This is a genomic window from Burkholderia anthina (assembly GCF_902498995.1).
Classification (GTDB): Bacteria; Pseudomonadota; Gammaproteobacteria; order Burkholderiales; family Burkholderiaceae; genus Burkholderia; species Burkholderia anthina.
This window is the reverse complement of the sequence record NZ_CABVLY010000028.1, coordinates 1-94,225: the sequence shown is the minus strand read 5'-3', so window position 1 is coordinate 94,225 and position 94,225 is coordinate 1. Positions and strand designations below refer to the sequence as shown.

The window sequence follows — 94,225 nt, the reverse complement described above, 5'->3', positions numbered from 1 at the left end:
TTTTCCGACGCGATCAGCTCGATGTGCTCTTCCTGGCGGCGGTTTTCCTGCTCGATCGCTGCAAAGAGTTCGGGATCCACATTTTCGACGGTGCTGGTGGAGCGGTTGAACATGTCGTATTCCAATGGCAAATGGCAGATTGAGAAATGCCATGCCGGACGGCGTCCGTCATGGCGGGGGAATCTTGTCTTGCAAGGGATTCAGCGGGGCCGGATGCGACATCGCGGCGGCCCGGCGGACGACGGCGGTGATCTGTCTCCCGGCGTCATATTTGAAAAGAGCGGCCGGGTTTGCGCAAGAACGATTGCGACAAATCGGTAGAACGCCGTCGGCACCGGCGGGTACGGAATCGGCGGGCGGGATGCGGCGGCCGCGGGTGCGGCATTTGGGCGACAGATCGGATCGGCAACGAAGACGGCGGGCGGGCGCCGCCGGCTTGACCGGGTCATGCGGTCAAGGAACCGATTCCGGCGCGGCGACGCGCGCTGCTGACGTAGCCGGATTCGTCAGACGCAAGCGGGCGGTTGCCGGGGCGCCGCCGGCGGGGCGCACGGAACGGCGGAGTCGGCGCGGTCATCGAGCGGTTCGTGAAGCGAGAGCATCTGCATCGGCGCGTTCGTGCTCGCGGGCGGCTGGCTGGACGGCAAGCGCGCGACCACGCACAGGAACCGCGCTGACGAATCGCGTGGCGTTCTGGTGTCACCGGACCTTCGATCTTCCGGTCGAGAACGGCTTCGATGAACTGCCGTCGCGTTGACCGCCGATGCCTGGGCGCGCTACGGCGACGCGACGTCCGACTGGATCGCACTGCAACTGGAGTATCTGGAGTAGCCGGCGCGGGATTGGCGCGTTAACCGATGCGAACCGTGCGCTTCCCGGCCCGGAATGCGGACGGCGCGTGACGAGCGGGGCGCTGCTTTGGCGGGTCGTGTTGCGTGCCCCGCGAAACGCGTTCAGGCCGTCGCCGTGCGGCGGGCCATCAGCCGGTTCCACAGCATTCCCGCCCGGCTTCCGCTTCGGCAATACGCGAGCACCGGCTTCGGCAGCGCATCGACCAGCGCGCCGAACGCGTCGATTTCCGCATCGCCGATGCGATCGCGTTCGACCGGCAGATAGTATGCGTCGAGCCCGACCTCGCGGGCAGCGGCTGCGATTTCCTCGAACGCCGGTTGATCGGCGTCTTCGCCGTCGGGGCGGTTGCAGACCACCGCGCGGAATCCGGCATTGCGGATCGCCTTCAGGTCTGCCGGGCAGATCTGGCGCGACGCGGTGAATCCGGTCGATGCCGCGACCCGGCATTGCTCGATCGCGCGCTGGAAGCACGCGATCGCGAAATCGACGTCCTGTTCCGTCGTGAAGCGTCCGAAGCTCACGCGCACGGTGCGGCTCGCGGCGTTCGCGTCGAGACCGATCGCGGTCAGCACGTGGGACGGGGCGCCGCTCATTGAATTGCAGGCGGACGTCGACGACACGGCCAGCGAATCGCCGAGCATGAACGGAAAGAAGCCCGGCGCGTTCACCGTCAGGCTCAACGTGTGCGGAATGCGTCGCGCCGCCGCGGCGTTGTGCGTGACGTCGCCGAGTGCGAACAGCGCGTCCGTCAGCCGCGTGCCGAGTGCCGCGATCCGCGCGGCTTCGCGCTCGAGCTTCTCGGCGGCGACTTCGCACGCGACGCCCATGCCGACGATCTGATGGGTTGCCAGCGTGCCCGAGCGCAGGCCGCGTTCGTGTCCGCCGCCGTGGATCTGCGGCGCGATCCGGGCGGCGATGTCGCGCCGCACGAACAGCGCGCCGATGCCCTTGGGACCATAAACCTTGTGTGCGGACATCGACATCAGGTCGATGCCGAGCGCGCGCACGTCGATCGGCGTCTTGCCGAGCGCCTGCGCGGCGTCGACGTGCAGCAGCGCGCCGGCGGCGTGCACGATGCGCGAGATCGCGCCGATGTCGGTCAGCGTGCCGAGCTCGTTGTTCACGAGCATCAGCGACACGAGGCCCGTATCGGGGCCGATCGCGGCGGCGACCGCGTCGACGGTGATCTCGCCGTCGGCGGTGGGCGACAGGTAAGTCGCCGTCATCCCGCGCTTCGACAGGTTCGCCATCGTGTCGAGGATCGCCTTGTGTTCGATGCGGCTCGTGATCATGTGGCGCTTGTCGGCCGCGTTCTCCGCATAGCCCTTCAGCGCGAGGTTGTTCGACTCGGTCGCACCCGACGTCCAGACGATTTCGTCGGCATCCGCACCGATCAGCGCGGCGACCTGCTCGCGTGCGCGCTCGACTTTCTCCTTCGCCAGCCGGCCGGCCGCGTGCGAACTCGACGCAGGATTGCCGAAGACGCCGTCGGCGCCGAGGCAGGCCGTCATCGCTTCGATCACGCGGGGATCCGCAGGGGTGGTGGCGGCATAGTCGAGGTAGTGCAGCGGGGTCGTATCGCTCATGTCCTTCTCTTGATCTTTCTCTTTCGAATGGGAGAAATGATACGAGGGCGCGTGGGGAAAAAGGATCCAAAGTTGGCTGGCGATTCAGCTTGATGTGGAATGATGTTTTGTTTTTTATTGGATATATGGAATTTATTTTTGTTTGGCCCGGTTGGTCAGGGTGGCGGATCGGTCATGCGGGTGGCCGCATGACCGCCGCACATGCGTCGGTGCGGCGCTCCATGCTGCGCGGATCGGGCAGATTTGACGATCGCCGTGCGTTCCGCACCCAGGCGTGCAGCGCGTGCTCGTACTTCGCCGGGATCGTGATCGTGAGCGTGATGACGCGCGTGTCGGCGCCCGATCGATCGAGATGCCGTTGCCAGGCCTTGCGCACGAGCTGCGACATCGCGGAGCGCGTCATGCCCAGTTCGGCGGCCAGCGCCCGTTGTGACCGGCCTTTCACGAAAATCTCGTGCAAGGCCCACTGGTTCAAGGGTTTGATCCGGGTATCGTGCATCCGCAACCGCCGGAACTGTTCGGCAGTCATGCGTCGGGGCTCGAGCATTCAGATGCGCCCCGAATTCGGAAGTGACGAAATCAGCGCCGCGCCGCATGACGTCTCGTGACCGTTGAACGCGGCGGCCCGGCCTTCGACGTTGAATTCCGGATCGCCTTCGACGATGGTGCACGGGCCGTGGATCGGACACGAACACGTGTCGCCGATGCGCGCGACTGCGTGACCCATCACCTTGCTTGTTGCCGCGCCGGTTTCGACCTGGCCGCCGTGGGTATGTATGTCGCCTACCCGGATGATTCCTCGCATATATGCTCCTCTGAATGATTCATGTGGCGGTTGCTTGCGTGGGCAGCGCGATCGCCGCGCCGGTTCGCATCACCATGAATAACCCTGCATTCCGTAATCGGTATCGTGTCGACGGCCCCACCATGGCAGGTACGCGTTGTTCCCGCCGCGTGCGCGGAACCAGTCTTTGGTCGGATCGATCGGCGTGAGTTTCGACGGCGGCCTGACGATAACCGCGACGGGATGTTCGAGATCGGTTGTGCCGGCAACCAGTGCGTTGCCGCCGTAGTGATTGATTCGCCCGATCGCGAGTGCCACGTTCGTCAATGCGCTGCCGGTTCCCATGTCGCCAAGCAGTCCGGCCGTGTTGAAGGTCTGCTTCATGTAGTCGTATTCCGGAAGGGTTTCGGTCAACGTTCGTGTGAGCGAAACAAGGCGTGACGACGATGTGTCGCTGGCTTTGCCGGCGTCATGGAAGATGTATTCGATGTCCGGAACCGCTACACCGGCATTGCGTGCTGCTTCATCGATGGTTGCCTTCCATGCCTGTACGGCGCGCGTCGTGCCGACCTTCCGCTCAAACGCCTGTGTATTGCCGGTTGCGGGCTTGCTGATCCACGCGAGCGGTTCGCGCTCGGTGTTGAAATTCGGGCCAGCGAGGAACAGCACGACGAGGTTTTCGTTGATCTGGGCGTCCGTGGGCGGGAAGCTCGGTGCGTCCCAGTTGATCACCCATACGGTCTTGTCCGGATTCGCCTGCAGGTAGTCTAATGCCCGGTTCAGCGATGTAAAGCCGGCGTTCGCGCCGCCTTGCGTGATGTGCACATCGGGGGGCGCGTCGCGGCTCCACATCGTCGGGAAGTATGGATTTCCGATCAAGAAGGTTGACTTGATCTCCCTGGTCAAGAATTCTCTCGATTCTGCGATTTCGAGCCGTTCGGGAATCGCCAATTCAACGTGAATTCCTGACAGTTCACGCCAATCCTTAGGATCGCTAGGTTTAACCGTGTAAAAATAGGAAGAGTTCATCGCGTAGCGGTTACGCAGCAAATCCAGGAATTCCTCCATATATTTATGGTAGAACCCCTTAAACGTTTCCTCGCCTTCGTTGCCGTAAACCAACGCCCCAATGGACAGAAGCGTCGAATATTTTTGGGGTTTCGTGCGCACCATGTCGTCATTCTTGTTTGGTGCGGCAAGCCCTTGCGTCCACAACAATTGCCATTCAGTCGGATAGTCCCTTCGTTGCAAGGGATTCAACCAAATCAGGCCGACAACCTGTGCAACGATTGGCCTCGCCGATTCTTCTGCTGCTAGCGCGGCGTTGCCCGTGGCCTCCTGCGCAGGCACGGCTTGCACCGGGCGCATTGCCGTGGTGAACAGAAACACCATAAGTGCAGTCAGACTGGGTAGGATAACGAATCGTTTCATCCAATCACCTATTTCCAAATATGCCGGATCGGGTTGTTCTACGTGTGCCATCAGCGTGGCCATCAGCACGGTGGTGATCAGCCATGTCAAAACGGCGATGGCAACACGGCGTGGCCATGTAGCGATTAGCGCCTTCAAATCACACCCCCGACCCTTAGATAAAACTCACCCTCACGCTCATCCGCGATCGCGTCGGGTATCGCCCCCTCGCTTTTCTCTGCATGTACCCATTTGTGCATAGGGAGGTCATCGACAGTTCCCGATTTGAAATACTTCGCGTATTTCTTGACCTGACCGTCATCCGGGGCGCCAGCCACCATGCGCCAGTCGGCCTGAATACGCAACTCTTTGAGCTGCTTCTCCGTTAAATAGCACCGCCCCACGGCAACGTCATACGCAAGCGCCTTCTCGGCATGCTCGGGATTGGTCATCGTCGTTGAATGGTTGGTCGGGCTATTGGTCGCACCGCGATCGAGCCAATCGACGATCTGCTTGTCGCGCCATTCCTTGTAGCCCTCGGGCATTTCGCTTTTGCCGTCTTCGCCGATCACATGGCCGTCACCGTCGAGCCATTCGGTGTTCAGCGTGCGACGCGCCTCCATCCGCATCAACGCGCGATCCTCGTAGCGCTGCCCGGCTTCGGTTGCTGCCGTGCCTTGTGCAACGCTGTCCTCGTTCTTTGCCTTGTATTGGTCGTATGGATCGTCAGCCCGCTTGTCTGCATCGGTCTTGTTCGCATCGCGCCATGCGGCCGGCGGATCGTTACCTTCGTTGAAGTCGCTTACTGCGTCGCCGTCCTTCGTTTCGACGGGCTTGCCGAACCGCAATGCCCTCGGTGGGAATGGATCATCCAGCGCCGGAGCGTCCGCTACCACCGTCCAGCCCTTTGGCGGATCGGCGTTCACACGGAGCATGTTCAATGCCGAACTGATGCCGGTCACAACGAACATGAGCGGCGCGGTTGCCAGCGTCGTCGCTATCCCCCAAACACTCTCATTGCCTTTAACTGCACCGATCAAATTGAATTTGGCCGGTGGCGAGGGCGGATACCAGAAGCCCGACTTCGTTCCTGGCTTGCCATGCCGCCAATCGTCTTCCCAATAGCGGTAGGGTTTCTGTACGCCGACCGGGAAGCCGGATGCGAACACGCGCTGCGTCAGGATGCCCGCTGCGCCGATGTCATCGAGTTCGTGCTTGCTGATCCCGCGCCAGCCGATGCCCTGAACCGTCACGGCCGAAATCACCTGATCGTGCGGGCAGCAATACGCGGTGACGCGGCCATACGTCGATCCATTCAAGCCGTTCCGATCGCGATCCTCTTGCGCGGCATACGACCGGTTGCTCGTCGGCGAGACCCGCTTGTTTTTCATGTCTTCATCAACCTTGTCCACCGGTTGTTCGAAGGCCTTGCGGTTGCCGATGATCGACAGGAACTTGCCGAAGGTTTTGGTGCGTGCGGTGTAGGTCTGACGACCGCGATGACCGCTCGCGTCTTTCGTCGCGCGTTGCGACCACGTGTCCATGAACGTGTCGGATTTGTACGGACCGTCTGCATTCGCAAGGCTGTACGGTGCATTCGCAAGCACGTACGCGTCTGCCACGCAGTGCCCCGTGCGACCCCACGGATCTTCGACATCGGGGAATGCGTCGCCGAAGAACGCCGCCGTGAGGCCGACGATGTTGCCCTGGCTGTGGCATACGACGGTAATGGGTACGTCGGCCTGCATCTGCCGGATCGACTCGATCAATTTGGCCAATCTCAAGGCCGCGAGCACGCCATATGCACGGGGCGGTGCACGATACAGCGGCCGGTTGGTCGGATTGATGCCTTGCACCGTCATCCATCCCATCGTTCGATCGTCCAGACCGCCGTGCCAAAGGTCGGGCAGGCTCGCACAGCCGTTCGTGAACGGACCACCGCCCCAGTAGTCCTGTTCGTTCAAGAAAATCTTGTCGCCGTACTCCTTCAATTCCGCTCCGGTCGCCCGATAGCCCCACCGGAAGTGAATGACAGGCGAAAACGACGGATCCGGTTTGATGTAGTTGTCTGCCAGTAAATCCGGATTCAAGAACCCATCCGGCGTCACGCTCTCCGTGTACTTCGCCGGCGTCAATTGCCCGGCTTCGATGCCGTGATACATCAATTGATCGTCGAGCCGCCCGAGCCGGCGATTGAGACCCTTGCACAGTCCTTCCTCCGTCGCATCGAACCATTCGCCCTCGGAGTTCACGCCATGCACGAAGATCACGACACCGGGCAAGGGCATTTGCAAGATGCAGATAAGCGGTGTGCCTTTCGCGAACATCGTTACCCCTTCGACACGGCCGACGATGATCGGCGGCGGTTCGGGGCGGGGCGCAGGTGCGTCAGGCGTATCGACCTGAGTAACAGGTTCGTCAGTGGGCGCGTCCGCTACCGGTCGCAGATCGGGAAGTGAATCGGTCATCCGGGCTCCTGCATGTGCTTAGAGATACTTATTGGGTCTCATCGTATTGTTCCGAATCAGGATTTGTTCGAAATGGAATTGTTGTTTGGCTAAAAGGTGGGGCTGGAAGATTTGCGCCGAAGAATATCAAACTTGTTTGTCGAGATAAACGATTTGTATTTCGGGATGGCGTGAATTTAAGGAGATTTAATTTTTTTGAAAATTCTTATGTGTGCGAGAAATTTGCCGAGACAATTTTCATTGTCTGAATTTCAGGATTGTCATGATTATTATTTGTTTGATTAAATTCGAAGGCAATATCTAAAAACAAGACCCGTCCCATATCGAAACGACCGATAACCGGTTGCCGCATCGGAAAGATCCCGCGCTCGAACCCGCTCCGGAGCCCCCGGATTTGCCCCCGATTACCCGGCCGGCCAGCCGGCCGAGCACCGAACGAGCCGCACCCTATACCCGGATCGAGCAACCCGCACGACCATGCACACGCGCCCGCGATGTCTATGAGGGATTCCCCCGTAATCCGCGATTGAGCGCCGGCTCGACGCCGCATCCAGTCGCACGGCGCTTCTCCGCCCACATTCCCCGCGCGCCCGTCCCGATTATTTGCATTTCGCGAATGGCGCGTTCGCCGGTTGTTCCATACCCGATCTGCATCCATGCACCTATCGTTCGGGCGTCGGCTGATTGAATTCGACGCCTGCAACCGGAAAGGCGGCCGTCACTTCCGCGTGGCTCACGCCGCATCGAACACAAAAGACATCGGAACTGGCTCATGCACGGACGCTCCGGCGCGCGCAGGGGGGCCAATCCACGGAGACAGACATGAAATCAAACGAGTGGGATACCGCCTACGAGTGGAAAGCGGTGACGCTGCTGGCGCTCGGCTTCGGCCTGGTCGGCCTCGACCGCTGGCTCATCGCGCCGCTGTTCCCTTCGATCATGAAGGACCTGAACCTGACCGCGCAGGACGTCGGCAACTGCATCGGCGTGCTCGGCCTGTCGTGGGGAATTTTCGCGGCGCTGATGGGCGGCATCTCCGACAAGATCGGCCGCCGCAAGGTGCTGATTCCGGCGATCGTCGCGTTCTCGCTGCTGTCGGGCTTCTCGGGGCTCGCGGGCGGCCTGCTCGGCCTGATCGCGATTCGCGGGCTGATGGGCGTCGCGGAGGGCTCGTTCTGCCCGACGAGCTTCGCGGCGACGGCCGACGCGTCGCATCCGCGGCGGCGCGGGCTGAACCTCGGGCTGCAGCAAAGCGGTTTCGCACTGTTCGGGCTCGCGCTGTCGCCGATCATCGCGACGCAACTGCTCAACTTCGTGTCGTGGCGCTGGGTGTTCGCGCTCGTGGCCATTCCCGGCCTGATCCTCGGCGCGATCATGTTCTTCGTCATCCGCGAGCCGAAGCGCACGAAGGAGGTCGTGTCGGAACACGCGCCGGCCTCGCTCGGCCACGTGCTCAAGAGCCGCAACATCCTCGTCGCGATGGCGGCGCTGTGCTGCGCGATGACGGGCGTGTTCGTGCTGGGCGCGCTGCTGCCGCTGTACCTGACCGACTACCTCGCGCTCGGCACGCAGAAGATGGGCCTCGTGGTATCGGCGATCGGCTTCGGCGGCTTTCTCGGGCAGTTCGGGCTGCCGGGCCTGTCCGACCTGGTCGGGCGCCGCATCGCGAGCATCGTCGGCTTCGCCGGCACGGCGGTGATGCTCTACATTTTCCGCGGCCTCGGCCCGCAACCGGTCGTGCTGTTCGCTGTCCTGTTCGTCGCGTCGTTCTTCACGCTCGGCCTGGTCTCGCTGCTGTCGGGCCCGGTGGCGACCGAAGCCGCGCCCGTCGGCCTCGTGTCGACGTCGATCGGCGCGGTGGTCGGTGTCGGCGAAATCTTCGGCGGCGGCATCGCGCCGGCGATGGGCGGCTACGTCGCCGCGCACTTCGGGATCCAGAACATCCTGTGGCTGCCGATGTGCGCGGTGATGCTCGGCATCGTGGTCAGCATGCTGCTGCGCGAAACCGCACCCGCGGTGCTGCAGCGCCGCGTGGCCGTGCAACCGGAGCTGACGGCGGGCAAGCAGCCGTAATGCGCTGGGCTGAGCGGCCGTACCCGCGCCCTGCGCCCTGCGAGATTGACACCCGTCAGGTGACACAGTGACGCTTTTCGCATGACCCAACCGGCTGGCCGGTGCGGTTAGACTGCCAGTTTCGCTTTCGGGATGGGCGCGGTATGGACCGGTTTCTGAGCATCGAGGCGTTCGTCAGGGTCGCGGAGGCGAGCAGTTTTGCGGAAGCCGCGCGACAGCTCGGCGTGACCAGTTCGGTGGTGACGAACCGCATCCAGCAACTGGAGAAGTTCGTCAACGCGCCGCTGTTCCATCGCAGTACGCGCCACGTGCGGCTGTCCGACGTGGGCGAGACTTTCTACCGCGAGTGCGCCGAGGTGGTGGGGCGCGTCAACGAGCTGACGGACCAGATGCGCGAGCTGCGCGCGACGCCCACCGGGCGGCTGCGCATCCAGATGCTGCCCGGCTTCGCGCTCGATCACTTCGGCGTGCCGCTCGCCGAATTCCATCGCCGCTACCCGGGCATCCAGCTCGACATCATCGTCAATGACCGTGTGGTGGACCCTGTCGAAGAAGGGTTCGACATCGCGTTCCAGATCTTTCCGCCGATCTCCGAGTCGCTGATCGAGCGGCGCCTGTTCGTCGTGCGCCGCCTCTTCTGCGCGGCACCGGCCTACCTCGAAGCACATGGTGCGCCACAGCATCCGCGCGAATTGCTGCAGCACACCACGGCGCTCTATTCGGGTTATCCGTCGCGTAACCGCTGGACGATGACGCGCGGCGACGAGGTCGTCGAAATGGAGTTGCCGGGCATGATCCGCTCGAACTCCGTGCACCTGCTGCGCGAGTACGCGCTGACGGGCGGCGGCGTCGTGTGCCTGCCCACGCTGGTCGCGAGCGACGCGCTCGTCGCGGGCGGGCTCGTGCCCATCCTCACCGACTTCGAGATCGCGCCGCTGAGCTTTGCCGCCGTTTATCCCGCAACGCAGCGACAGGCGCTGAAAGTGAAGGCGCTGGTCGAATTCCTCGTCGAATACATCGGCGACGAGTCGCCGTGGGATCGTCCGCTGCTGGAGCGCGGCTGGGTTCGCTGACCCGGCGATTATTCGCGAAACGCAAATGCCGTAGTCGCGGTCCGTTACCTTGTTGAGGGGCGCCCCCGCCCCTAAAGTTGAATCCAACAAGCGGTTCAACTCAGGAGACAAGCAATGACCGACACGGCATTCCACACCGTCTTTGGCTCGCTCGACGGCTACACGAAGGGCGAGATCGAAATCACCAGCGGCAGCGCACAGCACTACGCGTTCTCGAACGTCTTCGAGGTGGCGTCGAAGTCGGCCCCCTACGAAAAAGTCGTTGCCGGCAAAAACCTCGAATACGTGATCGAAGTGCTGCGCACCGACGGCCGGTCGCCGTGGTTTGCCTGCGCGCACGACGAGTTTGCGATCCAGATGGATGGCGAAGTCCGCATCGACTTCATCAAGCTCGACAACCCGCCGACCACCGGCCGCGGCACCGTGAGCGCCGGCACGCAGCCGGTCGGCCGCGAGATGGGCTACGTCGTGCTGCGCAAGGGGCATCAGGCGCTGCTGCCGGCCGGCTGCGCGTATCGCTTTGCCGCCGGCAAGCCGGGCGTCGCGCTCGTGCAGACGGTGCTCGGCGAGCTGTCCGTCGAGAAGTGGGCCGAGATCTGCCTGCACTGATCGTTGCGATCGCACTCATTCGAACATTCCAGGAGACACGTTATGGCCACTCTCGACACCCTCGATCATCCCGCGAGCTTTGCAGCCGATCTCGTCCAGGTTACGCAGCCCGACGCCGTGACCGGTTACTGCCGCTTCCAGCTCGGCGCGTTCGAATTCCAGCGCGACGAGTATTTCGTGAAGATCAGCTGGCCGGCGAAAGGCCAGACCCGCACGCATGCGATACCCGCCGATGCCTTCCTGCGCGCGATGATGCGCGACGTGGCATGGGGCTTCTTCTACGGCTGGGTGAATTTCGATCACGTGTTCGGCACGCGCAATCACTACGGCAAGGTGGACATGTATGCCGGCACGTTCAACGGCATCCTGAAGGAAGCCGGTGTCGACTACACCGAGACGTTCGAAACGCCCACCATCATGGCGACCTTCAAGGCCATGCTGCACGACTGGACCAACGAAGGCTTCGATCCGTTCGCGGCGCCCGAGGAAACGGGCTCGGCATTCGGGCGCAAGCATGGCGAGAACGGCTCGGCGATCGAGCGCACGCGCATCGCGACGCGCCGCATGCCGGGCCTCGAAGGCGACTCGCCGCTGCGCGACGACCTGCCGGTCAACCGCGCCTTCCTCGATGTCGCGCAGGACGAGCCGGAAGTGCATGCCGCGCCGGGTTTCGAAGGCGAGCTGCATGCGTTCAACCTGTTCAAGTACCTGTCGCGTTCGGACGTGACGTGGAATCCGTCGGTCACCTCCGTATGCGGACGCAGCCTGTTCTGCCCGACCACCGAGGAATTCATCCTGCCGGTGTTCCATGGCAACGACCGTGTCGAGTGGTTCCTGCAATTGTCCGACGAAATCGTGTGGGACATCGGCGACAAGAACACCGGCGCGCCGCGTGCGCGCATCACGATGCGGGCCGGCGACATCTGCGCGATGCCCGCCGACATCCGGCATCAGGGCTATTCGACGAAGCGCTCGATGCTGCTGGTCTGGGAAAACGCGACGCCGGACCTTCCGCAACGATACGAGAGCGGCCAGCTCGCGCCGTATCCGATCGCGTTCTAAGCCGCGCTTCGGCAACACATCGAGGATGATTCATGCAAACCCAACTCTTCATCGACGGGCGCTTCGTTGACGCCGTCGACCGCGGCACGATCGACGTGCTCAATCCGCACGACGGCTCGCTGATCACGAAAATCGCCGCCGCCACCGCGGCGGACGTGGATCTGGCCGTCGAAGCCGCCACCCGCGCATTCCCGACATGGTCGGCCATGCCGGCGGCCGAGCGCGGCCGGCTGCTGCTGCGCCTCGCCGACGCGATCGAAGCCAATACCGAGGAACTCGCGCAGCTCGAATCGCTGGACACCGGCCATCCGATCCGCGATTCGCGTTCGCTCGACGTGCCGCGCACGGCCGGCTGCTTCCGCTACTTCGGCGGGATGGCCGACAAGCTGCAGGGCTCGGTGATTCCCGTCGAAACCGGCTTCCTGAACTATGTGCAGCGCGCGCCGATCGGCGTGGTCGGCCAGATCGTGCCGTGGAATTTCCCGCTGATGTTCACGAGCTGGAAGATGGGCCCGGCGCTGGCCGCGGGCAACACCGTGGTGCTCAAGCCGTCGGAAATCACGCCGCTGTCGACGTTGCGCATCGTCGAGCTGATGGCCGAGGTCGGCTTCCCGGCCGGCGTCGTCAACATCGTCCCCGGTTACGGGCATACGGCCGGCCAACGCCTTGCCGAACACCCCGGCGTCGGCAAGATCGCATTCACGGGCTCGACCGCGACGGGCCGCCGCATCGTCGAAGCGTCTCAGGGCAACCTGAAGCGCGTGCAGCTCGAGCTCGGCGGCAAGGGCGCCAACATCGTGTTCGACGATGCGCACCTCGACGCGGCCATCAACGGTGCCGCATGGGCGATCTTCCACAATCAGGGGCAGGCATGCATCGCGGGTTCGCGTCTCGTGCTGCACGAACGTATCGCGGATGAATTCCTCGAGCGCTTCGTATCGCTGGCTGCGTCGATCCGCGTCGGCAACCCGCTGGACCCGGACACCGAGATGGGCCCGCTGACGTCGAAGCAGCACCTCGACCGCGTGCTGTCGTTCGTCGACGTCGCGCGCGAGCAGGGCGGCCGTGTGCTCGCCGGCGGCAGCGCGCCGCAGGACGCGGCGCTCGCCGGCGGCTACTACGTGCGCCCGACCGTGATCGAAGCGAAGAGCGCCGCCGACCGTGTCGCGCAGGAGGAAGTGTTCGGCCCGTTCGTCACCGTGCTGCGCTTCGGCAGCGACGAGGAAGCGCTGTCGATCGCCAATGCGACCGAATACGGGCTCGGCAGCGGCTTGTGGACCAACGATCTTTCCCGCGCGCACCGGATGGCGTCGCGGATCGACGCGGGCATGTGCTGGATCAACTGCTACAAGCGCGTGAATCCGGGCAGCCCGTTCGGCGGCATCGGGAAGTCGGGCTACGGCCGCGAGATGGGCTTCGAGGCGATGCACGACTACACGGAAGCGCGTTCGGTGTGGGTCAACGTCGACGGCAAGGTGCCGCCGCACTTCAAGCGCTGAGGCCGAGATGGAGCGCTTCGTCTATCAGGGAACGCCTTCGCGCGTCGTATTCGAGTGGGGCGCACTCGAACGCTTGCCGGACGAGCTGTCCACGCTCGGCGCGCGGCGGGCGCTGATCCTGTCGACGCCCGAGCAGCAGGCGCTCGCCGAACGCGTCAGGGACGTGCTCGGCGAGCGGGCCGCCGGCGTGTGCGCGCAGGCCGTGATGCACGTGCCGGTCGAGGTCGCGCGCGCCGCGCGCGAAATGGCCGCCGAACTCGGCGCGGACTGCTGCATCGCGATCGGCGGCGGTTCGACGATCGGGCTCGGCAAGGCGATCGCGCTCGAGTCGTCGTTGCCGATCCTCGCCGTGCCGACGACGTATGCGGGCTCGGAGATGACACCGATCTTCGGGATCACGGAGGGGCGGCTCAAGCGCACCGGGCGCGATGCGCGCGTGCTGCCGCGCACCGTGCTTTACGACCCGTCGCTGACGGTGTCGCTGCCGCCGGCGATTTCGGCTGCTTCCGGCGTCAATGCGATGGCGCACGCGGTCGAAGCGCTCTATGCGGAAGATGCGAACCCGGTGATCAGTCTGATGGCCGAGGAATCGATTCGCGCGCTCGGCGAAGCGCTGCCCGGCGTGGTTCGCGAGCCGGCGGACCAGGAAATGCGCAGCCGTGCGCTGTACGGCGCGTGGCTCGCGGGCACCTGCCTCGGCGCGGTCGGCATGGCGCTGCACCACAAGCTCTGCCATACGCTCGGCGGCACCTTCAACCTGCCGCATGCGCAGACGCATGCCGCGATGTTGCCGCATACCGCGCACTACAACCATGCCGCGGCGCCCGACGCGCTGCGACGCGTCGCGCGGGCGCTGGGCGGTGCCGACGCGGCCGACGCGGCCGACGCCGGCCCGCTGCTGTTCGGGCTGAATCGGCGGCTCGGCATTGCGCCGGCGCTCGCCGACATCGGGATGCCGGAAGCGGGCCTCGACGAAGCCGCCGATCTCGCATGCCGGAACCCGTACGCGAATCCGCGGCCGATCGAGCGTGCAGCGATTCGCGAATTGCTTCAGCATGCGTGGGAAGGGCGCGAGCCGCATTGAGCGGCCGGCTGGATCCAGGGAGACGAACGTGACGAATGATCATCAAGACGGCGACGCGCGGCTGACCGAACAGGTCGTCGCCAGCTTCGACGGTACGCCGAACCCGCGCCTGCGCGTGCTGATGCAGAACCTCGTGCGGCATCTTCATGCGTTCGTCCGCGAGACCGAGCTGACGGAAGCCGAATGGATGGAAGCGATTCGCTTCCTGACCGAAACCGGGCAGATGTGCGACGACGTCGTGCGACAGGAATTCATTCTGTTGTCCGACACGCTCGGCGTGTCGATGCTGGTCGATGCGATCAACCATCGCTTCGCCACCGGCGCGACGGAAACCACCGTATTCGGCCCGTTCTACATCAAGGGCATGCCCGATCGCGCGTATGGCGAGAACATGGCGTTCACGCCCGGCACGCCGGTCGTCGTGCACGGCCGCGTGCTCGCCACCGACGGCGCGCCCGTGGCCGACGCCGTGCTCGACGTGTGGCAGACCGCGGACAACGGCATGTATTCGGGGCAGGACACCGAACAGCCTCACGGCAATCTGCGCGGGCGCTACCGGACCGATGCCGAAGGCCGGTATGCGATCACGACGATCCTGCCGGTCAGCTATCCGATTCCGACCGACGGCCCGGTTGGCAAGATGCTAGACGCCACCGGCCGCCATCCGTGGCGGCCCGCGCATCTGCATTTCATGATCGACGCGCCCGGCTATCGCACGCTCGTCACGCATCTTTTCGATGAAGACGACGCGTATCTGAAATCGGATGCCGTCTTCGGCGTGAAGCCGTCGCTGATGGTCGCGTATCGCCCGCGCGCCGCGGATGACGGGATCGCCCGTCACGTCGGCCTGAACGGCCCGTATCGCGAAGCGACGTACGACTTCGTGCTCGACCGGAGTTGATCGACATGGCGCGCTTTTTTGCGGTGTTCGCCACCGACCAGCCCGGCATGCGCGAGGTGCGCGACCGCGTGCGGCCCACGCACCGGACCTACCTGCGTTCCGCCGCGCAGCACGGCGTGTATGTGCGGCTCGGCGGCCCGACGCTCGATCCGCAGGGCGATGCGATGAACGGCACGTTGCTCGTCATCGAGGCGGACGACATCGATGCCGTGATGCAGTTCGTCGGCAACGATCCGTACGTGAAGGAAGGGCTGTTCTCGCGTGTCGAGGTGCGTCCGTGGGACTGGAGCCTCGGCAACCCCGAGCGGAGAGTGTGAGTCATGGGCGCCACGCCACTCTGCCGCTTCTCCGACGTGCCCGACGGTGGGGCACGGGTCGTCGACGAAGCGTGCATCGGCCGCCCCGTCATCGTCGTGCGGCGCGGCGAGCAGGTGTGGGCATATGTGAACCGTTGCCCGCATTTTTCGGTGCCGCTCGATTTCATTCCGGGCAACGTGTCCTGTTATCGGTCGCAGGTGCTGATGTGCGCGCATCACAGCGCGTTGTTCCGGTTCGACGATGGCGTATGTATCGACGGGCCGTGTTCGGGTGCCGGGCTGGAAGCCGTGGCCGTCGAGGTGGATTCGGCTGCGTGGGTGGTGTGTCGGCGCGCTTGAGCCGGTGGATGGGGCGATCGCCCCGGGTTGGGTGAAATCGGCAATCAGCGGAATATAAGCCGTTTCATTGATTCAGTATCACTAAATAAATATCGGTATGCCGGCCCGGGTGAAAGCCTGATCCGGGCAGGGGAAGGCGTTGTTTTTCGAAGCACCGGGCGAGCGCCCGCGACGTGGCGGGCACCCGCTCGAATTTCCAAAAAAGACGGAGACAAAATGAAACTGAGGTTTGGCGTATTCGCGATGCTTGCCATCGCGCCGGGTGCGTACGCGCAGAGCAGCGTGACCATGTTCGGCTTGATCGACAGCGGCATTTCGTATGTCAGCAACGAAGGTGGAGGGAAGAACGTCAAGTTCGACGACGGCATCTTCACGCCGAACCTGTTCGGCTTGCGCGGCACGGAAGATCTCGGCGGCGGATATCGCGCGACGTTCGCGCTCGTGAACCAGTTCTCGATGGCGAACGGCAGCATCGTCGGCACCGGCCTCTTCGGGCGTAACGCGTACGTGGGTATCGAGAGCGACCGGTTCGGCAGCATCCGGCTCGGCAACCAGTACGACTTCATGGTGGATTCCCTCTTTGCGAAGGACAATGAAATCGCGATGGATCTCACGGGGCTGTACGGCTTCCGCAACGGCCCGTTCCAGCGCCTCGCGCTGCCGGACAATCCGACCGGCGCGTTCGACTGGGACCGCACGGCAGGCAGCAAGCCGGTCGCGAATTCGGTCAAATACAGCTCGCCGACGATTGCGGGGTTTTCAGGCGGCGTGATGTATGCGTTCGGCGGCGTGGCCGGTTCCGTCGGCGCGGACAATACCGTGAGCGCCGGGTTGAACTACGAGCTTGGCGCGTTCGGCATCGGCGCGGCCTATACGAACGAGAAGTACGGGCCCGCGCCGGGCACGCCGTCGACCAGCGTGCGCAACTGGGGCGTCGGGATGCACTATGACTTCGGGGCCGTGACCGCGAAGGCGCTGCTGACCACCGTGCACAATTCGTTCAACGGTGCCGGGGTGTGGATGGCCGAAGCCGGTGGCCTCTGGCGCATCAGGCCGGACGTCTTTTTCGGCGCGAAGTACATGTACATGAAGGGCAACGAAGCCGTGAACGACAACCACGCGCATCAGGTCAGCGTCGCGCTTCAATACCTGTTCACCAAGCGGACGATGGTTTATGTGTCGGCGGACTATCAACGCGCGAACAGCGGCGCGAACGCGCAGATCAACGGCGTGCTCGATCCGAACGGCGCGTCGAGTTCGGCGAGCCAGGCGGTCGCGCGGATCGGGTTGCATACGATGTTCTGATGCGGCGCCGCTTGAACGGTGCCCGCACGGCGGCAGGTGGAACTCGCGTTCGGCCTGCCGTCGTTCGAACTACGACTTCGCCGTTGCGGCGGCCTCCCTGGCCTTGTCCTGCTCTGCCGCCAGCGCTGCATCGGCCGCTTGCGCGCGCTGGATGGCCGGGCGTGCCAGGACACGATCGATATAGGTGCGAATGAGCGGCGTCTCGGGTATCAGCTTGAACATCGTGGTCCAGTTCAGCGCCGAAGCCCACAGCACGTCCGCCGCCGTAAAGCGCTCGCCCAGCAGATAGGGGCCGTTGGCCAGTTGCGTGGCGATCGCGTTGACGACCGCATCGAAGTCGCCATAGGGCGACGTCGAGTATGCGGCCGGCGCGCGGTTCATCGAGCGATCGACGAGCGCCGGCTCGAAGCATGAACCGTAGAACGTCATCCAGCGTAGATAGGGGCCGCGCAGCGCATCGCCCGGCGCGGGCGACAGGCCGGCTTCCGGATACAGTTCGGCCGCGTACAGGTAGACGGCCGCCTGCTCGGTGACGATTACGTCGCCATGACGCAATGCGGGAACCTTGCCCAGCGGATTGACCGCGAGGTAGTCGGGCTCGTGATGTTTCCCGGTCGAGAGGTCGAACGCATGCACCGCGTAGTCGGCGCCCAGTTCCTCGAGCAGCATGCGGGCGCCGGCCGATCGGCTGCGCGGCGAGTGGTACAGGGTCAGGTGACGGTCTTGCGGCATGTGCGGGCTCCGGTGTGCGGTCGTTGGCGGGAATTCAAATGTAGGACGCTCGCGTATCCCCGTCTTGGAAAAATCCGCTGCCGCGGTGCATCATCACGCCATCCTCTTCCCGGTTCGTCGCCATGGCCGACTTGCGTCACGTGACCGATACGCCCAAGGGCGTCGTCGGCCCGAAAGCCTTCAATCGGCGGTTTCGCTTGAATCGCTATCACCCGTGTGCCGAGCTGGCCGGTGTGCTGGATCACCACTGGATCGTCGAATGGGATCTGCGCGACCAGCCGCCGTATGTGCAGCGCACGCTGCCGTATCCGTGCGTGAATCTGGTGTTCGATCGGCGGCGGACGGGCGTTTTCGGGGTGGTGTCGGGCGCGTTCGAGACGACGCTGGCCGGGGCGGGGAGGGTGATGGGTTTGCGCTTTCGGCCGGGGGCGTTTCGAGCGTTCTTCGGCAAGCCGGTGCATGTGCTGACCGACAAGGTGCTGCCGGTGTCGACGCTGCTCGACTGTGGCGATGCGCAAGCCGAGGACGCCGTGCTCGGTGCCGGGGATGACGCGGGAATGGTCGCGACGGCGGAGGCGTTGCTGTTGCGGGTGCTGCCGCCGGCCGATCCGCAGGTCGAGCGCATTCATGGCATTTTGCAGATGCTGCAGCACGATATCGGGTTGACGCAGGTGCGGGATCTGGCCGAGCGTGCGGGGTTGAGCGAGCGCACGCTGCAGCAGCTCTTTTCCAGCTACGTGGGCGTGACGCCGAAGTGGGTGATCTGCCGATACCGGCTGCACGAGGCCGCGGATAAGCTCGCGGGCGGCGAGCCGGTCGATCTCGCGGAGCTGGCGCATGCGCTGGGGTACTTCGATCAGGCGCATCTCACGCGCGATTTCCGCAAGCTGGTGGGGAAGGCGCCGGCGGAGTACAGGCGGGCGGATGGGCAGGCGTGAGATCGCGGCGGCGGCTTCCGGCGGGCAGCCGAATGGCATGGCCTGCCGCAAGTCGCGTGGCTGCCCGCCTGTCGTGGATTGTTGTAGTCTGGGCGCTACGATAATGTGCGCGCCGGCCTGCCGCCAGGCTGACATCGAGCCTGCGATGCGTCGCGCAGGCGATCGGTCAATTCGGGCGGCCGGCGCGTTGACGATCATTTCATCGGACCGATCCCGTAGTCGACCGAGCCGCCAGAAAATCAGGAGTGTGTCGTGTTTCACCGGAAATCCATGTCGGGTCGTCTGAATGCCATGTGCGTCGCTGCCTTGGCGATCATGCTGTCGCAAGGTGCGGCGTGTGCAGCGGCCGGCAATGTCGGCGACACGGCGTCCGCCGCGTCCGCCCCCCTCGCCGTGACGCCCGGCACGCCGCTCAAGCGGCCGATTGTCGGCGACGATCCGGTTGCGATTCGCGCCGCGCTGGAGAAGCAGCCCATCAAAAGCGCCACTCCGTCCCTGGGCGATCGCGTCCGCAGCCTGATCCCCGGCGGGGCCGGCAAGCATGGCGGGAATGCCGACCTGGCTGCGGTCGGCCTGGATCGCGAGGTGACTTTCCTGGTGCCGGTATCGTACGGGCTGCGGTATCACGCCCGGAGGCATCTGTTGACGCTGGACTTCGACCTGGTCGACGGCGACGGCGAAGGCCGCACCGGGATCCTGCTCAGAAAGGTCATCACCGGGCCACGCGGGCGAGGGCTCGTGATCGCAGCCGAAGCGAAGGCAAAAGGCTATATCCAGCAGATCGACATCATCGAACTCGATCCCGGAAAGGGCAACAAGACCACCGTTCGTGGCCGCACGAGGCTTTCATCCGCTGCGTACGCGCAAACGCACGGCGACTTCGCGGTCGCGCTTTCCGGGCGCCTGGTCCAGCCGTATCTGAGCGAACACGTCGAGCATGCCGAGCCGAGCAACGACGAGCCGACCGACATCACGACGAAGACTTCCAGGTTGTATCTGGATCTCCAGTCCATCTCGCTGGTGAGCCCGGCGAATGGCACCGTGCTGGTGAAGAAGCTGAGTTTCTCGAAGTAGGTCGTTTCTCGCGCAGGCGGGAACATCTCGAACGCGCCAGCCGACCCCGCGTCGTTTTTCGCCGAATTCCGGGCGCATGCGTTAACGCGTGGCGTCGCGGCGGTTCCTACACTTCATCGATGCGGACGATACGTGCAACGCGTGTCGTGTGTGCATTGAAAGATCCCGTGGCGCGCACACGCCGATCGTCCGACGCCGACAACCTCGACTGGGGAAGCGAAAGTGTCATTCGATCTGGATCATCCGGATGTCGCGCACAAGGCAGACCATGTGCGCAGGCTGGTGGCGGCGCGCCGGACCGGCTTCAGTCTCGACGCGCCGTTCTATCTGAGCGATGTCGTGTTCGACGTGGACATGCACGCGATCTTCGGACGGCACTGGATCTTTGTCGGTGTCGAGGCATCGATTCCGGAGCCCGGACAATATTTTCTCGCGGACTTCGGACCGTATTCGATCATCGTCAGCCGGGGCGACGGGTTCGAGCTCAATGCATTTCACAACGTCTGCCGGCATCGTGGCGCACGGCTCCTGCACGAACAGCATGGTGAGGTCGCGAACCTTGTCTGCCCTTATCACCAGTGGACCTATGCGCCGACGGGCGCGCTTCTGCACGCGGAATTGCCTGCCGGTGCCGACAACGCGTGCTATAGCCTGAAACGCGCGCACGTCCGCAGCCTCGGCGGCCTGATTTTCGTCTGCGCGGCCGATGAGCCGCCGGGCGACTTCGACGCGCTCGTCGACGCGGTCGGTGCGTATGTCGACCCGCACCGGCTGCGCGACTGCAAGGTGGCGCAGCAGATCGACATCGTCGAGGACGGCAACTGGAAGCTCGCGATGGAGAACAATCGCGAGTGCTATCACTGCATGGGTCATCCGGAACTGCTGCAATCGACCTTCGGCGTGTTCGGCTATACGGAGGACGATGTCAATCCGGCCCGCCGCGAGGCGGTGCGCGAGCACAACGCGGCGCTGGCGGCATCGCGCGATATCTGGGCACGCAACGGCTTGCCCTGCGAGCCGGTCGAGCATCTCGACGATCGCGCGACCGCGTTCCGGATTCAGCGTGTGCCGCTCACCGGCCCCGGCGAGTCGATGACGCTCGACGGCAAGGCCGCATGCAGCCGGCTGATGGGGGATTTCACCGAAGCCCGGCTCGGCCGCCTTCAGTTTCACCTGCAGCCGAATTCGTGGCATCACCTGCAGGCAGATCATTCCATCCACTTTGCGGTATTGCCGATCAGTGCGGGCAAGACGCTGCTGCGAACGACGTGGCTCGTGCACCGGGATGCCGTCGAGGGACGCGATTACTCGCTCGATAACCTGACGCACGTGTGGAAGACCACCAACGAGCAGGACAAGTTCTACGTCGGCCTGACGCAGCAGGGCGCGCGCAACCCGGCCTACGAGCCGGGGCCTTACGCGCCTTCGGAATGGCAGGTCGAAAAGTTCTGCAACTGGTACATCGGACGCCTGCGCACCGCGCTCGGCGAGCACTGAGCATCGGAGCATCCGAGCGGAGATTGCAGCAGCCGGGCGGCACGTGCCGGGGCGACGTATCGGCTGATCCGCGATCTTCATGTGGATACGCCACGGAGCCATGCGGTGGCGCGATGCGTTATCCGGCAATCCGCCGTCGCTTTGTGTCATGTCGATGCCGACACGGCACGTGAAAATAAACGACACGTGGACGGCATGCCGGGTGGCGTGCCGGTGCGCGTGCCGGTTTCCCGCCGATCGAATTCTCTGGAGCGAGTATGAATCTGCCGCAATCCGGAAGTGTGTCGTACGACCCGTTGTCCGCCACCATTCCCGGGATCGATTTCGCGAATCGCACGGAGACCGCACTCGTCGTCATCGACGTTCAGTACAACGACGCGGCGGCGGATCGCGGCTGGGTGAAGGCGTGCGAGGCGGTGTCGCCAGGTTCGATGCGCTACTACGTCGAACGGCTCGAACATACGACGCTCCCGGCGATCCGGGCGTTGCTCGATGCGTTCAGGCAGACCCGTCGTCCGGTGGTGCACCTCGCGATCGGATCGGCTTACCGCGACATGCGGGATTGTCCGGCGCGCTTTCGCGCATGGACGCGCACGCTGGAAACCGCGGCCGGCATCGAGGACATGTGGTGGACCGGCAATCCCGACTATGCATTCCGCGATGAGGTTGCGCCGCTGGAAGGCGAGACGGTGATACGCAAGACGACTCAGGGTGCGTTCAACGGCAGCGAGATTCAGAACGTTCTCGATCGCATGGGCGTGCGCAACCTGGTGTTGACCGGTGTTGTCACGAGCTGCTGCGTCGAGACGACGGCTCGGGATGCTGCCGATCGCGGTTTTGGCTGCGTCATGGTCTCGGATGCTTGTGCTGACACCGATGAAGCGATGCACGACGCGGCGCTGGCGAACTTCGCGCTTTATTTCGGCAAGGTGGTTGCGCGGGCCGACGATGTCGTACGGTCGGTGATCGACGGTTGCTGATTTCGGGGCGAGCCGGGTGCCCAGGCGACGGCGTTTCGACGGTGGCGGTGCGCCCGTGCACGCCGGATGACACATCGGATAGATCGGAGCACGGTTGCTCGCGGAGGGTGGACCCATATCCGTATGAATTTCAACCGCCTTGAACACGGAAATTCTGAAACCCCCTTCCGAGAGGTGCTGCGCACTAGTCCTATTAGTTGCCCTTAAGCCCCGTCCCGCTTGGGTTTTCGGGCGGTCAGAAAGGCTTAAGGATAACTATTAGAAGTTGCCACCTCGTGGCCGCCGCCCCCGCTCACTCCACCGTCACCGACTTCGCCAGATTCCTTGGCTTATCAATATCCGTCCCCCGAGCCAACGCCGCGTGATAAGCCAGCAATTGCATCGGCACCGTATGCAGAATCGGCGACAGCGGCCCGTAGTATTCATTGAGCCGAATCACCTCGATCCCATCACCCGGCACCAACCCGCAGCCCACATCCGCGAACACAAAAAGCTTCCCATTTCGCGCACTGACCTCATGCATGTTCGACCGAAGCTTTTCCAGAAGCGCATCGTTCGGCGCCACCGCGATAACGGGCATCTCGTGACTGACCAACGCCAGCGGCCCATGCTTCAACTCCCCCGCGGGATAAGCCTCCGCGTGGATATACGAAATCTCCTTCATCTTCAGCGCGCCTTCCAGCGCGATCGGATAATGCATCCCGCGTCCGAGAAACAGCATGTTGTCGCGCCGCGCGAGCAGTTCCGACCAGCCCATGATCTGCGGCTCCAGCGCGAGCACCTTCGACATCGCATCGGGCAGATGCCGCAGCGCGCGCAGATGCGCCTTCTCCTCGTCGTCGCTCAACCGTCCGCGCACCTGCGCCAGCGACAAGGTCAGCAAGAACAACGCGACGAGCTGCGTCGTAAAAGCCTTCGTCGATGCCACCCCGATCTCGATCCCCGCGCGCGTGACGAACTGCAGCGCGCATTCGCGCATCAGCGCACTCGTCGCGACGTTGCAGATCGCGAGCGTATGCATCATCCCGCTGCGTTTCGCGACATGCACCGCGCCGAGCACGTCGGCCGTCTCGCCGCTTTGCGACACCGCGACGACGAGCGTGCGCGGATTCGGCACGCTGTCGCGATACCGAAACTCGCTCGCAATCTCCACGCTCGCGGGCAGCTTCGCGATGCTCTCGATCCAGTACTTGGCCGTCAGCGCCGCGTGATAGCTGCCGCCGCACGCGAGCAGCAACACCGAATCGACGTCGTTGAACACGCGCCACGCACCGTCGCCGAACAGCTCCGGCATGATCGACCCGACATCGAGCAACGTATCGGCCACCGCCTGCGGCTGCTCGAAGATTTCCTTCTGCATGTAATAGCGATACGACCCGAGGTCGGCCGCGCCGCTATGCGCGGCCACGCGCTGCACCGCACGTTCGACACGCTGGCCCGCTGCATCGACGATCCAGTAACGATGGAGCTGAATATCGGCGACATCGCCGTTCTCGAGATAAGCGATGCGATCGGTGATGCCCGACAACGCGATGGCATCCGACGCCAGGAAATTCTCGCCGTCGCCGACACCGACGACGAGCGGCATCCCGTCGCGCGCGCCGACGATCCGGTGCGGCTCGTCGCGGCACATCACCGCGATCGCGTAGCTGCCGCGCAGTCGCGCGACCGCGCGGCGCACCGCGTCGAACAGGTCGCCGTCGTACAGATGGTCGATGAGGTGCGCGATGGCTTCGCTGTCGGTCTGGCTTGCGAACACGTAGCCGTGCGCCTGCAGCTCCGCGCGCAGTTGATCGCAGTTCTCGATGATCCCGTTGTGCGACAGCGCGATGCGGGCGTTGTCGTCGCTCGGCGAGAAGTGCGGATGCGCGTTGAGCGTGACGGGCGCGCCGTGCGTCGCCCAGCGCGTGTGCGCGATGCCGGTGTAGCCCGACAGCGCGTTTGCGGCGATCTCGCGCTGCAGGTTGGCGACGCGGTCGACGCTGCGTGCGCGGGCCAACGCGCGGTCACGGTAGACCACGACGCCGCACGAGTCGTAGCCGCGGTATTCGAGCCGCTTCAGCCCGTCGACGAGGTTCGGCAGGATGTCCCGCTGGGCAACCGCCCCGACAATTCCACACATATCGCGCTCCGTAAATGTCCTGTCTGGACCCGTGACAGCGATGGTAGAGGCGGGCGAGTGGAATTAAATTTCAAAATACATAAATAAATGGAACATATAGATGATCGGTTATCATGTTGAAATTAAATTTCACACCCTGACCGGAAGGAGCCGCCGATGGCCGGCATCACGCTCGACGATCTCGACCTGCGCATTCTCGCGATCCTGCAGGACGACGCGTCGATCTCGAACCTTGAGCTGGCCGAGCGCGCGTTGTCGTCGCCGCCGACCTGCATGCGCCGCGTGCGCCGGCTGACGGACGCGGGCGTGATCCGCCGGCAGGTCGCGGTGCTCGATCCGGTCGCGATCGGCACGGCCGTCACGGCGCTGATCGAGATCAGCCTCGACCGGCAGACGGCGGAGGACTACGACGCGTTCGAAGCCTACGTGTGCGCGGAGCCGGCGGTCACGCAGTGCTACCGCGTGTCGCCGGGGCCGGACTTCGTGGTGGTGGCCGATCTGGCCGACGTCGCCGAATACGACGAATTCGCGCGGCGGCTGTTCACCGGCGCATCGAACGTGCGCAACGTGCGGACGTTCTTCTCGACGCATCGCGCGAAGTTCGAGGCGAACGCGCGCGTCGCGCATGCGCTGCGCAAGCGCGCGTGATCGCCTCGCCGGCCCGACTTCAAGTTACGGTCGAGTCCGCCAGTTGCAGCGGCTTGCCATAGCCGAAGCAATGCGCGGGCTCGGGAAACGCGCGTTGCCGCACGTCGTGCGCGTACTGGCGGATCGCGTCGCGCATCACGGCGTTCACGTCGGCGTAGCGCTTCACGAAGCGCGGCGTGTACGCATCGAACGCGCCGATCATGTCCTCGGTCACGAGCACCTGCCCGTCGCAGGCGGGCGACGCGCCGATGCCGATGGTCGGAATCGACAGCGTCTCCGTCACGTGCCGCGCGAGCGCTTCGGCGGTGCCCTCGATGACGACGCAGAACGCGCCGGCGCGCTCGGCGGCGCACGCGGCATCGAACACCTGCGCGGCCGAGCGCGGGTCCATCCCCTGCGCGCGGAAGCCGCCGATCGCGTTTGCCTGCTGCGGCATGAGGCCGACATGGGCCATCACCGGAATGCCGCGATCGGTGAGGAAGCGGATCGTGTCGGCCATCTCGCTGCCGCCTTCGAGCTTCACGCCTTGCGCACCGGTTTCGGCGAGCAGGCGCGCGGCGGAGCGATAGGCCTGCGCGGGCGATTCCTGATAAGTGGAGAACGGCAGATCGACGACGACGCACGCCTGTGCGGCGCCGCGGACGACGGCCGCGCCGTGTGCAATCATCATGTCGAGCGTGACGCGCAGCGTATCTGGCATGCCGTACAACACCATGCCGACGGAGTCGCCGACGATGATCACGTCGGCCACCTCGTCGACCCGCTTCGCCATCGGCGCGGAGTAGGCGGTGAGCGACACGAGGCTGCCGATGCCTTTGGTCGAACGGATCGCGGTGACGGTCTTGCGGGTGGTGCGGGTATGGGCGCTCATGAACGGAAGCCGTGTGAAAGAAGAGCCGTCACGGTAGCATCGCGCTCGTTCGCGCAATGACCTTCGGAGGACGTCTTATGTTGCTGACGGGACAACCGGCCGACCCTTACGCGGTGCCGCCGATGGCGCGCCTGCCGCGGCCGCTGTTCGTGCGCGCGTTCGAGATTCCCGGCAACGTGCATGTCGATGCGCACAGTCATCCGTGGGCGCAGCTGATGTATGCGACGCGCGGCGTGCTCGAGGTGTCGACGCCGTTCGGCCAGCATCTGCTGCCGCCGCACTATGCGATGTGGATTCCGCCGAACGTCCCGCATGCGGTGACGACGCGCGATTGCGTGGCGTTCCACAGCCTGTATCTCGACGCGGCGATCGCGCGCGACGATCCCCGCGACGATTGCACGATTCTCTGCATGACACCGCTGCTGCGCGAGCTGGTGATCGCCACGGGCGAGTTGCCGGTGAACTACGACGAGACGGGGCCGGACGGCGCGCTGGTGTGCCTGATCGCGGACCGTATCGCACGCATGCGGCCGGCGCCGCTGACGGTGCCGCTGCCGCGCGATGCACGGCTGATGAAGATCGCCCGTGCGCTGCACGCATCGCCGGGCGATACGCGCAGTCTCGACGAATGGGGATATCAGGTCGGCGCGACGCGGCGCACGCTGTCGCGCCTGTTCCGGCAGGACACCGGGCTGTCGTTTACCGAATGGCGGCAGGCCGTGCGGCTGCTGGCCTCGTTGCCGCTGCTCGACGCGGGCGAGCCGATCGGTACGGTGGCCGCGCAGCTCGGCTACGACTCGACGTCGTCGTTCATCGCGCTGTTCCAGGCAAAGTTCCGCATGACGCCGGGCGCGTATGCGAAGCGGGAGGCACGGCGGCCGGTGCTGGACGGCTGAAGCGCCGCACCCGCGCCGCGCCGGCGCTCAATCGGAACGTCAGAACGAGAACGTCAGAACGCGAGCGACTGCTGCATCGTATGACGCTCGCCGCGTTGAAACCCGGCGCCTTCGAGCGACAGCAACGCGCGCTTGCGTTCGATCCCGCCCGCATACCCGGTCAGGCTGCCCGACGCGCCGATCACGCGATGGCACGGCACCATGATCGATACGGGATTGCGGCCGACCGCGCCGCCGACGGCGCGCGCGGCGCTCATCGGCAGCCCGACGCGTTCGGTGATGTCGCCGTACGACACGAGCGCCCCGAACGGAATCGCAAGCAATTGCTTCCACACGCTGCGCTGAAACGCGGTGCCGCGCAGGTGAATCGGCACCGAGAAGGTCTCGCGCGCGCCGGTGAAATACTCGGCGACTTCTTCCGCGACCTTGCGTGCGAGCGGCGATGCGTTGCGTGCGTCCGCATTCGCATCCGACGCGATCGCGAGCGACGGATAGTATTTCTGGCCGACGAAAAAAAGGCCCGTCAGCGCATCGTCCTCGATGCGGATGGCGATGTCGCCCAGCGGGCTCGGAATCAGATGGGCGGGAGTCATCGCGAAGCTTCTCCATGAAGGCGCCACACATGCAGTGCGGCATACGCGCGCCACGGTGCCCAGCGCGCGGCGTGCGGTGCGGTCGACGGAATGCGCGAACGATCGGCCCGCGCGGCGGGAAGCCACGCGTCGTCGGCGGGGAACGCGTTCGGCCAGCCCATCGCGCGCATCGCGACGTACTGCACCGCGCGTTCGTTGAAACCGGGCATCGCGCGCAACGCGGCGAGCGTCGCGTCGAGCGGCGCCATCGGTTCGAGCACGAGCGTGCCGTCGGCAACCGCGCGTGCCAGCGACACGATCGCGCGCGCCGCATCGCGGGCGATGCCGAGCGCTTCGAAGGCTGTCGGCGGTGCGCAAGCGAGCGTTGCAGCCGAGGGCAGCGCATGCGCAAGACCGGGCGGCGCGTGGTCCACCGGCGTGCCGAAGCGTTCGGCAACGCGCGCGAGTCGCGCGGCGGCGTGCGTTGCCGCCAGCTGCTCGCCCGCGATCGCGCGGATCGCAATCTCGAGCCCGTCGAATGCACCGGGCACGCGCAGGCCGGGCGAACCGTGCGCGAGTTCGCCGAGATGCGCGTCGATCACGTCGGGCCGGCTGTCGAGATCGAACAGCCGCCGCACGCGCGCGAGCACGGCCGGCACGACGGGCGTCAGCGCGGGCGATACGGTGACCGCGAGCGCGAACCGCTGCGGCACGTGCGTCACGGACAACCAGCCGGTGATCTCACCGCCGCCCTGTCCGTTCGGCAAAGCGACGACGCGCGCATAACCGTTCGCGTCGATCCGCTCGACGCCGTCGATCTGCCGCTGCGCGAGAAACCGCATCAGCTCGGCCCACGCGAACGGCGGCCGGTACGGCAGCGGGAACGTCATGTCGCCGCCGGCGGCCGCACCGGCGCCTTTGCGCAGGCGCAGCGGATTGAGGCCGTAGCGTTGCCGGAACAAGTCGTTGAAGCGCCGCACGCTGCCGAATCCGGCGGTCGACGCGACGATGGCCACCGGCAGCGCGGTGTCGGTCAGGAGGCGCTTGGCCATCAGCAGCCGGTGCGTCTGCGCGAATTCGACCGGCGACACGCCGAACTGCGCGGCGAAGATCCGGCGCAGATGGCGCTCGGTCACGCCGACCCGCCGCGCGAGTGCGTCGACCCCGTGTTCGTTCAGGAAACCGTCCTCGATCAGCGTGGCGGCCGCATCGGCGAGATTGCCGGACAGGTCGAGCAGCCCGTGACCGGGCGCGAGCTCGGGCCGGCAGCGCATGCACGGCCGGAAGCCGGCCTTCTCGGCCGCGGCGGCGGTCGGGTAGTAGCGGCAGTTCTGCGCTTTCGGCGGCTTCACCGGACAAACGGGGCGGCAATACACGCCCGTCGTCGACACGCCGACGAAGAACCAGCCGTCGAAGCGGCGGTTCCGCGAGAGCAGGGCGTCGTAGCAGGTGTCGGGATCGAGGCGCATGCGACGACTGTAAACCATCCGCACCGCCGATTCTGGCTGGAATCGGACATGTGTATCGGCTGGCGCTGCCGCGTCATGGCCTCGTTCTCGCCCCGTTTCCGTGCAAGACAATCGCGGAAAAACGTTTAATGCCAATCTGCGAAACAGTCGTCTCTTTTTGCGCGGCCCGATTTGAGACGACTCATCGAAATCCCCGACTGACAGGTCACCGGTGCTCGCCCTATTCTCTGAAAAACGTTTTCCAGACATCGACAGGCGACCGGCCGTGCCACCAGCGTGGCGCGCCGCCGCCCGCCCGGCGCCCGCCGCCGGTCACGGACACGCATCATCCAGCGGCGCGACGGGCGCAGCCGCGCATCGGAGACACTCATGCAATCTGCCGTCGTCGGCGCCGTGCGCGCCGCGGCCAGCCGCTACCGCTGGACCGTCTGCGCACTGCTGTTCTTCGCGACCGTCATCAACTACATGGATCGGCAGATCCTCGGCCTGCTCGCGCCGATGCTCCAGCACGACATCGGCTGGAGCCAGGTGCAGTACGGCCGCATCGTGATGGCGTTTTCCGCGTTCTACGCGATCGGGCTGCTCGGCTTCGGCCGCATCGTCGACTGGCTCGGCACGCGCATCTCGTATGCGGTCGCGATGCTGGTGTGGAGTATTGCCGCGGTGCTGCACGCGGCGGTCGGCTCGGTGATGGGCTTCGCCGCGGTGCGCGCGCTGCTCGGGATCGGCGAGGGCGGCAACTTCCCGGCCGCGATCAAGACGACGGCCGAATGGTTTCCGCGCCGCGAACGCGCGCTGGCGACCGGCATCTTCAACTCGGGCGCGAACATCGGCGCGGTGTTCGCGCCGGCGATCATCCCGGCGATCGCGGTGGCCTACGGCTGGCGCGCGGCGTTCGTGATCATCGGCGCGATCGGCATCGTGTGGCTCGCGGTGTGGCTGGTGATGTACCGCACGGCCGACACGCGCGCGCTCGCCGCCGAATACGACGAGCCGCGCGACGAAGCCGAAGCGCTCGACGCGGCGAACGCGGACGCCGGCGCGCCGCGCTGGAGCGAGCTGATCCGCAAGCGCGAGACGTGGGCGTTCCTGATGGGCAAGTTCCTGACCGATCCGGTGTGGTGGTTCTACCTGTTCTGGCTGCCGAAATGGCTCAACGAGTCGCGCGGGATGGACATGCAGCATATCGGCCTGCCGCTCGTGTGCATCTATGCGCTGACGACGGTGGGCAGCATCGGCGGCGGCTGGCTGTCGTCGGTGCTGCTGCGCGCGGGCTGGAGCGTGAACGGCGCGCGCAAGACGGCGATGCTGATCTGCGCGTGCTGCGTGCTGCCGATCGCGTTCGTGTCGCAGGTGCAGAGCCTGTGGATCGCGGTGCTGATCGTCGGCCTCGCCGCGGCGGCGCACCAGGGCTGGTCGGCGAACCTGTTCACGACCGCGTCCGACCTGTTCCCGCGCCGCGCGGTCGCGTCGGTGGTCGGCATCGGCGGGATGGCCGGTTCGATCGGCGGCGTGCTGTTCTCGGAAGTGATCGGCCAGGTGCTGCAACGCACGGGCCATTACTGGGTGCTGTTCGCGATCGGCGCGCTGGCCTATCTGCTCGCGCTGGCCGTCATGCACGTGCTCACGCCGAAGATGAAGCCCGCGAAGCTCGACGCGTAATCGCGGCCCGAACATGAACGCGCCGCCTCGAAGGCGGCGCATTTGCTTTGGCACGCAAGGGCGCGGTACGACGCGAGCGTGGCGCGCTTCGACCGGCCTCAATCGATCTCGATCGACCTCAACCGGCCTCGGCCGTCGATGCGCGCACGATGAGCCGCGGCTCGAACGTCGAATAGCTCGCGTCGGTGCGGCCGGCGAGCGCGTCGATCAGCTTCTGCATCGCGAGCTCGCCCATGTTCTCGCTCTGGATGTCGATGGTGGTCAGCGCGGGCGCGGCATACTGGCCGTACGGCACGTTGTCGATGCCGGCCACCGACACGTCCTGCGGCAGCCGGAACCCGAGCGATGCGGCTTCCTTCATGAAGCCGAGCGCGATCAGGTCGTTGTAGCAGATCACGGCCTGCGGGCGCTGCGGCCCGAGCATCACGCGCGAGCACGCGCGCTCGCCGGCTTCGGCGGTCGGCGCATGCGCGTCGTGCACGTCGAGCGTGAGCCCCGCTTCGGCGAGACAGTCGCGCGCGCCCTGGATCCGTTCGTCGTTCACGCGCGCGGTGCCGAAGCCGAGGTACGCGATGCGCGTGTGGCCGAGATTGAGCAGGTGGCGCGCGAGCATGTAGGTGGCGAGCCGGTTGTCGATGCCGACGCTCGGAATCGGCAGGCCGGGGCTGCGCCGCAGCAGCACGAGCGGCTTGTGGAGATCGAGCATCCAGCCGGCTTCCTCGTCGGGCATCCGCGTGCTGACGATCAGCCCGTCGACGCGCTGCGCGAGCGCCTCGATCAGCGAGCGTTCGCGCGCCTGGCTCTCTTCGGTGTCGACCAGCAGCAGCGTGTAGTCGTGCTGGAGCGCGACGCGGTTCGCGCCTTTGACGACGTTCGTGAAGTGCGGGTTGCTGATGTCGAGGATCACGACGCCGATGGTGCGCGTGCGCCCGGTGATCATCGAGCGCGCGAGCGGGTTCGAACGGTAGCCGAGCCGCTCGATCGCCTCCTTGAGCCGCGCTTCGACGGTCGGCGAAAAGCGCTGCGTGCCGTTCACGTACTTGGATACCGTCGCGACCGACACGCCGGCTTCCGCGGCCACGTCGCGGATCGTCGGGGAAACTTTTTTCATCGGGAGGGTAACGTTTTCGTTAGCTTGCCCCGGATTGTGGCAGAAAAAGCCGGCGTCCGGCCGTCGGCCCATATCGGGAAAGTGCGGATGGCAGGGAGCAGGTTCGACCATTGACGTTCGGCTTTTTTCCCGCGTATAGTTGGAAAACGTTTTCCGCCTTTCGGTACATCCCAGGACAGATTCAAGGAGACACACTCGATGAACGCCTCATCCACCGGTGCGCGCAAGCCGTTCGGGCGCCTGCTGCTGACCGGCGCGGCCGGCAACCTCGGCCGCCAGGTGCGCGGCGCGCTGGCGAACTGGGCCGACGTCGTGCGCGTGAGCGACATCGCGGCGCTGGACGACGCGGCCCCGCACGAAGAAACCCGGGTCGTCGACCTGGCCGACCGCCCGGCGGTGATGGATCTGGTCGACGGCGTCGACGCGATCGTCCACCTCGGCGGCATTTCGATCGACGCGCCGTTCGACGATCTCGTCGATGCGAACATCACCGGCACGTACAACCTGTACGAAGCCGCGCGCAAGCACGGCGTGAAGCGGATCGTGTTCGCGAGCTCGAATCACGCAATCGGTTTCCATCCGGTCACGGAAGTGCTCGACGCCGATGCGCCGCTGCGTCCGGACAGCCTGTACGGCGTGACGAAATGCTTCGGCGAGTCGCTGTCGCGGTACTACTTCGACCGCTTCGGCATCGAGACGGTCTGCCTGCGGATCGGCTCGTCGTTCGAGGTGCCGAAGAATCCGCGCATGCTCGTGACGTTCCTGAGCTACCGCGACTTCATCGAACTCGTGCGCTGCTCGCTGCTGACGAACCGCGTCGGCCACGCGATCGTCTACGGCGTGTCGAACAACCCGGTGAAGTGGTGGGACAACACCAAGGCCGGCTTCCTCGGCTTCCGGCCGCAGGACAGCTCCGAGCAGTTCGCCGAGCTGTTCCCGGTGACCGCCCCGACCGCCGAGTACGACGACGCCACGCAGCGGTATCAGGGCGGCGGGTTCGTCGTCGGCGAGCCGATGGCGCGCAAGGCGACGTAATCGCGCGGCACCCGATGCGGCGTGGATCAGCGCAGGATGTCCGTTGCCTTGTGCCGCGCGTCCACGCCGTCGATCAGGATCAACGGGCCGCTCGCGTGTCGCGCGCGCAGCGGCTGAATCTTCCGGTACGCATCCGATTCGTACCATGCGCGCGCCGTGTCGAGATCGGGGAACGCGATCGCGATCAGGTCGCCGCGCCATTCCCCTTCGCGCACCTCCGGCCGCGCGCCGTGAATGACGAAATGGCCGTCGAACGGCGCGAGCGTGCCGTCGATGCGTTCGAGGTATTCGACGATGTCGTCGCACATCCGGACGTCGTGCAGGTGGGCGATGGCGTAGGCGGTCATGGCGGGCTCCGTGGTGTCGATACGGCTCGTTGATCGGTCGAGCCATGATCGGCGCGCGTGCTGCGCGCGTCGATTACCTGCGACGTAAGCGAATTTCCTCCAGGCCTCGCGCCATCGCCCGGGTTTTTTTACCGTGCACGCCGGCAATGTCTCTTGCCGATGCGGTGCGCGTGGGCACGCTACGCACCACCCGATCATGCGTCGACAGCACGGCGGACCAATCACGATCGCCCGTGCCGACGCACTTACGCGCGCTTTCGTACCGGCCGTGGCGGCGATGCCGGCACGGGCGCGGGCTCCGGCTCCGCCGCCTCCTTGCACAGCTTGTCGAGCATGCGCTGTGCGGCGGCCGAACAATCCTCGCCCGCCGGCTTGTTCGCGATCTCGTCGATCAGCGCCTGCAGATTGCGCCGGTTCTGCGCGAGACGCTGCTCGAGCAGCGCGATTTCATCGACCTTGTGCCGCAGCGCGTGCAGCAGCTCGTCGTGCGGCCATGCGCCGAGATCGGGCGGCAGCAGCGCGCGGATCTCGTCGAGCGCGAAACCCGCGCGTTGCGCGCGGTCGATGATCGCGAGCCGCGTCAACGCATCCGGCCCGTATTCCCGATAACCATTCGCCTGTCGGCGGGCCGGTTCGAGCAGGCCGCTCGCTTCGTAGAAGCGGATGCGCGACGCCGCGAGGCCGCTGGCCCGTGCCAGTTCGCCGATTTTCATGTTGGACTCCAAAGGGGCTTGACCTTGAAGCTGACTTTAAAGTTATGGTTGGGCATCGTCAATCGAGGAGATCCACCTTGAACCTGTTTGCGCCCCTGACACTGCCCAATGGCGCGGTGATTCCGAACCGGCTCGCCAAGGCCGCGATGGAAGAGAACATGGCCGATGCGGATCACGCGCCGTCCGACGCGTTGCTGCGCCTGTACCAGGCGTGGGCCGACGGCCGGGCCGGCCTGATCCTGACCGGCAACGTGATGGTGGACGGTCGCGCGATGACCGGCCCGAACGGCGTCGTGCTCGACAGCGCGGCCCACCTCGACCGCTTCCGGCGGTGGGCGCAGGTGTCGCGCTCCGGCGGCGCGCAGGTGTGGATGCAGATCAACCATCCGGGGCGCCAGATGCAGGCGGCGCTCGGCCAGACGACGCTCGCGCCGTCGGCCGTGCCGCTCGCGCTCGGCGCGCTGTCGAAGCAGTTCCCGGTGCCGAAGGAAATGACGGAGGCCGATATCGCCGACGTGCAGCGGCGCTTCGTGCGCGCCGCGCAGCTTGCCGAGCAAAGCGGCTTCACCGGCGTGCAGATCCACGCGGCGCACGGCTACCTGCTGAGCCAGTTCCTGTCGCCGCTCGCCAACCGCCGGCAGGACGCGTGGGGCGGCAGCATCGAGCATCGCGCGCGGTTGCTGCTCGACATCGTGCGGGAGGTGCGCGCGACGGTGTCGCCCGCGTTCGCCGTGGCGGTGAAGCTGAATTCGGCCGATTTCCAGCGCGGCGGCTTCAGTGCGGACGATGCGAAGCGCGTGGTCGAACTGCTGAATCCGCTCGGCGTCGATCTCGTCGAACTGTCGGGCGGGAGCTACGAAGTGCCGGCGATGCAGGGCGAGGCGCGCGACGGCCGCACGCTGGCCCGCGAAGCGTATTTCCTCGAATTCGCGCGGGACATTACGGCCGTCGCGCGCATGCCGCTGATGGTCACGGGCGGCATTCGCCGCCGCGCGGTAGCCGAAAAGGTGGTCGACAGCGGCGTGGCGATGGTCGGCATCGCGACCGCGCTGTCGATCGAGCCGAACCTGCCGCGCGACTGGCAGGCCGGCAAGGACAGCGCGCCGGTGCTGCAGCCGATCCGCTGGAAGAACAAGGCATTGGGCGCGCTGGCGAACATGGCGGTGGTCAAGTTCCAGCTCGCGCGGTTGAGCGTCGGGCGGCGCACGCATCCGGACGTGTCGCCGCTGCGCGCGCTGGTGTCGCAGCAGCTCGCCGCGCAGTGCCAGACGCGGCGCTACCGGAAGTGGATGGCACGCCGCGCGGCCGCCCCGCGCGCGTGACGTGCATGCGTGTCCGGCGCGCCAGGATCCGTCCGCGGGCGAGACCGTGGCCGCGTCGTCGAAACCGTCGCGCTGAATCCGCTGCCGCTGGGCACCCACGCAAGGGCATGACGCGTTCACGGTGACGCGACGTTCGATGGCCCGCCGCCGCGCGTGCGTCGACGGGCCGCCGTGCCAGGGCGCCACCGCGCCGCGCGGCGTCAGAACCGGTAGTTCGCGAGCACTTCGAACCGGCGGTCGTTGCCGAGCAGATACTGCGTCTCGTTGTAGTACGCGGACTGCACGTAGCGCCGGTTGAACACGTTGTAGGCGCGCGCGGTGATCGTCGTGTCCTTGCGCGGCTTCCACGCAAGCCCGAGGTCGACGTTCGTGTACGACGGCATCACGAGCGTGTTGGCCGTGTCGGCAAAGCGCTTGCCGACGTACTTGATACCGGCGATGCCGGTCCAGTCCGGCGCGAAGCGCCAGCTCACCCACAGGTTCGCGAGCCGCTGCGGCACCGACACCGGCACGTTGCCCGCACGCGAGACGGTCGTGCCGCCGGACGCCTGCTGGAAGTCGTCGTATTTCGCGCGCAGGATCGACACGTTCGCGTCGACGCGCCAGTCTCTCGCGATCTCCGCGCCGACCGTCGCTTCCAGCCCGCGCGACGATTGCCGGCCGACCTGGATCGACTGGTTCGGGTTCAGCGGATCGGCCGTCACGAGATTGTCCTTCACGATCCGGTAGGCGGCCAGCGTCCATTCGGCCTTGCCGCCGAGGAGCGACTGCTTCACACCGATCTCGATCTGACGGCCGGTCGCGAGCGTGAAATTCGCCTTCGACGCATTCAGCGACAGCAGCGAGGTGATCGGATCGGCCGCGACCGAATACTGCCCGTACACGGCGAGACCGGGGCGCACGTCGTACACGGCGCCAAGGCGCCAGCCCGTGTTCGCGAACACTTTCGTGAACGCGCCGCCGTTCACGAGATCGTCGCGGTTCACGCTCGCATGGTCGTAGCGCAATCCGCCGATCACCGACCAGCGCGGCGTGATTTCGAGCCGGTTCTCCGCGAACAGCGCGTACTGGTTCGCCTGGCTGCGGTACTTCGGATACGTGCCGGCCACGTTGATGAAGCTGCCCGGATCGAAGCCGAACGGATCGACCGTCGACGTGCCCGAATACGGCGAATTGTTGTCGTGCCGGAACGTCGTGTGATTGAACTCCGTGCCCGCCGAGAACGTGTTGCGCATCCCGAGCAGCAGGCCGGTCGCGGTGGCCGTCGTCACGTTGCCGTACTGCTGCTGGTCGTGGAAGATTTCGGTGTAGCTGCTGCGCCGGACCTGCGCGCTCGACGGCAGGTACGCGTAGTACTCGGCATCCTTCCAGTGGCGATTGCTCTGCATCCGGTACAGCGTGCTCGTCACGTTCAGGCCGTCGCTCGGCTGCCAGTTCGCCGACACCGTCGCCCAGCTGTCGCGGAACGCGATGTCGCTGTCGCCGACGTTGTAGTTCTTCCCGTCGAGCGCGCGATCGCGCGCGCCGTTCACGAGCGGCACGCCGAAATACTGCATCGGATGCTGGAAGCCCTGCGCGTACGACGCCGTCACGTACAGGTCCGGCGTCACGTCGTAGCGCAGCGCGCCCGAGATCGACAGGTTGCGCGAATCGCCGCGATCGATCCAGTTCGCCGAGCGGTTGCCGCTGATGTCGAAGCGGTACGACAGCGCGTCGTCGATCGCGCCGCCGCTGCCGAACGCGACGCGCGCCGTGCGTTCGGTGCCGCCGCCGACCTGCAGCTCGTTGCGGATCGGCGTGCGGGTCGGCTTCTTCGGGACGATGTTCACGACGCCGCCGATCGCGCCTTCGCCGTAGATCACCGAAGCGGGGCCGCGCAGCACGTCGATATGGTCGACCGACCACGTGTCGAACGGAAAGGTGACGCCGATGGCGCCGTACGGGCGTACGCCGTCGTAGAGCTGCGTAACCGACGACGCGCCGACGAAGCCGCGCGCGCCCAGCTCCGAGTCGCCGTTGCCGGGATGCGGCGAGGCGCTGATGCCGGCGGCGCGGCTCACCGCATCGACGATCGAACTGTCGCCGCGCGTGTCGAGCGTCGCGCGGTCGAGCCGTTCGACGCTTGCGGGCGTTTCGAGCGGCGTCAGGTCGAGGCGGCTGCCGGTATCGAGCGGCCGCTGCAGCGGCGCGACCTTGCGCGCATCGACGCGGATCGGCTCGAGCATCGTGCCGGCGCCGTCGACGCCGCTTTCCTGTGCCTGCCCGAGCGGTGCAAAGGCCGCGAGCGCGGCGGCGGGCAGCATCAATCTGAACTTCATGTTTCGGATTCCTTGAAAGGGGGCGTCGTTCGACGATCAGGCTGCCGCGCGCGTCGCGCGGCCGAACAGCAGGCGGTCGATCGACCACACCGCGACGATCGTCAACCCCGTCAGCGGAAACACGATGCCGAGCAGCACGAGCCCCGCGATCCAGCCGCGCATCGGCGGCGCGCCGCGTTCGCGCGACGGCGCGCCCAGCTTTCCCGCCGGGCGGCGCTTCCACCACATCACCGTGCCCGTGACGGCCATCGCGGCCAGCCCGAGCGACAGCGCCGCGCAGACGATCTGGTTCGCGAGCCCGAAGTAGCGGCCCATGTGCAGCGACGTGCCGTACGACACGGCCTGCGATACCGCGCCGTAGTCCGCGTAGCGGATGTCCTGCAGCACCGCGCCGCTGTACTGGTCGATGGCGATCGTGCGCTCCGCCTTCGGGTCGGCCGGGAAGTACGACGCGGTGAATACGCCGTCGGGGCCCGACGGCAGCGCGAGCGTGTAGCCGCTCGTCACGCCGAGCCCGGCGACGATCGCGATCGCGCGCGCGAGCGGCAGCGGCGCGGACGATGCCGGCGCCGACGGCGAATCCGGAACGGGCACGTTGCCGACCGCCCACGGCGTTTGCGGCAACGGCAGGTCGTCCATCACCATGCCCGGCATCGATTCGCCGGATGCGTGATGGTGATGGCCGGCCGGCGCCGCGGGCCGTGCCGGTGCGGGCGCGGCAGCCGACGCCGCCGCGCCCGGGCGCGTCGAACGCGTCGATCCGCCGCCCCATGCGCCCGGCGGCGCGCCGAGGTTCACGGTAGCGGCCAGCGCCTTGAAGTTCTTGCCCCACGAACCCGACCACGGCAACCCGGTCAGGATGAATGCGACCGTGCCGGCCGCGAGCCAGATGCCGGCTGTCGCGTGGATGCTTTTCCACAGCGGCCTGCCGCGCAGCGACAGGTCGGGCCGCAGTGCGCGGCCCGCGCGCGCGGCGCCGCGCGGCCACCACAGCGCGATGCCGGTGCCGATCATCACGAAGGTCCAGCATGCGGCGAGTTCCATCAGCAACTCGCCGGTCTTGCCGAGCAGCAGCTTGCGATGCAGCATCCGGTCGACCTGCATGAAGCGTTGCTCGACGCTCAGCGTGCCGAGCACGCTGCCGTCGTACGGGTTCACGTACACGCTCTCGCGGCTGCCGTCGCGCAGCCGGAACACGTATTCGGCGCTGCGCTCGGGCGCGGTGGAAACCTGCGCCGAAACCGGCGTCGCGCCGGCCGGCAGCGCGGTGCGCGCCTTCGCGAGCAGCGTGTCCGGATCGAGTCGCGGCGTCGCGCGCGGTTCGACGATCAGCCGGTGCGGATACAGCAGCGGCTCGATTTGCGGCTGGAAGCAGTAGAGCGTGCCCGTGATCGCGAGGATCACGAGAAACGGCATCACGAACAGGCCGGCATAGAAATGCCAGCGCCAGAGCGTCCGGTAACCGGCGCTGGCGGAACGGGCGGGCGACAGGGCCCGCTCGACGGTGGTCGACATGGTGTCAGCTCCTCGGGTTCGTCGCTCGGTCGGGCCGGCACGGGCCGGCCGCCGTCGACGCGCGGCGCACCCGCGTGCGCACGGCGGCGGAACGGACGACGGCACGTCATGCGCGGTCGGTCATGGCGCGCATGGCGACGTCGCCCGGGCGGCGGGCGCAGTCGGGTGATCGCTTGAATCGGATGGGATGAAACGATCGGCGTGACGAGCCGCGCACGTCGACGTGCGCGGGCCGTCAGGCGAAACGGTCAGCAGAACAGGGGCGGCGCGCGGGAGGGCGGGCGGTCGTCGAATATCGACCGCACGACGCGAGGGATGTCGAAGCGAATCCGGAACCGCCGCGGCGCCGCGGCGGGAAACAGCAGCACCAGCACCGCGAACGATGCCAGCGCCGTGAACAGCGCCGCGCCGAATGCGCAGAGGCTGTCGTCGCCGCCGGCGGACGATGCTGCGTTGCCGACGTGTGCGCCATGCTTCAGCGCGTCGGCGAGCGCGAACGCATCGTTGGCCGGCGTGATCGGCGCACCCGCGTCGAAACGGGCGGCGAGTGCCGCCACGTCGACGATCAGCGGGCCGCGCCCCGAACACAGCACCACCGAGCCCGCATCCGGACCGTCCGGATCGAGCATCACGGCGCCCGACATCAGCGCGCGGGACAGCAGCGTGACGAGGAGGACACCCCACAGAAGCTGTCGCGCGACGCCTTGCCGGAGCAGGAAGCGGCGAAGTGCGTTCATGGCGCGCGATTGTACATCCGATTGGCTGGCGGCCCGGTTGCGGCGCCGGGAAGCGGGGGGCCGTGGAGGGCGTTCAGCGGCGGCGTCGTTGCCGTCTTCGTCCTGGTTCTCGCCTTCATCGGCCAGCAGGCCGGAGAGCTCGGCGGCCGACAGGCGCCGCATCGCCCGTTCGACGTCGCGATCGGAGCGGCGATCGTTCGGGTCGAGAGTCTTCCGGGCCTTGCGTCCGTACTGCTGCACGAAGACGCCGGGTTCGCCGGCCAGCCGGGATGTCCGGTTCCGGACGCTCATCCGGCGCGGTCATCGGGCATGCGCGCGTCTCCGTGGCCGTTCGTCGTCGAGATCGACGCTGCGCGCCGGTTCAGACCGGATACGCATCGTCGACCTTCAGGTTCGCGAGCCGGAACAGCGTGCGCAGCGTCTGCGGATGGATGTCGCGGCGCGCGGCGAGCGACGTCAGCATGAAGTCGAGCACCTTCGCGTAGCGCAGCAGCACGAGGCAGCGCGTGAGATCGGCGGTGCCGCCGCGCATGTCTTCGGCGAGCCGGACCATCTGGCCGGACAGCGTGCGGGCCATGTCCAGTTCCATCTGCTGCTTTTCGGTCCAGTCGGGCAGCGGTTGTTCGAGCAGCTTTGCGAGAAAGAGCTGGAACGACGTATCGGACGAGTTGGGCAGCGCATCCATGGAAAGCCTCGTTGCTTCGCGGTGTTCGTGGCCGCGCCGATCGGCGGCGCGGCTTGCATGACAAACGGGATGCAGGTTCCGTACCAGCGCCGCGATCCGATTGTTGAGCAATGTTGACGCGCGTCGCGGCGTCGGTCGTCGCGTCCCGCCGAGACTGGCTCGCACGGAAAATCGAGGCGGCCGTCCATACGCGTCGCGACGCGGCGCGCGCGGGTGCGGCGGCGGTCGAACGAATGAAATGCTTCAACGATGTAACGTAACGCAGGCGCAAAACGGGCTTCGTGTTTCTGTCGGCAACGGGCAGGAAGGCCGCGATCGGGCGGTTCGCGCGGCATCCGCCCGGCGCCGGGCGCGGCGGCCCGCGACGCCCGGCGCGTGACGGCGGCATGCCGCCACACGCACGCGCCGGATGTTTCATAACCGAGACAGTCCGGACGCGCCGGCCGCCGTGGCGGATGCAACGTCATGCGCAGGCATGCGCTTCGCCCAACTGGCCCAGCGAATTGCCGGCCAATTGTCCATGGGCAACTGCCGCGCATGTGCGAACAATCGACCGCTCATCCCCCGCGAGGTTCGACATGAGCGTCCACGCCTTTTTCTCCGCCAACCTGCTGCTGGCTTACACGGCCTATTTCGTCGGCACGGCCAGCCCGGGCCCGAGCAATCTCGCGATCATGTCGGTCGCCGCGAACCACGGCCGCAAGGCGGCGCTCGTATTCGCGCTCGGCGTGATGTCGGGATCGATGTGCTGGGCGATGGTGGCCGCGCTCGGCGTGTCGGCGGCGCTGCTCGCGTGGTCGAAGCTGCTGGTCGCGATCAAGCTGTTCGGCGGCGTGTACCTGCTGTGGCTCGCGTTCAAGTCGGGCCGCACCGCATGGTCGCCCAATGCGGCGGCGACGCTGAAGACGACGCCCGGGCAGCGGCTGTCGCGCTTCTACGCGCGCGGCGCGATGCTGCACCTGACGAATCCGAAAGCCATCCTGGTGTGGGTGTCGATCGTCGCGCTGTCGTCGAACGGTTCGGGCGCGTCGCACGGCGCGGTCGTGCCGGGCTGCATCGCGATCGGCTGCATGGTGTTCGGCGGGTATGCGCTGGTGTTCTCGACCGATGGTGCGCGCCGGTTGTACGTGCGCGGCCGGCGGGCGATGGAAGCGTGCCTGGCGGTGGTGTTCGGTCTGGCGGGGATCCGGCTGCTCGCATCGAACGTCTGAACGGACGACGCGCGCTCGTCCGGACGATCCGCCGCACGAACGCACGGCGGATCGTTCGCGCCTCGCGCCGCGCGTCAGAAAATGAAGCCCGTGTTGATGAACTTCGAGTAGTGGTCCGACACGATCGAGTCGAGCAGCTGCTTGCTGCCGTCGGTCTGCTTTGCCGCAACCATCGAGCGGATCGAGAACGCGCGCAGCGCGTCGGTCACCGACAGCGTGCCTTCGGCCGAATCCTTGCGCCCCGCGAACGGGAACACGTCGGGTCCGCGCTGGCACTGGCAGTTGATGTTCACGCGGCATACCTGGTTCACGAGCGGATCGACGAGCGCGCCGATCTGCGCCGGATCGGAACCGAAGATGCTGACCTGCTGGCCGTGCTCCGACGTGGTCACGTAGTCGAGCGCGGTTTCGACGTCGTCGAACGGCGCGACCGGGATGATCGGCCCGAACTGTTCTTCGCGATACAGCTTCATCCCTTCGACGACCGGATACACGACGGCCGGATAGAACAGCGTCTTGCTGAACTCGCCGCCCTGGTGATTGACGACCTGCGCGCCCCTGGCCTTCGCGTCGTCGATCGCGTCGGTCATGTACGCGGTGCGATGCATGCCCGGCAGCGGCGTGATGCTGACGCCTTTCTCCCACGGCATGCCGATCTTCAGTTGCTCGAGCGCGGCGGTGAAGCGCTCCAGGAATGCGTCGACGATCGAGCGATGCACGAGCAGCATCTTCAGCGCGGTACAGCGCTGACCGTTGAACGACAGCGCGCCGAGCAGGCACTCCTTCACGGTGAGGTCGAGATCGGCATCGGGCAGCACGATCGCCGCGTTCTTCGCGTCGAGGCCGAGGATCGCGCGCAGCCGGTGCGACTTCGGATGCTGCTTCTTCAGGTGATCGGCGACCTTGCTCGAACCGATCAGCGCGAGCACGTTGATCTTGCCCGACGCGAGCATGTGCGGCACGACCACGGCGCCCGGCGCGTAGATCGTGTTGATCACGCCTTTCGGGAACGCGTCGCGGAACGCATCGAGCAGCGGTTCGAACAGCAGCGTGCCGTATTGCGGCGGCTTGAACACCACGGTGTTGCCCATCAGCAGCGCGGGGATCAGCGTCGCGAACGTCTCGTTCAGCGGATAGTTGTACGGCCCCATGCACAGCACGACGCCGAGCGGCGTGCGGCGGATCTGGCCGATCGTGCCTTCGGCGATCACGAAGCGCGAGTTCGCGTTGTCGAGCTCCTTCAGCGCGTCGATCGTCTGCGTCATGTACGTGACGGTGCGGTCGAACTCCTTCTGCGAATCGGCGAGGCTCTTGCCGATCTCCCACATGATCAGGTTCACCACGAGCTCGCGCTGCGCGACCATCCGCTTGATGAAGTCCTGCATGCACGCGATGCGCTGCTCGACCTTCATCGTCGGCCACTCGCCGCGGCCCGAATCGTACGCGCGCACCGCGGCGTCGAGCGCCGCGTCGCTTTCCGTCTCGCCCATCACCGGGTAGCTGCCGATCTCCATCTGCGCGACGCTGCCGTCCGGCTGCCGCACGCACACCGGCGACAGCACGGTCTTGGTCGTGCCGTCCCACGGGCGCAATGCGCCGTCGACCAGCGACACGCGCTGGTGGATCGGCGAAGCGAGCCGGTATTCGGCGGGGATGTCCTGATAGGCGGGAAACAGCTGCTGCAGAGAGGCGGAATCGGGCATGACGGTCTCGTTTGACGGGGGGCCGGAAAGGACGGGCGACACGGAATCCTGAGCTGAATGATCCTCGATCCTGAATCGGCATCATGACGCGCGCACGACGTCGCGTCACGCGGCGGCATGGCCGAAACACACGATGGAACCAGTTCCATTAAAAAGCAACGCCGTGCCGATTGCAAGAATTGCCGACCGCCGTCGTTCAATCCGAAAGGAATTTGACGGATTGTGTCCGGTTATGAGGGGTATGCCGCCCAGCGCATGCGCAAACGTTTTACTTCGGGCGGTTTGAGTGGATAATGGCCGGCGCGGCACAGCAAAAAATGCAGGGAACCTGAGAGAACCTATGCAGTGAAGAAGAAAGAAAGTCCGCCGCGCCGCCGATACGAGGTCGGCTGCCCGGAGCGTCGGGCCGGGGTTGCCCCGGCCCGACGCGCACCGGACACACGGGCCGTCGTTCGTTCGGTCCTTCCTTCCGGCGATTTCGTCGCCGCGATTGCCCCGCTTCTGGATTCCCCGCCGAGACGCAGGCACTGAACGCCTGGCGCACGTGACGCTATTCGACGTCCTCGTCGTCTTCGTCATCCTCCACGTCGCGTTCCTCCTGCCCCGGCGCCGCATACGCGCTCGCCTGTTCCAGCAGCCATGTGCGGAACGATTCGAGCGGCTTGCTGTGACTGAACTCCGTCGGATACACGAGGTAGTACGCCGAATCGCCGACCGTCGCCGCGTCGCACGGCACGACGAGACCGAGCTGCTGCAACTGTTCCTCGACGAAGAACTTCGGCACCAGCGCGATTCCGAGCCCGGCCGCGGCCGCGCTGATCAGCATCGTATGCAGCTCGTAGCGCACGCCCTGCATCGTGCGGATGTCCTCGATGCCGTGCGTCTCGAACCATTGCGCCCACGCGCCGGGACGCGTGGTGGAGTGCAGCAGCGGATACGCGAGCAGATCCTCCACGCGTTCGACGGGCCCGTGGAGCAGCGCCGGCGAGCAGATCGGCACGACTTCCTCGCCGAACAGGTAGTCCGACGACGTGCCGGGCCAGGTCGGCTTGCCGTAGTGGATCGCGGCTTCGAAGTGGGTGTCTTCGAACGAGAACAGGTCGGTGCGGCTGCCCATGTTCACGCGCACGTCCGGCGTGCGGTCGTAGAAGCTCTTGATGCGCGGGATCAGCCAGTGCGACGCGAAGGTCGGCAGCACCGCGAGCTCCAGATAGCCGCCGCCGCTGCCGTGCGCGATGATCGACAGCGTGTCGCGGTCGAGCGCCTCCAGCGCGCGCCGCACCTGCGTGCCGTACAGCTTGCCGGCGCGCGTCAGCACGACGCGCTGCTTCACGCGCGCGAACAGCCGCACGCCGAGGCTCGCTTCGAGCGTCGCGATTTGCCGCGACACCGCGCTCTCGGTCAGGAACAGCTCCTTCGCCGCGTGCGTGAAGCTCTCGTGGCGCGCCGCGGCTTCGAAAGCCACGAGCGCGCCCATGTTGGGGATCTTGAATTTGCGCATGATGCTCTTTTTGTCTGACGAACGGACCCGCCCGAGGCAGGCCGGCGGACGCGTGCTGAGACCGTGAATAATTCCAAAAACTCATCACATGTCAATTTAATCTCGCTTTACGCCCCGCTGCAACCCTTTGAATAATGCTTCCCGTGCAAGGTCAGGCGCCCGCCGGGCGGCCGGCCACCGAGTTGCCGGCACGTTTGCCGGCGGTCCCCCCGACACGAGAATCCTGATGCGCAATCCGAATATCGAGAGCTTGCTGGCGAAGCTGCTGGGACAGGCGAAGACCGACGCCCTGTTCGCGACCCTGAACATGCCGGCCGTCCTCCAAGAGTGGGAAGCCGACGTCGTCACGCGCGCGGAAATCGCGCAGGCGATGAACATGGCGCTGTTCGAAGGGCTGCTCGAACGTTCGGCGAACGGTCGCGCCTATACGGCCGACGCGATCGAAAGCGGCGGTTCGGTGTACTTCGATCACGGCGCGCTGCGCACGGTGCGCTGGCCGCATACCGGCGCGCTGCCGCCGGGCGAAGCCGCGTTCACGCGCATCCTGCGTCCGCTCGGCTTCCGCCTGAACGGCCGTTATCCGCTCGACAAGCTCGGCATGACCGGCCGCGCCTATGCGCATGAAGACGCACCGGACGAGATCGCGCAGTTCTTCGTCAGCGAACTGCATCCGGAACGCTTCTCGAAGGAATTCCAGCAGGCCGTGACGAACGTCGTGCGCTCGTCGCGCGACCCGCTGTCGCCGGCGGCCGTCGCGCTCCTGTGGGAGATCGAGCGCGAAGGCTGGCTGTCGCTCGACGCCGCGCACGCGCTGCTGCCCGAAATCGTCGGCGCATTCGCCCGCCAGCACGACCTGCCGAACGAACTCGACTACGAGACGCTGCTGCTCGAATCGGCCGAGATGGCCTGGATCGCGACCGAAGGCAACGCGTTCAACCACGCGACCGATCGCGTGACCGACGTGTTCAAGCTGTCCGACGACGAGAAGGCGAAGGGCCGGCCGATGAAGCCGGAAGTCGAACGCTCGCGTTCGGGCCGCGTGTTCCAGACGGCCTATCGCGCGGACATCGTCGAGCGCGAATTCCGCACCCGCGACGGCGGCACGGTCAAGCGCAACGTGCCGGGTTCGTTTTACGAATTCATCACGCGCCGTCGCACGTTCGACCAGGCGGCGCGCCGCTGGGTGACGGACCTGCGCTTCGATGCGGGCAACGCGCAAGGCATCTTCAAGATGACGGCGAACGCGAAGTAAGCGCGGCACGTCGCCATCGCGCACCGGGCGTAAAAACAGGCGGGCCGGCGGCTGATTTCAGCCGCCGGCCCGTTTTCGTTACATGGGCGCCGCGTTCGTCAGAAGAGGTGCGTGACCAGAAAGAACAGCACCAGCAGCCCGATCGGTACGCCGAGCAGCCATGCGAGCAGATACTTGCCCATGTCGGTGTTCTCCTCGTTGCCGCGACGCGCGGTGCGCCGCGGCGGGTGAGACGGCTCGCGCGTTACAGCTCCCGATCGAAATCGCGCAACTGCTTCTCGGCTTCGTCGCGCGCGATCCCGTAACGCTCCTGGATCTTGCCGGCCAGATAGTCGCGGTTGCCTTCGGCGACCGTCAGGTCGTCGTCGGTCAGCTTGCCCCACTTGGCCTTCAGCTTGCCGGTGAGCTGCTTCCACTGGCCCTTGATCTTGTCCTCGTTCATCGTGTGCTCCTCGTTGAGTAGGGGGAGAAAAGCGCGGCGCTCGGCCGCTGGATAGCTCAGGCCTTCGCCTTCAGCCCGGATGCGTCGACGTGCGTCACGCCCTTGATCGCGCGCGTCACGGCGACGGCCTTCTTCACGGCGATCTTCGTCGGCAGCACGCCGGTGAGCGTGACGACGCCGTCCACCGTCTTCACGCTGATGTCGGTGCTCTTCACGCCATCGGTGGTCGCGAGTTCGCTCTTCACCTTGGTCGTGATCCACGTGTCGGTGACGGGCTGGTTCGATTCGGCCGTCATGCCGGCGTCGGCCGACGAAGCCTGGGCCTGTGCGTTCGCGAGCGGCGCGGCGGAAAGCAGGAAGGCCGCGCTGACGGCGAGCAGCGTCGAAAGGTGCGAGGTGTTGTTCATCGATGTTCTCCTTCGATTGGCTTGGTGAATGAGCGAGCCGGCTCATGCGGATCGCGTGGCGCGCGCCGCTTGCCGCGCGATCGGCGTGTCGTAGCCGGGCTCGCGCGGCGGCAGGTCCGGGCGCGGCACGTCGGGCGGCAGCGGCACCGGCGGATCGGTGCCGGGCGGCGGTTCGGGCGGAGTATCCGGGGCCGGTTCGGGCCGCGTCGGATCGGGTGTCTGATGCAGTTTCATCAGGGAAACCTCCTCTGCGGTGTGGAAGGGCAGCGTGTGAGCGCCGATGCAATATCAGCGTACCGGCGCGAACGCACGCGGACATCGCGCAAATTCACCGGGTTCGCTAGTGCGTTTGCATGGGGGACGGAACAGTGCGCGGGAACGGGGAATGCGCCCGAATGCGCCCGTTGCACGCGCCACGCGCGACGACGGGTGGAGGGCCGCGCTGCGCCGCTCGGCGGGGTATCGCACGATGCCGACGCGGCGTGCGAATGTACTATCGGGCATAGTGCATCCGCGTCTGTCGCCTGTACCGGCGGCACGCGATCATCGCGACAGGCGCCCGCCGGCGCGCGCCGGTCACGATGCGACCGGACCGGCAACCATGCTGACGACGTGGACCCCCATCCAATGGACGAACGAGTAAACGAACAGGTGCTGAAGTCGCATACCGACCGGCGCCAGCTGCACCAGATCATCGCGGGGCTCACCGAGGGCGTGATCCTGATCGAGCCCGACCAGCGCATCGTGTGGGCGAACGAGGCCGCGCTCGCGATGCACGGCGTCACCGCGCTCGCGGCGCTCGGCGCGAACGTCACCGAGTATCGCGAGCGTTTCCGCCTGCGCTACCGGAACAACCATCCGGTGCGCGACGGCCACTATCCGATGGATCGCGTGATCGCGGGCGAGGAGTTCAGCGACGTGACGGTCGAAGTCGAATCGGCTGCCGACGAGAACGTGAGCTGGGTCCATCGGATCCGCAGCCTCGTGCTGACGAACGCGGCCGGCGAGCCGGACTGTCTCGCGCTCGTGCTGCACGACGCGACCGAGTGGGCGAGCGCGGAGGAGCGCTTCGAGCGCACGTTCAGCGCGAATCCGGCGCCGGCCGTGATCTGCCGGCTCGACGACTTGCGCTACGTGAAGGTCAATCAGGGCTTCCTCGACATGACGGGCTACGTGCGCGACGACGTGCTCGGCCGCTCCGTCTACGAGATCGACGTGCTGGAGCAGGCCGAGCGGCGCGAACTCGCGATCGAGCGGCTCGGCGAGGGGGCGACGATTCCGCAGATGGAGGCCGTGCTCAAGTGCGCGGACGGCAGCATCAAGGCGGTCGTCGTCGCCGGGCAGCCGATCGACATGAGCGACGAGGCGTGCATGCTGTTCACGTTCATGGATCTCGAGCCGCGCAAGCAGGCCGAGCTCGCGCTGCGGCAGAGCGAGGAGCGGTTCGCGAAGGCGTTCCGGATGGCGCCGGTCGCGACCGCGATCGTCACGGCCGACGGTTTCGAGCTGCTCGACGTCAACGATGCCTTCGTCGGGATGACCGGCCACGCGCGCGACGACCTGCTCGGCAAGTCCGCCGACGAGATCGGGTTGTGGGCGGAGCGCGGCGCGCGGCAGCACCTCGACAGCCGGCTCGCGCGCGACGGCAGCGTGCGCAACGCCGACGTGCAGATCCGCACGCAGGACGGCGACCTGCGCGATTGCGTCGTGTCGGCCGATCCGGTCGCGATTCACGGGCAGGATTGCCTGCTGATCGCGCTGCTCGACATCAGCGACCGCAAGCGCACCGAGATGGAGCTCGTCTATGCGATCGAGACGGCGATGCAGGATGCGTCATGGTTCAGCCGCACGCTGATCGAGAAGCTCGCGAACGTGCGGCGCGCGAATGCGCCGGATGCGGGCGCGCAACTGTCGGACCTCACCGCGCGCGAGCGCGACGTGTTCGACCTGCTGTGCCACGGCCTCGCCGACAAGGAGATCGCCGGGCGCCTGGGCCTCGCGCCGAATACGGTTCGCAATCACGTCGCGACGATCTACGCGAAGCTCGACGTGCATAGCCGTGGCGAGGCGATCGTGTGGGCACGCGAGCGCGGCATCGTTGGCGCGGCCAACACGGGTGGTGCGCGCGGCGAGAAGGGCGGCGCGAACGGCAAGAGCTGACCCCGATCGTCCCGCCGCCGACGCCGCGATTCGACGCCATCGGTACGGATGCACCACGCAGGCTGGTGCATTGGCATCTGCCGCATACGGCGCGCGGCTGCGATCCTGTCCACTCGGCGGTGCGGCGCGGGGCGCCCGCGAGTGGCCGCATTGCCGTCTCCCCAAATCATCGCAGGAGACGACCATGGACAGGAATCGCATCGAAGGCAAGCTCAAGCAAGTGAAGGGTTCGGTCAAGGAAGCACTCGGCAAGGTGACGGGCGATCGCGAGACGGAAGCGGAAGGCGTGGCGGAGCAGCAGGCCGGCAAGCTTCAGGAGAAGGCCGGCGAGGCGGCCGACGCGGTGCGCAAGCATACGGGCACCGACACGCACATCGACCGGCACTGACGCACCGACCGTCATCGGTGCGGATCGCGCGATGCGCGACGCGTCATGGCTGCCCGAAGCAGCGGTGATTCTTCATCGGCATGACCCGGCGCGGCATGGGCGCACGGGCATCTGCGCGCATTCCGCCTGAAATCTTCCCTCCCGGCCCGCCGTCGCGCGGGCCGTCTGCCGTCCGGCGCGACGGCACTTGATGACAATTCCTCACAACATAGTTCCGATATTTCGTTTGCTGCACGCGTATTGGCTACCCACAATCGGTTCACCTCTTTCGCGCTGACAGGTTCCCCGGAGACGGAACCGCGGCGATCCGCCGGCACGTGAAAGATTGCCGGCGCGCGACGGTCGCGCGTCGCACACCGCCCCCTAGAAGAAGGATTGGCCGATGACGTTCCGCATTCGTTCGCTTTCCGGCATTGCGTTGACCGCCGCGATGTTCGCGTTCCAGACGGGCACGGCCCACGCTCAGGAGACGGTCGTCAAGGTCGGCGTGGCCGTGCCGTTGACCGGCAGCGGCGCCGCCTACGGCAAGGACATCGAGAACGGCGTGCGCATGGCCGTCGACGAGGCGAACGCCGCGCACACGACGATCGGCGGCAAGCCGGTGAAGTTCGTCGTCACGTCGCAGGACGACCAGAGCGATCCGCGCATCGGCGTGCAGGCCGCGCAACAGCTGACCGACGCGCAGGTGGCCGTCGTGATCGGCCATTTCAACTCGGGCACGACGCTGCCCGCGTCGAAGATCTACGCGAAGGCCGGCATTCCGATGATCACGCCGTCGGCGACCAATCCCGACATCACGCGCGCCGGGCTCGGCACCGTGTATCGCGTGATCGCGACCGACACGCAGAACGCCGGCAACGCCGGTGCGTATGCGGCGGGCGTGACCAAGGCGAAGCGCATCGCGATCATCGACGACCGCACCGCGTTCGGCCAGGGCGAAGCCGACGAATTCGAGAAGGCCGTGAAGGCCAACGGCGGCACGATCGTCGCGCGCGAGTTCACGAACGACAAGGCCGTCGACTTCAGCGCGCAGCTCACCAAGATCAAGAGCACGAACGCCGACCTGGTGTTCTTCGGCGGCCTCGACGCGCAGTCGGCGATGCTCGTCAAGCGCATGCGCCAGCTCGGCATCCGCGCGCAGTTCCTGGCCGGCGGCGGCGTGATGAACGCGAACTTCATCAAGCTCGCCGGCAATGCGGCCGAAGGCGCTTCCGTGTGGGAATACGGGCAGCCGCTCGCGCGTCTCGCGAAGGGCAAGCAGTTCGAAACCAAATTCAAGCAGAAGTACGGCGTCGACATGCTTGCGTACGCACCGTTCGCGTACGACGCGACGTGGATCGCGATCAACGCGATGCAGAAGGCGAACTCGACCAAGCCGGCCGATTTCAACGGCGCGCTGAAGAGCACGCGCTACGACGGCATCACGGGCACGATCGCGTTCACGAACACGGGCGACCTGAAGAACCCGAGCTCGACGCTGTATGAAGTGAAGAACGCCGCGTGGCAGCCGGTCACCACGCAAACGGCGAACTGAACACCCGAACGCGCGCGGGCTTTCGCGGCGCGCCCGGACGTGCTGAAATACCACGAGCGATCGAATGCGATCGCGGCGCATGTCGGGGCGATTCGCCGGGTGGTCCGCACGCACGGCGCCGCGCGCGACGCGGCACGAACAACCTTCGGGCGCGGCCGGCTGGCCGCGCCTTATACGTGCAACTGGAGTCAGTCGTGAGTTCTCAAGTCGTCATCGTTGGCGGTGGTGTGATCGGCAGCTCGATCGCCTATTTCCTGCGTGCTACCGATCCGACGGTTTCCGTGACCGTCATCGAACGCGATCCCACCTATGCGAAGTCGTCGTCGGCGCTGTCGGCCGCGTCGATTCGCCAGCAGTTCTCGACGCCGTTGTCGATCGAGATGTCGCTGTTCGGGATCGACTTCCTGCGCAATATCGGCGAGCGGCTCGAGGTCGACGGCAACCGGCCGTCGATCGACCTGCACGAAGGCGGATATCTGTTTCTCGCGACGCCCGCGGGCGATACGACGCTGCGCGAGAACCACGCGCTGCAAACCCGGCTCGGCGCCGATATTCGCCTGATGGATCGCGATGCGCTGCGCGCGAAGTTTCCGTGGCTGAACGTCGACGATCTCGTGTCGGGCGCGTACGGCGTGAGCGGCGAAGGGTGGTTCGACGGTTACGGGCTCGTGCAGGCGCTGCGCAAGAAGGCGCAGGCGCTCGGCGCGCGCTATGTGCCGGCCGACGTGACGTCGGTCGTGCGCGATGGCCGCAAGATCACGCATGTCGTGACGGGCGACGGCGAGCGTTATGCGTGCGACACGGTCGTCAATGCGGCAGGCGCGTGGACGCGCACGCTGTCGTCGATGATGGGCATCGACATTCCCGTGTATGCGCGGCGTCGCAGCATCTTCAACGTGTCGTCGCCGGCGAAGCTCGCCGATTGTCCGTTGCTGATCGATCCGACCGGCGTGTATTTCCGGCCGGAAGGGCGCACGTACATCTGCGGGACGTCGCCGAGCCCGGATCGCGATCCGGACGATCTGCCGCTCGACGAGGTCGATCACGACCTGTTCGACGAAGTGATCTGGCCGACGCTCGCGAATCGCGTGCCGGAGTTCGAAGCGCTGCGCGTGGAGAACTGCTGGTCCGGGTACTACGAGTACAACGTATTCGATCACAACGCGATCATCGGCTATCACCCGGAACTCGACAACGTCGTGTTCGCGAACGGGTATAGCGGCCACGGGTTGCAGCAAGGGCCTGCGACCGGGCGCGGGGTGAGTGAACTGATTCTGGGCGGGCGGTATGACTCGCTCGACCTGTCGTCGCTCGGCTGGGCGCGCGTGCTGGAAAACCGGCCGATCGTCGAAAAGAACGTCGTGTAGCGCGGCGTGACCGCCCGGTATTGGGGTGGGCGGGATTCTCCTTGTGTCTCAACCTGATTGGCCCGGCTTTGCCGGGCTTTTTTTTGTTTGTCGCGGCGTTCCGGGAACGCCGGGGGCGTCGGTGTTCGGCACACAAGGTGCCTCTCACGCCGCCCAATAGGCAAGCATGGCTCACCTATCCTCGGAGCCCAGCGCCGGCGCCCCAATCGGCATCTCCGCCGTTCTAAAGCGATCCGGATATGGCAACAGCGCTGCAAGCAGAGTTGCTACGCCAATGCCGCTTGCCATGACATACGTCGCGGCGGTGAAATTCTCCGTCATGCCGCGGATCCAGCCAATCAGATACGGAGCGGTGAAGCCGGAGAACGCGCTGATCGTGTTGATCAGCGCAAGGCCACCGGCGGCGCCAGCGCCGCTCAGAAAAGTCGACGGTACCGCCCAGAACACGCTAAGCGCGCCGACGATGCCGGTGGTCGCGATGCAAATGAAGCAGAACGACAGCAGCGGATTTCCCGCAGTCATGGCGCTGACCACGAGGCCGATCGTTCCGATCGCGAGAGGAATCGCAAGGTGCCAACGGCGTTCTCGCGTGCGATCCGAATGCTTGCCGTTCACCAGCATCGCGATCGTCCCGAGCAGAAACGGAATCGCATTGACGAAGCCGATCTGTATGAGAGACAGACTGGACATCTGCTTGAGCACTTGCGGGAGCCACACGGACACGCCAAAGAAGCCAATGCCGATGCAGAAGTACAGCAGGCCGAGCATCCACACGATCGGCTTCGACATCGCCACACGGAAACTGGACGTCCCGAGTTTTTCCGCAGACTTACGATCTTGCTCCATTCGCGTGACAAGCCATCCGCGTTCGGAGTCCGACAGCCACTTCGCGTCGATGGGACGATTGGTCAAATAGAAAAACGTAACGATACCGAGAACGACGGCCGGAACGCCCTCGACGATGAACATCCATCGCCAGCCCGACAGACCTGCCATCTGATCGCTCATCGACATGACGATGCTCGACAGCGGCGCGCCAACGACAATGGAAAGCGTATTGGCCGAATAGACCTGGCCGATCGCCTTCGCCCGGTACTCGGCGGGAAACCAGTAGGTCAGGTAATACATCACGCCTGGCAGGAAGCCGGCTTCGGCCACCCCGAGCAGAAAGCGCGCGCTGTACAGCTGGTAAGGGCTTTCGATCCAGGCCTGGCCGATGGACACGAGACCCCACGTGAAAATGATCCGCGCGATCCACGTTCGCGCGCCGAAGCGACGCATCAGCAAGTTGCTCGGAATTTCGAAGATGATGTATCCGAGGTAAAAGATACCAGCGGCAAATCCGAACATCTGCGGAGTCAGGCCCAGTTCCTTGTTCATCTGCAGGGCTGCGAAGCCGATGTTCGCTCTGTCAAGATAGTTGACGAACCAGATGATGAAAAGCAGTGGAATCAGGTGTGCCGTCAGCTTCCTGATTGTCGATCTTTCGAGCTCGTGTTCCACGGTAGCTCCATAAATTGAGGTACATGAATAACGCTGTCTCCGTGATCGGAGCCAGCGGGCCGCCGGTTTTTGTCTGTGCCGCGCGCGCGTAATGTTTCAGGCGGGCCGTGCTAGATGCCGAGACCGCCCAGCGACTTGCCTCCGTCGACGAACAGCGTCTGGCCCGTCACAAAGCGGCTTGCCGCCGATGCAAAGAAGGCAATCGCATCTGCAATGTCGTATGGCGACGCGGCCGCGCCGCTTTGCTCGAGCGCCACCGCCGAGGCATACTGATCGGCCGGCATGCTGCGCGTCATCGGTGTGTCGGTGAAGCCGGGTGCGATGGAGTTGACCGTGATCTGCCGCGCTTTCAGTTCCATCGCCATCGCGCGCGTGAGGCCGATCACTCCCGCCTTGGAGGCAACGTAGTCCGCGAAGCCTTTTCCTCCGAGCGCGCCGCGCGACGACACGGTAACGATGCGCCCGCCAGCCTGCATGCGGCGTGCTGCTTCCTGCGCACACACGAATACGCCGAGAAGATTGACCTCGAGTGTGCGTCGGAAATCGTCGTCGGAGATCTCATCGAAATAGCGTGCGGCATAGATGCCGGCGGCGCACACCATCACATCGACGCGCGCCTGCGCATCCAGAATGTCCACGATCTGACGCCGGTCGCAGACGTCGGCGACTCCGCCTGCGACGCTGAGTCCGCGCGCGTTGAGTTCGTCGACGGCCCGCTGAACGGCGTCGGCGTTGCGGTCGATTGCGACCACATGAAAGCCGGCCTTCGCCAGCACCTCGACGGTTGCGAGGCCGATACCCGAAGCGCCGCCGGTGACCAGCGCGGTTTGCTTTTCGGCGGCGGTATGAGCAGTTGATTGCATGATGGACTACCTTTTAGCTGACAAAATCCGGTTTCAGGTTAATGAGCGTCGAGTGGGCACCGTGGCCCACTCACGTCTCAAGCACGGCATAAACCACCATTTCGATCCGCATCCCGGGGGCAACCAGCGATCTCACGGCAACACTCGAACGGTTCGGATAGGGTGGCGCAAAGAATTCGCGATAGACGGCATCGACGGCCGCCATGTCGCTCTCGTCGACGAGATAGATAAGCACCTGCGCGACGTCACTCATCTGTGCACCGGCGGCATTGACGGCGCGGCGTACGTTTTCCAGTGTGAGGCGCGCTTGCTGCCCGATTGAGCCGGTCTCGATCGAGCCGTCTGCCCGCACCGGTCCGTGAGTCGTGAACAGCAGGCCCGCCCCCTTGACTGCCCACGAAAATGGCTGGGCGAGCCGGGGCAATCCAATGTCGATGTTTTCCTTCATGCTGGACTCCGTTTGATCAACTGTTCCAGTCGCCTGTACCACGCACCGTCTGCGTGGCGCAGGGTGGTGTGGGTTGCGAAATGATCGAGCATGGGTTCCATATGGACGGAGCAATCGGCGGGTTGTTGCGCGAGCAGCGCGGCCATCCGCTGGTTCGCGCGGATCACGCGCTCGCTGTCGAATTCGCCGTAAGACAGGTACATTGGCACGGTATTGCACGCAGTCCAGCAGAGCGGGCTCATCAATGCGTCTTCGGCCGCATCGCGCAGCACCATCGAGTAGACGCGTTCTTCCATGCTGCCGGGTATGGGCTCCGGATGGTGCAAGTCCATCACACCGCTGATCGGCAGGCACGCGCGGATCGAGTCAGGATCAATCCCGGCCTGTGCGACATCGCGGCGTCGCAGCGCCACGAGCGCCGCGATCTGTGCGCCTGCCGAGTGCCCGGCCAGATACAGCCGCCCCGGATCGCCACCGAAACTCGACGCATGACCGATCACGTGACCCAGCGCGGCGAGCGCATCGTCGAATGCGGCCGGCAAGCGGTTCTCCGGAGCGAGCCGGTATGTTGGCGCGACCAGCACCATGCCCAACCGTGTGACCGCGTCCGCCATGAACGACACGTACTCCTTGTAGCCGTTGGTCCAGCCGCCGCCATGCCAGAACACGAGAATCGGCGCGTGGCGCAAACCCGTAGCGCCGAATACGTCGTACCTGTGCTGCTCGTGCGGGCCATACGCGCAGTTCTTCACTACTTCGATGGTATCCGGCAGCGCCTCACCCGACCATTCGAGCACGGTCGTTTCGTAGGTTTGTGCGGCCTCGAACGGCAGAGGCGGCTGGGGACGGAGGGGCTCCCGGCTGGAGATTATGCGATGGGTGTTCATGCTATTCACGTATTGCTTAGGATTGGGAATAGTTCGGATCAGAACTTGTGGCGGATCCCGAGCGACACGGAAACCTGCTGTTTCGAACTCGACGGCGAGTTGTCGTAGATCTGCGCGAATTGCGCATCGCCAGCGGCCTTCTGGTAGATGCCGACGAGGAACAAATCGGTGCGCTTCGACAAGAACCAGTCGATGCCTGTGTCCACCTGGTGCCACTTCGGCGTTTTGCCGGTCTGTGCATAGCGACCGTCGGTGTAGATGTAGCCGAGGCCGATGAGCACGGTGGGCGTCAGATAGTCGGTCGCCGTGACTTCATAGTTGCTGAGGCCGAGGCTCGAGTGGTCCAGGTAATCGAACTGCGTGTGCGTATACAGCAACGAGAAGCGCGCGGCGCCGAGCGTATATGACGCCCCCGCGCCATACATCTGTTGTTTGCGGATCCCGGCACCCTGTGCACTGGACGCGAAGGGCGAAAAGAGGCCGTAGTCGCCGGATACGGCGCCGCCGGTGTTGCCCGTATCGTTCGGCGACAGCAGCGAGTGATAGGCAATAGCCAGATTCACCGGGCCGTTGGCGTACGTGAGCCCGACATTGAAGTCGCTGTTGTCGGCGAATCCGTCTGCCTTGTTCGAAAACGAATAGGACGTCAGGAACTGCAGTCCGGATAGGGTCGGGCTCTGGTACTGCACGTTGTTGTTGAGCCGGAAGGTCGGGAACAGGTTGTCGTTGTCGCCGATCGGCGGCCCGTAGGTCGCGAACTGCTGTGCCGCTTCGAATCCGCCGAGGCTTTGCGACATCGTGTCGTACTGGCGGCCGAACGTCAGCGTTCCGAATCGTTCGTTCGTCATGCCGACGAAGGCCTGGCGGCCGAACATTCGACCACCTTGACCAAGCGTACCGTTCGTTATGCTAAATCCATTTTCGAGCGTGAAGACCGCCCTGGTGCCGCCGCCCAGATCCTCGCTGCCCTTCAGGCCGAAACGCGATCCCTGCTGGATGCCGCTCGCCATCTGTACCTGTTTTTGACCCCCGGCATTGTTCGTGTACATCAGTCCTTCGGAAATCAGCCCGTACAACGTCACACTGCTTTGGGCACACGCGGGCCCGGCAATGCCGGCCGAAACACAAAACAGCAGCAGATAACGCTTCATTCCCCTCTCCAATCAGGTTCGCTCTGGTGGCGCGCTCGATGCCCACTGCATCGCGCTATGAAAAACATTATTGTTTACAAAATCTACTGTCTATATAAATTTTATGATTTGCATAAATTTAGTGGTTTACACTGAATGTTCTGTAATGTGTAAATTTGTGCGATGATTGTGGCGATGGGGAAACGCTGGGAGGTCAATAACGTGGGGCATCCGGGACAAACCGCACAGCGCGGGCGGCCGCAAGCACCGGCAGATACCGGCAAGGCGACGCTTGCGGAACATGCGTACGAAATCCTGCAGAACGATCTGCTGGCAGGTCAGTTTCGGCCTGGTGAAAAGCTGCGGCCGCAGGCTTTGCAAGACCGGTATGGCGTTGGCATCAGCCCGATCCGCGAGGCGTTGATGCTGCTTAGCTGCGACGGGCTCGTTGCAAACGAAGGCCAGCGAGGTTTTCGCGTCGCGGAGATGTCCAGGGACGACCTGCTAGACATCGTCGACACGCGCAAGAAGATCGAAACGGAACTGCTGGCCGACGCGATCAAGCATGGCGATGAAGATTGGGGGGCGGAGATCAGCGCAGCGTTCTACAAGCTCGTGCACACGCCGTTGCCTGCCCCGGACGACATCGAGGCGGGGCATCGGTGGGAACTCGCGCACCGGCGCTTTCACTTCGCGCTGTTGGCGGCTGCTCGGTCAAACTGGCTGCGTCGTATCGACGAGCAGCTTGTGAGGCATTCTGAACGCTACCGGCGCATACGTATCGTCGACCCGCAATCGCAGGCCGCGCTAGCGCGCGACATCGTGATAGAACATCAGGACTTGATGGATGCAGTGCTCAAGCGCGAGACCGAGCGAGCATGCGAATTGCTGCGGGCACATATCGACGAAACCGCCCAGATCGTCTCCAAGTTGTTTGATTGACCGATTTGGGCGAACAGCAGGTCCGTGAAGGATGATCAGAGCAAGCACTCGCGTGTGCGCTCTCTTTCTCGTACCGGCTGGACGCGGTACTCGACGCTCGCTACATGGTGCAACGGCGCAAACCCTGAACCCGTCCGTAGCCTGATGTTAGCCCGGATCGCTCGAGTGGCCGTAGCGGGTCAGCAAGCAACATTCACATCCACAGAAACCCACGAAGCCCTTTCTTTGCCGAGACCGACCGGCGGGAAAACCGCTTCCTACGACATCGCGCGCTGAACCATGCGCTGCCGCCCGAGATGCAGCGTCACCACGCTCAGGATGATCAGAACGAGCGCGACGCACTCCGGCGGGCCGAATTTCTCGCCGACGGCCCAGCCGATCAGCAGCGCGACGGCCGGCGCCATGTAGGTCGCCCCCGACGACGCCACCGCGCCGAATTCGTCCAGCAGGTAGTAATACAGCAGGAACGAGATCCCGGTGCCCAGAATGCCGCCGCCGACCACGAGGCCGATTCCCGCCAGCGGATGGCCGGCGATGTGCGAGATGCCGTCGAAATGCGTGACGGCCGCCAGCGCGACGACCGCGATTCCCATCTGCCACGTCGCCAGCGTGAGCGGCGGCAATTGCAGCGGGCTCAGGAACGCACGCACGTAGACGTACGAGAGGCCGAGCACGAGCGAGCTCGTCAGGAGCCAGAACACGCCGGACAGCGCGATCGTGCTGCCGGCGCCCTCCCACGGGCGGGCGATCAGCGTGATCCCGAGAAATCCGAGCAGCACGCCGCCCGCCATCACGCGATTGAGCCTTTCGGATTTCAGGAAGAGCGCCGAGAAGATCGCGGTAAAGAGCGCGGCCGCATTGCCGAGCACGGCCGCGATGCCGGACGGCAGCAGCGCGGTGCCCTGCGTGATGGCGAAATAGTAGAACGCGGTTGCGACGAGCCCCATCACGATGAAGTGGTGAAGGTGGCGTAGCTGGCGAACGTGAATGACTTTTCGTCGCCACGCGACGAACGCCAGCGGCAGGAAGCCGAACAGCACGCGCACGAAGGCGATCTGCATCGGGCTGATGAACTGCGACGCGTACTTCATGTAGATGAAGTTGGATCCCCAGAAGAGGCCGAGCAGGAGGAATGCGACGCGTGCGAGCTTCATGATGGCGATCGTTCGAGGAAAATCGTGATGCGTTGCGCATCACGTACGCTGTCCGGGGGTATGAAGAGGATAAGGACTCGCATGATGCGGGTCCATGCGCGCTGCTTACCTAGGTAAGTGCGCGGCGTCACGCGCGTGTGCGATTCAAGCCAGCAGGCGGGCGATGAGATCGTGTGTCGTCCGGACTTCGTACTTCCGCAACAGGCTTGCGCGATGGATGTCGACGGTGCGCGGGCTGATGTTCAGCTCCTTGCCGATTTCCTTGCTCGTCAGGCCATGCACCAGAAATGCGGCGACGTCGCGCTCGCGTTCGGTCAGCGTGCTGGTGACGTCGGGATGCTTCGTGTCGCCCGACAGGTCGGTGAAGGTCCAGATGGCCAGCTCGAAGGGGCGCTTCGGGTTGTAGCCGAAGCCGCAGACGGTGACCCAGAAATGGCTGCCGTCGATGCGCCGCATGATGCGGTCGTCGCTGAAGCCCGCGTGTTTCGCGAGCAGCGGGGCCAGGCGGCGGCCGGTCGTCGCGAAGTCCTTCTGCTCCGGATACAGCTTCGCGAACGACTGATCGATGATGTCGTCGCGGGTCGCCCTGAACAGGTGCAGCGCGCGGTCGTTGCAGTCGACCATGATGCGTTCCTTCGCCACGATGGCCGCGACCGGCAGATGCCGGAAGAGATCTTCGTAGTCGAGGCTGGGCATCGTGTCGGTCATGTTCGGCATCGCGTCGACGGGCCCGAACCGGATTCGGACCCAGGCTATCGGGCAGGTTCACTCCAGTCCGATTGTAGCTGTAGCGCTTGCCGCGCGAGCGGCTCGACACGAAAGATGCAGCACGCGTGCCCCTCGCCCGCGCATTGCACTTCGGACGAATACGCGCGCGGGCCTTTGCTCGCCCCGTCGGCCGCGGTGTCGTTGACCCAGTCCATCGCACCGGCGAACCAGCCGGCGAACATGTAGCAGAGCTTGCCGTGCGCGTCGGGCCGGGCCAGCACGAAGGACGAGTGGTGCAGATGGATGCGCGCATGCGACGTCGCCGGATCGGCTTCGGCGATGCTGAACATCCCCCAGCCGCGCTGCGACAGCCGCTTCAGGTAGTGCTCGAACACCGCCATGCCGCCGATGCCGTGCTGCTTCGCCTCCTTGTCGCACCAGTGATAGGCCGACTTGTAGCCGGCCGGGTAGAGGATCGACGCATAGGCTTCGCGTCCCAGCGCTTCCTCGGCCGCCACGTGATTGTTCGTGAAGAAGTGGCGCGGGACGTACAGCATCGGCAATGCGTCGGTGGTCCAGACGCCGGTGTCCGGATCGACGTCGATGGGCAGTTGGGGCTGCATGGCGGCGACGTGTGCGTGGTGCGGCTCAGACGTTCCAGACTTCGCCGAAGACCCGCAGCCAGTTCTCGCCCATCACCTTCCTGATGCGCGACTCGCTCCAGCCGGCGCGCTGCATCGCGGCGGTCAGGTTCGGGAATTCGCCGATCGTGCGGATGCCTTCCGGGTTGATGACCTTGCCGAAATCCGTCAGGCGGCGATAACGGCCCTTGTCGTGCGTGATCCAGTCGAAGAATTCCGTGCTGTAGCCCTGCGTGAAGTCCGTGCCGATACCGACCTTGTCCTCGCCGATCACGTCTATCACGTATTCGATCGCTTCGAGATAGTCGTCGATGGTGGCGTCGGCGCCGCGTCGCAGGAACGGCATGAACATCGTGACGCCCACGAAGCCGTTGGCTTCCGCGATCTCGCGCAGCTGATCGTCCGTCTTGTTGCGCGGATGCTCTTTCAGCCCGGACGGGCAGCAGTGCGAGTAGGTGACCGGCTTCTTCGAGCACGCGATCGCATCGGACGACGTCTTCGCGCCGACGTGCGACAGATCGACCATGATGCCGACGCGGTTCATCTCCTGGATCACTTCGCGGCCGTATCCGGACAAGCCGCCGTCCGGTTCGTAGGAGCCCGTGCCGACCAGGTTCTGCGTGTTGTAGCAGAGCTGCACGACATTCACGCCGAGTTCCTTGAACACTTCGATATAGCCGAGATTGTCCTCGAACGCATACGAGTTCTGGAAGCCGAAGATGATGCCGGTCTTGTTCTCCCGCTTCGCGCGCAGGATGTCGTCCGTCGTGCGCACCAGCGTGAGGATCTCGCTGTATTCGCGGATTTTCTGCTTCATTTCCGCGATGTTGTCGATCGTCTTCTGGAAGTCTTCCCACACCGAGACCGTGCAGTTGACGGCCGTGACGCCGCCCTTGCGCATGTCTTCGAACACCGATCGCTCGAACTTGGAAATGTTCAGGCCGTCGATGATGATGCTGGAGTCGTGAAGGCTCGTCATGGTGTCTCTCGATGCGTTGATTTTTTGCAGGCCGGCTCGACGAGCCGGACGTGTGTTCAAACGGCGCGTTCGACGCCGCGCTTTGCGGACTGGGCGGCTCTGCCCGTTGCCGGGCCGGCATCTTCGAGCGCGGTCTTCGACGTTTCCGGCAGCGCCAGCCCGCCGATCATCGCGAAGATCGACACCGCGATCAGGTAGTACGCCGGCGACAGGTTGGTGCCCGTCGCGGAGATCAGCCACGTGGCGACGAGCGGCGCGGTGCCGCCGAAGATCGTGTAGGCGAGGTTGTACGTGATCGCGGAGGCCGTGTAGCGGGTCTTCGTCGCGAACACTTCCGACATCAGCGGGGCCGTCACCACACCCGAGAACACCGCGCCGATGGCGAGCAGCGCGACGCCGGCCAGCGAGTGCGACAACACGCCCGAGCCGCCCAGCGAGAAGGCCGGATAGACCGACACGATGATGAAGATGCAGGTGCTTGCGATCGTGGCGCGGCGGCCGACGAGATCGGAGAACAAGCCCGCAACCGGACACAGCGCCGCGGCGAACAGCAGGGCGAGGACCGTCACGAGCAGCGACGTGCCGCGCGACAGGTGGCCGGCCACTTGCAGGTAGGTCGCGAAATAGGTGGTGAACGTGTAGAACGACAGCGCGGTCACGGACACGAACGCACCGAGCTTCAGGATATTCCACGACTGCGAGTGCAGCGTTTCCATCAGCGGTGCGTGCGCGATGTCGTGCTTGCCTTCGAGCGCCTGGAACGCCGGCGTTTCATTCAGGTTGACCCGCAGGTAGACGCCGATGAGGCCGACCGGGGCGGCGATCAGGAACGGCACGCGCCAGCCCCAGTCGATCATCGCCTGCGACGACAGCGACGACTCGAGCAGATAGGCGACCACGGCCGCACAGGCGAACGACGAGAACGTCGATACCGGCACGAAGCTGCCGAAGAAGGCGCGACGGCGGCGCGGCGCGTGTTCCATCACGTAGGCGCATGCCCCCGCGTATTCGCCGCCTGCGGAAAAGCCCTGGACGCAGCGAATGATCGTGAGCAGCACGGGCGCCCAGTATCCGATGCTTGCGTAGGTCGGCAGCAGGCCGATCAGCGTCGTCGAGCCCGCCATCATCAGGATGGTCAGCGCGAGCGTGCGCTTGCGTCCGATGCGGTCGCCGATGACGCCGAAGATCAGGCCGCCCAGCGGACGGAATGCGAATGCCACCGCGAAGACGGCGAAAGTCTTCAGGAGTCCGATGGTCGGGTCGCCGCTCGGAAAGAACTCGCGCGTCAGGATCGTGGCGAGAAAGCCGTATGCGGCGAAATCGAACCACTCGACGAAGTTGCCGATCGACGCCGCGGCGATCACGCGCCGTAACGTTTTGGTGTCGACGTTTTGGGTGCTCATGGTCGTGTCCTTTTCAGATGCGCGCTCGATTCGCGTCGAAACCATACTAGGGACGCCAATTACCTAGGTCTATACGTGTCAATTACCTAGGTAATCGGGGGCGGGGTGGGGCGCGTGACGAGGGGTTGCGAGATAGACGCCGGTCACGCGGGGCCCGGCGGGGCGTTCAACCGGTAGTCGGAGGCAGAGCCGGCTAACGTGGATTGAGTAGCCTTCACGTGTTTTTGTATCTCTTGGGCTACAAATTGCCGGCTGGCAATGTGTGTCCCCTGGGCCGCAATAAAACCAGATTGACCAATTCCTGATGCCCCGGGGCGACAAATGACGACACTGTCCGATCGGGGCTGGTTTTGCCGGCGGGAATCGAGTGCGGGGAGTGACCGGCGTTCGATTCCGACGCCGCACGCCGATCTTGTCGACCCGGCTTCGCCGGGCCTTTCCATTCCACGCGTTACCGCACGCCATAGACGGCATCGCGCAGATCGACCGTGTATTGCCCGTTCATCCCTTCATACAGCGTGTTCGATAGCGACACGACGGTGAGCCCGCGGGCGCGGTCGACAAACCATGAGTGGCCGTAGACACCGCCCCAGCGCCAGGTGCCCGCCGATTCCGGCGACGCGGCCGCCTGCGGGTCGCGCAACACCGAAAAACCGATCCCGAAACCCACGCCGGGCCGGTCCGGCAACTCGACATCGCCCGTCTGTACGCGGCCCATCTCGTCGGCCAGCGCGGCAGGCAGCAGCGCACCGCCGCCCGCGCGCAGCGTGTCGAGCACCTTCAGCACGTCGCCGGCGGTGCCGACCATGCCGGCGCCGCCCGACGGGAACGCATGCGCATCGAGCGCGCGCGACGGGGAGTAGGTCACGCCGACGAACCCTTCGACGATGGGAACCGTCTCGTTTTCCGCGAGCGGATGCGGCTGCGGCGTGTCGTTGACGTAAGGGGTGGCGAGCCGTGCGGCATCGCGTGCGACGAACGCCGTGTCGCGCGCACCGAGCGGACGCAGCACGAGCGCATCGATCGCGTCACCGAGCGGCACGCCGCAGACAGCCTCGATCAGCGCACCGACGACGTCGATCGCGACTGAATAGTTCCAGCTCGTTCCGGGGGCGTACAGCAACGGCACGCTCGCGATCCTGCGCACGTTTTCGCCGAGCGTGATCGACGCGGCATCCAGGCCGTCGGAGATGTCCGCGCGGGCATAGACGCCATTCGCGTCGGCTTCCGAGAAGCGATAGCCGAGGCCGGCCGTATGCGTGAGCAGTTGGCGCACGGTGATCGTCGGCACGCGGCCGTCAGGCAGCGCGGGGCGGAAATCGGGCAGCCAGCGCGTGACGTCTTCGTCGAGCGACAGCTTGTGTTGTGCGACGAGCGCCATCGCAGCCGTCGAGACGATCGGCTTCGTCACCGACGCGAGCCTGAACAGCGTGTCTTCGCGCATCGGCGTGCGCGACTCGCGGTCGGCGAATCCGGCGGCGCGGTGATAGACGAGCTCGCCGTGGTGCGCGACCAGCACGACCGCGCCGACGAGGCGCTGCGTGTCGAACTGGCGGGACAGGACCGCGTCGATGCGCGCGACGAGCGCCGGATCGGTTTGCGGTTGCGGTGACGATGAGGGCGTGGCGGTCATCCGGGACTCCGTCGTGGTGGGTCTGCTCGTCATATTAGGGGGGTTTGCCGGAAGCGGCGTTAACCCGTACATGGAAAAGGGCTACGAGTGCCGGGCGCGCCGGCATGCGGGCGCGAGCGATATGTCATCACTTGGGCGAGCGCGACGGCGACCGGCACTTCGTCATATGGAGTAATAGCTGTAATCCGGGCTGAAATCTTCTTTGAGCCGTAACGGGCTAGACTGGTCTCGCCTTGTCCCCCCCAAGGTGTTGTTTTAGCTCCGCTCGGCCTGCGCCTCTCGGCGCGGGCCTATTTTTTGCCGCCGCCATCGACGACACGACGATCGCCGACCGGATGCGCGTTGGAGGGCACACCGAGTGACCCACCCACCCACCCGCCCGCCCGCGATACCGGCTCGCTCATGCGCATCATCGTGTCGAGCGCGGCGACGGTAACCGCCGCGCTGTTCAGCATGCCGACAGCATTCGCGCAAGACAGCGCGCCCGTTACCCGTAGCGTGTTCGTGCGCCGGCCGGACGTTTTTCCGTCATGTGAAGCCATATGTCGGGATTCGAGGTTTTTCCGTAAAATACGCCTTTATCGGAATTCCCTTTGACTCATTCGTCATGCATCGAATTGGATTCTTCGTCTGCCGTGGGTACGATGTTCTCGATCTCGGCGGACCGCTTTCCGCGTTCAATCAGGTGGCGACGGCCGCCGGCCATACCCCGTACGATCTGCATGTCATTTCTCAGCCGGGCGGCCCCGTTCTCGGCAATGTGGGCATGCCGATCGAGACGAAGCCGATCGGGAGACGAACGTTCGACACCGTCGTTTTCGTGGGCGGCGACATCGCTCCGATGCAGACCTCGGAGAACATCGCCGCTGCCCGGAAATTGGGCGCCAAGGCATCGCGGGTCGCAAGCGTGTGCACGGGCGCCTTTTTGCTGGCGGAAACCGGCTTGCTGGATGGCCGCAGAGCCACGACGCACTGGCGATACACGGCGCAATTGCAGTCGCGTTTCCCGCTTACACGGGTCGAGGGCGACAGTATCTATATCGCGGATGGCCACATCTGGACGTCGGCGGGCATCGCCTCCGGCATCGACCTGGCGCTCGCGATGATTGAAAGAGACATGGGGCCGGACGTTGCGCGCGCCGTCTCGAGGCTGCTGGTCGTTCCGTATCGACGGCCGGGCGGTCAGTCGCAATTTTCCGCGATGTCGCACATGGAGCCGGAGTCGGATCGTATCCGCATCGCGCTGAATTTTGCTCGCGAACATTTGACCGAAGCGCTGCCCGTCGAGCGGCTGGCCGACGCGGCGAGATTAAGTCCGCGACAATTCGGCCGCGCGTTTCGTCGGGAAACCGGCGAGACGCCGGCCAGGGCGGTCGAGCGTTTGCGGGTCGAAGCCGCACGGCTGCGCCTGCAGGACGGTAGCGAGCCGATCGAACAGATTGCGCTCGCGGTGGGATTCACGGATCCCGAGCGGATGCGGCGGGCATTCGTCAAATTGCACGGACACCCGCCGCAATCGATCCGGCGTCAGAGCCGATTGAACGGCGAGCGCTGATCGATCGACAGTCCATCAGCGCGCCGCTCGGCCAGCACGAGCCTGATGGCGCGCCGGCATTTCCGGCAAGCGATTGTCCGCGCTGCGCCGGGCGCTCAATTGCCTTCGGGTTTCAGCGGACCGTAGTCGTTCCACATGTCGCGATGCAGCTTCCAGGCGCCGGCCTGCTTCAGGAAAACGAGGGTCTGCTTGCCGCGGTATTGGAGCTTTCCGTCGTGGTCGCGGACTTCCGCATCCGACACCTCCGTCACGACCCGGTCGTTCCCGTAGAACTCATAATTGCTGAACGATACGGTAGCCGGTTTCGATCCGGCATACCCCTTGGTGAAGTACTCGGTGATTGCGCGGCTCCCGGTTATTTTGTCGCCGCCCGGCGGCAAGAGCGTGCCATCGTTCGTATAGAGGCGGCCGATCGCCGCGTAGTCTCCGCGCGCGAAGGCTTCTGCCCAGCGCGCGTTCTCGGCCTTGATCGCCGCACCGGGCGGATGTGGCGAACCGCCGGCGACGGCCTGCGCCGCAAATGCCGAAAAGGCGACGCAGACTGCAAGAGCGGCGGTACAAAAGCGGATCTGTTGCATTCGATGATTTCCAGTGGTGGCTTGAATTGAAGAGCGTTGCAGCGTTGCAGCGTTGCAGCGTTGCGCAGGTGACGCAGGCAAGGCCGATTGCGTTTTTCGTCGCGGCCTGTGCAGGCCGCGCAAACCTTGCCTGCAAGGCTGCTCAGCGAACGCCCGGGATGCGCGCGAGACCGCTGGATGCGCCGGGCAGTTCCTTGTCGACCATCGCGATGACCTCCGGCCGCGCATCTCGCGGGTGGCCGGAATGGAACGGTGGAGCGGGGTCGTATTCGATCGCGAGTTGCGTGAATTCAGCGGCCTGCCGGCCGCGTAGCCTGGCGGCAACGCGCAGCGCGAAGTCGATGCCCGCCGTTACGCCACCGCCGCTCATGAAGCGGCCGTGGTCGTCTTCCACGAAGCGATCCGGCACGGGGATGGCGCCATATTCGGACAGCTTGTTGACGAACGCCCAATGGCAGGCACTTCGCTTGCCCTTGAGCACGCCCGTTGCGGCGAGCACGAGCGACCCGTTGCACACCGACGTGACGTGTTTCGCGCTTTCGGCGAGACGCCGGATCTGCGCTTGATACGCCGGGCGCATCGGTGCCGACAAATCGGACCCGCCGGGAACGAGGATCAGGTCGGTCTTCTCGATATCGGCCAGTCGTTCGGTGTTGCCATAGACGACGCCGAATTCGAGGGTCACGTTGCCCCCGTTGAGGCTCGCGTAGCGAACATGCGTGTTCGGCAGCCGATGAAAAATCTCGCTGGGGCCCGCGAAATCGAGCAGGGTGCCGCCGTCGTAATTCACGATCAGGATATTGAGCGGCTCGCTCGGCGCGAGTTCTGCCGCGCTGTCTGCCTGCGCGAAAGCAGGCGTGGCGCGGCCAAGCAGGGCCCCGCCGCCCAGGACGGCGCCGAGCGTGGCGACGCTCCCGAACTTGAGGGCATCGCGGCGCGAGTGGCCTGCGCGGGTGAGTTTCTCGCTGGCGTTGTCGTTTTTCGTGTGATCGGTCAAGTTAACCTCTCCTTGCACTTAGGCCTCCTCTGCAAGTACAACCAGGTCGGCCGGATTGAAAGACCTCGCGACGAAGCGCGTGGCGGACGTGTGATGACGATGTGAATGCGTTGCGCCGAACCGGCGTGTGCCGCATCGGGAACGACGGGCGAAGGCTTAAAGCTGCGAAGCCCCGCCATCGACAACCAGTTCGGTGCCGACGACATAGGACGATTCGTCGCTGGCAAGATAAAGTGCCGCGTAGGCGATGTCCTCGGCTTGACCCATGCGGCCCACCGGAATCGCCTGGGCAAACTCGGCCTTGCGGTCGCGGACCCACTCGTCCGGCATGCCCCATCTCGAGAGCAGCGGCGTGTCGATCGCGCCCGGCGCAATCGCGTTGAAGCGGATCTTGCGGTCGAGAAACTCGTAGGACCAACTGCGGGCAAGCGATCGCACGGCGGCCTTGGCCGCCGCCGTCAACGAAATGCCATGCTTGCCGGTCTGCGCGACGAACGACGTGTTGAGGATGACCGACGCGCCATCCCGTAGCTGCGGCAGTACGGCTTGAAGCGTGAACACCACGCCCTTGACGTTGATGTCCATGATCCCGTCATAAAGGTCTTCGTCGATGTCGCCGACTGCGGACGGGAAAGCCCAACCCGCGTTGGCGAACACGATATCCAGGCCGCCGAACCGCTCGTTCACCTCGGCGGCGATTGTCCGCATGTCGGCGATCGAACGGACATCGCCCTTGAGCACGAGCGCGTTCTCTCCGAGCTCGGCCCTCACGCGTTCGAACGCGCTTTCGTCGCGACCGGTCACGGCTACCCGGGCGCCTTCCGCAATGAAGCGCCTGGCGGTTGCAAGGCCGATGCCACTGGTGCCGCCCGTAATCAGGGCCGTCTTGTTCTTGAGCCTCATCATCTGTTCCTTTCTCTGCGTTGAGATCGATCAAACCGAAAGGCCGCCAGCGCGATTGCGTTCGCGCCCGCGCTTCGACCTGATATCCGGTGCAAATTATGGAACTTGAGGTGAATGGCTCAAAGGTCGTATAACCCTCAAAAAGCGTCACTTCGATTTTGACGGGTCACTCGCGCGTTGCGGTGTGTGTGCGCGATCCGTGACGGCGAATCGTTTCGGAAAGGGGGGGGGCGGACGATTGCCGGCAAGCCTGTCGGCGCGGCCGAATTGCCCGGTGCGTTGCCGACGACGGCGTGGCCGGCGGAGGGCCTGTTGCACTGGAACCTCCCCCCAATTAATGACCAAACCGCAAGACCTAGTGCATAGATATCGTTTGCCGCCGCGTTAATGACTATCGACAATCGTGGCTCGAATTCACCGCCGTTGTGCGCAGAAGCGCCGCGGCGGGCGGCACTTGTCGGCTATCCCGGCCGTCCCTGCCATCCAGCTCACGACGACATGTACGCGTTCACGCCCTCATTCCAGAATCCTGCCGGTTCGCCGATCCGCGAGCTGTTCAAGTACCTCTCCGAACCGGGGATGATTTCCTTCGCGGGCGGCTACCCGGCCAGCGACCTGTTCGACGTCGACGGCCTGAACGCGGCCGCCGAACGCGCATACGCGCAGCCGGTCCGCTGCCTGCAGTACGGTCCGACCGACGGTCTCGCCGAACTGAAGCAACAACTGATCGCGTTGATGGCGCGCCGCAACGTCACCTGCACGCCGGCCGAACTGCTCGTCACGACCGGTTCGCAGCAGGGCCTCGATCTGCTGCTGCGCGTGATGGTCGCGCCGGGCGACGTCGTGCTGACCGAACAACCGGCGTATCCGGCGACGCTGTCGGCGATGCGTCTGCAGCAGGCGCGCATCGTGACGATCCCTGTCGACGGCGATGGCCTCGACGTCGATCGCCTCGCGTCGCGACTCGCATCGGGCGAGATCGTGCAGCCGAAGCTGCTGTACACGGTGCCGACCTTCGCGAACCCGACCGGCGCGACGCTCACGCGCGAACGCCGCGTGAAGCTGCTGCGTCTGGCCGTGCAATACCGTTTCCTGATCGTCGAGGACGATCCCTACGGCGACCTGCGTTTCGCGGGCGAAGCTGTGCCGTCGATGCTCGCGCTCGCGAGCGAAGTCGACGGCGCGCGCGACTGGATCGTGCACTTCGCGAGCCTGTCGAAGATCGTCGCGCCCGGGCTGCGCGTGGGCTGGACGATCGCACCGGCCGAGATCGCACGGCGCTGCGTGATCGCGAAGCAGACGGTCGACCTGTGCAGCACGCCGTGGACGCAAGCCACCGCCGCCGAATATCTCGCCGACGGCGCGCTCGAACGCCATCTGCCGCGCATCGCGGCGGCCTACCAGCGCAAATGCGACGCGATGTGCGACGCGCTGCGCGACGGCTTCGGCGATGCGATCACGTTCCATCGTCCCGAAGGCGGGATGTTCGTGTGGGCGCGAATCGGCGCGGTGTCGTCGGATGTGCTGCTGCAGCAGGCGATCGCGAACAGGATCGTGTTCGTGCCGGGCAAGGCATTCTTCGCGGACAACGTCGATGCCGCATCGCTGCGCCTGTCGTTCGCCGCACCGGACGTCGACGCGATCCGGGAAGGCGTCGCGCGCCTCGTGCGCGCGTATGGTGCGGCGCTGGCCGCGTGAGGAGACACACATGAACTTCATCATCAACGACACCGCATGGATGGACGAAGCGCCGGGCATGGCCGACATCCGTCCCGTCGAGCACAAGTCATCGCAGATCAACGCGGGCCCGCAGTATGTCGCCGACGTGCTCGGCCGCTTCGGCGCCGATTCGACCGACATGAACGACGCGGCGCCGGTCGTGCTCGGTTACAACTGAACCGCGCGGCGGCGGCGAGCAGCGGGCGAGGGCGCCACCGCCAAAACGGTTAAGCTGGCGCGATCGAATCACGCAGGATCGCCGCATCATCATGTCCGATACCGCTTCCGAATCGCTTGCGCAGACGTACGATCGTCTGTGGTCCTGTCTCGAGTCCGGCGTCAGCGCGCAGCGCTCGTCGTTCACGATGCTGCAGGCCGCGACGCTCGGCCTCGACGGCGCGCCGAAAGTACGCACGATCGTGCTGCGGCAGGTGAGCCGCGCCGATCGCCTGCTGTCGTTCCATACCGATGCGCGTTCGGAAAAGGTCGCGGAGCTGCGCCGCGATCCGCGTATCGCGATCGTCGCGAACGATCTCGATGCGCTCGTGCAGATTCGCGCGGAAGGCGTCGCATCGATTTGCGACGACGAAGCGCAACGTCGTGCGATCTGGCAATCGAGCCGTCCGCATACGCTGCTGTTGTATCGCGCGCCGTTGCGACCGGGCACGCTGATCGAGTCGCCCGAAGAAGCGCACGTTGCCGCGAGCCAAGACGCCACGCCCGCCGACGACGGCTATCGGAACTTCTGCCTGCTTCACGTCAAGGTGACGCGCATCGACTGGCTCGACCTCGCCCGCAGCGGCCATCGGCGCGCGGTATTCGACGTGAGCGACGACAGCGACGAAGGCCGCTGGATCGCTCCCTGACGACGGCGTCCGTATCGCTGCGACAAATGCGTACATGCCCGGCAAATCCGGGGGGTATCGGACTGTCGAATGGGGGGCCGCGTGACCTGTGCGTGTTCGAAGGGAAACCGGGTAAGGGCGCTGAACAGGGCAACGTTCGTGCATCACCGTGAGCAACGATCAGACCGACCGGTTGCCACGTCGCTCGCGGCACGCCCGGGAATCATCGTCGGCAGTGACGAATGATGGGGTTCCGGTGCGTGTGGATGGACCGTCTGGAATGGGGATGCATCGAAGTGCTCGGAATCGGCGCGATCTGGCGTGCGTACATCGTGCGCTTGCAGGCCGCGAACTCGCGAGCACAAGCGACGATCAGCAGTGACTGTCGCGCGTGATGCGCGGCAGGATGACGATGCGGGCGACTTGCGTGGCGAAAGCCCGCCCAATCTCCGGGTTGCCTAGGTATTGACGGCCGCCAGTGCCTGGCTGTTGTCCGAGTACAGCAAATTGACGAGATGGTCACACATCTCGCGCAACTGCTCCGGATCGTGGTTGATGCGCTCCATCACCGCGAGTCCGCGCGTGAAGGTAATGATCATTTGAGCCGTCGCTTCCGGGGACTGGGCAAGCGACGCGCGGATCTCGTCCCGCGACAGCGCCTCGACGATCGCATTTTCCAGATTCTTGAGCAGACCGCGGACACTGTCCTGGATATTGTCGGCGGATGCGTCCGCTTCGATCGCACTCTTGGTCGTCAGGCAGCCGCGGGGCGGGACATGCGCGGTCATGCTGGCAATCGAGCTCTCGAAAAACTGCTGCAGTGCGGTATGCGCGGATGGCGCATTCAGTGCCGCCCGTGTCTCGTCAAGTACCCGGGTCGCATATCGATCGAACGCAAGCTGGAAGAGCTGCTCCTTGCCGCCATACGCGTGGTACAGCGAGCCTCGCTGAACATTCGCTGCTTCTGCCAGGTCAGCCATGGAGGTCGCCTTCCAGCCCTTTATCCAGAAGATTTCCAGAACCTTCTCGAGGACTGCGTCTTCATCGAATTGCCGAGTCATTGCCATAGGTCCGTCGCCTCCTCAAAAAATCGTTGACCGGAGTGTCAACGTTGACTATGCTGACAATTATAGTTCAAATCGCGACAGGTCAAGGGCCAAGTTCGCGGACAACCCGCTGTTGCGTTGGAAGGTCGGGCAGGCCAGCGCGTCTGACCGGCGATTGACCGACTAAGCAAATGAACAAAAACAAATAAGCAATCCTCAAATTCAGCTTTGTAGTGAACAGAGAAGGCTCTCGAGAGTCAACAGGCGTTCCTGGTCGCGTTGCCACCCGTTCCTCATCAAGAGTGACGGACGTGAGCGGTGGATGTCGATTGGGCGAGAGTCGGTTCTGTATGCATGGAAGTTCGGCAGTCGGCACGTATTGGGAAACTCGCAGCTTCGTGATGTTCTTCTTTTTATTTACATTCATAAGGAATGCATATTATGACGAACGCAGTCGAATCGACGATCAACGCAGACTCGAAACGTGACCATGCACCGTTGGCGGACTTCGATGCCCAGATTGCCGCGTGCCTCGAGGCATCGCATCTGACGACGGAAACGAACCGCTTTTTTGTGGAAGCCAAGGCGGTGAAGTCGATCGAGCCGTTGGCCGCATTGGGTATCGCGCACGGTTGGCGCGAGATCACCAAGGCGTTCATGTTCACGTCGCTGGCAGGTTTGGGCCTGATGGCGTCCGAGGCCGATGCCGAGGTTCACCCGAACACCAATCTCCTGACGGCGATCCAGACCGTATTCCAGGTTATTGGCGACGACCTGTCCAACGTCATGTCGGTGTTCAAGGAGGTCGCCCCGGCCGGGCCGGCCGGCATGCACTACGCATGGTGGGAAAGCGCCATCGTCGATCCGCTCAAGGCGACGTTGGGCGATGGGGCGAACGATACGTCGAACCTGCTCGGACCGGGCGGGAAGCGACTCATCGAAAATATGCGCCAGCTCGCGCATGACCCGCTCGGCGCCGCCGTGCAACTGCGTGTCGTGGAGGCCATCGCGCTGGACATCACGGTGGCATTCAAGCGCGTCTTCTCCAGAGTCGACGTCGACGGCGGTCGCCTGTTCTCCCGGCCGGAACACTTCCAATGGATGGATTCCCACATCCACGCCGAGGTCGAACATCACAAGGCAGTGAGCGACGACGACACGGGCACCACGGCAATCGCCGATACCGCGGAGAAGCAGGCGCGCATGTTGCAGCTCACCCGGACTTACGCGGCGTACTGGAATATCGCACTGAACGAGTTCGCCGACTTTCTCCACCTGTCCGGAGCACGAGCGCCCGTCGCGGCTGCCGCGTGACGATCGCTTTTCTGCCGACGGGGTGCGGAGTCGAAGTATCCGTTATGTGAATGGCAATCGGGCCATGCGCTACACCTGAACGTTTTACTGACGACGTGCCGATAGAAGGCATGGTCGCAGGGCTTTGATGTCCGCCCCAACCACAATGCGAAAACAAGTACTGGAGCATGACGATGCAGAACGCTACCTTCAAGCAGCAGTTTCTTGATAAAGGGTACTTTACCGTTCCGAAAGTAATCGACGCTGCCGGGCTGGACATTCTCCGCAAGGCGGCTGACGAATGCATGAACGACACCACGGATCCGGGGCGCGTGACCGAAGTGGATGGCAAGACGGTTCGCGGGCTCCACGGAGCGCACCTTCGCAACGAAGCGCTGGCAACGTTGTGTCGGCACCCGACCCTTCTGGGGGCGGCGAAGTTCGTACTGGGCGAGGACGTATACGTCCACCAGTTCAAGCTCAACATCAAGGCCGCGTTCGTCGGCGATGTGTGGGAATGGCATCAGGACATGACCTTCTACCATCGCGAGGACGAACTGCCCGAACCGCAGTTCCTGACCGTCGCCGTGTTTCTGGATGATGTGACCGAGTTCAATGCGCCGCTGACCGTGATACCCGGGTCGCATGTGGACGGCTTCAAGGAGAGCATCAAGCATACGATCGACACGTACGACAAGCAGAGCGACTGGCTCAGCAACACGACGGCCAAGCTTCGCTACACCGTCGATCGGAACGTGCTGCGCGAGATGGTCCGCCTGCACGGCATGGACGCCCCGAAGGGGAAAGCGGGAGACATCGTCGTCTTTCACGCGAATCTGTTCCACGCATCGGGCGTCAATATCTCCCCGTTCGACCGGCGCGTCGCATTCATTTCCTATAACAGCGTGAAGAACCTGCCGGTTCAGACGCGCCCGCCGCGCCCGGAGTTTCTCGCCGCGCGCGATTATTCGCCGTTGACGCCTCGTGAGTTCAGCGATCTGTCGCCGAACCGGGACTGCCCGGAAGACGGTCGTGTGCGCGCGGAAGTCGTTGGCTGAGATAGCGGGGGCTGAACCATTGCCCGACGATGAGCCGATGGGCCTCGGACTCGTACGTCAGGCTGAGTATAGGGCGACGCGCCCCTGAGCGGTGCAGGGCGCGTCACGTCGGCGAATCGGATGCCAGGCAATATATTTAGGAAAACAAATGACTTTGCCTAAATCTCTAACCAATGAAGGTGAGATTCCTCGAATATCCGTTCGGGCATCGTACTTGCGCTTCCCGGGATGGACGCAACCGCTCTGGACGCGCCTGACCGGCAAACCGCTTCCGAACGAGCAGGCGTGGTTCACGCCCCATCCGGCGCTTTCCCTCGGCATGGATGTCCTGCTGGCGATCGGGACGTGCGCGGTGCTTTTGTATCTTTTGACGTCTTCCAGAGACTGGCTTCGCATATTGGGTTACGTCGTCGCGCCGATGGCGATGGTGTTCCTGGCCGGATTGCTCCGGAAGATTCAGGTCGTGTATGGGCATCATGCAATACACGAGACGCTTTTCAGGCGTGGGAGCAGGATGAATGGCCTTGTGTCGAAAGGCCTGACCATCTTTGTTCTGGCGCAGAACGAAATCGAGTACGAACAGGAGCATCTCGACCATCATCGGCGTTCGGTCTTCACGACACGGGATGACGCGGACGCGTCCTTGCTGTTCAACTTCGGCATCCGTCCGGGGCGTTCCATCGCCGAACTGAATCACAACCTGATCAGCACGCTTTTTTCGCCGGTCTTCCACCTCTGGTTCCTCAAGTCTCGTGTCATATCGAACCTGAGGCGACCACCGATCGAGCAGTGTCTCGTGGTCGTGTGGCTTGTCGTGCTCGTCGTCGTCATGCCCGCATGCTTTGGCGTGAATGCAACCGCGATTGCACTGTGGCTTCCGTTGACTGCTCTCTATCAAATGAGCGCGCTGCTGCAGTTTTCGACGGAACACGTCTGGCTCGTGGGCGCGGCGCCGGGCGTTCACCAGGGCGTCTACGCGGAACGCTGCCATGGGCGGTTTTGCGGTGAATGCGTTCCCGGCGCGGACGGCAATGTCCCTTCGACCCGGGTGTGGCTTCGGTGGTGGTGCAGGACATTGTTCATGCACATTCCCATGCGTGTCGGCGTCCTGGTCGGAGACCTGCCGGCACACGACTGGCATCACCTGGCCAGTGCCGTCGGTCACAGCCATCGAAGTTGGCCTGACGCGATCTTCGAACGCCAACGCGCGATCGATAGCGGCAATTCCGCCGGAATGGAAGAGCGCGAGCTGTGGGGCATCGAAAACATGATCGCGCATGTGTTTGTCCACATGTCTCAAGCGGCGGCGTTGCCCGCCGAATCGGAGCTGGCAGCCGGCACGTCGCCCGCGAATGGCTCCTGAGCAGTCGAGGCCGCCGGCCGGTATCGAAATTCTCGTATCAACCCGATTCAAACGACAGGTCGAAAAAGATGGCATACGCAGACAACGCAAGCAAGTTCGTGGCGGTGATCAACCGCAAGCATCCGGCTCCGGTCGTGCTGAATGCGCTGGCGCACACCGCATTTGGTCTATCCGGCATTGCGGGTGTCGGCAATCTCCTGGAGTACCAGAACGTCGCGTGCGATTTCGCGGCGAAGATCGATGAATCGCCGTTCATCATTCTCGAAGCCAAGAACAGTAACCAGCTTCGGGTGCTTCTTTCCAGCGTGAAGGAAGCGCCGAGCGCAAGCATCGCATACAACGTTTTCACGACTTCGATGATCGGCGCGTCGGCAGCAGCACAGATGGAAGCAACGCGCACCGCGCTCGACGACGCACTGGACTTCGTCGTGGTGGTGATCTTTGGCGCACGCGAGGGGGTGGAGGCACTCACGAAGCGATTCTCGTTGTTCAAGCAATAGTCAGGCAATAGCCGTGAAGCGTACCGACACACGTCGGATCATTTGATTACACAGAGTGAGAACGACATGGGATCGATAAAGGCGGTACCGGCGGCTCCGGGATATGCGGCAGACCTGGATGCAAAGAAAGGGTGGGCGATGGTCCTGACCGCCGCTACGTTGTGGGGAACCACCGGGATCATCTTCAATGTGCTCGGAACGTCGGCCGGGGCCAATGCTGTCTCGATCAGCTTCTTGCGACTGGCGTTGTCGGTGCCGTTCCTGTTCCTGATGGGACGGATCCATTTGGGAACATGGTTCATCAAATTGACGCCCAAGGGTCTGCTTGTGCTTGCGGGGCTCGGTCTGGGCATGGCGTTCTACCAGCTGACATACGTGCTGGCGATCGAGCGGGTGGGCGTGGCGATCTCGGTGTTGATCAGCATCTGCGGCGCGCCGATTTTCGTGGCGTTGATCTCGGTCGCCTGGCTGGGGGAACGATTCAATGCGCAAACGATGATTGCGCTGGTTCTCGCAATCGTGGGCACGGTGTTTCTGGTCGGTCTTCCGTCAGGCGTCGTTCAGGATGTCCGGCAATTCTGGATCGGCGTCGCGATCGCGGTTGCCTGTGCGGTCTGCCAGGCCTTTTATGTACTGGCCGCCCGGGCGTCAGGAAAGATCTGCAGCCCCATGCACGCGGGCGGGATCGGATTTGCCATTGGCGCATTGGCGCTGTTGCCGTTCGGTCTTCACGACGGGCTGCAACTCCATTACTCGATGGACGGCTGGCTGATGCTGCTTTATGTGGCCGCGGTGCCGACGGCGATTGCGCAAACCCTTTTCCTGGGCGGTATCAAGGGTACGGGCGCCGTCGGTGGCGCGATCGCGAGCCTGCTGGAGCCGCTGGTTTCCACGGTACTGGCCGTTTTGCTGCTGCACGAGCGGATGACCTGGTACAGCATCGTCGGGGCGGTGATTCTGTTGGTCGGGATCGTGATCATTCAGTGGACGCCCGCGGAGCGAAAGCCCGTGCCGAGACATGTCGAGTGAGCGATTTTCGAAGCGCGAGCGTAAGCGTCGGCCGGGTGCCCAAAGGAGAATCGCGATGAGTTTTTACGACCGTCATGTCTTCGTCTGCACGAATGCGCGCGAGAACGGGGAGGCGTGCAATGACCACGGGGCGTCGGAAATTTGCCAGTATGCAAAGAAGCGGCTGGCAGATGCCGCCTCCCAACACGCGCCTAGCATTCGAATCAATCGTGCCGGCTGCTTTGCGCGGTGCAGCGATGGCCCGATCGTGGTGATCTATCCGGAAGCTGTCTGGTATACCTACGTCGATAAAACCGATATCGATGAGATCGTCGACGAGCATCTGGTCAACGGTCGAGTCGTCGAACGCCTGCGAATCGATCCGTAACACGATAAAGCACGCGAGCCTGGTGCCGGTCCCGTATCGGATACGGCTACGCGTCGAGGCGCTGGTTTTTTGCTGCGCGCTGCTTCAGCAGCATCGATACGATTGCGAGCACAAAGGGCATCTTCCGGATGTCACGATCCTCGAAGTCGACAAGGTCGTCGACCCGAGTGGCCAGCGAGGGCTGAGCCGCGTGCTCGCTCGGCGGGTCGTGTCGCCGACTCGACCCCGCCGCGTCCGTGGCTACGAGAGCGCCTTCAACGCCTGCGCGAACCGCTTGTCCGCGAGGTACGCGACGTTGAACCTGCAATACGCGGACGGCTGGTCGGCCTGCGGCGAGAACACCGCGCCCGGTGCGAGGATCACGCCGCGCTCCAGCATCGCCTGCGCCAGTTCCATCGAATCGGACCACCCCGGCAACGCGGCCCACAGATACAGGCTCTGCTCGCACGGCCGATACACCTGCGCGCCGAGCCGGTCGAGCGCGTCGAGTGCGGTGGCCGTCGCGCGTCGCAGCTTCTCCTGAAGATGATTCGTATGCCGGAGGAAATGCCCGTCGCTGACGATCGCATCGAGCGTGCGCTCGCAATACTCGGAACTGCTGACGTGAGTCAGCATCTTCACGTCGGCGAGGTCGCTCGCGAGCGCCGCGTTGCACGCGAGAAAGCCCACGCGCAACGCCGCCGACACCGACTTCGAGAAGCTGCCGATATAGATCGTCCTGCGTAGTTGATCGAGCGTCGAGATGCGCGTGAGCGAACGCGGGCGAAGATCCGCGAGCGCATCGTCCTCGACGATGATCAGGTCGTGCGCGTCGGCGAGTTGCAGGATCCGGTGCGCCTTCGCCGCACTCGTATCGGTCGCGGTCGGGTTGTGCCCGACCGATTGCGTGAAGAACAGCTTCGGCCGATAGGCGGCGATATGCTCGGCGAGCTTCGCGACATCGGGGCCGTCGATCTCGCGCGGCACGCCGACGATGTTCGCGCCGCTCAGCTTGAGCTTGCCGAACAGCGGGTAGTAACCGGGATCGTCGACGAGCACGGTATCGCCGGGCCGCACGAAGTAGCGCAGCACGAGGTCCATCGCCTGGTTCGCGCCGTGCGTGAGCACGATCTGCGCGGGCGGCGCCTCGATCTCGTAGCCGGCGAGCTTCTGCTGCAGCGACTGGCGCAGCGGCAGGTAACCGAAGCGGCTGCCGTAACGAAACAGCGACGCGGAACCGGTGCGCACGATGCGCTGCTGATACTGGTTCAGCCGCGTTTCCTCAAGCCATTCGATCGGCGGGAAGCCTTCGCCGAGATTCAGCACGTCGGGCTTTTCGTGAAGTTGTTCGCGCATCAGCCATACGATGTCCATCGCGCGGTCGAGCGAACTCGGCTCGTCGATGTCGGGCGCGGCCGCCGCGCGCCGCGTGACGAAAAAGCCGGAGCCGCGGCGCGGCTCGATCAGGCCGTCGGCGGCGAGCATCTCGAACGCGCTGATCACGGTGTTCTTCGAACATCCGGACGCCTCAGCGTATTCCCTGATGGAAGGCAGCTTCGCGCCGGCCGGCAACACGCCTTCCTCGATCTGTCTGGCGAGATTGTCCGCCATGGCGCCAGACAGGCTGGCTCTTGCACGCTGTTTCATCGCGATGTTCCGTCGGACGGGTTCACTGTCATGGGTACGGATGTCTGACTGTCTGCTTCGTCTGTACCTTTTCAATGGGTACAGCGTGACTATTATTCGGCTATCCGCTGCCCGCCGCAACCGTGGCAGGCCTCACCGTCACCCCGAAACAGAACGACATCATGACCATCGATTCCGCACTGCCGAACTTCCGCTCGCTCACGCCCGAACAACGCCTGTCCCATCTGGCCCGTACCGTCGGGCTCGACGATGCCGAGCACGCGCTGCTCGCCGCCCCCGGCGCGCTGTCGCTCGACACCGCGAACGGCATGATCGAGAACGTGATCGGCACGTTCGAGCTGCCGATGGCGGTCGCCGGCTACTTCCGGATCAACGATAAGGACGTGATCGTGCCGATGGCGGTCGAGGAACCGTCGATCGTTGCGGCCGCATCGTATATGGCGAAGCTGTCCCGCGCGGCCGGCGGTTTCCGCACGTCGAGCAGCGGCCCGCTGATGCGCGCGCAGGTCCAGGTGATCGGCGTCGGCGACCCGTACGGCGCGCGGCTTGCGATCCTGCGGCACGCGGCCGAACTGATCGCGCTCGCGAACAGCCGCGACAAGGTGCTGGTCGGCCTCGGCGGCGGCTGCCGCGACATCGAGGTGCACGTGTTCCCGGATACGCCGCGCGGCGCGATGGTGGTTGCGCACCTGATCGTCGACGTGCGCGACGCGATGGGCGCGAACACGGTCAACACGATGGCCGAAGCCGTCGCGACGCGCATCGAAGCGATCACGGGCGGGCAGGTACGGTTGCGGATACTGTCCAACCTCGCGGATCTCCGGCTGGCGCGCGCGGAGGTACGGTACTCGGCCGCGACGCTCGCCACCGACGACTATGCCGGCGAAGCGGTGATCGATCGCGTGATCGACGCCTACGTGTTCGCGGCGACCGATCCGTATCGCGCGGCGACGCACAACAAGGGGATCATGAACGGCATCGATCCGGTGGTGGTCGCGACCGGCAACGACTGGCGCGCGGTGGAAGCCGGCGCACATGCGTATGCGAGCCGCAGCGGCCGCTACACGTCGCTGACGACGTGGGAGAAGGCCGACAACGGCGACCTCGTCGGCACGATCGAGATGCCGATGCCGGTCGGGCTCGTCGGCGGCGCGACGAAGACGCATCCGCTCGCGCGTCTCGCGCTGAAGATCATGAACGTGACGTCCGCGCAGGCACTCGGCGAGATTGCGGTCGCGGTCGGCCTTGCCCAGAATCTCGGGGCGCTGCGCGCGCTCGCGACCGAAGGCATCCAGCGCGGCCACATGGCGCTGCATGCGCGCAACATCGCCGTCGCGGCCGGCGCGACGGGCGCGGACATCGACCGGATCGCGCAACGGATGGTCGCCGCGAAAGACGTGCGCGCGGATTTCGCGGTCGAACTGCTGGCGGCGCATAGCGACGCCTGATGCCTGACGCATGACGTTCGCGGGCATGCCGCATGACGCATGCCGTGCCGGAGCAGCCGGCCACATATCAATCAAGGAGGAGACACATGGAACAGACCGGTTCAGGCGCGGTATCGGCGGCGTCGCATCGCGCGCAGCCGTTCGCGCAGGCCGATGCAGGCGCCGACACGCTCGTCGAGGTGTGGGGCGACACGGTGGCCACGAAACATCTGGCCTGGTCGGTCCTGCTCGGCATCGCGATCAGCCTCGGCGCGTTCGAGGCCGGCCGTCTCGCGCTCGCGTCGTTCGTGCAGGACGCGGCCATTGCACGGGCCTATGCGATGTTGATCGGCCTCGGCGGCTGTCTGCTGGCCGGCGCGCTGTGCGCGTGCCTGTTCAAGCCGAAGCGTACGGTGATCGAGCATGCGGCCGACGGCCCCGAGCGTGACGAGGCGCTTCGGCAGCTCGCCGAGGCATCGGGCGGGCTCGGGTCGGTGAGCGACCTGTCGCCGAGCGCGCGCGCGGAGATGGAGGAACTCGGGCTGCTCGACCTGTTTGCTGCTTACGAAGCGTCGTCCGCGCGGGCGCGCACGGGAGGCCGCTGATGGACGCGCTTCTGCATGCACTGCCGCCGGCGCTGGCGATGGGTCTGCTCGGCGCGATCGTGTTCTCCGGCATCGGGTTGATCTCCGGCACCGACGAAACGACGACGATCGCGCCGCTCACGCTGCTCGTCGCACTGCTCGGCGTGCCGCCCGCCGGCGTGTTCACGTTCTTCCTCGCAGGCGCGGTGGCCAAGCACATCACGCACGCGATCCCGACCGCGCTGCTCGGCATTCCCGGCGACACGATGGCCGCGCCGCTGTTGCAGCAGGCGACGCTGCTGCGCGCGCTCGGCGTGCCGCACATCGCGCTGCGCAAGATGATCTCCGGCGCGATCGTCGCCGCGTTCGTCGCGCTGCCGCTCGCGGTGCTGTTCGCGTCGCTGCTCGCGCCGTTCGGCACGACGATCGCGAAGGCCGCGCCGTGGGTGTTCCTCGCGGCTGCCGTCGGCATCGCGTATTTCTCCGCGGGGCGCTGGGCGGCGGTGCTGCTGCTCGTGCCGTTCGTGATGCTGGTGGTCGGGCTGCAGGCGCTGACCGGTCACTATGGCGTGAAGCTCAGCGTCAGCTACTTCCTCGGGATCGCGATCGGGCCGCTGGTTGCCGACCTGTTCTCGATCCTGTCGCCGGCCGAGCGGCGGCGCATGCGTCGCGACGGGCCGTCGACGTTCGTGCTCGCACCGGACGTGAAGCGCTGGCGCGGCTACTTCCCGAATCCGCTGAAGGTGCTCGACCGCGAGCAGGTGGGGTGGACGGTCGGGACGGCCGCTGTGTCGAGCGCGACGTTCGTGTTCAGCCCGGTCGCGATGACGGTGCTGATGGGCGAGATCGTCGGCGCGCGCGTGCGGCATGCATATCAGCGGCTGACGACCGTGATCGCCGCGCGTAACGGCGTGACGGAGGCGACCTACATCGCCGAGGCGCTGATTCCGCTGATCGCGTTCGGGCTGCCGCTGAGCCCGGTGGCAGCAGGGCCGGCCGCGCCGCTGTTCAACGCGCCGCCGCGCTTCACGGTCGATGCGGCAAGCGGGCAGATCCACAACCTGCATACGCTGATGAGCTGGCCCGAGTTCCTCGGCTACGGGCTGCTGTCGATCCTGCTGGCCGCGCTGATCGCATATCCGCTGGCGATGCATCACGCGCACCGCGCGGCGTCGTTCGTCGCGCGCAAGCTGAGCCACGAAGCGATCATCGCGACCTTCGCGGGGCTGATCGTCGTGATCGGGGTCTGGGAAGGCCAGTTGCTCGGGCTCGCGGTGATCGTCACGGTCGGCCTGTTCGGCGGCATGCTGTCGCGCCTGTTCGCGTTCAACACGGGCGTGCAGTTCATGGGCTACTACGTCGCGGTGCTCAGCGTGCCCGCGATCGTCAAGCTGCTCTGACGCATCGGCGCACGGGGCCGTGCGTGCCGCGCGGCCTCGAAACGCGCCGTTTCGCGTGCGATTTTGAATCGCCGTGTGTCGTTTCCGAGCACGGATACATTGAGATACAAAGCATCCGGACCGTTCGGATATAAAACCGGTGAAGTCGTTCGCACGGCGGCGCGGTGCCATGCGCCACCCGCGTGAACGGCGACACCGGAGCGCCCGCACGTGCCGCGGGCCCCTTCCTTAGCGATCGACAATGGAGAACGAGTCATGCCTGATACCGTGAATACCCGCCGCCGCCTGATCCTTGGTACGACGCTCGCAAGCCTGAGTCTGGCGGACCTCGGGTTCGGCTCGCTGGCGCGCGCGCAGTCGGCGCCCGATGCGTCGGCGCCGAAGCGCGCGGCCGGCGTCGCGTCGCTCGGCAAGATCCACCAGATCGACGCGGGCGTGCTCAACGTCGGGTATGCGGATCTCGGCCCGAAGAACGGGCCGGTCGTGTTCCTGCTGCACGGCTGGCCGTACGACATCTACAGCTACGCGGAAGTCGCGCCGCTGCTCACGGCGGCGGGCTACCGCGTGATCGTTCCGTATCTGCGCGGCTACGGGTCGACGACGTTCCGCTCGGCCGACACGGTGCGCAACGGCCAGCAGGCGGTGACCGCCGTCGACATCGTCGCGCTGATGGATGCGCTGAAGATCGACCGCGCGGTGTTCGGCGGCTACGACTGGGGGGCGCGCACGGCCGACATCATCGCGGCGCTGTGGCCGCAACGCGTGAAGGCGCTGGTGTCGGTGAGCGGCTACCTGATCGGCAGCCAGGAGGCGAATCGCAAGCCGCTGCCGCCGCAGGCCGAATTCCAGTGGTGGTATCAGTTCTATTTCTCGACCGAGCGCGGCGCGCTCGGCTATGCGGCGAATCGCGATGCGTTCAACAAGCTGATCTGGCAACTCGCGTCGCCGAAGTGGCAGTTCTCCGACGAGACCTATGCGCGCAGCGCCGCGTCGTTCCAGAACCCCGATCACGTGGCCGTGGTGATCCACAACTATCGCTGGCGCCTCGGACTCGCGAAGGGCGAGGCGCAATACGACGACATCGAACGGCGTCTCGCTGCCGGGCCGGCGATCACCGTGCCGACGATCACGATGGAGGGCGATGCGAACGGTGCGCCGCATCCGGAACCGGCTGCGTATGCGAAGAAGTTCACGGGCAAGTATCAACACCGGACGATCGCCGGCGGCATCGGTCACAACTTGCCGCAGGAAGCGCCGCAGGCATTTGCCGATGCGATCCTGCAGGTGGAGCATCTGTGATGCGGGCAAGTACTGGCGTTTTGCGCCGTGGCGCGCGGCATGTGCGGGCTGCGGGTGCGTTGCTGGCCGGCGCGTTGACGGCGAGCGGGCCGGCTGCGTTTGCGGATGCGTCGAAGCCCGCCGCGTCGCCGATCTACGGTGTGACGATCCCGCCCGGTTACCGGAAGTGGGAAATGGTTGCGCCGGCGGAAGAGGCGGCGCCGCTCGACGAGTTGCGCGTCGTGCTCGGCAACCCCGTTGCGATCCGCGCGCTCGAACAGGCGACGTTGCCGTTTCCTGACGGCACGATCCTCGTGAAGCTTGCCTACAAGCGCAAGCAGTCCGACGAGTTCGCGCCGGCGACGGTGCCCGGCCAGGCGACCACCGTGCAGGTGATGGTGAAGGACTCGCGTCGCTATGCGTCGACGGGCGGCTGGGGGTTCGGGCGCTTCGTCAACGGCGTGCCGGCCGATCTCGGTCAGCACCAGACGTGCTTTGCGTGTCATCAGGCGCGGGTGAAGCATCACGATTATGTGTTTACGCGGCTGGCGCCTTGATCGGGTATGCGCGTTGCGAAGCGCGCTGTGCGTTGCAGTTCTGTCGTCGGTGGGACGTTGCGCGCGACTACGCCCGGCTCGGATGGTGCGTCGCGCTTTGGTTGTTGCGTTGAATGACACGGCGGCGCGAAACCGGCCGCACGGATCGCGCTACCGTGTCGTTGACATCACCACGAATAACCCTGCATCCCGTAATCGGTGTCGTATCGGCGGCCCCACCACGGCAGGTAGGCGTTGTTTCCGCCGCGTGCGCGGAACCAGTCCTTGGTCGGATCGATCGGCGTGAGCTTCGACGGCGGCCTGACGATTACCGCGACGGGATGTTCGGGGTCGGTTGTCCCGGCAACCAGTGCGTTGCCGCCGTAGTGATTGACGCGGCCGATCGCGAGCGCCACGTTGGTCAATGCGCTACCGGTTCCCATGTCGCCAAGCAGTCCGGCCGTGTTGAAGGTCTGCTTCATGTAGTCGTATTCCGGAAGGGTTTCGGTCAACGTTCGTGTGAGCGAAACAAGGCGTGATGACGATGTGTCGCTGCCTTTGCCTGCGTCGTGGAAGATGTATTCGATGTCCGGAACCGCTACACCGGCATTGCGTGCTGCTTCATCGATGGTTGCCTTCCATGCCTGTACGGCGCGCGTCGTGCCGACCTTCCGCTCAAACGCCTGTGTATTGCCGGTTGCGGCTTTGCCGATCCACGCGAGCGGTTCGCGCTCGGTGTTGAAATTCGGGCCGGCGAGGAACAGCACGACGAGGTTTTCGTTGATCTGGGCGTCCGTGGGCGGGAAGTTTGGTGCGTCCCAGTTCATCACCCACACGCTCTTGTCAGGGTTCGCCTGCAAGTAGGCCAGTGCATTGTTCAGCGACGTGAAGCCGGCGTTCGCACCGCCTTGCGTGATGTGCACATCGGGCGGCGTGTCGCGGCTCCAAAGCGTCTTGGGTGACGGCGGACCGATTTCGAAGTATTCGACGGTCTCATTGGCCAAGTATTCTCTGGCTTCGATCGGATCGAGCCGCGGAGGCAACGCGAACTCGATATGTATCCCGGCAAGTTCGCGCCAATCCTTGGAGTCTTTGGACTTCACGGTGTAGAAATATTGCGCATTTGCGAAATAGCGCGAGCGCATCAACAGCAAAAATTTTCTCGCGTACTTGTGATAGAAGCCCTTGAACGTTTCCTCCCCCTCATTCCCGTAAACCAATGCGCCAATGGATCGAAGTGACGAATACTTTTCTGGCTTCGTTCGAACCATGTCGTCATTTTTGTTCGGCGCAGCAAGGCCCTGCGTCCACAACAATTGCCATTCGGTCGGGTAGTCCATACGTTGCAACGGATTCAACCAGACCAGGCCGACAACCTGTGCGACGAATGGCTTCGCCGGTTCTTCCGCTGCTCGCGCGGCGTTCCCGGCAGGTTCTTGGCCGGGCGTGGCCTGTGCCGGGCGCATCACGGCCGTGGTGAACATAAACACCACAAGTGCGGCCAAGCCAGGTAAGACAACGAATCGTTTCATCCAATCTCCTGCTGCTCGACACGGCAGTCACGTTTTCACGCGACATGCCACCGCGCCGGTTTGCATCACCACGAATAACCCTGCATCCCGTAATCGGTGTCGTATCGGCGTCCCCACCACGGCAGATAGGCATTGTTCCCGCCGCGTGCGCGGAACCAGTCCTTGGTTGGATCGATCGGCGTGAGCTTCGACGGCGGCCTGACGATTACCGCGACGGGATGTTCGGGGTCGGTTGTCCCGGCAACCAGTGCGTTGCCGCCGTAGTGATTGACGCGGCCGATCGCGAGCGCCACGTTGGTCAATGCGCTACCGGTTCCCATGTCGCCAAGCAGTCCGGCCGTGTTGAAGGTCTGCTTCATGTAGTCGTATTCGGGAAGCGTTTCGGTCAACGTTCGTGTGAGCGAAACAAGGCGTGACGACGATGTGTCGCTGCCTTTGCCTGCGTCGTGGAAGATGTATTCGATGTCCGGAACCGCTACACCGGCATCGCGTGCTGCTTCATCGATGGTTGCCTTCCATGCCTGTACGGCGCGCGTCGTGCCGACCTTCCGCTCAAACGCCTGTGTATTGCCGGTTGCGGCTTTGCCGATCCACGCGAGCGGTTCGCGCTCGGTGTTGAAATTCGGGCCGGCGAGGAACAGCACGACGAGGTTTTCGTTGATCTGGGCGTCCGTGGGCGGGAAGCTCGGTGCGTCCCAGTTCATCACCCACACGCTCTTGTCAGGATTCGCCTGCAAGTAGTCCAGCGCGTTGTTCAGCGACGTGAAGCCGGCGTTCGCACCGCCTTGGGTGATGTGCACATCGGGAGGCGTGTCGCGACTCCAAAGCGTCTTGGGTGACGGCGGACCGATTTCGAAGAAATTCATCATCCGATCGACCATGCGCGATTTGGCAAAGGCCGGGTCAAGCCGGGGCGGAACGGCAGCTTCGACTCGTATGCCCGCGAGTTCGCGCCAATTGCGCGGGTTTTCGGACTTTACCGTGTAGAAGTAGCTCGCGTTACTGAAGTAGCGAGCGCGCAGGAGGAGGATGAATTTGTCGATGTACTTGGCGTAGAAGCCATTGAACGTTTCCTTTCCTCGGTTGCCGTAGACCAGTGCTCCGATCGATTGAAGGGTTGCGAACGATTTTGGGTCTGTCCTCACCATGTCATCGTTCTTGTTTGGTGTGGCTAGCCCTTGCGTCCACAGCAACTGCCATTCGGTCGGATAGTCCATACGTTCCAATGGATTCAACCAGACCAGGCCGACAACCTGAGCGAAGAATGGCTTCGCTGGCTCTTCTACTACTTTCGCGGTGCTCCCTGCAGGTGCTTGGGCAGGCGAGGCTTGTACAGGACGCATCATGGCCGTGGTGAACATAAACACCGCAAGGGCGGCCAAGGCAGGCAAGACAACGAATCGTTTCATCCAATCTCCTATTTCCAAATGTGCCGGGTCGGGTTGTTCCACATGCGCCATCAGCGTGGCCATGAGCACGGTGACAAGCATCCATGTCGAAATGGCGGCGGCGATACGTCGCGGCCATGTAGCGATCAATCTCTTCATACGGCACCCCCGACCTTCAAATAAAGCTGACCTTCTCGCTCATCGAAGATCGCGGTCGGCATCTTGCCTTCGCTTTCTTCGGTATGTACCCATTCGTGGAGAGGCGTTCTATCAAGCGTCCCAGACGCAAAATAGTCGGCATACGTCTTGTTCGGATTCTCCGAGGGAATCCCGTCCCCCATCCGCCAATCGGCCTCGATCCGCAAGTCGTAGAGTTGATCGGGCGTTAAATAGCACCGACCGACGGCAACGTCATACGCAAGGGCTTTCTCGGCATGCTCGGGATTGGTCATCGTTGTTGAATGGTTGGTCGGGCTATTGGTTGCGCCACGATCAAGCCAGTCAACGATCTGCTTGTCGCGCCATTCCTTGTAGCCCTCGGGCATTTCGCTTTTGCCGTCCTCGCCAATCACATGGCCGTCTCGGTCGAGCCACTCGGTATTCAGCGTGCGACGCGCCTCCATGCGCATCAACGCACGATCCTCGTAGCGCTGCCCGGCTTCGGTTGCTGCCGTCCCTTGCGCAACGCTGTCCTCGTTCTTTGCCTTGTACTGGTCGTAGGGATCGTCAGCCCGCTTGTCCGCATCGGCCTTGCTCGCGTCACGCCATGCAGCCGGTGGATCGTTGCCTTCGTTGAAGTCGCTTACTGCGTCACCGTCCTTCGTTTCGACTGGCTTGCCGAACCGCAATGCCTTGGGCGGAAATGGATCATCCAGCGCGGGCGCGTCCGCTACCACCGTCCAGCCCTTTGGCGGATCGGCGTTCACGCGGAGCATGTTCAATGCCGAACTGATGCCGGTGACGACGAACATGAGCGGAGCAGTTGCCAGCGTCGCCGCTATCCCCCAAACACTCTCATTGCCTTTGACTGCACCGATCAGATTGAATTTGGCCGGTGGCGAGGGCGGATACCAGAAACCCGATTTCGTTCCTGGCTTGCCATGCCGCCAATCGTCTTCCCAATAGCGGTAGGGTTTCTGTACGCCGACCGGAAAGCCCGATGCGAATACCCGCTGCGTCAGGATGCCGGCCGCGCCGATGTCATCGAGTTCGTGTTTGCTGATCCCGCGCCAGCCGATGCCCTGAACCGTCACTGCTGAAATCACCTGATCGTGCGGACAGCAATACGCGGTGACGCGGCCATACGTCGATCCATTCAAGCCGTTCCGATCGCGGTCCTCTTGCGCGGCATACGACCGGTTGCTTGTCGGCGAGACCCGCTTGTTTTTCATGTCTTCATCAACCTTGTCCACCGGTTGTTCGAAGTCTTTTCGGGCGCCGATGATCGACAGGAACTTGCCGAAGGTTTTGGTGCGCGCGGCGTAGCTCTGCCGTCCACGATGACCGCTCGCATCTTTCGTCGCGCGTTGCGACCACGTGTCCATGAACGTGTCGGATTTGTACGGACCGTCTGCATTCGCGAGGCTGTATGGTGCGTTCGCCAGCACGTACGCGTCTGCCACGCAGTGGCCGGTGCGACCCCACGGATCTTCGACATCGGGGAATGCGTCGCCGAAGAACGCCGCCGTGAGGCCAACGATGTTGCCCTGGCTATGGCATACGACGGTAATGGGTACGTCGGCCTGCATCTGCCGGATCGACTCGATCAATTTGGCCAACCGCAAGGCCGCGAGCACGCCATACGCGCGGGGCGGCGCGCGGTACAGAGGGCGATTGGTCGGATTGATGCCTTGCACCGTGATCCATCCCATCGTTCGATCGTCCAGGCCGCCGTGCCAAAGATCAGGCAGGCTCGAACAACCATTCGTGAACGGACCACCGCCCCAATAGTCCTTCTCGTTCAGAAAGATCTTGTCGCCGTACTCTTTGAGTTCTTCGCCCGAGGCTCGATAACCCCACCGAAAGTGAATGACGGGTGAAAACGACGGATCAGGCTTGACATAGTTGTTCGCCAGCAGCTTCGGATTCAAAAACCCATCCGGCGTCACGCTCTCCGTGTACTTCGCCGGCGTCAATTGCCCGGCTTCGATGCCGTGATACATCATTTGATCGTCGAGGCGCCCGAGCCGGCGATTGAGGCCCTTGCACAGCCCTTCCTCCGTCGCATCGAACCATTCACCCTCGGAGTTCACGCCATGCACGAAGATCACGACGCCGGGCAAGGGCATTTGCAAGATGCAGATAAGCGGTGTGCCTTTCGCGAACATCGTCACCCCTTCAACACGACCGACGATGATCGGCGGCGGTTCGGGGCGGGGCGCAGGTGCGTCAGGTGTATCGACCTGAGCAGCGGGTTCGTCAGTGTGCGCGTCCGCTACCGGTCGCGGATCGAGAAATGAATCGGTCATCCAGACTCCTTGGCATGCCTGATACGTTCCTCCGTCATCGGATCGATATCGAAAGAATCGATAAGTGTCCGAAGCAATGAAGAACCGGAACGAGGCGGCAAGCATAACGATCTGGCGCACACGAAAAGACGCTGATTCCGGAAAAATGCGCGGAAAGGCCGTGGCAACGAACGTGGATTGTCAGAATGTGTTTCAAGCGGGAATGCTTCGCATTGCTTCAGGGATGTAGATGCGCGCGACCTCTCGATCCGATTCGTCCGTCAGGTGCGTTATCCGGTGATGAAGTCGTGTGACGCACGTGCGTACGGCATTGCGTCCGTACCTTGTAGCGCCTGAATCGTTATCGTCCGTGCAAGCGTGGCAAGACCGACGCGTTTGTATTGAACTGTATCGATCGCCGCTTCAGAAACATCGGATTGTGCTGAAGCCATGTTGTTGAAACATGCCGGATACGTGAGCGGGTTCTAGTGTCGACACGCCGCAAACGTTCGATGCCAAGTCCTTCGCGTCGGACGCCCGGTGATCGATACCCGACTTCCTCCAGGGAGCGCGCTCATGAAAGCCGCTCGAATCCTCGCGGTTGCCGTGCTCGCTTCCATTCCATGACGACGTGCGGCGCGCCGCTCGTGCCTTCACGCCACGGACGCCTTTCAAAAGCCTTCGATGCATGACACTGAACGGTCATCTCTTCACATCCTCCGCACGACTCCGCCCCAATAACGATCCTCTGCTATTGCATTTCACGCGCCGCTGATTAGGAAATGAATTTTTATTGGTTCAGCTTCCCCGAGCGCGCTCGCATAGTGGGGCTGACGGCTATAGACAGCACGCAAGCTGCACCGGCCGCATTCCCAGGGTGTTTGTTCATACGAATCTGCGAGAACAAGGAAGCGTCATGACTTTTGCATTGGAAGAACGAACCGCCGCACAGCAGGCGCTCGAGGACGCCCGCGCGGCGGCCGCATCGGCGGGCACGCCTTACGCGGGCGGCGTGGCGCCGCAAGCGGCGTGGGCGCTGTTCTCCGCCGGCGACGCGTTGCTGGTGGACGTGCGCACCGCGGAGGAACGCAAATTCGTCGGCCACGTGCCGGAGTCGCTGCATGTGCCGTGGGCGACCGGCACGAGCCTGACGCGCAACCCGCGCTTCGTGCGCGAACTGGAAGCGAAGACCGGCAAGGACGCGGTGGTGCTGCTGTTGTGCCGCAGCGGCAACCGGTCCGCGCAGGCGGCCGAGGCCGCGGCGAAGGCCGGATTCACGCAGGTGTTCAACGTGCTCGAAGGGTTCGAGGGCGACCTCGACGAGCGGCAGCATCGCGGCGGCCGGAACGGCTGGCGCCATCGCGACCTGCCGTGGGCGCAGGACTGAGTCACGGCCGTTACGGGGAGAAGTCAGCATGGCCGCATTCGAAATCGACGACATCGTTCAGTCGCTGCAGACGGAGCGCCGCGCGTGGCGCGAGAAGCAGCGGCGCTCGCTCGAACCGGGCGGGCGCGACCTGCCGGCGCGCGAGGCGCTTGCGCAAATCATCGGCGCGCTGAAGGGCGTGCTGTTCCCGATGCGGCTCGGGCCACCCGACCTGCGCCAGGAAAGCGAGAACTTCTATGTGGCCCATGCGCTCGACGCAGCGTTGAACGCGCTGCTCGCGCAAGTGACGCTGGAGTTGCGCTACGCCGCGCGTCAGCGCAACGCCGACGCACGGATCGACGAAACGGCGTCCACGGCCGTGCAGGCATTCGCCGCGCGCCTGCCCGATATTCGCCGGCTGCTCGACAGCGACGTGCTGGCCGCGTTCCATGGCGATCCGGCCGCGGGCAGCGTCGACGAAGTGCTGCTCTGCTATCCCGGCATTCTCGCGATGATCCATCACCGGCTCGCGCACGAGCTGTACCGGCTCGGGCTGCCGCTGCTGGCGCGGATCATCGCCGAGCAGGCTCATGCGGAAACGGGCATCGACATTCATCCGGGCGCGCGCATCGGCGGCGGCTTCTTCATCGATCACGGCACGGGCGTCGTGATCGGCGAGACCGCGATCATCGGCGAGCGCGTGCGCGTGTACCAGGCCGTCACGCTCGGCGCCAAGCGTTTCCCGCGCGATGCGGCCGGCCATCTGGAGAAAGGGCTCGCGCGCCATCCGATCGTCGAGGACGACGTCGTGATCTATGCCGGCGCAACGATCCTGGGCCGCGTCACGATCGGCCGCGGCGCGGTGATCGGCGGCAACGTGTGGCTCACGCAGGACGTGCCGGCCGGCGCGAACGTCACGCAGGCCGTGCTGCGCAGCGAAGCGAATGCCGCGCCGCGCGCGCGGGTCGAGCCGACTGAGCCGGCCGAGCCGGTACCCGACACGCAGGTGACGACATGAGCGATCTGATCCAGCACTTCGGCGCCAACGTGCGCAAGCTGCGCGAGGCACGCACGTGGTCGCAGGAGCAGCTCGCCGAACACGCGGGGCTGAACCGTTCGTATGTCGGCGAGATCGAGCGCGGCGAGGCGATCGCATCGATCGTCACCGCCGACAAGATCGCACGCGCATTCGACGTGTCGATCTCGACGCTGCTGCCCGGCGCGTACGTCACCTGACGGCGTCCCGTTTTTTCCCGTTCGGTTGTGCCGTGTGACGGCTATAGCATGTTGAGCCGGCAGGTGCGTGCTTCCGATAATCACCAAGCGTCATAAGCAATCCCGTTTTTCATCTTAAGAATCCGGAGCCACACATGTCGACCGTTGCAAGCGGCACGGCTGCGCTGAGCGATCACGCCGCCCGCCAACTAGCGAACGCTACCAAGACCGTCCCCCAGCTTTCCACGATCACGCCGCGCTGGCTGACCCATCTGCTGCAATGGGTGCCGGTCGAGGCCGGCATCTATCGCCTGAACCAGGTGAAGAACCCGGAAGCCGTGCGCGCCGCATGCACGCAGCTCGAGGACGAAAGCGTGCTGCCGCAGACCTTCGTGCCGTACGAGGAACAGCCGCGCGAGTATTTCCTGAATGCGGTGAGCACGGTGCTCGACGTGCATACGCGGATCTCCGATCTCTACAGCAGTCCTCATGACCAGATCAAGGAACAGCTGCGCCTGACGATCGAGACGATCAAGGAGCTGCAGGAAAGCCAGCTGATCAACAACCCGGACTATGGTCTGCTCGCGAACGTGACGGACGAGCAGCGGATCTTCCCGCTGACGGGCGCGCCGACGCCGGACGATCTCGACGAACTGCTGACCAAGGTGTGGAAGGAACCCGCGTTCTTCCTCACGCACCCGCTCGCGATCGCCGCGTTCGGCCGCGAATGCACGCGGCGCGGCGTGCCGCCGCCGACGGTCAGCCTGTTCGGCTCGCAATTCCTCACGTGGCGCGGCATTCCGCTGATCCCGTCGGACAAGGTGCCCGTCGCGGACGGCAAGACCAAGATCCTGCTGGTGCGCGTCGGCGACAAGCGCCAGGGCGTCGTCGGCCTCTATCAGCCGGGCGTCGCGGGCGAGCAGGGGCCGGGCCTGTCGGTGCGCTTCATGGGGATCAACAACCAGGCGATCGCGTCGTATCTGATCTCGCTGTACTGCTCGCTCGCGGTCCATTCGCCGGATGCGCTGGCTGTCCTCGATGACGTCGAAATCGCCAAGTACCATGACTATCCCGACACCTACCGTTAATCCCGGCTCGGCAAGCAGCGACGCGCTCGCGCTGCCGCACGCGCCGCTGCCGGCGGGCCTGCCCGATCCGGCGGCGCTCGCGCGGCTCGCGTCGGAGTTCTTCGCGACGCCGCCCGGGCAGGCCACCGCGCCCGGGCTGTCGGCGGGCAGCGGGGCGGTCGGCGGCGTGCCGTCCGCATTGCCGGCGGCCGCGCCGATTCTCGCGTCGGTGAGCAACCCGGCG

Annotated in this window: 87 protein-coding genes and 1 pseudogene; 46 read left to right on the top strand and 42 right to left on the bottom strand. The window is 64.8% G+C overall.

The window, feature by feature from the left end:
- Positions 1 to 953: 953 nt before the first annotated feature.
- The 5 genes from BME24068_RS28925 to BME24068_RS28905 all read right to left on the bottom strand — a co-directional run bounded on the left by BME24068_RS28925 (position 954) and on the right by BME24068_RS28905 (position 6,959).
- On the bottom strand, positions 954 to 2,438 hold the full coding sequence (locus BME24068_RS28925; RefSeq protein ID WP_174928098.1) for an aminotransferase class V-fold PLP-dependent enzyme: 1,485 nt from the start codon (positions 2,436 to 2,438) through the stop codon (positions 954 to 956).
- A 172-nt stretch (positions 2,439 to 2,610) separates the two neighbouring features.
- Positions 2,611 to 2,967, bottom strand: a complete 357-nt coding sequence (locus tag BME24068_RS28920) for a TrfB-related DNA-binding protein (RefSeq protein WP_174928097.1) — start codon at positions 2,965 to 2,967, stop codon at positions 2,611 to 2,613.
- An 18-nt stretch (positions 2,968 to 2,985) separates the two neighbouring features.
- Positions 2,986 to 3,243, bottom strand: coding sequence for a PAAR domain-containing protein (locus tag BME24068_RS28915; RefSeq protein WP_174928096.1), 258 nt, complete (start codon positions 3,241 to 3,243; stop codon positions 2,986 to 2,988).
- A 69-nt stretch (positions 3,244 to 3,312) separates the two neighbouring features.
- On the bottom strand, positions 3,313 to 4,791 hold the full coding sequence (locus BME24068_RS28910; RefSeq protein WP_174928095.1) for a virulence factor: 1,479 nt from the start codon (positions 4,789 to 4,791) through the stop codon (positions 3,313 to 3,315).
- Positions 4,788 to 6,959 (bottom strand): T6SS effector phospholipase Tle3 domain-containing protein, encoded by a 2,172-nt coding sequence (locus BME24068_RS28905; RefSeq protein ID WP_420887568.1) that lies wholly within the window; start codon positions 6,957 to 6,959, stop codon positions 4,788 to 4,790. The genes BME24068_RS28910 and BME24068_RS28905 overlap by 4 nt, the downstream gene beginning before the upstream one ends.
- A gap of 963 nt (positions 6,960 to 7,922) precedes the next feature.
- Here BME24068_RS28905 and BME24068_RS28900 point away from each other — a divergent pair.
- From BME24068_RS28900 to BME24068_RS28855, 10 genes are all read left to right on the top strand, one after another.
- Complete coding sequence (locus BME24068_RS28900; protein WP_174928093.1) at positions 7,923 to 9,173, top strand: MFS transporter; 1,251 nt, start codon at positions 7,923 to 7,925, stop codon at positions 9,171 to 9,173.
- Positions 9,174 to 9,316: 143 nt separating this feature from the next.
- Positions 9,317 to 10,246, top strand: a complete 930-nt coding sequence (locus BME24068_RS28895; RefSeq protein WP_096500510.1) for a LysR family transcriptional regulator — start codon at positions 9,317 to 9,319, stop codon at positions 10,244 to 10,246.
- 114 nt (positions 10,247 to 10,360) lie between these two features.
- Positions 10,361 to 10,855: a cupin domain-containing protein gene (locus BME24068_RS28890; RefSeq protein ID WP_174928092.1), complete on the top strand. Its 495-nt coding sequence runs from the start codon at positions 10,361 to 10,363 to the stop codon at positions 10,853 to 10,855.
- Positions 10,856 to 10,897: 42 nt separating this feature from the next.
- Complete coding sequence (locus BME24068_RS28885) at positions 10,898 to 11,917, top strand: hydroxyquinol 1,2-dioxygenase (RefSeq protein ID WP_096500506.1); 1,020 nt, start codon at positions 10,898 to 10,900, stop codon at positions 11,915 to 11,917.
- Positions 11,918 to 11,949: 32 nt separating this feature from the next.
- Positions 11,950 to 13,416 (top strand): aldehyde dehydrogenase family protein, encoded by a 1,467-nt coding sequence (locus BME24068_RS28880; protein WP_174928091.1) that lies wholly within the window; start codon positions 11,950 to 11,952, stop codon positions 13,414 to 13,416.
- Between the two features lie 7 nt (positions 13,417 to 13,423).
- A complete protein-coding gene (locus tag BME24068_RS28875; protein ID WP_174928090.1) occupies positions 13,424 to 14,500 on the top strand; it encodes a maleylacetate reductase in 1,077 nt (358 codons plus the stop codon).
- A 28-nt stretch (positions 14,501 to 14,528) separates the two neighbouring features.
- Positions 14,529 to 15,401: an intradiol ring-cleavage dioxygenase gene (locus BME24068_RS28870; protein ID WP_174928089.1), complete on the top strand. Its 873-nt coding sequence runs from the start codon at positions 14,529 to 14,531 to the stop codon at positions 15,399 to 15,401.
- Between the two features lie 5 nt (positions 15,402 to 15,406).
- Complete coding sequence (locus BME24068_RS28865; RefSeq protein ID WP_124830956.1) at positions 15,407 to 15,718, top strand: YciI family protein; 312 nt, start codon at positions 15,407 to 15,409, stop codon at positions 15,716 to 15,718.
- A 3-nt stretch (positions 15,719 to 15,721) separates the two neighbouring features.
- Positions 15,722 to 16,057, top strand: coding sequence for a Rieske (2Fe-2S) protein (locus BME24068_RS28860; protein ID WP_096500498.1), 336 nt, complete (start codon positions 15,722 to 15,724; stop codon positions 16,055 to 16,057).
- Positions 16,058 to 16,273: 216 nt separating this feature from the next.
- A complete protein-coding gene (locus BME24068_RS28855; RefSeq protein WP_174928088.1) occupies positions 16,274 to 17,362 on the top strand; it encodes a porin in 1,089 nt (362 codons plus the stop codon).
- Between the two features lie 69 nt (positions 17,363 to 17,431).
- Here the strand turns inward: BME24068_RS28855 and BME24068_RS28850 are convergent, their stop codons facing one another.
- Complete coding sequence (locus tag BME24068_RS28850; RefSeq protein WP_174928087.1) at positions 17,432 to 18,094, bottom strand: glutathione S-transferase family protein; 663 nt, start codon at positions 18,092 to 18,094, stop codon at positions 17,432 to 17,434.
- A 122-nt stretch (positions 18,095 to 18,216) separates the two neighbouring features.
- Here BME24068_RS28850 and BME24068_RS28845 point away from each other — a divergent pair, with 122 nt between their 5' ends.
- The 4 genes from BME24068_RS28845 (at position 18,217) to BME24068_RS28830 (ending at position 22,583) form a co-directional block, all read left to right on the top strand.
- Positions 18,217 to 19,032 (top strand): AraC family transcriptional regulator, encoded by an 816-nt coding sequence (locus BME24068_RS28845; RefSeq protein ID WP_174928086.1) that lies wholly within the window; start codon positions 18,217 to 18,219, stop codon positions 19,030 to 19,032.
- Between the two features lie 252 nt (positions 19,033 to 19,284).
- Entirely contained in the window at positions 19,285 to 20,106 is an 822-nt protein-coding gene (locus BME24068_RS28840) for a hypothetical protein (protein WP_174928085.1), read from the top strand.
- A 222-nt stretch (positions 20,107 to 20,328) separates the two neighbouring features.
- Positions 20,329 to 21,603, top strand: a complete 1,275-nt coding sequence (locus tag BME24068_RS28835) for an aromatic ring-hydroxylating oxygenase subunit alpha (RefSeq protein ID WP_244110719.1) — start codon at positions 20,329 to 20,331, stop codon at positions 21,601 to 21,603.
- A 257-nt stretch (positions 21,604 to 21,860) separates the two neighbouring features.
- Positions 21,861 to 22,583 carry a cysteine hydrolase family protein gene (locus BME24068_RS28830; RefSeq protein ID WP_174928084.1) on the top strand — a complete coding sequence of 241 codons (723 nt, stop codon included), beginning with the start codon at positions 21,861 to 21,863 and terminating at the stop codon, positions 22,581 to 22,583.
- Positions 22,584 to 22,875: 292 nt separating this feature from the next.
- Here BME24068_RS28830 and glmS read toward each other — a convergent pair whose 3' ends face one another.
- Positions 22,876 to 24,705, bottom strand: coding sequence for a glutamine--fructose-6-phosphate transaminase (isomerizing) (gene glmS / locus BME24068_RS28825; RefSeq protein WP_174928083.1), 1,830 nt, complete (start codon positions 24,703 to 24,705; stop codon positions 22,876 to 22,878).
- 156 nt (positions 24,706 to 24,861) lie between these two features.
- Between glmS and BME24068_RS28820 the strand changes: the two genes are divergently transcribed.
- Positions 24,862 to 25,353 carry an Lrp/AsnC family transcriptional regulator gene (locus BME24068_RS28820; RefSeq protein ID WP_096500484.1) on the top strand — a complete coding sequence of 164 codons (492 nt, stop codon included), beginning with the start codon at positions 24,862 to 24,864 and terminating at the stop codon, positions 25,351 to 25,353.
- Positions 25,354 to 25,372: 19 nt separating this feature from the next.
- On the opposite strand, the gene panB is transcribed toward BME24068_RS28820, so the two are convergent.
- Positions 25,373 to 26,224, bottom strand: coding sequence for a 3-methyl-2-oxobutanoate hydroxymethyltransferase (gene panB / locus BME24068_RS28815; RefSeq protein ID WP_174928082.1), 852 nt, complete (start codon positions 26,222 to 26,224; stop codon positions 25,373 to 25,375).
- A gap of 77 nt (positions 26,225 to 26,301) precedes the next feature.
- Between panB and BME24068_RS28810 the strand changes: the two genes are divergently transcribed.
- Positions 26,302 to 27,120 (top strand): AraC family transcriptional regulator, encoded by an 819-nt coding sequence (locus tag BME24068_RS28810; RefSeq protein ID WP_174928081.1) that lies wholly within the window; start codon positions 26,302 to 26,304, stop codon positions 27,118 to 27,120.
- 53 nt (positions 27,121 to 27,173) lie between these two features.
- On the opposite strand, the gene BME24068_RS28805 is transcribed toward BME24068_RS28810, so the two are convergent.
- On the bottom strand, positions 27,174 to 27,713 hold the full coding sequence (locus BME24068_RS28805) for a methylated-DNA--[protein]-cysteine S-methyltransferase (protein WP_096500478.1): 540 nt from the start codon (positions 27,711 to 27,713) through the stop codon (positions 27,174 to 27,176).
- The gene (locus tag BME24068_RS28800) at positions 27,710 to 29,179 is read right to left on the bottom strand and encodes a DNA-3-methyladenine glycosylase 2 family protein (RefSeq protein WP_174928104.1); all 1,470 of its coding nucleotides are present in this window, start codon (positions 29,177 to 29,179) and stop codon (positions 27,710 to 27,712) included. Before BME24068_RS28800 ends, BME24068_RS28805 begins: the two co-directional genes overlap by 4 nt.
- Positions 29,180 to 29,530: 351 nt before the next feature.
- Here BME24068_RS28800 and BME24068_RS28795 point away from each other — a divergent pair, with 351 nt between their 5' ends.
- Positions 29,531 to 30,823 (top strand): MFS transporter, encoded by a 1,293-nt coding sequence (locus BME24068_RS28795; protein ID WP_096500474.1) that lies wholly within the window; start codon positions 29,531 to 29,533, stop codon positions 30,821 to 30,823.
- Positions 30,824 to 30,941: 118 nt separating this feature from the next.
- On the opposite strand, the gene BME24068_RS28790 is transcribed toward BME24068_RS28795, so the two are convergent.
- Positions 30,942 to 32,045: a LacI family DNA-binding transcriptional regulator gene (locus tag BME24068_RS28790; RefSeq protein ID WP_096500472.1), complete on the bottom strand. Its 1,104-nt coding sequence runs from the start codon at positions 32,043 to 32,045 to the stop codon at positions 30,942 to 30,944.
- 87 nt (positions 32,046 to 32,132) lie between these two features.
- Between BME24068_RS28790 and BME24068_RS28785 the strand changes: the two genes are divergently transcribed.
- Positions 32,133 to 32,969: an NAD-dependent epimerase/dehydratase family protein gene (locus BME24068_RS28785; protein ID WP_174928080.1), complete on the top strand. Its 837-nt coding sequence runs from the start codon at positions 32,133 to 32,135 to the stop codon at positions 32,967 to 32,969.
- Between the two features lie 26 nt (positions 32,970 to 32,995).
- On the opposite strand, the gene BME24068_RS28780 is transcribed toward BME24068_RS28785, so the two are convergent.
- Complete coding sequence (locus tag BME24068_RS28780) at positions 32,996 to 33,316, bottom strand: DUF1330 domain-containing protein (RefSeq protein WP_096500468.1); 321 nt, start codon at positions 33,314 to 33,316, stop codon at positions 32,996 to 32,998.
- Between the two features lie 245 nt (positions 33,317 to 33,561).
- On the bottom strand, positions 33,562 to 34,029 hold the full coding sequence (locus tag BME24068_RS28775) for a MerR family transcriptional regulator (RefSeq protein WP_096500466.1): 468 nt from the start codon (positions 34,027 to 34,029) through the stop codon (positions 33,562 to 33,564).
- Positions 34,030 to 34,106: 77 nt separating this feature from the next.
- Between BME24068_RS28775 and BME24068_RS28770 the strand changes: the two genes are divergently transcribed.
- Entirely contained in the window at positions 34,107 to 35,351 is a 1,245-nt protein-coding gene (locus BME24068_RS28770; RefSeq protein ID WP_096500464.1) for an NADH:flavin oxidoreductase/NADH oxidase family protein, read from the top strand.
- Between the two features lie 200 nt (positions 35,352 to 35,551).
- Here BME24068_RS28770 and BME24068_RS28765 read toward each other — a convergent pair whose 3' ends face one another.
- The 4 genes from BME24068_RS28765 to BME24068_RS28745 form a co-directional block, all read right to left on the bottom strand.
- Positions 35,552 to 37,669: a TonB-dependent receptor gene (locus tag BME24068_RS28765; RefSeq protein ID WP_174928079.1), complete on the bottom strand. Its 2,118-nt coding sequence runs from the start codon at positions 37,667 to 37,669 to the stop codon at positions 35,552 to 35,554.
- A gap of 36 nt (positions 37,670 to 37,705) precedes the next feature.
- Entirely contained in the window at positions 37,706 to 39,184 is a 1,479-nt protein-coding gene (locus BME24068_RS28760; RefSeq protein WP_174928078.1) for a PepSY-associated TM helix domain-containing protein, read from the bottom strand.
- 248 nt (positions 39,185 to 39,432) lie between these two features.
- Complete coding sequence (locus tag BME24068_RS35435; protein ID WP_174928103.1) at positions 39,433 to 39,921, bottom strand: hypothetical protein; 489 nt, start codon at positions 39,919 to 39,921, stop codon at positions 39,433 to 39,435.
- Positions 39,922 to 40,282: 361 nt separating this feature from the next.
- A complete protein-coding gene (locus tag BME24068_RS28745) occupies positions 40,283 to 40,606 on the bottom strand; it encodes a DNA-binding protein (RefSeq protein WP_174928077.1) in 324 nt (107 codons plus the stop codon).
- Positions 40,607 to 41,184: 578 nt separating this feature from the next.
- Between BME24068_RS28745 and BME24068_RS28740 the strand changes: the two genes are divergently transcribed.
- Positions 41,185 to 41,817 (top strand): LysE family translocator, encoded by a 633-nt coding sequence (locus BME24068_RS28740; RefSeq protein ID WP_174928076.1) that lies wholly within the window; start codon positions 41,185 to 41,187, stop codon positions 41,815 to 41,817.
- Positions 41,818 to 41,891: 74 nt separating this feature from the next.
- Here BME24068_RS28740 and BME24068_RS28735 read toward each other — a convergent pair whose 3' ends face one another.
- Both BME24068_RS28735 and BME24068_RS28730 read right to left on the bottom strand, forming a co-directional pair.
- Complete coding sequence (locus tag BME24068_RS28735; RefSeq protein WP_174928075.1) at positions 41,892 to 43,520, bottom strand: NADP-dependent glyceraldehyde-3-phosphate dehydrogenase; 1,629 nt, start codon at positions 43,518 to 43,520, stop codon at positions 41,892 to 41,894.
- A 550-nt stretch (positions 43,521 to 44,070) separates the two neighbouring features.
- Positions 44,071 to 45,021: a LysR family transcriptional regulator gene (locus BME24068_RS28730; RefSeq protein WP_096500452.1), complete on the bottom strand. Its 951-nt coding sequence runs from the start codon at positions 45,019 to 45,021 to the stop codon at positions 44,071 to 44,073.
- Positions 45,022 to 45,247: 226 nt separating this feature from the next.
- Here BME24068_RS28730 and BME24068_RS28725 point away from each other — a divergent pair, with 226 nt between their 5' ends.
- Positions 45,248 to 46,273 carry a DUF1338 domain-containing protein gene (locus tag BME24068_RS28725; RefSeq protein WP_174928074.1) on the top strand — a complete coding sequence of 342 codons (1,026 nt, stop codon included), beginning with the start codon at positions 45,248 to 45,250 and terminating at the stop codon, positions 46,271 to 46,273.
- A gap of 244 nt (positions 46,274 to 46,517) precedes the next feature.
- Here BME24068_RS28725 and BME24068_RS28720 read toward each other — a convergent pair whose 3' ends face one another.
- The 3 genes from BME24068_RS28720 to BME24068_RS28710 are packed head-to-tail and all read right to left on the bottom strand — an operon-like array spanning position 46,518 to position 47,356.
- Positions 46,518 to 46,715 carry a CsbD family protein gene (locus tag BME24068_RS28720; protein ID WP_096500448.1) on the bottom strand — a complete coding sequence of 66 codons (198 nt, stop codon included), beginning with the start codon at positions 46,713 to 46,715 and terminating at the stop codon, positions 46,518 to 46,520.
- A gap of 56 nt (positions 46,716 to 46,771) precedes the next feature.
- Positions 46,772 to 47,122, bottom strand: coding sequence for a BON domain-containing protein (locus tag BME24068_RS28715; protein ID WP_096500446.1), 351 nt, complete (start codon positions 47,120 to 47,122; stop codon positions 46,772 to 46,774).
- 42 nt (positions 47,123 to 47,164) lie between these two features.
- A complete protein-coding gene (locus tag BME24068_RS28710) occupies positions 47,165 to 47,356 on the bottom strand; it encodes a hypothetical protein (protein WP_096500444.1) in 192 nt (63 codons plus the stop codon).
- Between the two features lie 393 nt (positions 47,357 to 47,749).
- Between BME24068_RS28710 and BME24068_RS28705 the strand changes: the two genes are divergently transcribed.
- The 4 genes from BME24068_RS28705 (at position 47,750) to BME24068_RS28690 (ending at position 52,571) form a co-directional block, all read left to right on the top strand.
- On the top strand, positions 47,750 to 49,282 hold the full coding sequence (locus BME24068_RS28705) for a helix-turn-helix transcriptional regulator (protein ID WP_096500442.1): 1,533 nt from the start codon (positions 47,750 to 47,752) through the stop codon (positions 49,280 to 49,282).
- A gap of 184 nt (positions 49,283 to 49,466) precedes the next feature.
- Positions 49,467 to 49,670, top strand: coding sequence for a CsbD family protein (locus BME24068_RS28700; RefSeq protein WP_124830352.1), 204 nt, complete (start codon positions 49,467 to 49,469; stop codon positions 49,668 to 49,670).
- Between the two features lie 382 nt (positions 49,671 to 50,052).
- Entirely contained in the window at positions 50,053 to 51,204 is a 1,152-nt protein-coding gene (locus BME24068_RS28695; RefSeq protein ID WP_174928073.1) for a branched-chain amino acid ABC transporter substrate-binding protein, read from the top strand.
- A 194-nt stretch (positions 51,205 to 51,398) separates the two neighbouring features.
- Positions 51,399 to 52,571, top strand: coding sequence for an NAD(P)/FAD-dependent oxidoreductase (locus BME24068_RS28690; protein ID WP_174928072.1), 1,173 nt, complete (start codon positions 51,399 to 51,401; stop codon positions 52,569 to 52,571).
- A 171-nt stretch (positions 52,572 to 52,742) separates the two neighbouring features.
- Here the strand turns inward: BME24068_RS28690 and BME24068_RS28685 are convergent, their stop codons facing one another.
- The 5 genes from BME24068_RS28685 to BME24068_RS28665 all read right to left on the bottom strand — a co-directional run bounded on the left by BME24068_RS28685 (position 52,743) and on the right by BME24068_RS28665 (position 57,423).
- Positions 52,743 to 54,074: an MFS transporter gene (locus tag BME24068_RS28685; protein ID WP_203368174.1), complete on the bottom strand. Its 1,332-nt coding sequence runs from the start codon at positions 54,072 to 54,074 to the stop codon at positions 52,743 to 52,745.
- Between the two features lie 110 nt (positions 54,075 to 54,184).
- Entirely contained in the window at positions 54,185 to 54,937 is a 753-nt protein-coding gene (locus BME24068_RS28680) for an SDR family NAD(P)-dependent oxidoreductase (protein WP_174928071.1), read from the bottom strand.
- 70 nt (positions 54,938 to 55,007) lie between these two features.
- Entirely contained in the window at positions 55,008 to 55,385 is a 378-nt protein-coding gene (locus tag BME24068_RS28675) for a RidA family protein (protein ID WP_174928070.1), read from the bottom strand.
- Positions 55,382 to 56,272, bottom strand: coding sequence for an alpha/beta hydrolase (locus BME24068_RS28670; protein WP_174928069.1), 891 nt, complete (start codon positions 56,270 to 56,272; stop codon positions 55,382 to 55,384). The genes BME24068_RS28675 and BME24068_RS28670 overlap by 4 nt, the downstream gene beginning before the upstream one ends.
- A gap of 38 nt (positions 56,273 to 56,310) precedes the next feature.
- Complete coding sequence (locus BME24068_RS28665) at positions 56,311 to 57,423, bottom strand: porin (protein WP_174928068.1); 1,113 nt, start codon at positions 57,421 to 57,423, stop codon at positions 56,311 to 56,313.
- Between the two features lie 174 nt (positions 57,424 to 57,597).
- Here BME24068_RS28665 and BME24068_RS28660 point away from each other — a divergent pair, with 174 nt between their 5' ends.
- Complete coding sequence (locus tag BME24068_RS28660; RefSeq protein WP_096500553.1) at positions 57,598 to 58,344, top strand: GntR family transcriptional regulator; 747 nt, start codon at positions 57,598 to 57,600, stop codon at positions 58,342 to 58,344.
- 257 nt (positions 58,345 to 58,601) lie between these two features.
- Here BME24068_RS28660 and BME24068_RS28655 read toward each other — a convergent pair whose 3' ends face one another.
- The 7 genes from BME24068_RS28655 to BME24068_RS28625 all read right to left on the bottom strand — a co-directional run bounded on the left by BME24068_RS28655 (position 58,602) and on the right by BME24068_RS28625 (position 65,404).
- Complete coding sequence (locus BME24068_RS28655; RefSeq protein WP_174928067.1) at positions 58,602 to 59,498, bottom strand: DMT family transporter; 897 nt, start codon at positions 59,496 to 59,498, stop codon at positions 58,602 to 58,604.
- Between the two features lie 144 nt (positions 59,499 to 59,642).
- Complete coding sequence (locus BME24068_RS28650; protein ID WP_096500424.1) at positions 59,643 to 60,215, bottom strand: PAS and helix-turn-helix domain-containing protein; 573 nt, start codon at positions 60,213 to 60,215, stop codon at positions 59,643 to 59,645.
- A 35-nt stretch (positions 60,216 to 60,250) separates the two neighbouring features.
- Positions 60,251 to 60,829, bottom strand: a complete 579-nt coding sequence (locus BME24068_RS28645) for a DUF5943 domain-containing protein (protein WP_174928066.1) — start codon at positions 60,827 to 60,829, stop codon at positions 60,251 to 60,253.
- Positions 60,830 to 60,854: 25 nt separating this feature from the next.
- Positions 60,855 to 61,826 carry a dipeptidase gene (locus BME24068_RS28640; protein WP_096500419.1) on the bottom strand — a complete coding sequence of 324 codons (972 nt, stop codon included), beginning with the start codon at positions 61,824 to 61,826 and terminating at the stop codon, positions 60,855 to 60,857.
- 56 nt (positions 61,827 to 61,882) lie between these two features.
- On the bottom strand, positions 61,883 to 63,229 hold the full coding sequence (locus BME24068_RS28635) for an MFS transporter (protein WP_096500417.1): 1,347 nt from the start codon (positions 63,227 to 63,229) through the stop codon (positions 61,883 to 61,885).
- A gap of 451 nt (positions 63,230 to 63,680) precedes the next feature.
- On the bottom strand, positions 63,681 to 64,862 hold the full coding sequence (locus BME24068_RS28630) for a serine hydrolase domain-containing protein (protein ID WP_174928065.1): 1,182 nt from the start codon (positions 64,860 to 64,862) through the stop codon (positions 63,681 to 63,683).
- Between the two features lie 290 nt (positions 64,863 to 65,152).
- Positions 65,153 to 65,404 (bottom strand): hypothetical protein, encoded by a 252-nt coding sequence (locus BME24068_RS28625; protein WP_174928064.1) that lies wholly within the window; start codon positions 65,402 to 65,404, stop codon positions 65,153 to 65,155.
- 65 nt (positions 65,405 to 65,469) lie between these two features.
- Between BME24068_RS28625 and BME24068_RS28620 the strand changes: the two genes are divergently transcribed.
- Positions 65,470 to 66,417, top strand: coding sequence for a GlxA family transcriptional regulator (locus BME24068_RS28620; RefSeq protein WP_174928101.1), 948 nt, complete (start codon positions 65,470 to 65,472; stop codon positions 66,415 to 66,417).
- 95 nt (positions 66,418 to 66,512) lie between these two features.
- On the opposite strand, the gene BME24068_RS28615 is transcribed toward BME24068_RS28620, so the two are convergent.
- The 3 genes from BME24068_RS28615 to BME24068_RS28605 form a co-directional block, all read right to left on the bottom strand.
- Entirely contained in the window at positions 66,513 to 66,995 is a 483-nt protein-coding gene (locus tag BME24068_RS28615) for a YybH family protein (RefSeq protein ID WP_174928063.1), read from the bottom strand.
- A 142-nt stretch (positions 66,996 to 67,137) separates the two neighbouring features.
- Positions 67,138 to 67,992: a DJ-1/PfpI family protein gene (locus BME24068_RS28610; RefSeq protein WP_174928062.1), complete on the bottom strand. Its 855-nt coding sequence runs from the start codon at positions 67,990 to 67,992 to the stop codon at positions 67,138 to 67,140.
- 156 nt (positions 67,993 to 68,148) lie between these two features.
- Positions 68,149 to 68,895, bottom strand: a complete 747-nt coding sequence (locus BME24068_RS28605; protein ID WP_096500551.1) for a glucose 1-dehydrogenase — start codon at positions 68,893 to 68,895, stop codon at positions 68,149 to 68,151.
- Positions 68,896 to 69,393: 498 nt separating this feature from the next.
- On the opposite strand from BME24068_RS28605, the gene BME24068_RS28600 reads away from it, so the two are divergent.
- From BME24068_RS28600 to BME24068_RS28590, 3 genes are all read left to right on the top strand, one after another.
- Positions 69,394 to 70,593, top strand: coding sequence for an aminotransferase-like domain-containing protein (locus BME24068_RS28600; protein WP_096500405.1), 1,200 nt, complete (start codon positions 69,394 to 69,396; stop codon positions 70,591 to 70,593).
- A 10-nt stretch (positions 70,594 to 70,603) separates the two neighbouring features.
- The gene (locus tag BME24068_RS28595) at positions 70,604 to 70,792 is read left to right on the top strand and encodes a hypothetical protein (protein ID WP_096500549.1); all 189 of its coding nucleotides are present in this window, start codon (positions 70,604 to 70,606) and stop codon (positions 70,790 to 70,792) included.
- Positions 70,793 to 70,883: 91 nt separating this feature from the next.
- Complete coding sequence (locus tag BME24068_RS28590) at positions 70,884 to 71,480, top strand: pyridoxamine 5'-phosphate oxidase family protein (RefSeq protein ID WP_174928061.1); 597 nt, start codon at positions 70,884 to 70,886, stop codon at positions 71,478 to 71,480.
- Between the two features lie 437 nt (positions 71,481 to 71,917).
- Here the strand turns inward: BME24068_RS28590 and BME24068_RS28585 are convergent, their stop codons facing one another.
- Entirely contained in the window at positions 71,918 to 72,520 is a 603-nt protein-coding gene (locus BME24068_RS28585; protein ID WP_239007936.1) for a TetR/AcrR family transcriptional regulator, read from the bottom strand.
- A gap of 426 nt (positions 72,521 to 72,946) precedes the next feature.
- Here BME24068_RS28585 and BME24068_RS28580 point away from each other — a divergent pair, with 426 nt between their 5' ends.
- The 6 genes from BME24068_RS28580 (at position 72,947) to BME24068_RS28555 (ending at position 78,115) form a co-directional block, all read left to right on the top strand.
- Positions 72,947 to 73,819, top strand: a complete 873-nt coding sequence (locus tag BME24068_RS28580) for a DUF6202 family protein (protein ID WP_096500399.1) — start codon at positions 72,947 to 72,949, stop codon at positions 73,817 to 73,819.
- 173 nt (positions 73,820 to 73,992) lie between these two features.
- Positions 73,993 to 74,856, top strand: a complete 864-nt coding sequence (locus BME24068_RS28575; RefSeq protein WP_162826155.1) for a phytanoyl-CoA dioxygenase family protein — start codon at positions 73,993 to 73,995, stop codon at positions 74,854 to 74,856.
- 148 nt (positions 74,857 to 75,004) lie between these two features.
- On the top strand, positions 75,005 to 76,219 hold the full coding sequence (locus BME24068_RS28570) for a fatty acid desaturase (RefSeq protein ID WP_174928060.1): 1,215 nt from the start codon (positions 75,005 to 75,007) through the stop codon (positions 76,217 to 76,219).
- A 68-nt stretch (positions 76,220 to 76,287) separates the two neighbouring features.
- Positions 76,288 to 76,719, top strand: coding sequence for a DUF2000 domain-containing protein (locus tag BME24068_RS28565; protein ID WP_096500393.1), 432 nt, complete (start codon positions 76,288 to 76,290; stop codon positions 76,717 to 76,719).
- Between the two features lie 66 nt (positions 76,720 to 76,785).
- Positions 76,786 to 77,748 (top strand): DMT family transporter, encoded by a 963-nt coding sequence (locus BME24068_RS28560; RefSeq protein WP_096500391.1) that lies wholly within the window; start codon positions 76,786 to 76,788, stop codon positions 77,746 to 77,748.
- Between the two features lie 55 nt (positions 77,749 to 77,803).
- Complete coding sequence (locus tag BME24068_RS28555) at positions 77,804 to 78,115, top strand: (2Fe-2S) ferredoxin domain-containing protein (protein ID WP_096500389.1); 312 nt, start codon at positions 77,804 to 77,806, stop codon at positions 78,113 to 78,115.
- A gap of 240 nt (positions 78,116 to 78,355) precedes the next feature.
- Here the strand turns inward: BME24068_RS28555 and BME24068_RS28550 are convergent, their stop codons facing one another.
- Positions 78,356 to 79,741 (bottom strand): aminotransferase-like domain-containing protein, encoded by a 1,386-nt coding sequence (locus BME24068_RS28550; RefSeq protein WP_174928059.1) that lies wholly within the window; start codon positions 79,739 to 79,741, stop codon positions 78,356 to 78,358.
- Between the two features lie 161 nt (positions 79,742 to 79,902).
- Between BME24068_RS28550 and BME24068_RS28545 the strand changes: the two genes are divergently transcribed.
- The 5 genes from BME24068_RS28545 (at position 79,903) to BME24068_RS28525 (ending at position 84,987) form a co-directional block, all read left to right on the top strand.
- Positions 79,903 to 81,189 (top strand): hydroxymethylglutaryl-CoA reductase, degradative, encoded by a 1,287-nt coding sequence (locus BME24068_RS28545; protein WP_096500385.1) that lies wholly within the window; start codon positions 79,903 to 79,905, stop codon positions 81,187 to 81,189.
- Between the two features lie 86 nt (positions 81,190 to 81,275).
- The gene (locus BME24068_RS28540; protein ID WP_174928058.1) at positions 81,276 to 81,773 is read left to right on the top strand and encodes a hypothetical protein; all 498 of its coding nucleotides are present in this window, start codon (positions 81,276 to 81,278) and stop codon (positions 81,771 to 81,773) included.
- On the top strand, positions 81,773 to 83,152 hold the full coding sequence (locus tag BME24068_RS28535; protein WP_174928057.1) for a tripartite tricarboxylate transporter permease: 1,380 nt from the start codon (positions 81,773 to 81,775) through the stop codon (positions 83,150 to 83,152). The genes BME24068_RS28540 and BME24068_RS28535 overlap by 1 nt, the downstream gene beginning before the upstream one ends.
- A gap of 255 nt (positions 83,153 to 83,407) precedes the next feature.
- Positions 83,408 to 84,451: an alpha/beta fold hydrolase gene (locus tag BME24068_RS28530; RefSeq protein WP_174928056.1), complete on the top strand. Its 1,044-nt coding sequence runs from the start codon at positions 83,408 to 83,410 to the stop codon at positions 84,449 to 84,451.
- Complete coding sequence (locus BME24068_RS28525; RefSeq protein ID WP_174928055.1) at positions 84,451 to 84,987, top strand: cytochrome P460 family protein; 537 nt, start codon at positions 84,451 to 84,453, stop codon at positions 84,985 to 84,987. The genes BME24068_RS28530 and BME24068_RS28525 overlap by 1 nt, the downstream gene beginning before the upstream one ends.
- A 167-nt stretch (positions 84,988 to 85,154) precedes the next feature.
- Here the strand turns inward: BME24068_RS28525 and BME24068_RS28520 are convergent, their stop codons facing one another.
- From BME24068_RS28520 to BME24068_RS28510, 3 genes are all read right to left on the bottom strand, one after another.
- Positions 85,155 to 86,498, bottom strand: coding sequence for a virulence factor (locus BME24068_RS28520; RefSeq protein WP_174928054.1), 1,344 nt, complete (start codon positions 86,496 to 86,498; stop codon positions 85,155 to 85,157).
- A 65-nt stretch (positions 86,499 to 86,563) separates the two neighbouring features.
- Positions 86,564 to 88,045, bottom strand: a complete 1,482-nt coding sequence (locus BME24068_RS28515; RefSeq protein WP_239007937.1) for a virulence factor — start codon at positions 88,043 to 88,045, stop codon at positions 86,564 to 86,566.
- Positions 88,042 to 90,213, bottom strand: a complete 2,172-nt coding sequence (locus tag BME24068_RS28510; protein WP_420887556.1) for a T6SS effector phospholipase Tle3 domain-containing protein — start codon at positions 90,211 to 90,213, stop codon at positions 88,042 to 88,044. Before BME24068_RS28510 ends, BME24068_RS28515 begins: the two co-directional genes overlap by 4 nt.
- 1,036 nt (positions 90,214 to 91,249) lie before the next feature.
- Between BME24068_RS28510 and BME24068_RS28505 the strand changes: the two genes are divergently transcribed.
- From BME24068_RS28505 to BME24068_RS28485, 5 genes and pseudogenes are all read left to right on the top strand, one after another.
- Complete coding sequence (locus BME24068_RS28505; protein ID WP_096500373.1) at positions 91,250 to 91,720, top strand: rhodanese-like domain-containing protein; 471 nt, start codon at positions 91,250 to 91,252, stop codon at positions 91,718 to 91,720.
- Between the two features lie 28 nt (positions 91,721 to 91,748).
- Positions 91,749 to 92,717 carry a serine O-acetyltransferase EpsC gene (epsC, locus tag BME24068_RS28500; RefSeq protein WP_096500371.1) on the top strand — a complete coding sequence of 323 codons (969 nt, stop codon included), beginning with the start codon at positions 91,749 to 91,751 and terminating at the stop codon, positions 92,715 to 92,717.
- Positions 92,714 to 92,935, top strand: a complete 222-nt coding sequence (locus BME24068_RS28495; protein WP_096500369.1) for a helix-turn-helix domain-containing protein — start codon at positions 92,714 to 92,716, stop codon at positions 92,933 to 92,935. The genes epsC and BME24068_RS28495 overlap by 4 nt, the downstream gene beginning before the upstream one ends.
- Before the next feature lie 134 nt (positions 92,936 to 93,069).
- The gene (locus BME24068_RS28490; RefSeq protein WP_096500367.1) at positions 93,070 to 94,002 is read left to right on the top strand and encodes a family 2A encapsulin nanocompartment shell protein; all 933 of its coding nucleotides are present in this window, start codon (positions 93,070 to 93,072) and stop codon (positions 94,000 to 94,002) included.
- Positions 93,977 to 94,225 (top strand): annotated as a pseudogene (locus tag BME24068_RS28485) (family 2A encapsulin nanocompartment cargo protein cysteine desulfurase); the annotation flags it as partial. The gene BME24068_RS28490 and the pseudogene BME24068_RS28485, both read left to right, overlap by 26 nt.

What these genes read in the sequence shown, in the direction of transcription:
- BME24068_RS28925 (WP_174928098.1), bottom strand. Translation starts at nt 2,438, where the DNA reads ATGAGCGATACGACCCCGCTGCACTACCTCGACTATGCCGCCACCACC.
- BME24068_RS28920 (WP_174928097.1), bottom strand. Translation starts at nt 2,967, where the DNA reads ATGACTGCCGAACAGTTCCGGCGGTTGCGGATGCACGATACCCGGATC.
- BME24068_RS28915 (WP_174928096.1), bottom strand. Translation starts at nt 3,243, where the DNA reads ATGCGAGGAATCATCCGGGTAGGCGACATACATACCCACGGCGGCCAG.
- BME24068_RS28905 (WP_420887568.1), bottom strand. Translation starts at nt 6,959, where the DNA reads ATGTTCGCGAAAGGCACACCGCTTATCTGCATCTTGCAAATGCCCTTG.
- BME24068_RS28900 (WP_174928093.1), top strand. Translation starts at nt 7,923, where the DNA reads ATGAAATCAAACGAGTGGGATACCGCCTACGAGTGGAAAGCGGTGACG.
- BME24068_RS28895 (WP_096500510.1), top strand. Translation starts at nt 9,317, where the DNA reads ATGGACCGGTTTCTGAGCATCGAGGCGTTCGTCAGGGTCGCGGAGGCG.
- BME24068_RS28890 (WP_174928092.1), top strand. Translation starts at nt 10,361, where the DNA reads ATGACCGACACGGCATTCCACACCGTCTTTGGCTCGCTCGACGGCTAC.
- BME24068_RS28885 (WP_096500506.1), top strand. Translation starts at nt 10,898, where the DNA reads ATGGCCACTCTCGACACCCTCGATCATCCCGCGAGCTTTGCAGCCGAT.
- BME24068_RS28880 (WP_174928091.1), top strand. Translation starts at nt 11,950, where the DNA reads ATGCAAACCCAACTCTTCATCGACGGGCGCTTCGTTGACGCCGTCGAC.
- BME24068_RS28875 (WP_174928090.1), top strand. Translation starts at nt 13,424, where the DNA reads ATGGAGCGCTTCGTCTATCAGGGAACGCCTTCGCGCGTCGTATTCGAG.
- BME24068_RS28865 (WP_124830956.1), top strand. Translation starts at nt 15,407, where the DNA reads ATGGCGCGCTTTTTTGCGGTGTTCGCCACCGACCAGCCCGGCATGCGC.
- BME24068_RS28860 (WP_096500498.1), top strand. Translation starts at nt 15,722, where the DNA reads ATGGGCGCCACGCCACTCTGCCGCTTCTCCGACGTGCCCGACGGTGGG.
- BME24068_RS28855 (WP_174928088.1), top strand. Translation starts at nt 16,274, where the DNA reads ATGAAACTGAGGTTTGGCGTATTCGCGATGCTTGCCATCGCGCCGGGT.
- BME24068_RS28850 (WP_174928087.1), bottom strand. Translation starts at nt 18,094, where the DNA reads ATGCCGCAAGACCGTCACCTGACCCTGTACCACTCGCCGCGCAGCCGA.
- BME24068_RS28845 (WP_174928086.1), top strand. Translation starts at nt 18,217, where the DNA reads ATGGCCGACTTGCGTCACGTGACCGATACGCCCAAGGGCGTCGTCGGC.
- BME24068_RS28830 (WP_174928084.1), top strand. Translation starts at nt 21,861, where the DNA reads ATGAATCTGCCGCAATCCGGAAGTGTGTCGTACGACCCGTTGTCCGCC.
- glmS (WP_174928083.1), bottom strand. Translation starts at nt 24,705, where the DNA reads ATGTGTGGAATTGTCGGGGCGGTTGCCCAGCGGGACATCCTGCCGAAC.
- BME24068_RS28820 (WP_096500484.1), top strand. Translation starts at nt 24,862, where the DNA reads ATGGCCGGCATCACGCTCGACGATCTCGACCTGCGCATTCTCGCGATC.
- panB (WP_174928082.1), bottom strand. Translation starts at nt 26,224, where the DNA reads ATGAGCGCCCATACCCGCACCACCCGCAAGACCGTCACCGCGATCCGT.
- BME24068_RS28810 (WP_174928081.1), top strand. Translation starts at nt 26,302, where the DNA reads ATGTTGCTGACGGGACAACCGGCCGACCCTTACGCGGTGCCGCCGATG.
- BME24068_RS28805 (WP_096500478.1), bottom strand. Translation starts at nt 27,713, where the DNA reads ATGACTCCCGCCCATCTGATTCCGAGCCCGCTGGGCGACATCGCCATC.
- BME24068_RS28800 (WP_174928104.1), bottom strand. Translation starts at nt 29,179, where the DNA reads ATGGTTTACAGTCGTCGCATGCGCCTCGATCCCGACACCTGCTACGAC.
- BME24068_RS28795 (WP_096500474.1), top strand. Translation starts at nt 29,531, where the DNA reads ATGCAATCTGCCGTCGTCGGCGCCGTGCGCGCCGCGGCCAGCCGCTAC.
- BME24068_RS28790 (WP_096500472.1), bottom strand. Translation starts at nt 32,045, where the DNA reads ATGGTCGAACCTGCTCCCTGCCATCCGCACTTTCCCGATATGGGCCGA.
- BME24068_RS28785 (WP_174928080.1), top strand. Translation starts at nt 32,133, where the DNA reads ATGAACGCCTCATCCACCGGTGCGCGCAAGCCGTTCGGGCGCCTGCTG.
- BME24068_RS28780 (WP_096500468.1), bottom strand. Translation starts at nt 33,316, where the DNA reads ATGACCGCCTACGCCATCGCCCACCTGCACGACGTCCGGATGTGCGAC.
- BME24068_RS28775 (WP_096500466.1), bottom strand. Translation starts at nt 34,029, where the DNA reads ATGAAAATCGGCGAACTGGCACGGGCCAGCGGCCTCGCGGCGTCGCGC.
- BME24068_RS28765 (WP_174928079.1), bottom strand. Translation starts at nt 37,669, where the DNA reads ATGAAGTTCAGATTGATGCTGCCCGCCGCCGCGCTCGCGGCCTTTGCA.
- BME24068_RS28760 (WP_174928078.1), bottom strand. Translation starts at nt 39,184, where the DNA reads ATGTCGACCACCGTCGAGCGGGCCCTGTCGCCCGCCCGTTCCGCCAGC.
- BME24068_RS35435 (WP_174928103.1), bottom strand. Translation starts at nt 39,921, where the DNA reads ATGAACGCACTTCGCCGCTTCCTGCTCCGGCAAGGCGTCGCGCGACAG.
- BME24068_RS28745 (WP_174928077.1), bottom strand. Translation starts at nt 40,606, where the DNA reads ATGGATGCGCTGCCCAACTCGTCCGATACGTCGTTCCAGCTCTTTCTC.
- BME24068_RS28740 (WP_174928076.1), top strand. Translation starts at nt 41,185, where the DNA reads ATGAGCGTCCACGCCTTTTTCTCCGCCAACCTGCTGCTGGCTTACACG.
- BME24068_RS28735 (WP_174928075.1), bottom strand. Translation starts at nt 43,520, where the DNA reads ATGCCCGATTCCGCCTCTCTGCAGCAGCTGTTTCCCGCCTATCAGGAC.
- BME24068_RS28730 (WP_096500452.1), bottom strand. Translation starts at nt 45,021, where the DNA reads ATGCGCAAATTCAAGATCCCCAACATGGGCGCGCTCGTGGCTTTCGAA.
- BME24068_RS28725 (WP_174928074.1), top strand. Translation starts at nt 45,248, where the DNA reads ATGCGCAATCCGAATATCGAGAGCTTGCTGGCGAAGCTGCTGGGACAG.
- BME24068_RS28720 (WP_096500448.1), bottom strand. Translation starts at nt 46,715, where the DNA reads ATGAACGAGGACAAGATCAAGGGCCAGTGGAAGCAGCTCACCGGCAAG.
- BME24068_RS28715 (WP_096500446.1), bottom strand. Translation starts at nt 47,122, where the DNA reads ATGAACAACACCTCGCACCTTTCGACGCTGCTCGCCGTCAGCGCGGCC.
- BME24068_RS28710 (WP_096500444.1), bottom strand. Translation starts at nt 47,356, where the DNA reads ATGAAACTGCATCAGACACCCGATCCGACGCGGCCCGAACCGGCCCCG.
- BME24068_RS28705 (WP_096500442.1), top strand. Translation starts at nt 47,750, where the DNA reads ATGGACGAACGAGTAAACGAACAGGTGCTGAAGTCGCATACCGACCGG.
- BME24068_RS28700 (WP_124830352.1), top strand. Translation starts at nt 49,467, where the DNA reads ATGGACAGGAATCGCATCGAAGGCAAGCTCAAGCAAGTGAAGGGTTCG.
- BME24068_RS28695 (WP_174928073.1), top strand. Translation starts at nt 50,053, where the DNA reads ATGACGTTCCGCATTCGTTCGCTTTCCGGCATTGCGTTGACCGCCGCG.
- BME24068_RS28680 (WP_174928071.1), bottom strand. Translation starts at nt 54,937, where the DNA reads ATGCAATCAACTGCTCATACCGCCGCCGAAAAGCAAACCGCGCTGGTC.
- BME24068_RS28675 (WP_174928070.1), bottom strand. Translation starts at nt 55,385, where the DNA reads ATGAAGGAAAACATCGACATTGGATTGCCCCGGCTCGCCCAGCCATTT.
- BME24068_RS28670 (WP_174928069.1), bottom strand. Translation starts at nt 56,272, where the DNA reads ATGAACACCCATCGCATAATCTCCAGCCGGGAGCCCCTCCGTCCCCAG.
- BME24068_RS28665 (WP_174928068.1), bottom strand. Translation starts at nt 57,423, where the DNA reads ATGAAGCGTTATCTGCTGCTGTTTTGTGTTTCGGCCGGCATTGCCGGG.
- BME24068_RS28660 (WP_096500553.1), top strand. Translation starts at nt 57,598, where the DNA reads ATGGGGAAACGCTGGGAGGTCAATAACGTGGGGCATCCGGGACAAACC.
- BME24068_RS28655 (WP_174928067.1), bottom strand. Translation starts at nt 59,498, where the DNA reads ATGAAGCTCGCACGCGTCGCATTCCTCCTGCTCGGCCTCTTCTGGGGA.
- BME24068_RS28650 (WP_096500424.1), bottom strand. Translation starts at nt 60,215, where the DNA reads ATGCCGAACATGACCGACACGATGCCCAGCCTCGACTACGAAGATCTC.
- BME24068_RS28645 (WP_174928066.1), bottom strand. Translation starts at nt 60,829, where the DNA reads ATGCAGCCCCAACTGCCCATCGACGTCGATCCGGACACCGGCGTCTGG.
- BME24068_RS28640 (WP_096500419.1), bottom strand. Translation starts at nt 61,826, where the DNA reads ATGACGAGCCTTCACGACTCCAGCATCATCATCGACGGCCTGAACATT.
- BME24068_RS28635 (WP_096500417.1), bottom strand. Translation starts at nt 63,229, where the DNA reads ATGAGCACCCAAAACGTCGACACCAAAACGTTACGGCGCGTGATCGCC.
- BME24068_RS28630 (WP_174928065.1), bottom strand. Translation starts at nt 64,862, where the DNA reads ATGACCGCCACGCCCTCATCGTCACCGCAACCGCAAACCGATCCGGCG.
- BME24068_RS28625 (WP_174928064.1), bottom strand. Translation starts at nt 65,404, where the DNA reads ATGGCTTCACATGACGGAAAAACGTCCGGCCGGCGCACGAACACGCTA.
- BME24068_RS28620 (WP_174928101.1), top strand. Translation starts at nt 65,470, where the DNA reads ATGCATCGAATTGGATTCTTCGTCTGCCGTGGGTACGATGTTCTCGAT.
- BME24068_RS28615 (WP_174928063.1), bottom strand. Translation starts at nt 66,995, where the DNA reads ATGCAACAGATCCGCTTTTGTACCGCCGCTCTTGCAGTCTGCGTCGCC.
- BME24068_RS28605 (WP_096500551.1), bottom strand. Translation starts at nt 68,895, where the DNA reads ATGAGGCTCAAGAACAAGACGGCCCTGATTACGGGCGGCACCAGTGGC.
- BME24068_RS28600 (WP_096500405.1), top strand. Translation starts at nt 69,394, where the DNA reads ATGTACGCGTTCACGCCCTCATTCCAGAATCCTGCCGGTTCGCCGATC.
- BME24068_RS28595 (WP_096500549.1), top strand. Translation starts at nt 70,604, where the DNA reads ATGAACTTCATCATCAACGACACCGCATGGATGGACGAAGCGCCGGGC.
- BME24068_RS28590 (WP_174928061.1), top strand. Translation starts at nt 70,884, where the DNA reads ATGTCCGATACCGCTTCCGAATCGCTTGCGCAGACGTACGATCGTCTG.
- BME24068_RS28585 (WP_239007936.1), bottom strand. Translation starts at nt 72,520, where the DNA reads ATGACTCGGCAATTCGATGAAGACGCAGTCCTCGAGAAGGTTCTGGAA.
- BME24068_RS28580 (WP_096500399.1), top strand. Translation starts at nt 72,947, where the DNA reads ATGACGAACGCAGTCGAATCGACGATCAACGCAGACTCGAAACGTGAC.
- BME24068_RS28575 (WP_162826155.1), top strand. Translation starts at nt 73,993, where the DNA reads ATGCAGAACGCTACCTTCAAGCAGCAGTTTCTTGATAAAGGGTACTTT.
- BME24068_RS28570 (WP_174928060.1), top strand. Translation starts at nt 75,005, where the DNA reads ATGACTTTGCCTAAATCTCTAACCAATGAAGGTGAGATTCCTCGAATA.
- BME24068_RS28565 (WP_096500393.1), top strand. Translation starts at nt 76,288, where the DNA reads ATGGCATACGCAGACAACGCAAGCAAGTTCGTGGCGGTGATCAACCGC.
- BME24068_RS28560 (WP_096500391.1), top strand. Translation starts at nt 76,786, where the DNA reads ATGGGATCGATAAAGGCGGTACCGGCGGCTCCGGGATATGCGGCAGAC.
- BME24068_RS28555 (WP_096500389.1), top strand. Translation starts at nt 77,804, where the DNA reads ATGAGTTTTTACGACCGTCATGTCTTCGTCTGCACGAATGCGCGCGAG.
- BME24068_RS28550 (WP_174928059.1), bottom strand. Translation starts at nt 79,741, where the DNA reads ATGAAACAGCGTGCAAGAGCCAGCCTGTCTGGCGCCATGGCGGACAAT.
- BME24068_RS28545 (WP_096500385.1), top strand. Translation starts at nt 79,903, where the DNA reads ATGACCATCGATTCCGCACTGCCGAACTTCCGCTCGCTCACGCCCGAA.
- BME24068_RS28540 (WP_174928058.1), top strand. Translation starts at nt 81,276, where the DNA reads ATGGAACAGACCGGTTCAGGCGCGGTATCGGCGGCGTCGCATCGCGCG.
- BME24068_RS28535 (WP_174928057.1), top strand. Translation starts at nt 81,773, where the DNA reads ATGGACGCGCTTCTGCATGCACTGCCGCCGGCGCTGGCGATGGGTCTG.
- BME24068_RS28530 (WP_174928056.1), top strand. Translation starts at nt 83,408, where the DNA reads ATGCCTGATACCGTGAATACCCGCCGCCGCCTGATCCTTGGTACGACG.
- BME24068_RS28525 (WP_174928055.1), top strand. Translation starts at nt 84,451, where the DNA reads ATGCGGGCAAGTACTGGCGTTTTGCGCCGTGGCGCGCGGCATGTGCGG.
- BME24068_RS28520 (WP_174928054.1), bottom strand. Translation starts at nt 86,498, where the DNA reads ATGAAACGATTCGTTGTCTTACCTGGCTTGGCCGCACTTGTGGTGTTT.
- BME24068_RS28515 (WP_239007937.1), bottom strand. Translation starts at nt 88,045, where the DNA reads ATGAAGAGATTGATCGCTACATGGCCGCGACGTATCGCCGCCGCCATT.
- BME24068_RS28510 (WP_420887556.1), bottom strand. Translation starts at nt 90,213, where the DNA reads ATGTTCGCGAAAGGCACACCGCTTATCTGCATCTTGCAAATGCCCTTG.
- BME24068_RS28505 (WP_096500373.1), top strand. Translation starts at nt 91,250, where the DNA reads ATGACTTTTGCATTGGAAGAACGAACCGCCGCACAGCAGGCGCTCGAG.
- epsC (WP_096500371.1), top strand. Translation starts at nt 91,749, where the DNA reads ATGGCCGCATTCGAAATCGACGACATCGTTCAGTCGCTGCAGACGGAG.
- BME24068_RS28495 (WP_096500369.1), top strand. Translation starts at nt 92,714, where the DNA reads ATGAGCGATCTGATCCAGCACTTCGGCGCCAACGTGCGCAAGCTGCGC.
- BME24068_RS28490 (WP_096500367.1), top strand. Translation starts at nt 93,070, where the DNA reads ATGTCGACCGTTGCAAGCGGCACGGCTGCGCTGAGCGATCACGCCGCC.